Below are 112,383 nucleotides of genomic sequence, written 5' to 3'. Positions count from 1 at the left end.
TTCGAGAAGTTGCAGTTGCACTCCGTCGACAGAAGGCGGTCGGAAAGCGGGGTATATCCCTGCGTCAGATCGACACGGTGGAAATATTCGAAGTTGAAATCATCGCCATGGAGAAATTTCGTGTAGCGAATCGATGGAGATAGCTGCGTTGAAAGTTTGCCCATCGAAGTTTCGAATGACTTTGAAAGAACGATCTTGTCTTCAATGACATAGGAATTGTGGAACTGTGAGAAACCATAAGCATTTTCGTTGAGGTTTTTGAAGCCATCGTAGAACAGCTGATTTTTCACTTCGAATCCGCTATCTGGCGCGAATATAATATCGAAATAGCCCGTTTTCGCAATGTTGTTGAGAACGTCGTTCTTGCCCGTCAGCACGTCCTTGCGGCTCAGAGTCGTCGTTCCGGTGTTCTGGAGTGCGAGATACGGGTAGGTGGACTTGAAACAGGCGTCGGTGAACGAGGCGGCGGAGGTGCTGCCGCCGCCGCAGGCAAAGGTACCAAACGGGTTGAGATTTTTGCCATTGGCAAGGATCTCAGCCGGCGAGATCTGGCCGTCTCCGTTCGTATCAATCGGCTGGGCGGTGCCCGTGATATAGGTACCATTGTCGACGAGCGCCTGCGTCAGGCGGTTCCAGCCGCCATTTTGCTGGCCCTTAAAGTTTTGATACATCCCGCCGAATTCGATCCGCAGCGTATCGGTAAGGTGGTTGTCGAATGCGGCCTGCAGGATCGTCTGCTTGGTCGACATGTTGCGATAATAGCTGCCGGAATTCTCGACCTCGCCATAGAGGCTGTATCCGAACTCGGATCCCAGGACTTTCGCCGGTCCGCGTATCTCCCCCTTCAGGACACTCTTGGACCAGCTTCCCGTGGTGTAGCTGAGGCTGCCTTCGGGATGATCCAGCAGTGCGCCACCCTTCACCCGCGCCGATTTCGGCACGAAATTCATGTAACCGCCAGTCTTGGAGGGGCCGAAGATCGGCGAGGCCGGGCCGCGAACGATGTCGATCCGTTCGGACGCGCCGATCGGCGTCGGATAGTTGCCCGGGTTGTCGAGGCGGCGGACGCCCCTGAAATATACTTCGCCCGGCGTGCCGCGAATGTCGAGCGCGCCGCCGACGCCAAAGAATGAGTTGGTGAAGGTGCCCGGCGCCTGTGCAACGAGATCGTAGATGTCGCTGACGCCGAAGCGTTGCATCTGTTCATCGCTGATCGTGGATGCGGAGCGCGGCGTTTCGACAAGCGTCTTGTTGAAGCCGAAGATCGTGCCAACGTCCTTGCTCGGGAGTGCGCCGAGCGAACCGGTGACGACGATTTCATTGTTTGCGGCGGCATCGCCTGACGCATCGGCATCCGGCGCAGTTTTTGTCTGTGCGGCAAGCGGGCTCGCGATGCCGAGCGCCAGTGCTGATATGCCGCCCATGAGCGCGGCGGAACGTGTGACGATTCGAAGATTCCCCATCTTAACCCCCTGTTTATGTTCGGCGTCCCTCTCTCCCGAAAACCCGCCTTATGTCTGGCGGCGCAATGAAGCTATCAGCCTTTGTGCGACGCACAACCGGGAAGTAAGAATATTTTTACCAAAATGTTAAAATGTGACTTTTTTGACGCAATTTTGCCCGAAGGTTTGGCATAAGCGCCGGTCTCCCGGCATAATCTCGCATCGCTATCAAGGCTGTGGTGCGCTGCACTCGGAAGCGATAGGCTGGCGACGAACAAAGCGGGGGCATTCATGCGGTTGAAGATTGTGCTGGCCATGGCGATCGCGGGCCTGTTCCTTATTTGCCCAGCCGAAGCTTCGCGCCGCAAGGTCATCATCGATCAGGATGCGTTCGAGGGTCCGGGACTGCAGCCGATGCTGATGATCATCCAGAACCCCGATGTCGACGTGCTGGGCATCACGATCGAGAGCGGCGACGGGTGGCAGAAGGAAGAGGTGTCGCAGACGCTCAGGATGCTCGAACTGATCGGCCGCACCGACATTCCGGTCGCGGCCGGCGCGACCTATCCGTTGATCAACAGCCAGGCGACGCTCACGCTGCGCGAGAAACTCTATGGCGCGGTGCCCTATAAGGGCGCGTGGATGGATGAGTGGCCGAGCTACAATACGATGCAGCGCCGCGCCGCGCACGGCCCCGATATCGTCCCGCCGCGGCCGGAAGGGGCGCCGTCGATCCGGCCGATCGACGAGAGCGCCGCCGATTTCCTGCTGCGCAAGACCCGGGAACTCCCAGGCGAGGTTGCGATCGTGGCGCTGGGGCCGCTCACCAATATCGCGCTGGCGCAGCGGATCGACGACGGCTTTGCGGCCCGCGCGAAGGAAGTCGTGCTGATGGGCGGCGGCCATCTGCTCGGGGTCGATCTCGACAAGCCGCAGGATGAGTTCGCGATGCAGCTTGCCTATAATCCGCGGCAGAGCTTCAATTTCTACTGGGATCCCGAGGCCGCGCATATCGTGCTGACGTCGCCCTGGCGGCATGTCACGCTGGTGACCGACGATGCCCCGGTGCCGACCAGCGGCACCGCCGAACTCATCGCCCGTGCGACCGCATCGCACCGGCCGGTGGCGCGCTACGTGGCGCAGATCGCGCAGGCGGGCTTTCCCCTGTGGGATGAGAGTGCGGCGGCGGCGTGGCTCGATCCGCACATCGTCACCCGGCGCGGCACGCTGGCGATCGATGTCCAGACCGAGCCGGGCGCGCATTATGGCGGCGTGCTGACATGGCCGGCGGGGAAGGGGCCCGGACTGGGCGAGCGAGACGTCGACGTGGTCTATGGTGTCGACGTGCCGATGCTCAACCGGATGTTCGTCGATCTGCTCGGCCGCTGACATGCTGCGATGCGATCCGCCACGACTTGCCTAATCGGGCTTCAACGGTTAGGGGACCGCCGACTTTCCAATCCCTCATCATATGGAGCCCGCTCGGCCATGTCGACCGAACGCACCTTTTCGATCATCAAGCCCGACGCCACGCGTCGCAATCTCACCGGTGCCGTCACCGCCAAGCTCGAGGAAGCGGGTCTCCGCGTCGTCGCGTCGAAGCGCATCCACATGTCGAAGGAGCAGGCCGAAGGTTTCTACGGCGTGCACCGCGAGCGCCCGTTCTTCAACGACCTCGTCTCGTTCATGATTTCGGGCCCGGTCGTCGTACAGGTTCTTGAAGGCGAAAACGCCGTCCTCAAGAACCGCGAAGTGATGGGCGCCACCAACCCGGCCAATGCCGATGCCGGCACGATCCGCAAGGAATTCGCCGAATCGATCGAGGCCAATTCGGTCCATGGTTCGGACAGCGCCGAGAATGCGGCGATCGAGATCGCCTTCTTCTTCAAGCCTGAAGAAATCGTAGGCTGATGAGCGAGATCGTCGTCCGGCGGGCAACCCCGGACGATGCCGCCGCGCTCGCGCTCGTCGGGGCGGCGGCCTTTCTCGAAAGCTATGCGCACATGATCGGCTCGGCCGACATGATCGCGCATATCGGCCGGCACTATGGTCCTGATGCCTTCGGCCGCTTTCTGGCCGATCCCGATTGCGCCCTGTGGATCGCCCAACTGGGCGAGGCCGGCGCACCTATTGGCTTCTCCCTGCTGACCCCGCCCGATCTGCCGCTCGCCGATATCGGCCCCGGCGATGCCGAACTGCGGCGCATCTACAGCCTGTCGCGCTTTCATGGCGGCGGACTGGGGTGGCGGCTGCTCCAACCTTTGATCGATCACGCGCGCGCCGCGGGCAGGACGCGCCTGCTGGTTGGCGTCCATGACGGCAATACGAAGGCGATCGCTTTCTATCGCCGTGCCGGTTTCGTCGACGCCGGTCGCCGCACCTTCCGCGTGGGCGTTACGGATTATGACGACCTTGTGATGGCGATGCCGTTGGCCTGACGGTGCAGCGTGGTGTGAGACGGGTGTTCCATGTCGCCGTCGAAGCGCTGATCTCCCGAGTCATTTTCGCTGAGTGGCTGGGGCCGACCCTCGGGTTGCGGCATTAAGCGGGGCGATACGCCCGATTCTTATACGCAGGCCTTTATGTCGGTCGCGGCGAAGTCGTCACCCTTGAACAACAAGGGCCATTCCATCGTTTTGGCGAGCGCATAGGCCGCGCAATCTGAGAGGTTGAGTCGGGCCTTGGGGGCTATCCCTTTTCCGTACCGCCCAAAGGCAAGTAGCGCTTCACGCGCTTGTGCCTCGTCAAAGGGGACGATTTCGAAGTCATTGTCTTCGAGCAGAAAGCCCCACATCTGGCGCTCAGCCGCCTCGCCGCGCCGTGCGCGCATGACCATCCCGGTCTCGTGGACGTTTACGGCCGAAATCATCAGCCGATCAGCCTGCAAAATGGCTGTAGCGTAAATCGTAGCATCGGGCTCCCGCTCAAAGATTGCGATGAGGGCCGAACTGTCGACGACGATCATAGCGCGTTGACGTCGTCCATGATCTGGTCGGGAGGACGCCGGTCGAGGATCGGCATGGCGATAATTTCAGATCCGAAAGCCAACATCTGCTCGACCGTCATCCGCCGGCGAGAAGCCGCGATAGGCGCGATCCCGGAAGCGCGCGCTGCATTCTCCAGCGCATGCTGTATGGCCGCCTCGACTGGCACTTGCTTCGCGGCAGCCAGCCGGAGAGCGAGTGCCTCAAGTTCATGCGACAGATGGATCATGCGCCACTTCTATCACGGCCGGATGCAACAAGCAAACCTGACCGCCCGGAAGTTTGATTGGCAACCGGCTCCGTCGCCTGCACTTCACTGCAGTCCCGGTCTTGAGAATATGCGACTATGTACTATAGTTTCCAGCGTTGGGGGAATGCGCATTGCGGACTTTCAAAACCCGACGGGTGAAGCGGTTTATCCGTCGCGAGCGTTAGTGTTGGTTTGGCTTCACGCGACAGGTCAGCAGATCGAAATGGCAATTAAGAAGGTGTTTTGAAAGAGGTTTTCGATGACGACGAAGAAAGCTCCTAGCCGCTTGACGCAAGAACGTCTCGAAATGGCGGACGATTTGCGCCGGATCGGGATCATGGACGAAGCGACACATCATCAGATTACCGTCCGCCATCTTGGTCGCGACCGCCTTCCGACGGCCACGCCTATCAGCGGCGAGGAAATCCGCTCGGTGCGCGAGCAGGCGCATCTGAGCCAGGCGGCGCTTGCCCGGCATCTCAATCTGACCACCGGCTATATCTCGCAGCTCGAGCGCGGCACCAAGCAGGCCAAGGGGCCGGCGCTGGCCTTGTTGAACGTGATTAAGCGCAAGGGGATCGAGGCGCTGCTGTGAGGTCGGGCGCTTTTGTCCAGTGTCACGTGCATCCGATAGCAATGGAGACTTGCTGACATGCTTCAGCTTGGGTTCCGCAGTAAAGTGGTTGCAGCAGCACTGGCCGGAGTGTTCGGAATCGTCGTTGGATTGACGGTCGCAGTCTGGTGGACGTCCCGCCGACCCATTTCACCGCTCACTGAAAATCTCGGTCACACTTGGGCGATCGCCTCATCCCATTTCGATACCCGGATTCGGAGGCGATTCCCGATCGGTACGGCCGTTACCAAACTTGCCAGCGAACTCGCAGCGGAGGGATTTGTACCGACGTGGTTTGAAGAAAATGGCGAACATGTAGCCGTCAGAAACGAAGGTGACTTCGTTTGCAATATCGTGGCTCAAGTCTACTGGAGAGCTGATAAAGACGACAAAATCTTATCTATACGCGGCGTTTATCGGGAACTCGGCTGCCTTTAATCGAGCTGGCTTCCGCAGGCGATGGATTCCGATTTTCTTACCTCAAACCCCCATCATCGCCGCCAGCCTCTTCGGCGCCGCTAACTGCCAGCTAACCGCCAACCGGTGCGCCACCTGGTACCAATCGGGCTCCCCTTGATCGAGGCGCAGGCCGATCCAGCCCTGATGCGCGATATAAGCCGGGCGGTAATAGATGTTGGGATCGGCCTCGATCAGCATCGCCTGTTCCTCGAGCCCGCTGGTCTTCACGCAGACCGAGGTGATGCCGTCGCCATGATGATCGTGGAGGAAATAAGCGAACATCTTCTTGCCCGCGACCTGGAACGAGGCCGATCCGTGCGAGAGTTTCTCGCTCGCCTCGGGCAGAGCCAGAGCGAGTTCGGCGATGCGCGCGTGGAGGGCGGTCGCGTCGATCGTCATGCGTCGGGCTTTTTCGGGTGGCGCGCCTTCCAGATCGCGTCGACCCGGGCAGGGGCTGCCTTGGCCGACACATGCTCGATCAGCGACAGGCCGCGCAGCCGCACCGACGTGCCCATCAGGAAATGGCCTTCGGTCGCATAGCCGATGTCGTAGAGCGCGGTATCCTCGGTCATCGCGCCGTCGACATAATAGCGCGTGGTGACCGCGACCGGCAGCCTCTGGTCGCCGCGGCCCTCGGCGGTTTCACCGGCCGCCTTGCGGGCGGATTTAAGGCCGCTGGCGAACCAGCTCTGTTCGATGCGCGGGCTCGTGGTGTCGACGGGATCGAGGCCCAATGCGGTTGGGAAGCGGATCGTCTGGCCCTCGATCGCCTGATCGCCATGTGCGGTGATCGCCAGCCGGTCGCCATCCTTTTCGGGCGTGGCCTTCAGCACGAGCGTACGGGCCTTCACCTTCGCATGGGCGTCTTCCTGCGCCTTGTCGGCCCTGCTGTCGCGGCGGTCCGAATAGCTGTTCCACAAGGTCAGCGCCGAGATCAGCACGGCGACAACCGCCAATATCTCGCCCAGATTGATCCAGCGGCGCCGGACGGCTGCGGCCTCGGCTGCCTGCGCTGGTGTCTCGATATCCGCCATCAGGCGCTCCTCAGTGTGTGGAGCGGATATAGGATGCGAGCGTGGCGGGATAAAGGCGGTGCTCTTCGACGAGCACGCGATCGGCAAGGCTCTCCGGCGTGTCGCCGGGCAGGATCGGCACCTCGGCCTGCGCGAGCACCGGCCCGTCATCGAGCGTCGCCGTGACGATGTGCACCGAGCAGCCGCCGGCCGGATCGCCCGCTTCGATCGCGCGGCCATGGGTATCGAGGCCCTTATATTTGGGGAGCAGCGACGGGTGGATGTTGAGGATGCGACCGGCCCAGCCATCGATAAAGGCTTCGGACAGGATCCGCATATAGCCGGCGAGCGCGATATATTCGACGCCGGCCGCGCGGAGTTGCGCATCGATCAGCTGGTCGAACTCGGCGCGCTTCATGCCCGTGTGCGGATGCGCGAAGGTCGCGATCCCGGCTGCTCGCGCGGTGGCGAGGCCGGCGGCTTCGGGGTTGTTCGAGGCGACCAGTACGATCTCATACGGGCAGTCGTCAGCGCGCGCGGCGGCGATGATCGCCTCCATATTGCTGCCGCGACCGGAGATCAGGATGCCGATTTTGGCCTTGGTCATCATCTTGCTTCCTCAGTCCTCCCCCGCCAGGGGGAGGTGGCGCCATAGGCGACGGAGGGGGCGGACCGAGACCAATGGTTGTCGTGCGCCTCCCCTTCAAATGCGCCGCCGTCCTCCCCCTCCGTCAGCCTTTGGCTGACACCTCCCCCTGGCGGGGGAGGATTGGAGAGAAACGTGTTCGTGCCCAAACCGCTCAGCCGTTATGCGTGGCAGACCAGGGCGCGCGGGCGCTCCATGTCTCGGTGCTGCCCTTGACGGTGCAGCCCTTGGCCCGTTCCGATATGCTGCCGATCGTGAACACGGTTTCGCCGGCGTCGACCAGTGCCGCGCTGACAGCGGCGGCATCGGCTTCGGCGACGATCACGGCCATACCGACACCGCAGTTGAAGGTGCGCGCCATTTCCTCGGGCTCGATATTGCCCTGCGCCTGGAGGAACGCCATCAGCCGCGGCTGTTCCCAAAGATCGGCATCGACATCGGCGTGGAGATGATCGGGCAGCACGCGCGGGATATTTTCGAGCAGGCCGCCGCCGGTGATATGCGCCATCGCGCGCACCTTGCCCGAGCGGACGAGCGGCAGCAGCGACTTCACATAGATGCGGGTCGGCGCGAGCAGCGCCTCGATCAGCAGCATGTCCTGATCGAACAGGGCCGGGCGGTTGAGCTTCCAGCCGCGATCGGCGGCGAGCCGGCGGACCAGCGAGAAGCCGTTCGAATGGACGCCGGACGAGGCGAGGCCAAGGATCACGTCGCCGGCCTCGACCTTGTTTCCGGTCAGTGCCTGATCGCGCTCGACCGCGCCGACGCAGAAGCCGGCCAGATCATAGTCGCCATCGGCATACATGCCGGGCATCTCGGCGGTTTCGCCGCCGATCAGCGCGCAGCCGGCGATCTTGCAGCCCTCGGCGATGCCGGCGATCACGCGCTCGGCGACGCCGCCGACCAGCCGGCCGGTTGCGAAATAATCGAGGAAGAAAAGCGGCTCGGCGCCCTGGACGATCAGATCGTTGACGCACATCGCGACCAGATCGATGCCGACGCCGTCATGGCGATCGCTGTCGATCGCGAGCTTGAGCTTGGTGCCGACGCCATCATTGGCGGCGACCAGCAAAGGATCGGTATAGCCCGCCGCGCGCAGATCGAAGAAGCCGCCAAAGCCCCCCAGATCGGCATCGGCGCCGGGCCGGCGCGTGGCCTTGGCGAGCGGAGCGATGGCTTTCACCAATGCGTTGCCAGCGGCGATCGAAACGCCGGCCTTGGCATAGGTGTAGGTTTCGGGTTTTTCGTTCTGGTCGGTCATGGATGATGCGCCTAGCCACATCGCGCTTGGATTTCCACGCCCAAGTCGCCAAAAGGCGATCGTGACCATCACCGACCGCCTTTTCCGTCCCCTTCCTGCTGCGATTCTTGCCCTCGCGCTCTGCGGGGCAGGGGCCTTGTGGGCGCAACTCGAACATGCCGACCTGCGCGGAGTAGCCCCAATCGACGGTTCCGGCAGTTATGAAGTGAGCGGCGTCCATGTCGATGTCGAGTCGCGCACCGCCGATGCCGCGCGGTCGGGCGGCTGGCGGGAGGCGCAGCGCAAGGGCTGGAAGATGCTGTGGGCGCGGGTCAACGCCAAGCCGATCGAGAATGCGCCGACCCTGCCCGATTCGACGCTCGATTCGATCGCGAGTGCCATCGTCGTCGAAAAGGAACAGATCGGGCCGAACCGCTATATCGCCAGCCTGGGGGTCTTGTTCGATCGCGCGCGGGCCGGCGAACTGCTCGGCGTGAAGGGCACGATGCAGCGGTCAGCGCCGATGCTGCTGATCCCGGTCGAATGGAACGGCAATGCGCCGCAGAGCTTCGAGGTGCGGACCGACTGGCAGAAGGCGTGGGCGCGCTTCCGTTCGGGCAACAGCCCGGTCGACTATGTCCGCGTATCGGGCACCGGCGCCGATCCGGTGCTGCTCAACATGGCGCAGACAAGGCGGCCCGGGCGCGCCTGGTGGCGGATGCTGCTCGATCAATATGGCGCGGCCGATATCGTCGTGCCCGAAGTGACCTTGTACCGGCAATGGCCGGGCGGCCCGGTGATCGGCCGGTTCGTGGCGCGCCATGGGCCGGATGGTACCGTCGTCACCGGCTTCACGCTCCATTCGGATAATGCCGACGGGCTTGCCGCGATGCTCGATGAGGGCGCCGCCAAGATCGACGCGGCCTATACGCAGGCACTGCAGGATGGTGCGCTGCGCGCCGACAAGTCGCTGGTCGCCGAGGCGCCTGCGCTCCCGGCCAGCGAGGCGAACGGCATCGACGATGTCCTCCAGCAGATGGCGGCGGCGGCCGCCACCAATATCAGCATTCAGGTCGATACGCCCGATGTTGCTGCGCTTCGCAATATCGAGGGCGGGATCAAGGCGATGGCCGGCGTCACGACGGTGCAGACCGAGAGCCTCGCCATCGGCGGGGTTTCGATCCTGCGCATCGGCTTTTCGGGGCCGGCGGCGGCGCTGCGCGAGGCACTGGCGGCGCGCGGATGGCGGGTCGAGGATGCCGGCGGCGGCCTGCGTATCCGGCGGGCCGAAGCGGCGGGGCAAAAGCCCCAGTGAGCCAGATCGCGCTGCCCTTCGCATGGCCGGCGGATGAGGACGAGCGCGATTTCATCGTTTCCGATGCCAACCGGCTCGCCGTCCGTCATCTCGAACATTGGGCCTTGTGGCCGGTGATGGCATCGGTGCTGACCGGCCCGCGCAAATCGGGCCGCAGCCTGCTCGGCCGGATCTTTGCCGCCAAGACCGGGGGGCGATTGATCGACAATGCCGATCGCCACAATGAAGAGGCGCTGTTTCACGCCTGGAACGCCGCGCAGGCCGATCGCAAGCCGCTGCTGCTGGTCGCCGATGCCCCGCCGGCGCATTGGTCGATCCGCCTGCCCGATCTGCGATCGCGCCTGCTTGCCACCCCACAGGCCATCATTGGCGATCCCGATACCGTCCTGATCGGCGGGCTGATCGAAAAGCTGCTGATCGCGCGCGGATTGAACGCGCCGTCCGAAGTGATCCGCTATCTCGTGCCGCGGATCGAGCGGAGCTATGTCGCGGTGGGAAGGGTGGTCGATGCGATCGACGAGCTCGCGCTCGAACGGCGCCAGCGGATCACGGTGCCGATCGGACGAATGGCGCTGGCCGCCATCGGTGTCATCGACGATTCATAAATATTGCTCTAAACTGTCCCGATGGACCATATTGAACCTCATCTGGAAGAAGAGCTGGTCGGCAATATCGCGCCGAACGATCCGATCAGCCTGAGCGAGCGCTATTTCAATCGCGAACAAAGCTGGCTGGCGTTCAACCAGAGGGTGCTCGACGAAGCCTGCAATCCGGCGCATCCGCTGCTCGAACGGCTGCGGTTTCTTTCGATATCGGGCAACAATCTCGACGAATTCTTCATGGTGCGCGTGGCGGGCCTGAAGGGGCAGTTGCTCGAAGGCGTCGATACGCTCTCGCCCGACGGGCTGACGGTGGCGCAGCAGCTCGATGCGATCGTCGAGCGCGCCGATCGCCTGATGGCCGCGCAGCAGGACGTGTGGGACGTGATCCGGCGCGAGCTGGCCGACGCCGGAATCCATGTGCTCGACGAGACCGAGATCGGCGGCGAGGATGCCATATGGCTCGAGGCGCATTTCCGCGAGCAGATCTTCCCTGTTCTGACCCCGCAGGCGCTCGATCCCGCGCACCCGTTTCCGTTCATCCCGAACAAGGGCTTCAGCCTGTTGTTCGATCTGACCCGCAAGTCGGACGGGATGCAGATCCTCGAACTGCTGATGGTGCCGACCACCTTGCCGCGTTTCGTGCGGCTGAAGGGCGATCCGGCGCGCTATATCGCGATCGAGACGATGATCCGCTATTTCACGCCGGTGCTTTTTCCAGGCTATACGGTGGAGGGGCGGGGCGCCTTCCGGATCATCCGCGACAGCGATATCGAGGTCGAGGAAGAGGCCGAGGATCTCGTCCGCTATTATATGACCGCGATCAAGCGCCGCCGGAAGGGGCGGGTGATCCGGCTCAAGCTCGAAGCCGGCATGCCCGAAGATCTCAAGGCGCTGGTGCGCGACCAGATCGATGCCGTCGATGCGATCGTATCCGAATCCGGCGCGTTCCTGGGCGTCGCCGATCTCGAACAACTCGTCGAGGAAGATCGCGCCGACCTCAAATTCCCGGCCTTCTCGCCGCGCTTCCCCGAACGGGTGCGCGAGCATGGTGGAGACTGCTTCGCGGCGATCCGATCGAAGGACCTTATCGTCCACCATCCCTATGAGACGTTCGAAGTGGTGATCGCCTTCCTGAAGCAGGCGGCGCTCGATCCGGACGTGGTGGCGATCAAGCAGACGCTCTATCGCGCGGGCAAGCAATCGGCGATCATCCGGGCGCTGGTCGATGCGGCCGAGGCCGGCAAGTCGGTGACGGCGGTGGTCGAGCTCAAGGCGCGGTTCGACGAAGAGCAGAATCTGTTGTGGGCGTCGCAGCTCGAACGCGCGGGCGTGCAGGTGGTCTATGGCTTTATCGACTGGAAGACCCACGCCAAGGTGTCGATGGTGGTCCGGCGCGAGGGCACGACCTATCGCACCTATTGCCATTTCGGGACCGGCAATTATCACCCGATCACCGCGCGGATCTACACTGATCTGAGCTTCTTTACCGCCGATCCGCGCGCCGGCCGCGATGCCGCGCAACTGTTCAACTACATCACCGGCTATGTCGAGCCGCAGCAGCTCGAACTGCTCACGATGTCGCCGCATGGCCTGCGCGACCGGCTGTGCGACCTGATCGATGCAGAGATCGATCATGCGCGGGCAGGGCGCGAGGCGGCGATCTGGGCAAAGATGAATTCGCTCGTCGATCCGGCGATCATCGAAAAACTGTACCGCGCGAGCGCGGCGGGGGTGCAGATCGATCTGATCGTGCGCGGCATCTGCTGCCTGCGGCCCGGCGTTCCTGGGCTGTCCGACAATATCCGGGTCAAATCGGTGGTCGGCCGCTTTCTCGAGCATAGCCGGATCGTCTGCTTCGGCAACGGCGCCGCTTTGCCGAACCGCGACGCAAAGGTGCTGATCTCCTCGGCGGACTGGATGCCGCGCAATTTCGATCGGCGCGTCGAATATCTGCTGCCGATCGAAAATGCGACGGTGCATGCGCAGGTGCTCGATCAGGTGATGGTCGCCAATCTGATCGACGACGAACAGAGCTGGCGGCTGCTGCCCGATGGCAATTATGAGCGGATCACGCCCGGCAAACGGCCGTTCAACCTGCACCGCTATTTCATGACCAACCCGTCGCTGTCGGGCCGGGGCGCGGCGCTCCAGCGCAGCGGGCAGGTACCGAAATTGTCGCTGCGGCGTGGTGTTTGACAACCTCAGGCGAAGCTGTGCGAGGCTACCGATTACGCAGGCCCGCCACCGAACGAAGTGCGGCATTCACCCGCGATTGCCATCCCGGCCCGGCGGCGCGGAAATGTTCGATCACGTCATGATCGAGGCGTATCGTCACCTGTTCCTTAGTTGCGGCCTTCTGCGGGCCACGCCTGCGGCGTTCCGCAAGCGCGGCTTGCAGTTCCTCTTCGGTAACGTCGAAATCATCCGGATCGCTCGGGTCCGCCTTAAGCGCGATAATAGGCACGTTCTTCGCCATCGTTGCTTCTCCTTACCGAAATGAACCGAACCGCCGAGCCGCGCAGCACATGCACGGCGGTATAGAGCTTGCTGTCGACCATGCCGACAACCTTGATCCGGGTTTCGCCATCGATCTCGCGAAAGGTGCGGATCAACAGGTGCCGGGGATCTTCGAACAAGCGGACACCGAAGGCGAGGCTGATGCCGTGTTTGGCGATGTTCGCTTCGTCTTTGGCGCTGTCAAATTCGATGGCCATGAACTTGTAACTACAATTTGTTCGCCGCGATGTCAATTTTTTTGGCGTTACAATTTGCTATTTTTTTTGAGTGAACGAGCCCCTTTTCGACGGCGCCGGTACGCTATGTGCAGGCCCTTTCGGATGGCGCGGCGCTCCAGCGCAGCGGGCAGGTGCCGAAATTGTCACTGCGGCGTGGTGTTTGATGGCCGCGAGCCGATTTTTGGCGCACTTCCGGGGAAAGCCGTTCAGTCTCAGGACATGATCGGCATGTCATTTCACTGGCATTATAGTGTTGAGCACAAAGCGCGATGCAACGCCGCCACGCTGGTGCAGGCACCATAGGCGCTGACTTAAGCCCTCTCCCGCTTGCGGGAGAAGGTTGGGTGAGGGTCTTCTTTCCTTCTTCTGCAGGCGGAACCTCAGAAAAAGAACAAGAAGAAAGACCCTCATCCAACCTTCTCCCGCAAGCGGGAGAAGGCAAAAACCTAAAGTCAGCGTCCATGGCGCCTTCGCCGGAACGACGAAAGCAGGCGGGATCTTGCGCTTGATGCTTTAGCCCGGTGAGGCACGGTTGATGACGGCTTCTCTCGTTTACAGGTTGCGCCCCGTCGGATGGGTCATGCTGGCCCTTCTGAGCAGCGGCACCTCGTCCGCCGCCGCGCCTTCGCCTTTTGCCATGGCCAATCGCCTGACCTGGGGCGTCGCCCGGACCGGGATATCGGGGGCGGATGATGCCGGCACCGCGCGGTGGATCGAGCAGCAGTTGCATCCCGGGCCGGACATCGGCCTGCCACCGGCCGTCCGGGCGCAAATCGCCGGCTTCGAGATCAGCCAGCGCCCGGTAGCCGATATCGTCGTCGATCTGGACGCGCAGAACAAGGCGGCGCGCGCGATCGCCGATCCCGATCAGAAGCAGGCGGCACAGGCGGCCTATTTCAAGCGCCGCGATCAGCTTTCGCGCCAGGCGATGATGCGTCTCGCGCTGCGATGCCTGTACGGGCAGGATCAGCTGCGCGAGCAGATGACATGGTTCTGGATGAACCATTTCAGCGTCTTTGCCGCCAAGGCCGATGTCGGCCCGATGATCGGCGATTATGAGGATCGCGCGATCCGGCCCTATGCACTGGGCCATTTTCGCGACCTGCTGGAGGCGACACTGCGCCATCCGGCGATGCTGCGCTATCTGGACAATGCCCAGAATGCGGCGGGGCATATCAACGAGAATTACGCGCGCGAGATCATGGAGCTCCACTCGATGGGGGTCGGATCGGGCTATAGCCAGAAGGACGTGCAGGAACTGGCGCGGATTTTGACCGGCGTCGGCATCAACCTCAATCATGACGATCCGAAGCTGAAACCGGCCTGGCAGCCGCTTTATCGCCGCGCGGGCCTGTTCGAATTCAATCCCGCGCGCCACGATTTCGGCGACAAGATCTTCCTCGGCCATGCCATCAAGGGAAGCCGCTTCGACGAGGTCGAACAGGCGCTCGATCTGATCGCCGCCTCGCCCGCGACGGCGCATCATGTTTCGGACAAGCTCGCGACCTTCTTCCTCGGCACGGCGCCGTCGCCCGCGCTCACCGCGCGGATGGCCGCGACCTTCACGCGCAGCCAGGGCGATATCGCGGCCGTGCTCAAGACCCTGTTCGATTCGGCGGAGTTCCGCGCGTCGCTGGGCCACGCCTTCAAGGATCCGGTCCATTATGTGCTGTCGTCGATCCGGCTGGCTTATGGCGATCGCCCGGTCGACAATCCTTCGGCGGTGATAGACTGGATCACGGGGCTGGGCCAGGGCCTGTTCCAGCGCGACACGCCCGACGGCTGGCCGCTCGAGGCCGATGCGTGGAGCGGACCGGGGCAGATGTCGGCGCGGTTCGAATATGGCCAGAAGATCGCCCATGGCTATATCGGCTTCTTCACGCCCGCCGATCCGGCAAAGCCGCGCGCGGTGGCGCCCGATTTTCGATCGTCGGCCTATGTCGCCGCGGTCCAGCCCGGTCTTTCGGCGCAAAGCCGGACCGCTCTGGCGCAAGCCGCCAATGATGGCGACTGGAACGCGCTATTTTTGTCGTCTCCCGAATTCATGCGGCGCTGATTGGAGATTGACATGGATCGTCGCGATGTTCTGAAGATGGCGGCGGCGGTGCCCTTGCTGGCGGCGGGGCGCGCGTTCGCCGCGCCGGCGGTGGGCGATACCAGGCTGCTCATCATATTCCTGCGCGGTGCTTATGATGCCGCCAATATCGTCGCGCCGACGGGCAATGCCTTCTACCATGCCGCGCGGCCGACGATCGCGCTCGCCAAGCCCGATCCCGCCAATCCGGATGCGGCGATCGCACTGGATGGCGACTGGAGCCTGCATCCGGCGCTGAAGGATACGATCCTGCCCCTGTGGCAGAAGAAGCAGATCGCGTTCGTGCCGTTCGCCGGCACCAACGATCTGAGCCGCAGCCATTTCGAGACGCAGGATACGATCGAACTCGGGCAGCCGATCGGCGGAACCCGTGACTATCGATCGGGCTTCCTGGCGCGGCTGGCCAGCGCGCTCGGCCCCGATCGCCCGATCGCGTTCACCGATCAGGCCCCGTTGATCTTCCGGGGCGGGCAATCGATCCCGAACATCGCGCTCAAATCGGTCGGCAAGCCGCTGGTTAGCCCGCATCAGGCGCAGGTGATCGCGGCGATGTACAAGGGCCAGCGCCTCGGCGAGGTCGATCTGGGCGACTCCGTGACCGAGGGATTCCGGGTGCGCGATACCGTCTATCAATCGGTCGCGCAGGAAATGGCCGCCGCCAATCGCGGCGCGGTGAGCCCCAAGGGGTTCGAACTGTCGGCGCGGCGGATCGGCCGGCTGATGCGCGATCAGTTCAATCTGGCCTTCGTCGATGTCGGCGGCTGGGATACGCATGTCGGGCAGGGCGGGGCGCAGGGCTATCTGGCGAACCGCATCGGCGAGCTTGGGCGCGGGCTGGCGGGGTTCGTCGACGAGATCGGTGCCGATGCCTGGCGGAACACGGTGGTGGTCGCCGTGTCCGAATTCGGCCGGACCTTTCGCGAAAATGGCGACAAGGGCACCGATCATGGCCATGGCAGCACCTATTGGGTGCTCGGCGGCGGGATCGCTGGCGGCCGGATCGCCGGGCCGCAGGTCGCCTTGTCCGAAGCGACGCTCAATCAGGCGCGCGACCTGCCGGTGCTGACCGACTATCGCGCGCTGATCGGCGGCCTGCTGACGCGGCTCTATGGCTTCGATCGGCAACGGATCGAAACGATATTTCCCGCAAGCATACCCGCCGATCTCGCGTTAGTGTGACGCTCAGCGAGGAGCGGGCATGGCGGCAGCGGGCGGAATTGAGACGATCATGGTCGCGGCCGGACGATCGCGGCGGATGGGGGCGGTGAACAAGCTGCTGCTGCCCGTCGACGGCGTGCCGATGGTTCGCCACAGCGCGATGCTGCACCTGCGGATCGCATCGCCGGTCTCGGTGGTGATCGGCGCGGACGACCATGCGGCGGCGGATGCATTGGCCGGGCTCGATATTCGCCTGATCGCCAACCATGATGTCGACGCCGGGCAGCAGCAATCGGTCCGCATCGGCCTCGCCGCCGCAGACCTGAACGGCCGCGGGCTGATGATCGCGCTGGCCGATCAGCCGCTTCTCGACGCGGCCGACCTAGAGGCGCTGATCGCCTTTTTCGATGCACAGGGCGGCACCCATATCTGCGTGCCGCGGCACAAGGGCGTGCGCGGCAATCCGGTGTTGTTTCCGACAGCGTTGATCCGGCCGTTGCGGGCCGAGGCCGGGGCGCTGTCGCTGCGGCATTTCATCGATAGCCACCCCGAACAGATGGTCTGGTTCGAGGCGGGGAATGACCATTTCACCCGCGATATCGATACGCCAGAGGATGTGGTGCGGATTTTGGGTGTCGCGGTGTCGGGGGACTGAAGGGGGCTATTTGATCGGGCTCCGCTTTCCGGCTGAAGCTGGGCCGGAAGCTGACTGGCAGCTTTCGAGTGCAGACCGCCCGATGCTGCCTTAAAATCACGGATCGTGCCGTTGGATGTAGAAGGCCATGGGCACCATCGGCAGATGGTGCTCGGAGCTCGACATCAGCAGCAGCCGGTTGATCGTATTATCTTGGATGCCGGTGGGCGCGAACACGCAAGACATCCTGCCCTCGTTCCCCGGCTCGCCGCGCTTTCGGAGCGCCGCCTGAGCCGGCGCATGCTCACGCGTAAAGCGGCCGGCTAGGCCCTCCTCGAAATTTGGCTTAGGGCCTCGATCGCCGACGGACGCCAGATAGCCGAACATGTTCCCCAACAGCTGCGGGTAGGCATCGAGCGTTCCATCTCGCGCCAGTCGGATGATGCGGTCCGGATCGTCTGGGAACAGGAAGGTCGCGTCTGCGATCCTACCGGCCAGCCCGTGGAACCGTGCCGGCGGGGCACCGACGCGCGGCCGAGCCGCGCGCAAGATTTCCTGCCAGCGGAAGGCGCTGTCCGTGACGATGGCGGCCCCGGTTGCTTGCGCGAGATACATGGCCATCTCGAAGTTTGGACCCATCTGCATCATCCGCATCTGGCCCCGATTCTGCCCGCCGTCGAAGATCCCTTCCTGCAGAGCGGTCAGCGAGTCCTTCTCCTTCATCTCTTCCAGCCCCCGCCACAGCTCGGTGAACCCTGTCTGGTCTAGATGCGGGAAGTTTTTGCGGAGCCGGGCCTCTTGAGCCTCCCGGGGCCACATTAGTACGTCGCGCAGGAAGTCGAGCCGAGCCAGTTCCTTTAGCCGCGGCTCGTCGTCGAGACTGATGTTGAGCGCTCGGGCGCGCGCCTCGGCCATCGCGATGGTCTCCTGGCGAAGGTGGTAGTCGAAGATCCACGGGTCGGGGATGAGGTTGATCCGGCCGGCGTCGACCAGCGGTATGACGTTGAGCAAGAACGCCACCGACTTCAGAAACTCGAGGTGGTAGCTGCCGGGGTGCTCGGTCGGTCTGAACTTCTCTGCGATCGTGCCGGAGTGCAGGAATGGGCTCTGGACGATCAGCTCACCGAAGTAGAGCGACGCGCCCATCACGAACTCGACGATCGAAACCGGATGGAGCGAGCCAGCGTAGACTGCTCGCGGCCTGCCGTCCGGCTTGGGTAGGAGCGACAGCAAATCGGTCTCCAGCGGCCAGAGCGCCTCATAGAGGAAGTAAACCTCCTTGATCTGCTCCTCGGTCAGCTCCCGCCTGACCGCGACCCAGTCCTTGCCTCGGTCAATGCCCAGAATCGACCTGATGCCCCGGTCGAGCACCAGATTGCGCTCGCGGATGCTCTTTTCGGTCCAGCTGGGCCTCAGAGCCGACGGTCTTGACCGGCAGCATAAGCGGTAGGGATGTCCTGAACCGCAGCCGCAGGGTGCTGCCGGCGCCAACTCTTTCGGAGGCACCTTCTTCAGGACCTCCCGCTCCCTCTCGGTCCGACCGAAGGCGTCCTGGTAGTGGACGCTGCCGTCCTCGTATCCCACGAACGTCTCGCCGCCGAAGTTCCAGAGCTCGTCTTGTGGCGGGAGCAACGTCGTGGCGAGGTCGAACCACGAACCGGTCGCCACCTTTTCCGGGTGGAGCCATTCTCGCCTGCCAGCGGCAATGTGGCGCTGCGCGCGCGCCTTCAGCACCCTGTTGATCGTCGAGACTTCGATATCGTCGAGCTTGCGGGTCCGGATGATCCTGTCAGTGCGTACTATCGACTGGCGGAAATTGCGGGCGAACGTCCGCTTCTCCAGCGGTGGTTCTGACGGGTTCTGCGCATATTCGAGGTTCGTCAGGATTAGGCAGTAGTCCCGGCTCAGCGGAAAAAGCGTCTGCGACGCCCTCAGCGCGATCCCCGGATCGTGGGGATAGGCGCACTGCCGCGCCTCTGGCGGCAGGGCGTGGTTGTAGATTGTAACCGGATGGTCGGTAACGATGAATTTCACGCCAGCATTCTCAGCCGACACGATCTCGCGGACGGACTCGGTCCAGATCGTCGTGTGGAGCATGCGGATGCCCTGCATCTCCATCATAAGTTCGTTCTGGTGGAGTGTCGGATACTGTGCGCTTAGCCACGCCAAGCCCTTCGGGGTGCGCAGCTTCTGGATGTCGATGTATTCGAAGAACGCCCCGAAATGCTCGTGTCTGGCGGCCACGTCGGTCCCGGCAAAGGCTTTCACCGCCTCAGAGCCGCGCGCGTCGATGTCACCGAACAGCTTGCGCTCGATCTCGTCGTTCACCGCCGTGCCGAAGAAGGTCGAATACAGGTCGGTCCGGAAGAAGCAGCGTTTCGTGGGCGCGTCGAACAGCGAGCGCTCTTGGATCACCCGGCCGTCGGCGAGCCTCTTGGTCGTAGGGTCCAGATCAAGATACGCCAACGTCGAGCGACCGGGTTCGAGGAAGCCCCTCTGATGCCATTGCGGAACGAAGTGGTTGTCTTTTGTAATCGCCATCTTGATTCAGCAGGCTATAGGCAAGCCGCAAAGGTGACAACTTGGAGCCCCGACCCCGCCGCAATGCCGATCTTCACCCGCCGCCGCATCCAGACGATGCTCGACGATCTGATCGGCATCGCCGCTCCTTCGCAGTTCATCGGACGCCTCAACGACAAGCGCTTCGAGAACGCGCTTCCCGCCGAGGCCGAGCTTGCGCTAGTATGGGCGACTAGCCGCCTCGGCGGATTTGAATCCGAGCCGGTTTGGTATTCGCCGGAAGGCCGCCTGCCGGAAGGGATCTCGACAGCTTTGTTCCCCGGGCACGACACAGTGTTCGACGTGAAGGCCGTGTCCGACAGGGTAATCCCCGGCGTAGTAGGCATGCGGACGATCAGCGCGAAGCTCGTCGAAGCTGCGAACAAGGCGCGCAAAGGAGCGGGCAAGAATTTGCGCTTCTTCTTCTACGAGCGCAGGGACTATCAGAATCCGAAGCTCCACCGTTCGATATACGCTCCGCCGGACCACGTGCTGGGCGAAGCCGCGCTGAGAACGCTCGCTCAGTTCGTCTGTTCATCGCCCGAGGAAGGCGCGAACGTCGACATCGTGGACGGCGAGATGGCCGTCAGGGTGACATGGAAGCCGGGAACGCACAGCATTTTCAATCACCGATCTTCGACGGTGAACGAGATCTTCGATGCCGACGACAACTACATCGCGGCCGCGTTGCGGGAGAAGGCGAAGCAGTTGCGATCACCGAACTTCGCCGGCCTCAAGGGGGTTCTTCTCGCGGACATCGGAAGCGCGACGCTCAAGGCTATAACGAGCATCGACCGGCTCAGCCGAAGCGCATCCGGGCAGCAGATAATCCAACGGCATCTGGACAAGCCAGACGGCGGACTCGACTTCGTCTGCGTCTTCTCCCCGCGACGGGAAATGAACTCGTGGGGTGATGATCAGCGCTACTGGAAGGTGACCGCGTTCTCGCGGAACGGTCTGATCCTGCCCCTAGATGGACTGAACGCACTTGCCGAGCAACTTCCGAAGCCACGCTTCGACGGCTGGCAGCTAGAACACCTGCACGAGCAGCGCCTGTTCGGCGAGAAATCCCATGGGTGGCATCTGGGTAGCAGACTGACTTCCAACATGGCGGACCATAAGATGACGTTCACCTTCTCGTCACGGGCACTTCACGAATTCCTGGCAGGCCGCATCGACGGCGATCGCCTGCGCAACAACATGATCGGCCTCACCAGCGCGTTCGAACATCAGCTTGCACGCGGGCATACAATCCAGGGCGCCAGGATCGTTCCCGGCGGCATCGACCAGGACGACGATCTGATTGAGCTGACGTTTGCTCCTGACCCCGCCGCTAGCCCGTTCGAAGACCGAAGTCCCCCGAAGACTTCAATCTCCGAATAGCGCAGCATCGCCCGGTCCGGCATTGCGAACTGTTCCGGTGAATGCCTGAATAGACGACAGATTACAGGATTGGCTGTGCTGGACCGGAACGGCCGAAACGGGGCGCGAAGCCGTCGATCGTCCCTGCTCCCGAAAACACGCGTTTCGGCAGAGCTTCCCTCCTGAGGCGTACCAATTGAACGCCATCCCTCTGCCCGGAACTCCCGTGATACCAAGCCGTTGTGGACCAACGTGTTAAAGCGAGATCAGGCGATTCCTGACCGAAATGCCAGGGTGATGCCATGCATATGTCGAGCGAAAGCCTGTTGGTCATAGTGTTCGTCGGCCTCGTCGCCGGCTGGTTGGCGGGGCAGATCGTGCGAGGGGCGGGGTTCGGGATGGTTGGCGACATCCTGTGCGGGATATTGGGCGCCTTTATCGGAAGCTGGCTGTTGCCGCGGCTGGGCATTCATCTGGGAACGGGATTGGTCGGTGCGATCGTCAACGCCACGATCGGTGCGATCGTGCTGCTGCTCGTCGCGAGGCTGCTGGGCGGCGGCGGCGGTTGGGGACGCCGGTGGCGCGGCGGGCGGCGCTGGTAGCGCGGAGGAGAAGCCCCACCCCCGGCCCCTCCCCTGAAGGGGAGGGGAGAAGAGTTGTCCTTAGCGGCTTTGGCCTCAATCCCCCTCCGTCAGAAAGCGATCGAGCGCGTCATGCGCCGCCGTCACCTCGGCCCAGAGCGCCGGATCGGCGAGGTGGCGCGCGTCGATGGCCTCGGGCCAGTGCGCCTCGACAAGCCGCCACAGCGCCGACCAGCGCCGCTCGTCGAGCAGGAAGCGCGGATCGATCGCGGCGCGCGCGGCGGCGTCGACGGGCACGCGCAACCTGAGGCAGGCCGGGCCGCCGCCGTTGCGCATGCTTTCGCGGACGTCGACGACGATCGCCTCGTTCACCGGATTATTGCCGGCGACAATCGCCTGCACCGCCGCCCAGACGCGCGGTTCGGCCTGGACCTCGGCGGGCAGGATCAGCGCCATGCCGCCTTCGGGCAGGGTGATCAGCTGCGAATTGAACAGATAGGATCGGATCGCCTCGTCGAGGCCGATCGTGTCGATTTCGATGGGAATGAAGCCGGGAACCGCCCGGTCGAGCGCGGCCATCAGCGCGTCGCGGTCCGCGAAGGCATCGGCGTGGGCGAGCAGCACCTGCTCGTTGGCGACAGCGACCACATCATTGTGGAAGGCGCCGGCCTCGATCGCGGCCTGCGACTGGAGGACGTGCAGCCCGTTCGTGCCCGCCAGCCGGGCGACCGCCTCTCCGGCGCGGCGGGCCTGCCGTTCGGGAAAGCGGCTGCCGCGCGATGCGCCATGGACGAAGACGTTGGTGCCGCGTGTCCCATGCGCCGTCGTCAGCCGCATATGGTTGGCGGCGCCCTCGTCGCTGAAATGCGGGGTGGCGGGCAGCGCCGGATGCACCGCGAAATGGCGATCGTCGCGGAAAATGCGGCGCAGCATCGCGAAGGTTTCGGGTGCTTCGAAGCTGCGATGGAGCATCGAGGCGAGATTGGCGGCGATCAGGTGGACGCGGCCGTCGCCGCTGTCGGCGCCGGCTATCACGGTGGCGGCGTTGGCCGCCCACATCGACGATGCAGAACAGATATTGTTGAACAGCACGGCATCTTCCGCGGCCGCGCGCGCCAGCACCGCATGATCGTCGCCGGTGAAGCCGAGCATCCGGAGCGCCGCGACCCCGGGCCGGCGCAGCGGCGGGAAAAAACCCTGCACCAGCCCGCGATCCATCAGTCGCTTCATCTTGGCGAGGCCCTGCAGCGCGGCCTCACGCGGGCGGGAAATCGCGCCGGCATTGCTGGCGCTGGCGATGTTGCCGGGCGAGAGGCCGGCATAATTGTGCATCGGGCCGATCAGCCCGTCGAAATTGATCTCGATCGTCGCCATCGCGGATTCCGTTCAGAAGGCTGTGTGGGTAACGACGTCGCCGACATCGACGCCGATCATGTCGGCGGTCGCGCGGCTCAAGGTCACACCATTCTCGTCGACGCCGATGGCGCCGCGCGTCGCCCGGAAATCGGCATCAAGGCCGGTGGCGATCAGCGCCTCGCCGGTGCCGTGCAATGCTCCGTCGGCAATCGCGGAGACGATCGCGGTGCCGGCCTGCGCCACCGCCTTCAGCCCGTCGATCGGCGCGATCATCGTCGGGCCGGCATCGAAAATGTCGACATAGCCTTCGTCGCGAAACCCTTCCTCGATCAGCAGCGCCTGCGCGCCGCGCCCGTCATCATGGACGCGGCCGATCGCGGCCTGTGCCTCGGGCGAGAGCATGTTGACGTAGATCGGATTGCGTGGGCCCAGATCGGCGATGAACTGGTTGCCGGTGGTGCCGTTGATCCGGTCCGCCTCATCGAAATCCATCGCATAGAAGCGCCCGCCGACCGCATCCCAGAAGGCCGAGCGGCCATCCTGCAGATAGCCGCGCAGATCGGCGATCAGGCGGACACCGAAGCGCGGACGATGCTGGGCGATGAACAGATAGCGGCTGCGCGCGATCGCCCGGCCATGGCCGCCCTGGCGCAGCGCCGGATCGATGACGAGCCCGCCCACCTCGGCGCAATCCTCCAGATCGTTGGTGAGCGTGAGAACGGGAAAGCGCAACATGCGCCGATCGATGCTCGATCGCTGGGTGGTATGGCTGATCCGGTAGCTGTAAAACGGCCATTCGACGCCGATCCGCGGAAAGATCATCCCGCATCCGCGCACCTCGCCCGCCATTTCGAGCACGAGCATGATCGCGCCGCCTTCGGCCTGCTGGTGCAGCAGGGCGTCGCTGCGCGCGATGCGGGCGGAGAGGGCATCGCGATCGGGAGGCAGGTTGGTGAGGCCGGGGCCGGCCTGTTCGGCGAGTTTGAGAAGCGCGCCGGCATCGGCCGGGTTGGCCGGGCGGATGCGGATCGGGGATGGCGATGGCGCTGCTGACATTCCTTACTGTCTCCCAGCGGGGGGTGAATGTCGAGGTAGCTGCAATCCATGGCCTCCCCCCTCCATCGTCATTCTCGCGAAAGCGGGAGCCCACGATCAAGGCACGCTGGAATCGGTCGGTCCCACTATCCATGGGTCCCCGCTTTCGCGGGGATGACGATGGAAGAAAGGCGGCTTGGACCGCGTAACGACGAGGGGAAGACGCGCAAAAAAACGCGCCGGTCCATCTAACCCGCCGGTGGCGCCTTCGTGCTGGCCGAGCGGATGCTGGCGGCGTCGAAGCCCGCCGCCCAGCGCGCGGATGATCGACACAGTCGCCTGCAGCCGGCGGGTATGAAGATCGAGCGCGGTGCGTTCCGCGGTCAGCGCCGCGGTTTGCGCGATCACGACTTCGAGATAATCGGATGCCCCGTCGCGATAGCGCGTCAGCGCGAGATCGCCGGTGCGTGCGGCGGCGGCATCGTCCCGGGCGCTGTCTCGCCTCAGAAATCTGGTCGCCTAAAGAAAGGCAGCCGACGCGCGATGGGTATTCCGAGCAGAGCCAGCATGCCCCATTGCGCAACGAAGGCGCTCAGGATTACCGCCGCGGCGCTGACTATGGGCATGACCCAGGCGAGACGGCGTTCAACGACAACAGCTTGCTGCGGCACGCCGGAGCTGATCAGTTCGGGGCGCAGGGCGACGAGCGTCAGCCGGGTCTTGAGCAAGGCTGCGATGAGCAGGGATGCCGAATAGAAGACGTAAGGCACTATCGACAGCGATCCGCGGCTGAGCAAGGCCGTGGAAAAGGGCAGGAAGGCGATCGCCATCAGCATCAGCATGTTCGGCCAGATCAGGCTGCGATCAAATTGCGATAACATCGACAGCGTAGCATGATGCGACGTCCAGATCGCGCCGATCACGATGAAGCTTAAAGCAAAAGCGGAGAAGCTGGGGAACAGATGGAAAAGCGCCGCGATCCACTGCGCATCTGTCGCCGAACCCTCCAACTCCGGTACATGGACTTCGATGATCAATAAGGTGATTGCGATCGCAAAGACCGCATCGGAGAAAAAGATCAGGCGCTCGAGCCCATGATCCGGTCCGTGGCTGCCATGCCGATCCGTCATCCCGCGACCCCGTAAACAATCCCGCGCCAGAATGGCGGGCGCTCGAGCGAACCGCAACCGAAGAGCGTCAACCGCCGGGTTTTTGCACGGCCGGCGCCTGGCCAGCGGTTCGCAGGCTGGCGGCATCGAAGCCGCCGCCCAGCGCGCGGATGATCGAGACCGTCGCCTGAAGGCGGCGGGTATGAAGATCGAGCGCGGTGCGTTCCGCGGTCAGTGCCGCGGTTTGCGCGACCACGACTTCGAGATAGTCGGATGCCCCGTCGCGATAGCGGGTCAGCGCGAGATCGCCGGTGCGGGCGGCGGCGGCGGCGGCATCGTTCTGGTCGCGTTCGGCATCGGTAAGGTGGCGGGCGGCGGCGACGCCATCCTCGACATCGCGAACTGCCGTGAGCACGGTCTGGCGATAATCGGCGGCGGCTTCGTCGAACGCGGCACGCACACGGCGAACGTCGGCGCTGCGGCGGCCGCCATCGAACAGGGTGGTGGCGACGGCCAGCGGCCCCAGCGCCCAAAAACTCGCCGGCGCCGTCAGCAGCGCCCCCGCGGTCGTATCATAACCGCCCGATGCCCCCAGGGTCAGCGCCGGGAACCATGCCGCCCGGGCAACGCCGATCCGCGCATTTTCCGCCGCCATTCGCCGTTCGGCGGCGGCAATGTCCGGCCGGCGCTGGAGCAGTTCGGCGGGTGCGCCGACCGGCACCATCGGGATCGCGAAGGCCGGCGTGGCAGGGGCGATCGTGAAGCTTGACGGCGTTTCCCCAACCAGAACCGCTATCGCATGTTCGGTGGCGGCACGTTCGAGCAGCACTTCGGACAGGCGCGCCTTCGCGTCGGAGAGTTGCGCATGGGCGCGGTTGATGTCGAGGCCGGATGCGATGCCGCCTTCATGCCGGACATTGGTCAGATCGGCGGCGCGCGCATAGGCATCGATCGTCTGGCGCAGCAGATCGGCCTCGGCATCGAGCCCGCGCAAGGCGAAATAATTGTCGGCGATGGTCGCGTGCAGACTCAGCCGGGCTGAAGCCAGATCGGCCTGGCTCGCGCGGGCATCGGCGCGGTCGGCCCGCGCGGCGTTACGCAGCCGGCCCCACAGATCGATCTCCCAGCCGATCGCGCCTTCGACCGTCCGATCGGTGAAGGTGCCGCCATTGCCGCGCGCGAGCGGGCGTTCTTTCGAGAAACGCTCGCGGTTGATGTCGGCCCCCGCCGTCACCGTCGGATATAAGGCTGCGCCGGTGCGGCGGGCGAGCGCCGCGGCCTGATCATAACGGGCGACGGCGGCACCGATCGTCGGGCTCGCCGCCTCGGCGCGCGCCTCGAGCCCGTCGAGGGTCGTATCGCCGAAATCCTGCCACCACGCGCCGCGCGGTGCCGCGTCGAGCGGGGCGGCCATCGTCCAGCCGGCCATTTCCTTGTACGACATGGCGGTCGGCGTTGCCGGCGGGCGGTATGACGGCGCCATCGAGCAGCTGGCAAGCACGGCCAGGCACGCCGACAGGGCAAAGGCATGGCGCATCGTCATCCCTTTGCGGGGGCCGCAGCCGGGGCCGTTTCGACGCGCACTTCGTCACCCTCGGCGATCGCGTCGGGCGGGGAATCGACGATGCGCTCCTGGCCAGTCAGCCCTGTCGCGATCTCGACAGTGGCGCCGTTATCGCGGGCGATCGTGATCGGCTGCAGGTGGATGTGGTTGCCGGCGCCGACGATGGCGACGGCCATCCCCTTGTCCTGCGTCACCAGCGCGCTCGATGGCAGTTCGACGATGCCGGCCGCCTTCAGCGGAAAGCTGACCTGCGCATAGCCGCCCGGCTTGAGCAGGCGATCTTTATTATCGGCCTGGAGTTCGATCAGCATCGTGCCCGATGCGACGTCGACTGCGCCGGCGGCGCGGGTCAACACCGCATCGAAATCGCGGCCCGGATATTCGGGAACCTGCAGTTTCGCGTGCATGCCGGCATGGACCTGCGCCGAATAGTTCTGCGGCACGCGCACATAGATGCGGATCCGGTGAACGTCCGACACGGTGAACAACGGCTGCGACGCGGCATTGCCGGCGACGATCAGCGCGCCGATCTGTGCGGAGCGGCTGGTGACGGTGCCGGCGAACGGCGCTTCGATCCGGGTAAAGCCCTGCAAGGTGCCCAGCCGTCGGACGTTGGCGGCCTGCCCCTGTGCGAGCGCGGACTTGGCGGCCAGATCGCCCCGCTTTTCGTCGGCTTCCTGCTTCGACACCGCATCCTTGGCCAGCAGGGCATCCCAGCGGACCGCGGTTGTCCGCGCGAGCGCCTGATTGGCGGCCGCGGTCTGATAATCGGCGCGCGCCTGGGCAAGCTGCAGGTCGATTTCGGGCGCGTCGATGATCGCCAGCGTCTGGCCCGCGCTGACATGATCGCCGATATCGGCCAGCCAGCGGCGGACATAGCCGTTGGTGCGCGCATAGAGCGCCGCGCTGTTGAAGGCCTGCAAGGTGCCTGGCAGCACAAGATTCTGGCTTCCGTCGGACTGCTGGAGTTTCGCCAGGGTGACGGCGGGCACCGCATTTTCCGCTGCGGCCGCTTTCAGGCTGTGATCGGCGCTGACGCGGGTGGCGATACCGGTGACGACGACGATCAGCGCCAATATGCCGGCACCGATCCCGTAGCGGGCGAGGTGGCGGGGGGAGGGGGCGTCAGACAAGGGCTGGTTCCAGTTCCGGGGCAGACAGGGTTTTGGTCCGCTTCGCATGGACGAAGCTGAAGACGACGGGGACGAACATCAAGGTGGCGATCGTCGCGAAGATAAGGCCGCCGATCACCGCGCGGCCTAGCGGCGCATTCTGCTCGCCGCCTTCGCCCATGCTGAGCGCCATCGGCAACATGCCGATGATCATCGCGAGCGCGGTCATCAGCACCGGGCGGAAGCGGACGATACCGGCTTCGAGCGCTGCAGCGACCGGATCGCCGAGCACATCCAGCCGCTCCCGTGCAAAGCTGACGACGAGGATCGAATTGGCGGTCGCCACGCCCATGCACATGATCGCGCCGGTCAACGCCGGCACCGACAGCGTCGTGCCGGTGGCGAACAGGGTCCAGACGATTCCCGCCAGCGCGGCCGGCAAAGCGGTGATGATCACGAACGGATCGAGCCAGCTCTGGAAATTCACGACGATCAGCAGATATATCAGCACGATCGCACCGACGAGGCCGAAGCCCAGCCCCGAAAATGCGGTGTTCATCGTCGAATATTGGCCGCGCATATCGACCGACACGCCTTTGGGGCGATCCTTCTCCAGTTCCTTGAGCGCGGACGCGATCGCGGCGGACACGGCGCCCAGATCGCGGCCCTGCGGGGCTGCATAGATATCGATCAGCGGCGCCAGGTTATAATGGCTGACCACCGTCGGCGAAGTCGAACGGCTGATCGTGCTGATGCCGCCCAGCACCTGATTCTGCCCGGTGGCGCCCGCCACGGGGATGTTGGCAAGATCGCTGAGCGATCCGATCTGATATTCGGGCGTCTGACCGACCACGGGATAGGATACGCCGTTTTCGGGGCTCAGGAAGAAGACGGGGGCGGTCTGCGCGGTGCCGGCCAAAGTCGTCGCGATGCTGTTGGTGACGTCGCGTTCGGAAAGGTTGTACTGGCCGATGCGCGAGCGATCGACATCGACGTTGATCTGCGGATAGCGGGCCGACTGCTGCATGCGCGCGTCGGCGACGCCCGGGATAGCGCGGATCCGGCGCAGCACCTTCGCTGCGAAGGCGGCGTTGTCGGCCATCTTCCGGCCGGTGATCTGGATGTCGATCGGCGCCGGCGATCCGAAATTCAGGATCTGGCTGGTAATGTCGGCCGGCAGGAAGGAAAAGGTCGCCACGGGGAAGGCGCGCGGCAATTCGCGGCGCAGCATCGCGATATGATCGGCCGTCGGCCTGTGATGCTTGTCGAGCTGGATCAATATGTCGCCATCCTGAGGGCCGACCGTGCCGGAATTGGAATAGACCGTGTTGATGCCGCTGGTCGGCAGGCCCATATTATCGACCATCGTGGTGATTTCGCCCGGCGGCAGCAGCGCGCGAATTCTGTCCTGGACATTCTGCATCAGGATCGATGTCGATTCGATCCGCGAGCCGATCGGTCCCCGCACATGCAGCGCGATCTGCCCGGAATCGACCGACGGGAAGAAATTGCGCCCGAGGAAGGGCGTCAGCAGGAAGGACAGCAGAATGACGGCCAGAAAGCAGATCATGAACGGTTTGCGCCTGCCCAACGCGCGCCGGAGAAGATCGGCATAAACGAGCCGGACCCGCTCGAAGCGCGTTTCGAATCCACGCTGGAAACGAACGAAGCGATTTGGAGGCGACGCGTCATGATGGTCGTGGCCGGTGTGCGGACGCAGCAGGTACATAGCCATCGTCGGCACCAGAGTGCGCGACAGAATGAACGACGCGATCATCGCGAACACCACCGACAAGGCCATCGGCACGAACAGGAAGCCGGCGACGCCGGGCAGGAAGAACATCGGCACGAACACGATGCAGATGCACAGCAGCGAAACGAAGGCCGGCGTCACGATTTGCGCGGCGCCGTCGAGGATCGCCTGTATCACGCTCTTGCCCTGCTCGAGGTGCCAGTTGATATTCTCGATCGTCACGGTCGCGTCGTCGACGAGAATGCCGACCGCGAGCGCGAGCCCGCCCAAGGTCATGACGTTCAACGTCTGTCCGAATGCGGCGAGCGCGGCGATCGCGGCGAACACCGCCAGCGGGATCGATATCGCGATGATCGTCGTCGATCGCCAGGATCCGAGAAACAACAGGATCATCAGTGAGGTGAGCAATGCCGCGATCGCGCCTTCGCGGATGACGCCCGACACGGCGGCCTTAACGAAGATCGACTGATCGCCGACGGGAATGATCGTCAGGCTGGACGGCAGGCCCTCCTTGATCCTGGGCAACTTGTCCTTGACGCTCTGCACGATCGCGAGGGTGGAGGTGGCGCCGTTCTTCAGCACGGTCATCAGCACCGATCGGCGACCATCGACATGAACGATATTGGTCTGAGGCGCGCTGCCGTCGCGGACATGGGCGACGTCGCGCATATAGATGGTGGCGCCGTTCACTACCTTCACGGGAAGGTCGTTCAGCGCATCCACCGATGACGGCGCGTTGTTCAGCTTGACGCTATATTGGCGCGATCCGATTTTGGCGAAGCCGGCCGGGTTGATCTGGTTCTGCGCCGCCAGCGCGTTGCCGATATCCTGCGGCGCCAGGCCTTCGGCCTGAAGCGACTGCGGATTGATATCGACCTGGATCTGCCGTTGCTTGCCGCCCGAAGGAAAGGGCAAAGCGGCGCCGGGCACCGTGATCAGCTGCGGACGGATCTGGTTCTGCGCAAGATCGAACGTCTGCTGCTCGTTCAGCCCCTTGCCCGAAACGGCGAGCTGGATGATCGGCACGGTCGACGCGCTGTAGTTCAGGATCAGCGGCGGCGTCGCGCCCGGCGGCAGCTGCTTGAGCACGGTCTGCGATATCGATGTGACCTGCGCGGATGCGATGCGGATGTCGGCGCCCGGCTGGAAGAAGATTTTGACGATGCCGATGCCGGGCAGCGACTGGCTTTCGATATGCTCGATATTGTTGACCGTGGTCGTCAGCACGCGCTCATAGGGCGAGATGATGCGCCCGGACATCTCATCCGGCGGCAGGCCGGTATATTGCCAGGCGACCGCGACCACCGGAATCCGGATCTCGGGAAAGATGTCGACGGGGGTGCGCAGGGCCGCGAGCAGGCCGCCGATGAAGATGAGGATCGCCATGACAATGAACGTCAGTGGCCGCTGCAGAGCGATTCTGACGAGGTTGTTCATGCATTCGATCTCCGATCACCGCCCGACGAAAATGGATCGGGCACGGCGCATGGCCGCTTATCCGCCAGCGGGCACGAATGATGCACTGCACCAATCGACCGACGCCCGTCTAATATCGATTGCCCATGAATTGATATGTTGTACGACCTGATTGATGGAGTTGCGTCATCTGCGATATTTCGTCCGCGTGGCGGAAGAACTGCATTTCGGCCGGGCTGCCGAACGGCTTGGCATGTCGCAACCGCCGCTCAGCCAGCAGATCAGGGCGCTCGAGGCGGAACTGGGGGTCGACCTGCTCGAACGCACAAGCCGGCGGGTGAGCCTGACCGAGGCGGGTGCCCTGTTCCTGATCGAGGCGCGCAAGACATTGGCGCAGGCGACGCATGCGATCGATGTCGCCCGCCGCGCGCGCCATGGCGAACTTGGTGAACTTTCGATCGGCTTCGTGCCGTCGGTGCCGTTCACGACATTCGTGGCCGACGCGCTGGCGGCGTTTCGCGAAACCTATCCGGCGGTGCGGCTCAATCTCGCGGAAATGTCCCGCACCCAGCAGATCCGGGATATCCTCGCTGAGGAACTCGACATTGGCTTCATTCGCAATTTCGATCGTCCGCCCTGTCCGGCTGAAATCGAGGTCAGCCTGTTATTTCGCGAGCCGTTGCTTGTGGCTATGCGGCGCGACAACCCGCTGGCGGCCCTGACGCGTCCGCTGGTGATCGAGGATCTGCGCGAACAGCCGTTCGTATTGTACCACCCCGATGTCGGCGTGGGTTTCAACGAGCATCTGGTGTGGCTGTGCACGCAAGCGGGCTTTACTCCATATTGCGTGCAGGAGGCCACCGGCGTGACGACCTTGCTGGGGCTGGTCGCCGCCGGCATGGGTATCACGGTGATCACCCGATCGCTGGCGGCCTTGCAGCCCACCAACATCGTATTTCGCCCGCTCGAAAATTCCGAGGTGATGAGCGGGCTGTGGCTGATTCACCGCGCCACATTGTCATCTGCGGCGCGGCGTTTCGTCGATCTGCTCCACGAGCCCGCCGAAGCGGGCATGGCCGATGAAGGCTTTATCCGAATTTAGAGCCCCTCCCGCTCGACCGACATCTATCTCTGAAGATATTGGTCGACCATGCGGTGGAGGTTCCGGCAGCGCATCTCGAGATATTTGCTGAAGTGCAGGACTTCATCGCCGAGCGCCTCAAGCCCCTGCTGGAGCGGTTCCATATTGGAATAGTCCTGATCATAGACCGGTGCGAGCGCACCCAGTTCGGGGGCGTCGGTCCATTTTTGATCTTCGCCCAGCATGTTCAGCTTTGCCGGCTTCGGTTTCGGTCCGTCCTTGGGTGCCAGCGAGAACAGGAAGACTTCCATCAGCGTCCGATCGTGGCTGATCGGGCGAAAACGATAGGATATCTTGTCCTTGAAGCCGCCCCAGAGATGAAAGTTGGGGAAGATGTCATAGGCGATGCCGTCGAGCACGTCGGCATCGCTATTCTCGCTGAGATCATATCCCGTGCGCGCGCCGACCAGCTGGCGGACCGATTCCGCTGCGAAGGCGCGGGCGCTTATCCCGGCCGGAAGCGCGATCTGCTGCGAGTGATCGAACGCCCGGTTGCCCGCTGCCAGCATGAGCTGGACGCGCCGATTGTCATCGATGCCACGATCGAGAAACGGTCCCGGCGTGATGCCCGTCGGCGCGAGAAAGCGCGTTACATGATCTGACAGGACATCGGTCTGGCAGGAATCATAACCGGAAAACAGATTATATTCCGGATGCGTGCAGATCACATGATGGGCCTCGAGAAAGGCCTCGGCACACACCTTCCAATTGGCATGCGCGACCTTGGCGACATGGACCGACTTGTAGCAATTTTCGATCTTCCAATGCGCGAAATGCTCGGGCATCGGTGCGATCACCTCCAGCAGCGGCGCCGCATCCTGATCGAAGTTGAGGAAGATGAACCCGGCCCAGGTTTCGCAGCGTACCGTCAGCAGCGGAATCTCATCTGCGGCGATCTGAGGAAAGTCCCAGGCGAAGGGATTTTCGGTCAACTGGCCATCGAGGCCCCAGGTCAGCCCGTGATAGGCGCAGCGGAAGGCAGATTTGCAGCCGGAAGCATTGACCAGTGTGCGCCCGCGATGGCGGCAGACATTCTTGAAAGCCTTTATCGTCCCGTCTCGCTGCCGCACGATAAGGACGGTCTGGTCGAGAAGTTCATAGACATGGGTGTCGCCGACGTCGGGGATATCGTCGCTCAGGCAGGCGAACTGCCAGGTCTTCATCCAGACCTTTTCGACCTCGCGTGCGAAGAAATCGGGGCTGGTATAATTGGTCGCGGGAATCGGGGCCGTGCCCAGATCGCAATCCACCGGCGCGAAGAACGCCGGCGACGGACGTGCATCCGTCTTCAGCAGTTCCTGATAGGAGACGGTGGGGGCTGTGCCCTCCTTTAGCAGCTTCCGTTCGATATTCATGTTAGCCCCTCCTCGGCAAAGCTGCACCCGGCGTCCGCCCGTTTCTGCAAGGCAGGCTGCGCGTCGACGGATGCTGCGTCGATATCGGCCTAGGCGCTTGCCGGGCGCACATCTTTGATCCCGGTCAAGATCAAGGTGCTGGGCCTGTCGGGGCGGCGGCGCTACGAGGTCCGGCGCAGCCTGGGCACGGGGCAATGGTCGCCATTTGGCGGAAGCGTTTTTCGGGAGATCCCCAAAAATAAGGGCGTGGAGGCCTGAGCCCGCACGCCCCGATAGATGCAAGAAGTACCCTTGTCGGGTCTTCAGGCCAGGTCGGTGCCGTGGCCCGTCTGGACGATGAAGCGGTTATCCTTGGCAGGAATGAAGAAGTCGACGGTGTTGATCGCAACGGGCGTGTTGTTCTTGCGATCGAGCATCGACACCCGCACTTCGGCGAACAGATACCAATCTTCCATCACGCGGTGGAGGAAGTTGGCGGCGCGCACCTCGAATTTTTCGAAGAATGCCGTCAGGTAATCGCGATAGTCGCTCTTGCTCTGAATCGGGATAAGCGTGCCCGTGTCGTTTACATAGTCACGGATGTTCGCCTGAACGCCATCGTTCATCGTTTCCAGAACGGCTTCGACATCGTTCGCGCGCAGCGCAGCCAGATACTGGTTGTGGAGCTTGAGAAGCTGGCGGCGACCGGCAACCCCTTCGAGCGGCGGCTCGACGGGATCCGGCCCGGTGCCCAGTTTCGAACGGGGTGTCTTGACCCATACCAGTTCCCCGGTGATCCCCTTGCCGGTCGAGACCGGGAAGAGGCCGATAACGGCATTGTCATTGATGACGTCGCCGCCTTTCGGGCGCCCGCGGCTGATATTTTCCTGAAAATTGTACCAGCCGCCATTGAGTTCGACCAAGGGCTCGGCGCTGACCATGTCGCTGCGCCCTCGCACGAACTTGTAGCATTCGCGGATCTCGTCGAAGGTCGAGATGATCGGGGATTTGACGCTGCCGTCGGGATGGACCTGCGGAACGATGGTGTAGGCATAGGGGCCTTCGGGGACGAGCGTCTCCATCAGGCCGTCGATGTTGCCGGCATATTCCGCTTCCATGTGTGTCCAAGCTTCGGTGCTCGAATGGATCGACGCCGTCGCATAGGCATCAAGAAGCTTTGGATCGATATCGATTACACGCATGGTCAGTTCCGACTCCTAGTTTACGCTTCCCGTTGACAATAGACCAATGGGTCGGCGAGCATAGTGCTTTCCCCGGTCGTATTGTCGACACCGGTAGCACCGTCGGTGTGATTTGCGAATGCTATCGGAGTTCTGCATCGCTCGGATTTGCACCTCTAATGTTGATTTTGCGCGATCTTCCGGTTTTTCCAATGGCGGAAATGGCTGGCCGGGGCCGAGGGGGCCGGGCGCTATTTCTCGTCGCCATCGGGCTAGGTCATATCCGCCTGCTTGCTGTTGGGGCGCCCGGCGTCGGGGGGGCCGCGCAAGCGACTTCCCCGTTTTCGTGCAATCGGAAAAATCTGTCTGCCCTGCGGATATCCCGTTACTCCAGGTTCGCTGGAAGGGGGGAGCGCTATAAGCGTCCAGGGGCTGGCATCATGCTCGGCATGGATCGATGATGGACCACTTTCTCAGGCAGCGTGGACGGGCGCTCATCGATTTCGAAGTTGGCGTCAGGCGCGCCGCGAACCGCATGCACATGGCGGTGGAAGGAATATTGGCGGCGAAAGGCGCTCTCGCCGAAACATTGCCCCAAGACATGGATGCCCGTCATGCCTTCGTCGATGATGTGCTTGCGGGCGCCCTAGTCTATCAGGCGCGTGCGCTGTTCGGCGAATGGAGTGCCTGCCAACATGGGCAGGTATGCGAAGCCGCTTTCGAGGAAATTTGCGACGATATTGCGCCGATGCTCGATGCCCTTGCCGACGGCACGACCACGATCGAAGAATTTCCGCAGTTTGTGCCCCCGAGATATTGGTCCGAAGTGTGGTTTCACCGGACTACGGGAGGGTGGGATGCGGGCCCGTACAGCGGTTTCGTGCATGGCGAACTGGTGCATAAACGTTATGTCTCGCGAATCTTTCCGGGGGATATCTATGCCCAGCGACGGACCGTGCTCGACGAATTGCCACGACACGATCATGCGCGGATCCTGGAATTCGGGACGTCGAGCGGCCATTATACCGTCGCGCTCTCGGAGCGGTTTCCCCGGGCCATGATAGTCGGCATCGATCCGTCGATCCGCATGCTCGAACAAGCGCGGCGTGTCGGCAATGCCCTGGGTCAGGCCTGGCAATTGCGCGTTGGCGTCGGCGAGGATAGCGGACTGCCTGATGAGAGTTTCGATCTCGTGACCTCATATGCGATCCACCACGAACTGCCGCCGCAGATCATCGCGCGCTGGTTTGCGGAAGCGTTTCGCTTGCTTGAACCGGGCGGCGATCTGCTGATGGTTGATGTGCCGCGTTATGCGGATCTCGACAGGCTGGTGGCATGGCGGTTCGACTGGGCGGCGAAATGGGGCGGGGAGCCGTTCTGGCGCGCATCGGCCCAGCTCGATCTGGCCGAAGGCGCGCGGGCGGCCGGGTTCGTGGATGTGCATGCGGGCGGAATCGCCCCGGCTGGCAATCCATATGTCGTCTATGGACGCAAACCGGAGCAAGCCCATGGCTGATATTACCCCGCCCCGCCGGATCTTGACCCCGGATCGGATCGACGACGTCGCCAAGGCTGTGCTGGCGTTGGCCCGTGAGCTCTGGGTGTTGCGCGATCGTCAGATCGTGACCGAGGCGGTGTTAGCCACGCGGGGAATCGACATCCGGGCGGAAGTCGACCGCTTCCAGCCCGATCCGGCCCTGCAGGCGGGGCTCGATCGCGAACGCGACCGGATCATCGCCGCGGTCGCGGCGGCATTGGGCGGGTGACACTGTTGCCAGGAGCTATCAGCGGGTGCTTCGCATCAAATTGACAGCCTCGCCTTCGCTGACGACCTCCGCCATCTTTGCCGCCATATCGAACAAATTCTGCTCGTGCGGCCGTACGTCGCGGTCTCCGCAAGCTTCGCGCACGACGAATGGTGCAAAGCCATGGCACAGCGCGTCCAGCGCCGAGGCACGAACGCAACCCGATGTCGAAAAGCCGGTGATCAGCAGCGTGTCGATGCCCGCGGCGTGGAGGGTCGACGCCAGCGACGTGCCGAAGAAAGCGGATGGATATTGTTTCGATACCACAAGCTCGCCAGACAGCGGCTGGAGCGTGACCGGGAACGCGCCCTGCGGCGACCCGCGTTCGAACGCCTTCAGCGCGGGCACCTTACGGAAAAACTGGCCGCCATCGATTCCACCTGGTTCATAGACGACATTGGTGAAGATTACCGGCACGCCGGCAGCGCGGGCGGCATCGACCAGCCTTTCGTTGGATGCCAGCGCATGCTCTACGCCGGCATAAAGCGGGGAGGCCCGATCGAGGTAAGCCATTACGACATCGACGATCAGCAAGGCGGGGCGCGTACCGAAAGCCAGGCGGCCACCAAACCCAGCAGCGGCATAATCGGCGTTGAGATCAGTCATAGCCCTTGCCCTGTTCGATGAGATCGGCCGCGCCGGTGATGCGATTCATGTCGGCGAGGCTGGCGATAGCCGGGTGAAGGGCGATGGTTGAGCGTTCGGCCCGCAAATGGGCCAGCAAAGCGGGTGCGGTCGCCGAAAAACCATGAAGAAGAAGGAGCGGGTGGAGCGCGAGCGCGAAGCCCATCGCCTCCAGTTCTTCTCCGCTTTCGGTCGCGCTCACGCCACCTTCGACAAGATTATGGACAAGCGGCACCCGGCTGCCTAAGCGCGCGCCGATCGTGCGCGTGTCCTCGATCGTCTTCGGTCCTTCGATGAAGATCATGTCGGCGCCGGCTTCGAGATACGCTTCTGCCCGGTCGATCGCCGCATCGTAACCTTCGACCGATACCGCGTCCGTGCGGGCGATCACTAGCATATCGTGACGGCTATCGAGTGCGGCTTTCAGTTTGCCGACGGCTTCGGCGACCGGGATCACCGTCTTGCCCGCCATATGGCCGCAGCGTTTTGGAAAGCCCTGATCCTCGATCTGGATCGCACTGGCTCCGGCACGCTCGATCGATCGGACTGTGCGGACCATGTTGAGCGCATTGCCGAAGCCGGTGTCGCCATCAACGATCAGCGACAAGCCAACGCGATCGCGAATCATCGCGACCGTGTCGACAAGCTCGCTCATCGTCACCAGACCCATGTCGGGCCGCCCGAGCCGCGCCATCGAGAGACCTCCGCCGGTGAGGAAAGCCACCTCGAAGCCCGCCTGCTCGATCAGCAGCGCGCCCAGCCCGTCCCAGCATCCAGGCACAGAGCGGAGCGTGCGTCGCCCGTCCGGGCCCGGCGCGACAGCATCGCGCATTCGCCGGACGTGATCCGTCATCCGAGCTGGCCTGGAATATGGCTCTCATGGTTCTCGAGATACCAGTCGGCAATCTCCTCGCGCGTCGCCCACCAGACGCCGGGCAGCGACTTGGCATGCGCGATGAATTCGCGCAGCGCTCGGATGCGGTGCGCGCGGCCCGAGACGTGCGGGTGAAGGCCGACATTCATGATCCGGCCGGTCTTGCCACCTTCCTCATAGAGGACGTCGAGCTCCTCGATCAGCGCGTCGCGGAACTGATCAGTGGTGAAATTCTTGCGTGTTATAAAGGTGAAATCATTGATTTCGTTTGAATAAGGGGTCGATACGATCGGCCCGTGCGGTGTGCGCAGCAGATAGGGTTGATCGTCGTTCATTATGTCACAGTAGAAGGTGCAACCCTGCTCGGCGAGAATGTCGGCGGTTTGTAGGGTGCCGCGCAGCGACGAGGACAGCCAGCCTTTCGACTTGCGGCCGGTATATTTTTCAAATTGATCGAGCGTGCGCAGCACGATCTCGCGCTCCTTAGCCGGATCCCTGGCGAAATCGGTCAGCAGCTCGCCCTGTTCCCAATTATGGGTCAGCAATTCCCAGCCGCGGACCAGTACCGCGTCGGTCATCGCCTTGCGCCGCTCGAACGTCACCGCGTTGGTCGTGCAGCTCGCCTTGACGCCCATCTCGTCGAACAGATCGAAGAGTCGCCAGATGCCGACGCGCTGGCCATATTCGCGCCAGGTATAGTTAGGAAAATCGGGGGTATGGCCGGGGAGAATATCGGGCAGGATCGCGGGGCCGCCAGCATAATAGGGTTTGTCGGTGTCCTTCGTCAGATCCCATGTTTCCAGATTGAAGGTGAGGATCAGCGCAACGCGCGCACCGTTCGGCCAGATCAGCGGCTTGCGGGCGGGAAGCGGGACATAATCATATTCCATCATCGTCTCCGGTTAAGTCGGATCAAAATTCGGACAGAAGGCGGCCGAAGCCATCCATCTGATCGGCGATGCCCATCGTTCGCAGGGCATGCCAGTAGGTTGCGGTGTTGATTGCGATCACGGGCTTCTCCAGCCAGAATTCGGCGATCGCCGCAACCTCGGCAAACGCCAGATTGGTGCCGCATTGGATGATCGCCTCGACATCTTCGGCCACTTCGATCGCGGCACGCTTCAGCACCTGCTTGCTTTCGTGCGCAATCATCATCGGGGAGGGAGATTTGAGGCCGATGAGGTTGACAACTTCATAGCCTTGATCCTCGAAGAATTTGCGGACGTTGTTGTCACCCACCGGCATGTAAGGCGTGATGATGCCGATCTTGCGGATGGGGCCCTGGCTGCGGGCATAGGCGCGGATCGCGGCGTCCACTGCGGTTGATCCCATGATAACCGGTACGCCGCCGGTCCGCTCCAGCATTTTCTTGTGCAGCCGTTCAGCCCCCTCGGCGCCGTCCCAGAAGGTTTCGGCCGACATTCCCATGATTACGCAGCCCGGATCCATCGACATCGAGATGTCGACGGCACCGAACGTCGCGTCGCGGATCGATTGCAGCATCACCATGAAGCTATCGTCGTCAGTGACTTTCGTATCCGGGATGGCGATGCGCGAGAAATGGTTGGTCACGCCGCGCGGGCGCATATCGTCATATTCAGGCTGGACGCTTGTATTGGTGGATGGCGCGACCACGGCGAACTTCATCCTGTGCCCGAGTGAATCCACCATTTTATAAAGTCCTTTGATTGAACTGAAGTGGGGCGTTTCTAGCCTCCTCACCGGGCGCCGACAGCGGCCAAGGCCGGTTTTATCGACAGGTGGACATTTTCACCAACAGGCGACGCATGGCGGCTGGCGGGCGGTAGGTTGGTTTCGAACAGGGACCAGGGGACGCCTTTATGCCAGCCTATATCGTCGCGACGGTAAGGATTACCGATCCGGATCGCTTCGCTCTTTATTCCATGGGAATTGCCGGTCTCAGCGAGCGGTTCGGCGGCGAAGCGGTTGTCCGCGGCGCCGTGACCGAAGTCTTCGAAGGCGCCGGTGTGATCGGCGAGCGCGTGGTCGTAAGTCGATATCCTGATGCGGAGGCCGCGCGCGCCTATCTGTCATCGCCCGAATATCTGGCCGCTGTCGAGCACCGCATCGGCGCCGCGGAGGTCATCATGCGGCTGATCGATCTGCCGGCCTGACTACCGCCAGTGCCGATTCACATTCATTTTTTTCGAGAGCCGAAATGACAATCAGAACACGCGTGCTCGTTGCAGGGGCCGGCCCGGTGGGTGCGGTCGCGGCCTATCGGCTGGCCGAAATGGGCATCGACACGATCCTGTTGGAAGCAGCCCCGGACTGCCCCGAGGACATGCGTGCCTCGACCTTCCATCCACCGTCTCTGGAGATGATGGAGCAGCTCGGCATTGCCGAAGCGCTGATCGCCGACGGACTGAAGGCGCCCCTTTATCAATATCGCAATCGCCGCAGCGGCAGTATCATCGAACTGGATCTTGGCGAGATCGCCGACGTCACCAACCATCCATATCGGCTGCAGTGCGAACAATATAAGCTGGCCCGCATGCTAGCGACAAAGCTGGACTCGCATCCGCACGGCCAGTTGGTCTTCAACCGCCGGGTGTTGAGTTACGAGCAGGATGGCGACGGCGTCACCGTCAATGTCGAAGGACCGATTGCGATCGAGACATATCGCGCCGATTATCTGATTGCGGCCGACGGCGCCAATTCGACGGTCCGCAAATGGACCGGGGTGGAGTTCGAAGGTTTCACCTGGCCTGAGCGGTTTCTGACCCTGTCGACGGCTTATCCGGTCGAGGAGCATTTCACGCGGCTCGCGCAGGTGAACTATATCGCCGATGCCGAGGAATGGTGCGTTCTGCTTCGCGTACCAACCCTGTGGCGTGTGCTGGTGCCGACTCCCGAAAATGAGCCGGACGAGCGGCTGCTATCGGACGCGTATAAGGACCGCGTCTTTTCGGGGCTTCTGGGGGTGCAGGAGGAATTGCGGACCTATCACCGCACGCTGTACCGCGTACACCAGCGCGTCGCGAAGAGCTTCCACCACGGCCGCGTGCTGCTGGCGGGCGATTCGGCCCATCTCAACAATCCGCTGGGCGGATTCGGGATGAATTCGGGCATCCACGATGCCTGGAACCTCACGGAAAAGTTGCGCGAGATCCTGCTGGACGGTGGCGACGCCGAAGCCCTGCTCGCGCGCTATGATCGTCAGCGGCGAACCGTTGCGAGCGAGTTTGTCCAAGCGCAGACGATTCAGAACAAGCAGGCTATGGAGGGCGGATCGAGCGACGGCAAATCGGATCAGGAGCGCCGCATGGATGCGTTGGTGGCCGATCCTGTGTTGCGTCGCAACTATATGCTGCGGCAGGCGATGTTCACGAGCCTGGAGCGCGAGGCGGAGATCGACTGAGGCAGGCGACGTCCTCGACCGGGGGGGGTACGGCTCTAGCGGCAATGCTGCGTGGACAGTCGTAGATCGCCGTTGAACGTGGTGTGGTGTCCGCGCGATCCGCGGCCGGCCAGCTTGGTCAAGCATTTTGCGGCGATGAAGTAGATCGAGGCCGACCTTGCCCGTCGGAAACCCCAGCCGAAGCCTGCCGCGAAAAGGCTGTGTTGCGCTGGATCGAAGCGGAGATCATTCGCCGGGAGCGTCGGACCAAGGTCGAGCTTCTCCTCCTCGCGGGCATTCGAAGGCCGGAGCCTACTTAAATATCCTCCTGGATCGCCAGTGCAGTATCGCGCAGCGGCCCTGAAAATTGCGCAACCGCATCGGCCATCTTCGTCGACGATGAGAAGAAGGCCAAGGTCAGCGTGCCTGCTACACCCTTGTCCTTGGCGAAGATGGGCACCGCGATCGACGATGTCTTGCCGGGATTGTGCGTGAATCGGTTGTAGCCGCGCGTCGCATAGCCGTCGGCCAGGATCTCGTCGACCAGTGCGCCATTTTCCAGCAGGTCGATTACATGCATGTTAGCACGTTTCGGCAGCAGCTTGAGTGCGTTCAGTAGGGCAGCCCGTTCGTCGGCCGGTATGTTGGACAGATAGACGAGCCCGGCGGCACATTCGAGCACTGGCAAGGTATAGCCCGGATAATAGTTGTTGAAGGTCAATGCGGTCAGCGCGTGGGTGGAATCGCGGATGATCATCGAATGGCCGACATGCGTTGCCAGCGAGATGGGCCAGCCGACCCGTCGGGTGAGATCGACGATATGGGGCCGCGCCGCCACCACCAGATGGGAGTCGCCGTGAAAACCATGAGCCAACGTCTGCACCAGGGCGGTCGGGCGATAGCGCTTCCGCGCCGGCTCGCGTTCGATGATGCCCTCGTGCAGCAATGTCTGCACGATGCGGCAGGCGGTAGGATAAGGCACTTCGGATGAGCGCGCGATCTCCATCATCGACAGCGATGAGCCGCGGTTGATCGCCTGCAGGACAGCTAGGCCCCGGGTGAGCGAACGGATCGGTACTCCCTTTTCCATGACGGATGCTCGCTCCAGAATCATCGCCGTACCTCCTCTATATCCCGAATTGACCACCAAGCGATCAGAATGGGATGGAGGACAGCGTCAATTCATACGTAAGACCATCTCAGGACTTTGATTTATCCACTGTGCGGATAATATCGCGGGCCGGTGCGAGCCAGGCACCGGGCTGGGCCGTCAACCAACCGAGCAATTCTTCGAAAGCGCCGATCCGATAGGGCAGCCCCAGGATATAGGGCGTGATATGGAGCGGCAGCATGCGGCCGCCATGTGTTTCCGTTTCGGTTGTCAGCCAGTTATAGGCGTCGCGGATCTGCGTCGCGTAGCTTTCGGCGGACTGCTGCTGCACCGTGATGATCTGCCGGTCCGACAATTCGTGATTGAGAGGCAGGTTGAGGATGGGGCCGGCGGCCGTGCGCATCGCGTAAGGCAGGTCGTCATTCACCCAGTCGAGCATATAGGCGACCCCCGCCTCGGCAAGCAGACGCGGCGTGTTCCAGCTTTGCGAGCGGGCGATCGAGAGCCAACCCGTCGGGCGTGTGCCGGAGACGCGCTCCAGCGCGTCGAGCGAGGCAGCGATAAGCGCGGCTTCCTCGGCCGGATCGAGCCCGGTTGCGATCGTGCCGTTCATATCGGTGGAATGGGCGACGATTTCATGCCCCGCGTCGACGATATCGGCGATAATCGAGGGATAGCGATCCGCGATCGCCGCATTAGCGGCAACCGCCACCCGCGCGCCGACCTTCGCGAAGGCGTCGAGCAACCGATAGAAGCCAACGCGTGTGCCATATTCGCGCGACGTATAGTGGCGATAGTCCGGATAGGCGGTCTGCATATGGCCGGGCGCGCGGAACGGTTTGTCCGTAGGGACGATCGGGAACCATTCGAGGCTGACGACGATGGGCACCGCGACGGTCTTGCCATCCGGCCAGATCATGGACTCGCGATCGAACAGGTTCGACCAGTCGTACAGATCGTGGTCCATGCCGCGTGCGCGGCGCGGATATGCAAGATAGGCAGGATCGAGCGCCATCATGCAGTCTCCCGATCATAATGATTGGCCAGATAATGATCGGCGATATCGCCGCTGCGCGTGATCCAGGCACGGCCATCGGCGGCGATGTGGCGCAGCACTTCCTCGAACGGGCCGATCCGGTGCGGCTGGCCGATCAAATAGCTGTGAAGCGGGATGCACATCACTGTGCCCGATGCCTCACCTTCGGCAGCGAGCCTTTCATATTGGCGGATCAACGTCTCGGCATATTCGCGTGGTGACATGTTATACACGAAGAAGCCGTAATGATCGTTGACCTCGAGGCTGTACGGCATCGAGATCAGCCGGCCGTTTGCGACGTTCACGGGCCCTGGTTGATCGTCATGATAGAGATCGCAGGTGTAGTTCAACCCATATTCGGCGATCAGATCGAGTGTGCGCGGGGTGTGGGTAAGCGCAGGAGCGAGCCAGCCCTTGATTGTCTGGCCGGTCGCCGCCCGCACGGTGCGGATCGAATCCTCGATGATCGCGCGCTCCTGTGCCTCGTCCATGCCGTAGCTGTAGCGGGTGTTGTAGATGCCATGGCTGAAGAATTCCCAGCCGCGCAGATTGGCATCCTCGACGACCTCGGGAATGTGATCGCACAGGGCCACCGACAGGCTTACCGATCCGGGGAAGCCATGCTTGCTCATCACGTCGGCCATTCGCCAATGGCCGACGCGATTGGCGTAGTCGCGATGGGCGTAGCCGACGACATCGGGATGCGGCCTGTTCCAACTCTTGCGGTGTGGATTGGCCGCCGGATCGATCTCATAATATTCGAGGTTCGGCGACACCCATACCGCGACCGTCTTGTTGCCGGGCCAGGCGATTTTCGCCCGGTCGCGATAGGGGGTGAACTTATAAAGGCCAGGATCGGCGGAGCCTTCAAGCATTATAGGTCTCCAGCCAGTCGACTACCGCCTGCACCGGTTCGACATCGGCATATTTCAGCTGGAGATCGGTCAGGTTCGCGAAATGGAAGCTTTCATGCTTGTCTGCGCAGGTTTCGATCGGGACGATCGTGCGATAGCCGCGGCTGAGCGCCTCGACTGCGGTCGCCCGCACGCAGCCAGATGTGGAACCGCCGGTAATCACCAAAGTGTCGATCCTGTGCCAGACAAGCAGGCTCTGGAGTGGCGTCTCGAAGAAGGCTGACGGCATGCGCTTGTCGTAGATCACGTCGATAGACGGATCGATTTCGCAGCGCTCGTCGAAATCGTGGCGGCGCGAACCATATTTGATATTTTGCAGGCTGTCCGGCGTGTTGGTGCGCGTACCCCAGACGCCGGCATCGGCGGCATTGCCCAAATAAGCGACATGGGTCCAGATCACCGGCATGCCTTTACGCCGCGCGAGATGCGAGATGCGGTTCACATGCTCGATCTGGCGTGGATCCGTCTCATAAGCGGTCTTGAACTCGTCGATCCTAGTATAGGCATTTTGGAAATCGACGTTGACGATGGCGAGCTTGGTACCGAAGCCGAACTTGCTGCGGGCGGGGTTCGCCATCACCTCTTCGAAAATCTGCCTGGCGGTTTTGCCGTCCGAAACCATCTTCGTGCCGACGATCGTCATCGTGTGCGAACTCCTTATACATCAGGCGGCCGCGGCAACCGATCGGAAGCCCCGCGGCAACCCCGCATCGGGCAGAAAGCCGTATAACGGTTCGCCGGGCAGTGATTCAGCCAATATTGTCCGCACAGCGATCAGTTTCTGCAGGTCGATGCCGGTATCGATCCCCATCGCGTCGAGCATGAACGCCAGATCTTCGGTGACGATATTGCCCGTTGCGCCCGGCGCGAACGGGCAGCCGCCGAGCCCGCCGAGCGAGGAATCGAAGGTCGTGAGCCCTGCGTCGAGCCCGGCGAGCACATTGGCGAGCCCGAGACCGCGCGTATTGTGGAGGTGGATGCCGGTCAGCCGGTCGTCGCCGACGACGCCTCGAACGAGCTTTACCAGCCGATGGACGGCGGCTGGATCGGCATAGCCGGTCGTATCCGACAGGCCAATCTCATCGCATCCCGCCGCAGCCAGTTCGCCGGCGAGCCGGGCGATCAGCGCGTCGGGGATCGCGCCCTCGAGCGTGCAACCGAATACCGTCGAGAGGCTACCCTCGAAATGCGGGCGCTGTTGCCGGGGCAAAGCCGCAATCGTTGTCGCGATGGCGCGCGCCTCGGCGATCATCTGCGCATGCGTCCGGCGCAGATTGGCGAGGCTGTGGGTTTCCGATACCGACAGCGGCAGTGTGATCTTGTCCGCGCCTGCCGCGATCGCCGCCTCAGCGCCGCGCGCATTGGGCACCAGCACGGCGACGGTGAGTCCAGGGATAGTCCTGGCGAAAGCGACGACCTCGGCGGTGTCCGCCAGTTGGGGGAGATGCTTGGCGGGAACGAAGCTGCCTACCTCGATCTCGCGGACGCCCGCAGCGGCTTCGGCGGCGATCCAGGCTTTCTTGGCCGCCAGCGGCATGATCGCGGTGATACTCTGCAGGCCATCGCGGGGCCCCACTTCGCTGATTAGGACGTCCATCTCGATCTCCGACTTGGCTTTATTGTTATAAATGTATATCAATTAAATTACGCCTGTCGAGACGGGGCATGAAGGGGATCGATAGATGAGTGACGACATGCAGCCGTTGGCCGGCATAAAGGTGATCGAGTTCACCCATATGGTGATGGGGCCATCGATCGGTGTTATCCTGGCCGATCTGGGTGCCGATGTGATCAAGGTGGAGCCCGTCGGTGGCGATCAGACGCGCAAGCTGCTGGGGTCCGGCGCGGGTTATTTTCCGATGTTCAACCGCAACAAGCGCAGCATCTGCCTCGACCTGAAGAGCGTTTCGGGACTCGAAGTCGCGCAGCGCCTGTGTGCCCGCGCCGATATCGTGATTGAGAATTTCCGCCCCGGAACGCTAGATCGGCTCGGTCTCGGTTATGCAGCGCTTAGCAAAATCAATCCGGGCCTGATCCATTGCGCGGCCAAGGGCTTCCTCAAGGGGCCTTATGAGAATCGCACAGCTTTGGATGAGGTCACCCAGATGATGGGGGGGCTGGCCTATATGACTGGTCCGCCCGGTCGGCCGCTGCGCGCGGGATCGTCGGTAATCGACATCACCGGTGGCATGTTCGGGGTAATCGGCATCCTTGCCGCGCTCGAACGCCGTCATCGCACAGGCACGGGCGGTGAAGTGAAATGCGCGCTGTACGAGACGACGGCCTTCCTGGTCGGCCAGCATATGGCGCAGATGGCGGTGACTGGTAAGGCCGCGCAGCCGATGCCGGTTCGGATCTCGGCCTGGGCGATCTACGACGTGTTCGAGACAAAGGCCGCGAATGAACAACTGTTCGTCGGCGTCGTCAGCGATGGCCAGTGGGTGACTTTTTGCCGTGCCTTCGGGCTCGACGATCTCGGCAACGATCGGGCTTTCGCGCTCAACAATCAGAGGGTGCTGGCGCGCGATGTGATCCTGCCGCGGGTGCAGGCTCTGTTCGCGGGGATGGACCGTAGCGATCTGGTTGCGAAGCTGGAGACGATCGGCCTGCCGTTCGCGCCGATCGTGCGCCCCGACGAGCTGTTCGACGATGTCCACCTGAACCAGGGGGGCGGTCTGATGGACGTCACCATTCCTGGCGGTGCCGCAACCCGCTTGCCAGGCCTGCCGATCGAATTTGACGGAGCGCGCGCACCGCTGCGCCACGATATCCCGGAGGCGGGTGCCGATGGTGACGCGATCCTGAGCGAGCTCGGCTATAGCGCCGATGAGATCGCGGCGATGGCGGCCTGATCAGACGCCGGTGGCGGAATGTGGCCCACCCTGCAGATCGAGCACCAGCCGGTAGCGGTCGCCGCGATAGCGCGCGATCGTGAACAGGAGGGGCGTGCCGCCGCGATTGTGGACGACACGCTCGATTTGGATAATCGGCGCGCGCGGGTCGGTTTCGAGCAGGGCTGCGAGCGAGGGATCGGCGGCGATCGCCGATATCGTCTGGGTGCCGCCGCCGATCGTATGGCCGGCGGCGCGAACGATTTCGAGCAGGGGCGCTGCCGTCAACCGTTCGCGGGTCAGCGCTCCCGCGAAATGCGCAGGGACATAGCTTTCGACCGCGCCGAGCGGCGTCTGGTTAAGATAGCGGATGCGCAGCGCGCGCACCGTGGTCGCGCCTTCTGCCAGACCGAGCTGGGCCGCGACCGCTGCATCGGCCGGCTGCTCGTCCAGCGAAATCACTCTCACCTGCGTATCGCGGCCAAAGGCGATAAGCGATTCGATTGCCTGGTCGATATTCGCCTCGATCGGTGTGGCAGGCGCCTTGAAGATCACGCGGGTGCCGACGCGCCGACGCCGCTCGACCAGCGCATGTGCTGCGAGTTCGTCGAGTGCGCGTCGGGCGGTGATACGCGAGACGCCATAGTGTGCGATCAACTCGTGCTCAGTGGGCACGGCCGCGCCGAACGGCCGGCGGCCGGACAATATTTCGTCGCGCAGCCCGAGGAAGATTTGATGATAGAGCGGGATCGCGTCGTCCCGGCCAATGCCCGCTTGTGTCGCCATGGGCCATTCGTGCCCGATTCCCGCCTCTCCGCCAAGCGGATGATTTGATACATATGCATAGCAAATAAGACGGCCGGCAGTGAGATGCGGCAAATGGACAAGGGTGACGACCGTGGGACGCACGATTTTTGAGAAGATATGGGATCGGCATCTCGTCGCCGATCTCGGCGGCGGCACTGGCCTCGTCCTGATTGATCGGGTGCTGCTGCACGAACGCACCGGGGGCGTCGCGCTCGAAAGCCTTGCCGCAGCGGGCCGGGCGGTGAACGCGCCCACACAGGCGTTCGCGACGATGGATCATATCGTCGATACGTTACCTGGCCGTACCGATCGCACGATCATGCCGACCGGAACCGCATTCATCACCGCGACACGCCAGGCGGCGAAGGCGGCCGGCATCACTCTGTTCGACCTGGGAGACGCCCGGCAGGGGATCGTCCATGTGATCTCGCCCGAACAGGGTATCGTGCTGCCGGGCCTCACCCTCGTCTGTCCTGACAGCCACACCTGTTCGCAAGGGGCGCTAGGGGCGCTCGCCTGGGGTATCGGATCGACCGAGGCCGAACATGCGCTGGCCACATCCACCCTGCGCGTGATGCGGCCGAAGATGATGCGTGTGACGGTGAACGGGCAGCTCGCGCATGGTGCCACTCCGAAGGATCTTGCACTGCACCTGCTCGCCCGCTTCGGATCGGCGGGAGCCAAGGGCCATATTGTCGAATATGCGGGTGAAGCGGTGCGTGCGCTGGATGTCGAGGGGCGGCTGACTCTCTGCAACATGGCGACCGAATTTTCGGCCTTCTCGGCGATCGTCGCGCCCGACGAGACGGTGTTCGACTATCTAAGGGGCCGCCCTTTTGCCCCTGCGGGCGATGCTTGGGATTGTGCGGTGGTCGAATGGCGGCTGTTGGCGAGCGACGAGGATGCGGCATTCGACGCCGAGCTGGCGATTGATGCGGGAGATGTCCGGCCCATGGTCACATGGGGCACCAGTCCGCAGCAAGCGGTGCCGCTGATGGGCCAGGTGCCGCCCGGAACATCCGAGGCCGATGCGCGTGCGCTCGAGTATATGGGGCTGCATGCCGGTGCCCGCACGCTGGGGCAACCGATCGATGCCGCCTTCATCGGATCGTGCACCAACGGCCGGCTGTCCGATCTGCGCCGCGCTGCGGCGATCCTGCGCGGGCGCCATGTCGCCCCGCATGTCCGGGCGATCTGCGTCCCCGGATCGACGAGTGTCCGCGCTGCCGCCGAAGCCGAGGGCCTGCACAGGGTGTTTCTTGATGCCGGCTTCGAGTGGCGCGAGGCGGGCTGTTCGATGTGTTTCTTTGCCGGGGGCGAAAGTTTCGGCTCGCAGGAACGGGTGATCACCTCGACCAACCGCAATTTCGAGAGCCGGCAGGGGCCGGGCACGCGCTCGCATCTCGCTTCGCCCGAGACGGTCGCGGCATCGGCCGTCGCCGGGTGTATCGCCGATCCGACCGTGCTGGAGAGTTTGTGATGGAACAATTCACGACTCTGACGTCGGTTGCCGTCCCGCTGATCCGCGACAATATCGATACCGATGCGATCATCCCATCGCGTGAGATGACGTCGGTTTCCAAGACCGGGCTGGCCGACGGCCTATTCGCTGGATGGCGCTACACCATGATCGGCGGGCGCGATCCCGACCCCGATTTCGTGTTGAACCAGCCGGCTTATGCAAACGCGCGGATCTTGCTGGGGGGAGCCAATTTCGGGTGCGGATCGAGCCGCGAACATGCTGCGTGGGCGCTGGCCGAATACGGGATCAGGGCGATCGTAGCGCCCTCGTTCAACCCGATTTTTCGTGGCAATTGCGTGCGCAACGGCATCTTGCCGATCGCGATCGATCCGGTGCCGCTAGCGGCCGCCGCGCAACCGTTGACCATCATGCTGAAGGATCAGGTTGTCGTCGACGTGGCGGGTGCGGTCTGGTCGTTCGAGATCGACGAGGAGGCGAAGGCGATGCTGGGCGGCGGGCTCGATGGGATCGATCTGACCCTGCTGCGCCGGGATGCGATCGAGGCATTTCGCGACGCCGATCGCGTGGCGCGGCCGTGGGCATATTTGTGAAACCGTTTTTGTTGTTCCCCGACACGGGAAGATCTGAAACTTTCAAAAGGACAGGCCGATGACCGACACTCCCCACATTGCCGTCGTGATCGTCGGCGCCGGCGGCACCGGCCTGTGCGCCGCTTTGGCAGCGGCCGACGCTGGTGCGGAAGTGCTCGTGATCGAACGGGATCCAACGCCCCTGGGCAGCACTGCCATGTCGACCGGGCTCATCCCCGCCGCCGGCACACCCGAGCAAGCTGCGGCCGGGATCGAGGATAGCCCCGCGCGATTCGCGGCCGATATCCTTGGAAAAACCAAGGGTGCTACCGATGCCGCGATCGCGTTGCGCCTGGCCGAGGAATCGGCAGAGACGATCGCGTGGCTGCGCGACACGCATCATGTCCCACTCGCGCTCGTCGATGGCTTTCTCTATCCTGGGCACAGCGTGCGGAGGATGTACGGCACGCCGAACCGCACCGGCGGCGAACTGATGGCCGCGCTGGAAGAGGCGGCGGCCAAGGCCGGTGTGATGATCCTAACCGACGCCGCGGTCGTGGACGTCATCGCCGAGGGCGATCGCGTGAAGGGTGTCATGCTGCGGCGGCCGGATGGGGCGATTGAGACGATCGGCTGCGATGCCCTGATCCTTGCCTGCTCGGGATTCGGCGGGAATGCCGATCTTGTCGCGCGCTGGATCCCCGACATGATCGGGGCGGTCTATCACGGCCATCCTGGGAACAAGGGCGACGCGGTGCGCTGGGGCGAGGCTTTGGGTGGGGCGGTCGCGGATATGTCTGGCTATCAGGGCCATGGTGGGCTCGCGGCGGGGCACGGCATCCCGATCCTCTGGCCGGTCATCATGGAAGGAGGCTTCCAGGTGAACAGCGACGGCCGTCGTTTCTCGAACGAGGCGACCGGCTATTCGGAGCAGGCCACCAGGGTGAATGCGCAGGCGGGCCATGTCGCCTGGTCGATTTTCGACGAGAGGCTCCACCGCCTGATGCTCGATTTCGACGATTATCGCGATGCTCTGCGCGCCGGTGCGGTGATCGAGGCGGAATCGGTCGCTGACCTGGCCGAGGCTGCAAGGCTCCCGGCGGATGCGCTGGTCGAAACCGTGGCGCAGGTGGCTGACTATGTGGCTGGGGCCGCCGATCCGTTTGGTCGCGACTTCACGGGAAAAGCGCCTCTGGCCGGTCCCTTTTTTGCGGTGAAGGTGACGGGTGCTCTGTTTCACACGCAGGGCGGTCTCGTGGTCGATAGCGATGGCCGTGTGTTGACCGTCGATGGCGCGCGCTTGCCGAATCTGTTTGCCGGCGGCGGCGCGGCGCGCGGCATTTCGGGCCCGGGGGCCGACGGCTACATGGCGGGCAACGGGTTGCTGACCGCGACCACCTTCGGAAAGCTCGCGGGCCGTGCGGCAGCGGCGCAGACGCTGCCCAGCTGATTCTCCGCGGATAACGATGTCCCCCCCCGGTTTGCTCCAGGGTCATCTATGATCTATTCCAGTACGTTAACAGATGTGGCGTCATGCTGTCGGCATGGCGCCGCTGCGTTTTCGGGTGATTTCACGATGATCTGTGTCAGCCGAAAATACTCGACTGGTGGACAAATTCGATGTGCGACTCGATCCGCTCAGCCTTCCATAAGATTGTTTCAGGGCAAGGTCGCTGGCCCGAAAGCGATAAAGATCGCCGGCGGATGGCCAGACCAATCAAGGGGGTATTCGACGATGCGCACCTGCCAGTCCAATTTTTACACCGTTCCGTCCATGCTCGCCCTCGGCACCGCATTGCTCATGATGGCCACACCCGCTGCCGCACAGGTCGATGCGACGGCCGCTACGCCGGCTGACGCTGCCGACGCCAGTGATGCTGGCGCGGGTGATATCGTGGTGACCGCCCGCAAGCGGGGCGAGAATATCATCGCCGTTCCGCTGTCGATCACCGCCATCGGTGGTGACACGCTGAAATCGCGCAACATTACCGACCTCAACAGCCTCAACGGCAATGTCCCCGGCCTGCGCTATCAGAATTCGGGAGCCAATCGGAACGATCGAGGCTTTGTCAATTTCACGATCCGCGGGATGTCCGTCCCGGTTACCGTCTTCATCGACGGCGTAGCGATCCCGACCGGATCGATCCCAGGCCTGAACAATATTGAACGCGTCGAAGTCGTTAACGGCCCGCAGAGCGCCTATTTCGGACGCGCGACCTTTGCCGGTGCGATCAACTTCATTACCAAGACGCCGTCGCTCACCGATTATTCGGTGGAGGGCCAGGCCTCATATACGAGCCGCGACAAGGCTGAGATCAGCGCCTCGGTCGAGGGGCCGCTGATCCAGGACAAGCTCGCAATCCGCGTTTCGGGCCGCTATTATGACAAGAAGGGCGAATATAAGAACTTCAACGGCACCGGACGGCTTGGAGACGAGCAAACCAAGTCGATTTCGGCTTCGTTTCTCGCCACGCCCACCGAGACGCTAAAGATCCGCGGTTATTTTGCTGCCTGGAAGGACAGCGACGGACCTTCGGCACAGGCCGCGCTCACCGAGGCGGACTATAACTGCAATCTTGGCGGCTCGGGCCGTGCGGTGAACGGCCTCAACTATCGTTGCGGCGAGATCTCCAGCGTTCCCGCCAATCGTCTGTCGCAGAATAACACGCCGCCGCTGGCTGCTCTGCTGCTCGCGCAGGGTCAAAGCGCCGTCTCACAGGATTTGATCGACCATCTGGGCCTTGAGCGGCGCGCCTATCAGGCCAATCTGCTCGCCGATCTTCAGCTGGGCGACTTCACGCTGTCGAGCGCGTTGGGCAAGAGCCACAATCAGTGGGGCGCGATCACGGACACCTATAATCGTGGTAATGACGGCACCGGCTATTCGTCGACCGTATTCATTCCGAACAACGACAAGAGCACGTCCGCCGAGTTGCGGCTCGCTTCGTCCAAGATGAGCGGCTTCAGCTTCCTTGTCGGGGCCAACTATCTCAAGCTGAGCAACACGTTCGTCGGCCGCGCCTATCGTCCAACGTCGAGCACCACGATCTCCGAACTCAGCCGCCTGACGGTGGGTGCGTCGCGCACGATCGGTATCTTCGGTTCGCTGAACTATGATATCGTATCGGGGCTCTCGATAAGTGCCGAAGGCCGTTATCAATGGGATCAGGTGAAGCAGGACATCGACTTCTCGAACACCCATCTGGAAAACACGTTCAAGTCGTTTACGCCGCGCGTGATCCTGAACTATGAAGTCCGCAAGAATTTGAACGTTTATGTATCCTATTCTGAGGGCCGGCGTCCGGGTACCTTTAACGGTGGCCTGACGACACTGACCGACTTCCAGCGCCAGCAGGTGCTTGCCCAGTTCGCGGTGCCGGTGAACGTGCCGGAAGAGAAGCTCACCAACTGGGAAGCGGGCGTCAAAGGCCAGTTCCTCGATCGGCACCTGACCGTTCTCGCGTCGACCTATTACGGCAAATGGCGCGGCCGGCAGATCAGCCAGAATATCGCCTATAGGCCGACGGCAGCAAGCACGACGACCCAGACCAACACCTTCCTGCTGCCGAGCGGCAAAACCGACCTGTGGGGCATCGAACTGCAGGCGACCGGCAAGATCACCGACGAGCTGACGGTCGATGGCACCTTCGATTGGGCGGCGACGAAGATCAAGTTCACGAGCTGTACCGAATGTCTCGCTATCAACGGCGTATTGAATCCGGTCGGCAATCGCATGGAACGTTATCCAGCCTATACGGCCAGCCTGAACGTCAGCTATGAAAAGCCGATTAACGACAAGTGGACCGGCTATGTCCACGGTCAATATGTCTATACGGGCAAGATGTACGAGACCGCGGCCAATGTCGCCTGGACGGCGCCGGCCAATGTCGTCCATGGCGCGATCGGCGCGCATAATGATGTCTATTCGATCGAACTTTTCGCCCGCAACCTGTTCGACGACAAGACTCCGACAAACATCCTGCGCAATGCCAACCCGAACAGCAGCGCGGCGCAGGGCCTGAGCCTGATAGTCCTCGCGCCGCCGGAGCGGCGGGCCGTGGGTGTCCGCGTCGGCTTCAAATACTGATCGAGTTACCAACCCCCGTACCGCAAGGTGCGGGGGTTCTTCTTTCAGGAGCGCGATGATCAAGTCGCGTCCAACCGTTCCCCGCTTTCTCCACATCGATCGTCGGAGCCGCAAATTCGGTCCGGACCATCCCTTCGGGGCCAATCCCGTCTTTCGCACTGGAATGCCGCGATGATCCTGCCGTTGATCGCCGTGCTATCGGCTGCTGTCGCCCCGGCAACGGCTGCGCCCGACTATGATAATTCCGCATCCTGGGTGCCCGGCCGGATGATGCGGGCGGCTGCACCCGGCACGTTGCCCGTCGCGCGGTATCCGAAGGTGGATGTCTTCTATGTCCACCCGACCACCTTCCGCGACGCGCGCTGGAACGCCGATCTGACTGAAGAGTCACGTGCTGATGGTCCGAATGTCCCGCTGATGGCGCGACAGGCGGGCGTCTTCAACGCTTGCTGCCGCGTGTTAGCGCCCTGGTTCCGCCAGGCATCGTTCCGTGCTTTTGCCGATCGCAACACCGGCGGCGAGGATGCGTATGATCTGGCTTATGGCGACGTATTGCGCGCGTTTGATCATTATATAGCGCATGACAATCATGGACGGCCGTTCATGCTCGTGGGTCACAGTCAGGGGGCGCTGCATGTCCTGCGCTTGTTGCGCGAACGCATCGATGGCATGCCGGCTGCCGCGCATATGGTCGCCGCTTATGCGATCGGACTTGGCATATCCGAAGGCGACTTCGGTACGACCTATAAGCATCTTCAGCCGTGCCGCGGTTCGATCGAGACCGGATGCGTTATCAGCTGGGCGAGTTTCCTCGAGGGATCGGAAACCGCCAGCTATATTGCGCGCAACGAGGCCAAATATCGCAAGGTGCACGACGGTGGCGATCCGAAGCTGCTGTGCGTCAATCCGCTGACCTTCGATGCCACACAGCCGTCGGCGGGGAAGGACTTGAATCCCGGCACCTTGCCTATTGGAGCCGGCCTGACGCCCCCGGTCGTAGCCGGCGCCGTTGGCGCGCGATGCGAGAATGGGGTGTTGTTGGTGACGCCACCGCCTGCTGCGCTTGGGCTCGATCCGATTCCGGGCGGCGGCAATATGCACTATCACGATATTGCCCTCTTCTACGCAGCGATTCGCACCAATGCTGTCGCTCGGGCAGACGCCTTCCTGAAAGGACATCGATGACGACCGCCACCCGTCGAGAGACGATCGGACTGTTTGCCAGTATGACGGCGCTGGCGACGGTGCCGGCCCGCGCCGCCACGGCGGATGCGCCATGGACCGGGGGAGGGCAGGTTGCGGTCGGTGGCGGTTCGATCAACTATGCGACCCTGGGGGCGGGCGCGCCGCTGGTACTGCTGCCCAAGCTTGGTGGCTGGATCGCCGACTGGCGCGCGATCGCGCCTCTGCTTGCGCCGGGCCGACGGCTGATCGCGATTGATCCGCCCGGCCATGGCGAGTCCCGCATGAACGGCCCCGCGCCGCATGTGATGACTGTGCCAGAGGCCGCGGCGATGATCCTCGCTGCGCTCGACGCGATCGGCGTCGGCCGCTGCGACTTTCTCGGCAACAGCTATGGCGGCGTGATCTCGCTTTTGATCGCGGCGACCTATCCCGGGCGGATCCGCAAGCTCGCGTTGATCAGCACGGCGATGGGCAAAGCCATGCACCGCGCCGATCTTGACCGTCAGGATGCCGAGCGCGCGGCTGCCGGCGTCGGGCTGATCCGTTCGTCGGCCGAGCAGCAGGCGCGCTTTGGGACTGTCGATCCGCGTATCTCGACCGAACAGGCGGCCAGCAACGCGCGTGCCGGTGACTGGAAGCTGGCGAGTGAGCGGGGCGTTGGGTTGTTGGGCGCGGCAGATTATCTGCCCAGGATCGAGGCGCCCACTTTGGTGGTAAGTGCTGATCGCGGCGCTTATCTGCGCTTCAACGCGGTGGCGCAAGCAAAGATCAGGGATGTGCGGGTGGTGACGGTGCCGGGATCGGGATCGTTCGTCCATCAGGAAAAGCCGGTGGAGGCGGCAGCGCTGATCGGGCCGTTTCTGGGGGCCTGATGCCCCTATCCATCCAGGAATTTCACGATCAATCCTGCGATCTTCGTGGGTTCCAACTCGAACAGCCCATGTTTCAGATCGGGCAGCTCGATATAATCAGCATGCGCCACGCGCGGTGCATTTTCGCGCGTCGGAATCCACAGATCGTCCTCGGGATTGAGGATCAGCGCCGGATGGGCGAGCCGGCCCAGTGCCGCCTGCAAATCATACCGATAGACCGCGTCATAGCCCCAATGCGCTCGAGCACCCGATCGCAGATTTTCCGTGAGCGATTCATGCTTCCAGACGGTATCGATGCGCCGGTCAAACAGGCCCTGCATCAGGGTCCACAGCGCGCCGAGATGGGATCCGTCCTCCTTCGGCACGGGCCAATGGCGCAGTCCCTCGCGCTTGGCCGCGCGGACCTGGGCCGGATAGGCGGCGAGCGAGACCAGAACCAGCTTGCGCACCGCGGTCGGCGCCAGTTCGGACATCGCCACAGACGTTACTGATCCGGTATGATAGCCGAGCACGTCAAAAGGCCCCGCTGGCACATCGCCCCGTTCCGCGAGCTGCGCCATAAGCGCCGCCATCTCCCTCGCGAACTCCTCGATGGACGCTGGCACCGGCGGGGGGTCGCTCGCGCCATAACCGGGCGTATCAGGGGCGACGACGGTGCGGTTCGACATCAATGCAGCCATCAGGGGCTCGTAGATCCAGCCCGATTTCGGCGTGGGATGGAGCATCAGCAAAGGCGGGCGGTCGTGCGGGCCGGCGCCGATGCGGGTGTGGATCTGGCCCCAGCGGCCGTCGATATAGGAACGGCGGATATGCGGCATGGTCCCTCCTGATCGCCTATCGATGCGCGCCCGGCACCGATTGCTGCCAGCGCGACGCCTGGTTTATCCGATCGGTGGATAATGGCCCCCTGTGGATAGGCCGAAGCGCCAACCATGTTAGGCTCGCGGCTTCATCGGGAGCGCATATGACCGTTTCGACGACCGCCGTGCCAATTGCCGTTCCTGCCGAACGGGAGGTGCATCTACCGCTGCGATTGTGCCTCGGCTTCGGCATCGGATCGTTCGGTATCGCCATCCTGCTCAACGTCGTGACCGTCTTGTTTCCGGCGATGATGACGACAGTGCTCGGCCAATCCGCCGCGGTGGCGGGGTTGTTGCTCACCTTCTCCAAACTCTACGATGTCGGTGCGGATGTCGCGATCGGCACGATCAGCGATCGCACGAAGAGCCGGATTGGTCGCCGCCGACCCTTTCTGCTCGCCGGGGCAGCGGTCGGCGGCCTGTCCTTCCTGATGATTTTCATGCCGCCCAAACTTGGTGAGACCGGGCTGCTGATCTGGATGGGGATGGCGCTGGTGATCTATTCGACCGGTTATTCTTTATTTTCGGTGCCCTATGTTGCGATGGCCGGTGAGATGACCGATGGCTATCATGAGCGGACCCGTCTGCTATCTTTCCGCACCTTCTTCATCAGCCTTGGTCAGATCGCTGCATCGGCGGGCGCCGCGGCGCTTATCGGCTGGTTCGGTGGCGGATCGATGGGCTATGCGATGATGGGGGCAGTCGCTGGCGGACTGCTGAGCCTAAGCATGCTGATCAGCTTCTTCGGAACCCGAAACGCCCGGATGATGGTTGCCGCGCCGCGATCGCATTTCACGCGGCGCGAGATGATCTCGACCCTGGCGTCTAACCGGCCGTTCGTGCTGCTGATGACGATCAAGCTGTCGCAATATGCCGCCATCGCGATGATCAGCACAACCAAGGTGCTGTTCCTGCTCAATGTGGTCAAGATCGGATATGGCGGGCTAACCCAGTTGACCCTGGTGCAAAACCTGGTCGCGGTGGCCGTAATTCCGGTTTGGGTGTGGCTCGGCCGCAAGATCGGCAAGCGCCCCGCTTATCTGCTGGCCACTGGCTTGCTGGCGATTACCTATATCAGCTGGTTCTTCACAGATGCCGGCATCACCATGCCTGCCATCTGGGTGCGGGGCGCTATCAACGGCATCGCGGCGGCGGGAACGACGCTGATGAGCGTGGCAATGCTGCCGGACGTGATGGAATTTGATCGGCTGCGTACTGGTCTGCGCCGCGAGGGAATCTTCTCCAGTATCTACACGATCGTCGAGAAGCTGGGCTATGCGTTGGGCGCTGGCATTATCGGCGTCGTGCTGTCGGCCGCTGGCTTCATCTCGACGACGCAAGGCGCGCTGGTGGCGCAGCCGACCTCGGCGACGTTCGCGCTATATGCCGGTGCATCGCTGATTCCGGCGGCTCTTGTGACGCTCAGCTGGTTGCTGATGCTGTCATATCCACTCGACGAGAAAATGCTGCGGCAGACGAAGCTGCTCGCGGCTTGACGATGTTCAGAAGGAACGAGACGATGCGCTTTGCCAGGACGATGCTTGCCGCCGGTTGCGCGTTGATGATGGCGGTGCCCGCCGCCGCGGCGCCGGCGCAGGCTTATCGCGCTTATGTCGACGGACGCTGGGGCCAGATTCATGTCCGCGTGGATGGGCCGACCGCCGGGCCGACGGTGGTGCTGGTCCATAAGATGGTCTGGTCGTCGGTGGAATTCTCCAAGGCACAGCCATGGCTGGCCGCACGTGGCATCAGGTCGATCGCGATCGACCTGCCCGGCTACGGTTTGTCGGATAGCCCGACTGAGCAGCCGCACGCGGACGATTATGCCGACGATCTGATCCCGGTGCTCGATCGCTTCGGCGTGGAGAAGGCGGTAATGGTAGGCGCCAATACCGGAGCGACCCTGGTGGCGGCCTTCGCGCTGCGCCATCCCGATCGCACCCGCGCGCTTGTGCTGGATGGGCCGCCGATCTTCGGGGGCGAGCAGCTCAAGACGTTCCTCGCCGAGCCCGAATTCGATCGGACGGCGAAACCAGGCGGCGCAACCTTGCTCGCACGCTGGAAGGAAGTCGCTGCACTGGGCGCGAATGGCAGGCTGACGGACGAGGCGATCCAGACGGGCATCCTGCAGTTCTTCCAGGCCGGGCCGCATTATCTCTACGGCCATCAAGCGATTTTCAGTTATCCACTCGGGCCTGCGCTTGATGGGGTGAAGCAGCCGGTGATGTTGATAACCTATCCCGGCGACCAGCTGCGCGCGGTGTCGCTCGCGACGAAGAAAGTGCATCCGGGCTTCACGTTAAAGGAAATCGGCTGGACCGGGATGACGGCCGATTATCAAGCGCCGAAGGCTTGGGCGGATGCGGTGGCGGATTATGTTCTGGGGCTGGGGCGGTGAATTCCGTCCTCCTCATGAAATGAGGACCATTGCCGCAACGCTCGGGCTCTAGCGAAAGCGATGCGGCAATGGATGCAGAATCAAGTGTGACATGACAAATTGGAGGACTTTCAGGCGCCCGGCAGCACCCTGAGCGATACGTCGCAGCTCGTCAGCGGCTCGACTCCATCCCTGGTGACGAGGATCTGGTCTTCGACATGCAGATTGCCCCAGCCAATTTCATAATAAGGCATGTCGAGCGAGAAAATCATATTCTCCTCGAACACGAACTCGCCATAGCCGCCGGGCAGGATCGGGCCGACCGGAATTTTGTGATCCGAATGTTCGAGCCCGATCGAGTGCGGCGTTGCGAAGAAGAAGCCCTCGAAGCCGGCCGAGCGCACCGCGTCGATCACCGCATCGGAAACTTCGCGACCGGTGATGCCGGGCTTTACGACTTCAAGCACGCGGGCGCAGCCGACCTCGAGTGCTTTGGCGCGGCGGGCGAGTTCGGGCTTGGGATTGCCGCATACCGCGATGCGACCAAGATCGCCGAGATAGTTCTGATAATCGCACAACCCGTCGAACGTGATTGATTCGCCCTCCAGCACGCGGCCCAGATTCTGGTTGGTGCCGTTTTGCCCGGTCGCCAGATAGATGCCGCGGGCGCCGCGCTTGGCCAGTTCGGTATTGTAGATGATCTCCAGATCGGTACGCGGCATACCCACCTGCAACGACGCGATCGTCTCGTTGAGCGCGGCCTCGTTGATCGTGGCGACCTGCCGCATGATCGCGATCTCGGCCGGCGTCTTGATCATGCGGATGTCGCGGAACGTCGTATAGGCGTCGCGGACCTGAAGGTTCGGCAGGCCGATCTCGTTGAGCCACGGCCCGACGCGGGGATCATCGGCGCCGACGACTGCATCCGACAGGCCGGCCTCGACCAGAGCTTTTTTCAGCGCATAGGTGGCGTTCACCGAGGCGTTGCCGCGATTTCCCTCCATGAACTTCAGATATTCGGTGTCTGTCGGGCTCAGTGTGTCGTGGCGGATCGGCCATTTCATGCCATATTCGACATGCTCCGCATCTTCGACATCGGGATCGAAATCACGCCTGTCCTGATAGACCGGATGTACGTAGCTCTGGATGCTGGGCATCCATGTCGAATCCGGCCGGTGGAAGAAGCGCAGGTGCTCGACGCCGGAGACGATCAGCGTCGCAGGCGCGCTAGGATCGCGCGGCAGCACGGCATAGTTGTAGAACAGTCGGTTCATGCGCATCAGCGCACCGTAATAGTCCGAAAGATAGCGCACGTTGATCGGCGCAACTGCGATCAAGCCGTCGAGGCCCTCGCGATCCATCACCGCATAAGCGCGTTCCTTGTTGAGAAGCATGTCCGAACGACTCCACATCATGATTGGCCCGGCGACGGCGCGGGCGGTGCGACTGGCTCACCATCTGTTCGCGTGGCGGGATTGCCAAACAGGCAGGCTCGAATGATCGACAGGCGGCGAATATGGAACGGCGATGATCACGCCTTCCGTCCCAACGCCGCTCGTCCCGAACAGGCATTGAGCCAAGTCGAAATAACGGAAGGAAGGGGGGCCTCTCGCCGGGCCCTTCAATACGAGGCCGCGACGGGCTCAGCCTAACAAGGGCAGGCCCGCACGCGGCCAAGGGATGGCGATTAGCCGACCGGTCGAGGCGAGCGTGACATAGGCCGTGCGCAGATCGCGGCCGCCGAAGCCCAGGCTTGTCACCAATATGTCGTCAAGCGGATAGCGTTCGACGATCCGGCCATCTTCGGGCGCGAACACTGTGAGCCCGCCAGGCACGCAACAGGCCGCGATGATGTTGCCACCGGCTTCCACCGAGATATTGTCGATGGGCTGGCGATCGAGCCCGGCGACCAGACGCCGGCGAGGCCGGGCGCCATCCATTGCGAGCCTGCCGGGCCCGGCAATCTCATAGGCGATGATCATGCGCTGTTCGTTGAGTACGACGTACAGCGTTTTGCGATCGGGTGAGAGCGCGATGCCGTTCGGCTTCTGAAGTGGGAAGACGACTTCGCGGATCTCCGATCCGTCGATCTTGGCCCAATAGACCCCACCATTGTCGCGTTCGCGGGCCCGGTCCTTGCCGGTATCGGTGAACCAGAACCCGCCCGAGCCGTCGAACACGAGATCGTTGGGAGCGTTGAGCCGATAGGATGCGGCATGGGTGTAGAGTGTCGTGACTGCGCCGGTCGCCAGATCGACTCGCTGGATCGATCCGCCCCGATAATCTTCGGGTACGCCGAGCACGCGCAGCGCGCCATCGACGCGCTGGAAGGTGAGCCCGCCATTATTGGCGACATAGGCCGCGCCGTCGGAGCCGATCGCGAGTCCGTTGGGGCCGCCGCCGAGTTCGGCGATGATGCGCGTGCTCCCGTCCCGAGCGATGCGGGTGAGTGTCTTACGCGCGATTTCGACAATCAGGATGCTGCCATCCGGCATCTCAACCGGGCATTCTGGATAGAGCAGCCCGTTCGCCACCACGCGGTACGGCGCGGCGGCGGCGGCTTTTGCCGCGAGCGGCAGGGCAGCGGCGGCGGCGATAAGGGTGCGGCGGTTCATGCCGTTATGCTCTGCCATCGAAAATCTCCTTCGAATTCATCCATGCCATCATCGTCTGGCGGAAGCGGCACCGCTTCGTTGGATGATCGCGGGGCGGACAAAATGCAGGCATGACTTTGGTGTCGGGCGAAGTCGATCCAGCCTCCCTCGCGGAAGGAAATCTATGGCTCGTCATGTTCAATGCGCCTTTGTCGATTCGCTGCTGCGGATCGTGGGGGCTATGCTGATCCGGTTCGGGTTGGCGGCGCTGCTGGCGATGGCCGCCGCGGGGTCCGCGCAGGCAAAACGGCTCTATGTCGACGGGCCTTATGGCCAGATCCACGTTCGGACCGAGGGGCCGCAGGACGGACCAAAGCTGGTGCTACTCCACAAAATGTTCTGGTCCTCGGTTCAGTTCGAGCGCGCGCAGGGTCTGCTGGCGAAGCGCGGCATCTTTTCGATCGCGATCGATCTGCCCGGTTATGGCTTTTCGGATGCTCCGTCGGCCGAGCCTGGCGCCGCTGACTATGCGGCTATCCTGGTTCCTGTGCTCGACGCGCTGAAGGTGAAGCGCGCCGTCGTGCTGGGCGTCGATACTGGTTCGAGCATCGCCTTGGCCTTTGCCGATGCCCATCCGGATCGGGTAAGCCGGTTGATCTTCGATGGATCGCCGATTTTCGATACTGCGACCGCGCGCAAACTGATCGAGGCACCGCATTTCGATCGTACACCCTTGCCCGGCGGCGCACATCTGCAAAGGCGCTGGGATGCGGTGCGCGCGATTGTCGGTGCCGATCAGGCGAGCGATGCCAACGTGCAGACCTCGGTGCTGCAATTCTTCACTGCCGCGCCGAACTGGTGGTGGGCTCACGACGCGATCTTCAAATATGATTTCGCGAGCGTGCTGGCGCGCGTGAAGCCTACCGGCATGCTGCTGTCTTTCCCGGGCGGCGCTCTGCATCCACAGGAGGACATCTTCATGAAGATCCGTCCCGATTACCGGCTGCATCCGATCTCTGTCGGCGCCTTTACGACGCCGAGCTATGATGCGCCCGAGGCCTGGGCCAGCGCTGTGGCCGATGATGTGCTGGAGAACGAAAAATGATCGATCGCCGTCGGGCTTTGGGCCTTGGTATGGCCGGACTTGCCACAGCGTTGTTGCCGCGGGCTGCCTTTGCCGATCCGCCGCGAATTCTGGCATCGGGACTGGGCTTCCCGGAGGGCCCGGTGGCGTTGGCTGACGGCAGCGTGCTGTTCGTCGAGATCGCACGGGGCCGACTCAGTCGGGCGTGGCCGGATGGCAGGGTAACGGTGGTGGCGGATCTGGGCGGAGGCCCGAATGGCTGCGCGATCGGCCCGGACAAGGCCGCTTATATCGCCAATGACGGGGGAATTGCTTTCCGGTCCACCGATGGGCGAACGATGGTCGCGGGGGTGCCGCCGACCTATATTGGGGGCTCGATCCAACGGGTAGATCTCGAGACCGGCGCGTTCCGAACGCTTTATGACGGGCTGGGCGGTAACCGGCTGAAAGGGCCGAATGACATCGTCTTCGATGAATGGGGCGGCTTCTGGTTTACCGATACCGGTAAGGGCTATGCCCGGTCGCGCGATCATGGCGGCCTCTATTGGGGCAAGGCCGATGGCTCCGAACTGCGCGAGATCGCTTACCCCTTGCTTACCCCGAACGGCATTTCGCTGGGCGTCGATCGGCGGACCTTGTTTGTGGCCTTGTCCGAGAAGCGGCAGATCGTCGCGTATACATTGATCGGGCCGGGGCAGGTGGAAATGGTCAACGGCGCCCCGAAGACCCGGCTGGTGGCAAGCCTTGGCGGTGACATGTCCATCGACAATATCGCGGTCGAACAGAGCGGCAACCTCGTCATCGCCGCAGTCCGCCAGGGTGCGGTGCTCACGGTCAATCCGGCGGGTGAGGTGATCGAGACGGTGAAGCTACCCGATCCGGTCGTGACGGCGATGGCTTTCGGCGGGCCGGATATGCGGACCTTGTTCGTCACCTTGTCGAGCACCGGGCAAATCGCGATGTTGCGTTGGCCAAGGCCGGGGCAGAAGTCGGTATTTGGGGGATAATGCCGCGTCGCTCCCCGGCCCTTCCCATGAGCTTTGACGACGACTTCGCGTCAGATCCCCTTCACCCGCAGACGGGTATCCATTGAGGTAATTGCTTCGCAGCCATCCTTGCGTACGATCATCATGTCTTCGACATGCGTCGTACCCCAACCGAACTCATGGTAGGGCATGTCGAGGGTGAAAACCATATTCTCCTCGAAGCACAATGGATGATGCCCCGGCATTTGATCGCCCACCGACACGGGGTGGTCGGTATGCTCGAGGCCCACCGAGTGCGGACCGGCGATCACGAAGCCGGGGAAGCCCTTATCATGAACCGCCTTCAAGGTGAGGTCGACGATCTCCTTGAAAGTCTTCCCCGGGCGGATATTCTCATAGGCTATCGCGAGCGCGCTGCCGACCGCGGCGAACCGGCGAAGCATCTCGGCGGTGGGTTCGCCGAAGAAGACCGAGCGGCCAACATCGCCGCGATATTGCTTGTAGCTTCCCACCGAGTCGAGTTTGATAAGCTCGTTCGGTTCGACAGAACCGGTCGCCAATCCTCGGATATTGGCGATGATCCATTCGGAGGTGCCGCCCTGGTCGGCCATCGCCAGCGCATGGATTCGGCCGATCTCGTCGAGCGCCATCCCCGGTTCGATCGCGTCGATCACCCGGTTGATTGCCGTCTCGCTCATCCGGCCCGCAACCTTCAGCAGTTCGATCTCGTCGGGGCTCTTTACCATCCGGATTTCCTTGAAGATGTTGAGCGCGTCGACCCCGCTCAGCTCTTCCAATCCGATCGCCCCAAGCCAACCAAGCACGCGTGGATCGTCGAAGCCCAGTCGCGCCTTCTCCAGCCCCGCCGTCCGGATCGCCGCCGCCAGCGCGCGCGCCGCGGTCGTCTCTGCTCCGCCACGGTGCATGGCGTAACGATCGAACAATTGTTGGTCGCGCGGCGCCATCGCGGCGCCCTGGCGGGTGGGGTAAGGGGTGAGCGGAGCGTCCTTGATCGACTCCGCGGTTACAGCCTGGTCCCCCACTTCGTCGATCGCCTCGGTCGAAAACTCAAAGTCGCGCGGCGGGATCGCCTTGGGCGCGATGCGCGTGATGAACGTCGCGACATTGGGCATCCAGGTCGGCTTATGCTCGAGATGATAGACGCCGGTGCCGGGCATGATCAAAGCCGCCGGCGCGCTCTCATCGCGCGGCAGCAGTGCATAAAGCGTGTAATTGCGGGACATCAGGAACATCGGGCCCCAATAGTCAGAGAGATAATAGATATTTTCGGGAAAGGCGGCGACGAGACCCTGCAGTCCGTGGCGGTCCATCACGGCATTGGCGCGTTCGCGGTTCAGAAGCATGGCGGGTCTCGCATGTCGGTGTCGTGGATTATCGAAGGTCGCGGCCTAGCTGCCAAGCCGTGATCGCCGCTCGGCATTGGCCAAAAGTGCTCGACAGGTGGATAGAATGCCGGCGCGACCTGACAATGCAGGCGGGACGCTGATGTGATAGGGCATCTTCCAGGAGTGCCACGCCGATGTCGATTGCGAAAAGCTGGTTTCCTGCGTCGCCCACGGCAAAAGCCGATCGGCTGCCGCTGAGCCTGCAATTCGGCTGGGGGCTGGGGACACTCGGGCTCACCGCGTTCATGGTCGGAAGCTATCTGCTGCTGCGCTTCATGACCGATTATATGGCGATGCCACCGGCGTTGGCGGGCACAATCTTCGCGCTTGCCAAAATCTATGACGGTGTCGCCGATCCGATTTTCGGTGCGCTCAGTGATCGGGCGCGCAGCCGGATCGGGCGGCGGCGGCCGTTCTTGCTGGCTGGCGCCATTGCCTGCGGGCTTACCTTCATGCTGGCCTTCAACGCACCGATCGTCGAAAGCCGGGGCGCCGCGATCGCGATGCTGGCAGGACTGCTGATGCTTCATGCCACGTCATACGCAATTTTCGCCGTGCCCTATATGGCGATGCCGGCCGAGATGACCGACGATCCCCACCAGCGATCGAAGCTGATGTCGTTCCGCACCGTCAACGGTTCGATCGGTAATCTGGTCGGTGGATCGGCCACAGCCTCGCTGATCGCCTATTTCGGCGGTGGGCTGGCCGGCCATCGCGCGATGGGGATCGTGATCGGCTTGTTGCTTTTCGCAATCCTGTTCGCTTGCTTCCTGATGACGTCGAAGGCGCGGATGCGTGAGGTCGATGCCAAATCGCACGTTCCTTATCTGCAGCAGATGCGCAAGGCATCGCAAAATCGCCCGTTCATGGTCCTGCAGGGAGCTAAGCTAATGCTGCTCAGCGCAGCCGCGCTTCACACCGCGTCGGCCGCATTCTTCGTACAGCGCCGGCTGGAAATGTCCGACGCGTGGCTGGGCACGATCTATGGGACGCTGACGATCGGCACCGTTGTGGCGCAGCCTTTCTGGCTGTGGGCGGCCCGCCGGTTTGGCAAGCGCCGCGCCTTCCTGATCGGCGGAGCCTTCACGGCACTGGTGTGGCTGTCCTGGCTGCCATGGGGGCCAGGAACGCCGGGCGCCGTGGTCATAACGATCGGGTTGCTAGCCGGGCTGGGTAATGGCGGAGTAGTTATGATCAGCCAGTCGATGCTGCCCGATACGATCGAATATCAATATCGTCAGAGCGGTCTCAGGATCGAGGGTAGCTTCGCGGGTGTCTATATCATGGTCGAGAAGCTGGGACAGGCAATCGGCGCTTCCATGACCGGGTTGCTGCTCGGCTGGTTCGGCTATGTGCAGGCGCATGCTGGCGCGGTCGTCGTTCAGACAGCACGTTCCATCATGGGAATAACACTGTGTTATTCTGTATTTTCTACAATTTTCCTGCTCGCCAGCATGGCGGTTATGTTCTTCTATCCGCTCGAAGAACGGACGATGACGCTGCGCGGCGCTCCGAGAGGCCGACAATGACCAAGATCGTGAAACGCAGGCTGGAGATCGCCGGTCAGTCGGCGAATGAGGATCGGATGCTGGCGATGATCGCGGCACTCGCGTCCGAACTGACCGTGACGCGCGAGCGGCTGGATACCGTCGAGCGGCTCGCAGAGGCTGCGGGCTTGTTCGACCGCGCGGCGATCGAGGGATTTTCTCCGCAGGCCGGACAGGTGGCGGAACGTGATGGCATTCGCCGACGGATCATCGATCGTGTGTTCCGTCCGATCAAGGACGCAGCCGCGACCCTCGCCGAAGGAGCCTGATCATGGCCACCGCCCATCCCATGCTGCCTGACGCCACCCATGACGAGTTCGCGGAGCAATGTTTCGTCCGCGATCTTAAGGTCTATCTGACCGAGCAAATCGAGCCATTTCACCGCAAGGTCGCCGAGGTGCGCGACCCGGGTTCGCAGAGCAATGCGCGGGTCGAGGCCGTTTATGAGGCGCTCCATGCCGAGCCGGCATTCCGCGCTTGGGCGAGCCTGCGCCGCACTTCACAGGACATGCTGTGGCATGCCGTCGGCGCCAGTGTTGCGCGTCAGTCGGAGGTACTGGCCGGAAAGGCTGCGGTCGCCGAGCCAAAGGGCAGCGTCAAGCTCGATCCCCATTTCGTGGCGCCGGCCTACCTTGCCGATCGCGACGTCCATCTGATGCCTGGCGGTTATGCGCTGGATGATGCCGGGATCGATCAGGGCGCGATCATGGATCGCGGCGGTGCCGTCTATATGCTCGGACGCAACGGCGGACAGATGAACGACGTGCGCGGTCATACGGTGCTTTCACACCTGTTCGCGCGCTTCCCGAACTTCGAACCAACGCGTATTCTCGAACTCGGATGCGGCATCGGCGCGAGCGCCGTGCCGGTCGCCTTGGCCTTTCCCGACGCCGAAGTTCATGCGATCGATGTCGGTGCTTCCGTACTCCGCTATGCGCATGCCCGCGCCGAGCATCTGGGTGCCGTGATCCATTTCTCGCAGGACGATGCCGAGCATACGCGCTTCGCCGACGCGTCGTTCGATCTCGTTTTTTCCTGCGTGCTGATGCACGAAACGTCGGAAGCGGCGATGAGTCAGATCATTGCCGAGAGTCTGCGGCTGTTGCGGCCCGGTGGCGTTGCGATACATCTCGAAGTGCCGCAGCGTTACGCCGAACTCGATCTGTGGGGCCGCATCCGTGGCCAGATCGAGATGGACTATAATAATGAGCCGGCGTGGAAGGCGGCTATCAGCGTCGATTTCGACGCGCTGATGCGCGCTGCCGGCTTCGCCGATGTCGAGATCGGTTTCCAGGATGCGACCTCGACGCCGATGCGCGGGGAGGGTGGCTTTTCGGATCGGTCGAGGGGCGTGTTCCGCTCCTGGTTCGTGGCTTCCGGCCGCCGATTCTGATCGCATGAGCAAGATAGACGGCAAGGAGCGCCGCCGATCGATGATCGCGGCGACGGTGGTGGGTTGCGCGGCCTTCATGCAGGCGTTCGATACGAGCGCAGTCTCGATCGCGCTGCCGAAGATGGCGGCTTCGTTCGGCGTGCCGGTGCTGTCGCTCAACATCGTGGTCACCGCTTATCTGATCGGCGCGACCGCGATCCTGCCCTTGTGCGGATGGGCGGCTGACCGGTTCGGCGCGCGTGCAATGTTCCTGCTCGCGGTCGCGACCTTTGGGCTGAGCGCGTTCGCTTGCGGGCTGGCGACCAGCCTGCCGGTGCTGCTGGCTGCACGGGTGCTCGAAGGTTGCGCAGGGGCTTTGCTGCTGCCGGTAGGGCGTATCATCGTGCTGCGATCGATCGATAAGAGCGAGTTCGTCCGGGCGATGTCGATGCTCACCCTTCCGGTGATGCTGGGCCCGGTGATCGGGCCGCCGATCGGCGGGCTGATCGTCACGATTGCATCGTGGCGCTGGCTGTTCTTCGCCAATGTGCCCATTGCCGTGATCGGCCTGCTGCTGGTTTGGCGCTTCGTGGGTGAAATACGCAGCGATGAAAAGCATCCGATCGATCTGGTTGGTGCGATCCTGATCATCACCGCGCTCGCCGGCCTTACCTTCGGCATCGCGGCCGCCACCCGCGCCGATCTGCCACCGTGGCTGATCGGGGGCGTGATCGTCGCGGGCGCAGTATGTTCCCTGCTCTACATCGTCCACGCGCGCCGAAGGCCCAATCCGATCCTCGATCTCGGCTCGCTCGACGTGCTCACCTCGCGCGTCAGCAGCGTTGGCGGCATGTTCGTGCGGATGCTGACCAGCTCGGTACCCTATCTTCTGGCAATGTTGTTTCAGGTCGGTTTCGGGATGAGTGCAGTCGAGACGGGCGGGCTCATTTTTGCGGGCGCGATCGGTTCGTTGTTAAGTCGGGGGGTGATCAACCCCGTGCTAACCTTGTTCGGCTTTCGCCGCTTCCTGATCCTGAACACGGTTTTGATCGCGCTTCTGGTCGCCGCCTGCGCCTTGCTGACGCGCGGGACGCCACATGTCGTGATCCTGGCGCTGCTGTTCGCGCAGGGGCTGCTGCGCTCGCTGCAACTGATGGGCCTCAACGCGGTCGGCTATGCCGATCTGCCCCAGCGCGAGTTCGCGGCGGCCAGCACGATCGCGAGCGTCAGCCAGCAATTGTCGCAGAGTCTGGGTATCGCCGCCTCGGTGATCGTCGTGCAATTGCTCCAGCGGATGATCGGCGTGGCGACGCTCGATGCGACGGTGATCGCGCCCGCTTTTGTCGCCATTGCGGCCCTGTCTATGACCTCGCTTCACTGGATGCGCCAAGTGCCGGCTGATGCCGGCGCCGCGATGATCAAGCCGCGTCGCACGAGACCCCTGCGATGACGACATTGATCGACCGCGCCTTCGTCCGCATTGCCGAAGGCCTGATCCACATGCGTCGCATCGACGGAGGGCGTATCGACGCGCCACCGCTGGTGATGATCCATCTCTCGCCAGGTTCATCGCGGGGCCTGGAAGGCTTGATGACCGCGATCGCGGCGCGGGGCGGCCGGACGCTGATCGCGCCAGATACGGTCGGCAATGGCGATTCCGCGCCACCGGCGCCCAGTTTGCCCGATATCGCTTATTATGCCGATACGCTCGCCCGCCTGCTTGAGGCAATGGGGCTCGACCGCGTCGATCTGTACGGCACCCACACTGGCGCGCGGATCGCGTGTGAGATGGCGGTGTTACATCCCGATCGGCTGCGTCGTGTGATCATCGACGGCATCATCGAATATGCCCCCGACGCGATCGCTGAGATGATCGAACATTATGCGCCACAGATCGCGCCCGACGATTATGGGTGCCAGTTCGCCTGGGCATTCAACTTCGTCCGCGATCAGGCGTTGCACTTCCCCTGGTACAAGCGCGATCCCGCGCACCGGCTGATGAGCTATGCGGTGCCGTCGGCCGACGAACTCCATGCCAAGACGCTAGAAGTGCTCAAGAGCCTGCGCACTTATCACAAATCCTATCGCGCGGCCTTTGCCTATCGGGCGAGCGAACGGCTTCCGCTCGTCGCGTTGCCTACCTTGTTCCTGATCGGTGCGACCGAATTGCCGGCGATCCGCGATCGGGCGTCTGACTATGCGGCTATGGTGGCGGAGAGCCGGATCGACATCGTCGGGCCGACGGTGGAGGACAAGGCGGTCGCGATCCAGCGCTTTCTGGAGGCGTAGAATCTCCGTCAAGCGAGTATTCCGGCGCGAATGATGGCGCCAGTACCGATGATCCCATTTTCTGGAGCGGATACCCACTGATCTACCCACCCCGCTTGTCCAGAGTGAGGACAGGTTGGCGTTGTTATAGAGCATCAAGGAGCCGCCCAATGCGTCACGGATATCTGGCGGCAGCCATAGCGATCACGGGAGTGGCCCAGGCTGCGCCCGTCGTAACCATCGATACCGGCACGCTCCGGGGTACCGAAACCGCGACGGCCAATGTCTTCAAGGGCATCCCCTTTGCCGTTCCGCCGGTCGGCCCTTTGCGCTGGACATCGCCGATGCGCCCGGTCGCGTGGAGCGGCGAGCGCGACGCAAGCGCCTTCGGACCGCGCTGCATCCAAGCGGTCGGCATGACGCGCGGCACGACGCCGCAGAGCGAGGACTGCCTGACGGTCAATGTCTGGGTGCCGAAACTGGAGAGTGGCGGGCGGCCGGTGATGGTGTGGATCTACGGTGGATCCTATCTGACCGGCGAGGGCTCCGATCCGGTATTCGATGGTAGCGCGTTCGCGCGGGACGGCATCGTGCTGGTGACGTTCAACTATCGGCTCGGGGGCCTCGGTTTCTTTGCGCATCCGGCGCTCACTGCCGAATCGAACGGGGCGCCGCTCGGCAATTATGGGCTGGAGGATCAGATCGCGGCGCTCGAATGGGTGCAGCGGAATATCGGCCGGTTCGGCGGCGATCCGGCGAACGTGACAATCTTCGGCGAGTCCGCTGGCGGCAGCGCCGTGCTGCTGCTGACCGCGCTCGAACGCGCCAAAGGCTTGTTTGCCAGGGCAATCATCCAGTCGGGTGGCGCGGGCATGATGATGGAGAATCTTGCCCAGCGCGAGGCGCGGGGCGTGGCGATCGCCGGCCACGGCGTGCTCGATAGTGCCACGGCTACGCCGGACCAACTCCGCGCCTTGCCGGTGTCGGTGGTCGCGCAGGCAGGCGCGGGGCTTGGGCCGATCATCGACGGCAGGCTCGTGCCCGATCCCGCCGCCAAGGTCTATGACCGCCGCGCGCAACTCCCGGTGCCGATCATGATAGGGGCGACCAGCGGCGAGGATTCGCTGCTGAACTTCGTGCCGTATCGTTCGGTGCTCGACTGGTACGATCCGAATCAGCTTGCCGAATTGCGCGCACTTTACGGCAACGAGCCCGACGAAGAGAAGTTCGCCCATCGCATCTTCGCCGACGCGCGGATGCTCGGGCCGGCGCGGTTCCTGGCGGAACGGGCGGTGCCCGGCGTGCCGGTCTATCTCTATCAGTTCGATCATGGCCCGTCGCCGCACGGCGGAGAGATCGCTTATGTGTTCAAGACGCTCGATAAGCGGCCAAATGCTCGGGCCGCGACCGCGGAAGATTGGTCCGTGGCGCATTATGTGCACCGGTGCTGGACGTCGTTTGCGGTCAATGGCGTGCCGGTATGTCCGGGAGCGCCGGCATGGCGGCCTTTCACCACGGCGGACGATGCGATCATGCTGCTGGCATCGGTGCCCAGGATCGCAAACGGTTATCGCAAGCCATTGCTCGACTGGCATGGGGCTTATCTGACGGACCGGCTGGCGCATTTCGTCCCGGGGCCGACGGTGCCGACGAAGTAGGCCGATGCGGCAAACAATCGTCACGCCAGCCCTTGCTGGCAAGGCGATCATGGTTGGAGGGGGGGAGGTCCGATGTGGACCTCCCCGATCCTCAGAAGTTGATGCTCGAATGTACCCCGATGATCCTTTTCTGCGCGGGCGCGAGCAGAATGGTGTTGCTTGAATTGAACGTATCGGCGCTGCGCCCGATGTTCAGCGGCGTATCGTCGTTGAAGAGATTCTTCACATAGAATTCCAGCGACACCGTATCGGTCCGCGCGCCAATGCGGAGGTTCACAATCTGGGACGACGGGACGTAGGCAATGTTCGCCTCGGTATCATATTGCTTGCCCGTATAAACCCAGTCGAGCCGGGCGATCCCGGTCAGGCGGCTATTGAGTTCAGGATGGAAATCGATCGATGCGGAGCCGGTGAAAGCCGGATAGCGGGGCAGGCGCGTGCCTACGGGCGTGGGATTTCCGGTGATGCTGCGGCAGTCGGCGCAATAGGTACTGCGGATGTCGGTTTCCGCATAAGCGAACGTGCCGTCGAACGACAGCGCGGCTATGGGCGTATAATGGCCCTCCAGCTCGATGCCATAGATATTCACCCGCCCGTTCGGCAGAAAGACCAGCAGCGACGTCAGGGTCGTAGGGGTCGGATGATATTGCAGGGTTTGCTGGATCTGCTTGTTGCGCCATTGGCCATAATAAAGCGCGGAGAGGAGGCGGACCTTGCGATCGAAAAACTCGCCCTTGAAACCGAATTCGCCCATCTTCAGCTTCTCTTCGGGCACCACCAGCGGGATATCGGCCTGCGTCGCCAATTCGGCCTTGGCCGCCGCGCTCAACGAGAAGACGTTCGAGTTGAACTGCGCCGGGCGCGTCCCTTCCGAATAGGATGCGTAAATGTTGGCGTTGCGGGCGAGCTTATATTGCGCGATCAGGCGGGGCGTGAAGCTGTTGGTAGTGCCGCTGATATCAATGCCCCCGGTTGAGAGGACTTGGGAGCGGATCTTGTCCTTCTGGTAACGGCCCTCTGCGCTGAGGCTCAGCGCATCGGTTATGTCGTAGGAGATGGATCCGAACAGGCCATAGGTGTTCGCACTGCCCTTCTGGAAAGGAAGGCCGGTGACAATCGCGCCGCCGGTGCGCGCGGTGTTCGATCCGGTGTGGGAGATCTGCTGGAAATAGTTGCTGCCGACGACGACCTTCAACGGCTTGCTGACATCGGTCGCCAGCCGAAGCTCGGCGCTCTTATTCTCAATATGCCACGGCGTCAGCGTCACCGAATACGTGTTGTTGGTCAGATAGCGATTGGCATTGTCGGCGAGGACGGCATAGCGATTGTCGCCGGTCGATCCGTTTAGACTGACCGTCCATTTATTGCCCATCTCATATTGGGCTGAGATATAGCCGAAATGGGCGCGGCGGCGGAAACCGAAATCGTCAATGAAATCGCTGCCAAGCGTCTGGTTACGCGAGGCGAGTTGATCGGTGATCGCCGATCCGACGGCGGTATTCTGCGAGATGCGGTTCGCGGGCGCCCTGCCGATCGATCCGCACACATAGTTGAGCGCGCCCGCGACGCCGGCGCCCGCGTTGCAATTATAGTCTGCGCTGGTCAGCAGGGAGGTTGCGAATGGCGCATCCTTGTCGCGCCAATAGGTGAAATAGCCGCGCATCGAGAAGTTGGGAGCGGGGGTGAAGCTTACCGTGCCCGATACCGAATTGGTCTGGCGTTCGCCCAGTTCGCCGCCATAGCCGAAATTATCGTACTGGCTACCCGCATGATAATGTCGACCGGAGACGCGTATCGCCAGCAGATCGGGGACGATCGGCCCTTCCAGCGAGATGCCGATTTCGCGATTGGCATAGGTGGCCAGATCAACGCTGCCGCTGACCTTGTAGTCGTTTCCTGGGGCGGTGGTGATGAAGTTGACCGCGCCACCGAAGGTTGACCGGCCAAAATAGGCACTCTGCGGACCTTTCACGACCTCTACCTGGCGGACGTCGGTGAGGCCGGGCAGCGACCCGGCGCCTCCGATCGGGATCCCGTCGATGAATAGGCTCACATTCTGGCGATCGGGATGGTCGCTGCCCGAATAGGTGCCGCGGATCACGAATGTGTTAAAGGTACGTGCGGTGTTGCTGGATCCGCTCGGGTTCCAACGAAAGCCGGGAACGAATTGGTTGAGCCCGGCGAAGTCGACGATGCCGCGCGTCGACAGATCGGCGCTGGTGAGCGCGGTAACGGCAGTGGGCACGTCGACGATCGACTCTGCGCGCTTGCGCGCGGAAACCACGATCTCGCCGCCGTCGGCATCGGTCGATGTCGTGGCGGGTGCAACGGGCACGTTCTGCGCCTGGGCGGCCGAGGTCAGCACCAGAGCGGTGCCGATGAAGAGAAGTCCCCTTGCGGTCATTGTCGTTCTCCGAGAGATATGGGCGTTAGGTTCCCTGCAAACCTGCGATCTTCTTTTCGTGTTCGCGCACCGCCCGCTCATTCTCATGCGATGGCGCCGTTTCGTGTCGCGATGGCTAATGATTGCCGAATGCAGGTTCGCGGCCATTCGGTTTTGGCGATCTATCCGCTACGCAACCAAATGCGCGGGCCTCGTACGCTTGAGCAGCAGCAGCCAAAGGCAGCTTCCGCCGACGAATGTGGCAGGCAGCAGACCGAAGGCGGCCATTACGGCGCGCAGGCCGTCGCCATTGAGAATTCCGCCAGTTTTCGGCGCGACATAGCCGTACCAGGCGAGCAACGCGCCCACGAGCGCGAGGCCCGCGGCGTGGGCGAATTTCTCGGCAAAGGCGAACAGCGATGCGAGCGTACCTTCGCGATGGATACCGGACAGACGGTAATCCTCCTCTATCGCCTCGGGCAGCATGGATTCGCTGACCAGCAATATGCCGCCGGCTCCCATTCCGTTGACAGTCGAGAGTACGAAGAACAGCCCGGCGGGCAGGTGTGCCCCCATCATCGCCCAGGCGATGCTGGCGATCGTATAGGCGCCGGCCGCAACGATGAAGCAGCGCACCCGGCCGATGCGTTTGATCAGCCACAGCCATAGCATTTGCGACAGGACCATACCGGCCGAATAGACTGTCAGGAAAAGGCTCAATGTCGCATCACTCGCACGCATCACATGGTGGACATAATAAGCCGCAGTAGCGGTATGCGCGGTCGATCCGATCAGAAACGTCGCCTTTAGCAGCAGCAAAGTAACGTAAAGCCGGCTGCGAAACAAAGTGGGCAAAGCTGCCCAGAAACGCGAACGCATCTGCGCGGTCAATTGGGTGAAAGGCGCCTTTCGGGTTGATATGAAGGCAATCATCGCTGTACTCATGATCAGCGCCGCAAGTGCGACCGCCATCGCGCCATAGGCGCTGCGGCCGCCGCCGAACGCCATCAGCACCAGCGGCGCCAGCCCGCCTGCGATGAACTGCGCGATCGCAAGCGCGTAAATGCGAAAGGAAATTAGCCCGGCGCGCTCGACCGACGAGGTCGTCATTTCGGCCGGCATCGATAGATAGGAGACGTTGAACGCGGTATATCCCACCGAGGATAGCATCAGCATCACCAGCGCTACGGTGGTCGCGGTCCCAGCCTGGAGACCGACGGGCAAGTTGAACATGCCGAGCATCGCGATCGCGCCGATGCCCGCTCCGATCAGCAGGTAGCGCCGCCGCCGGCCGCCTTCACCCCTCGATCGATCGCTGAACAGGCCCATCAGCGGGTTTATCAGAGCGTCGAAGATTTTGGTCGACGCCAGCAGACCCCCGGCGACCGCCGCGCCGATGCCGACGAAGTCGGTCATGAAGCGCAAGAAGAAGGTGGTCGTCACGAATACAAGGGTGCTGGTGACTATGCTGCCCGATGCCCAGCCGATGCGGACGCTGAGGGGAAGAGGTGGCGATGGTTCGGTGGTCGTCACTTTTAAAGCCCCTTATATGGTTGTCGGAGGCTGACATCGCGGCGGCCCACCGGACATGGCCGCGGGCCGCGTGACCGACAGGCGGATGAATCGTGCGGAAGCGGACGATTCCGTGCGAAATAGTCTTAGTCTCGTCCCATAATTTCCCGTCACCCCAGCGACGGCTGCGGAATCTCCGGAGCCTTTGCGTGCGGAGAGACGGGGGAGGCTCTCAGCCTTCGCTGAGATGATGGGATCAGCGCGATCCGCCACTTCAGGGAGAAACCGATGCTGCTCAACAGGGATCGCGCCGACGCGCTGATGGATCGGGAGGGGGTGTCGGCGATCGTCGCCTCAATCAATACCAATGTCTATTATCTCAGCGGCTGGGCGACCTATGCCGCCTGGCATTTCGGCGACATGGCGCTCGTCGTGTTGCCGCGTGATCATGATCGCGCGCCGGCGATCATCACCACCGAGACCGATTCGGGACAGCCGCAGCAGTTCGACGGGCCGTGGATGCAGATTCTGCGCACGTACCGTCGCAAGGTCGGCATGGGCGTTGCTGGCCGTCCCGTCTCCTTGTCTGTCGAGCAGGAGCAGAAGCCGCTGCCGGCCAACCATGCCGAGGTGGTCGCAGCGTATCTGCTGGAGATCGGCCTGACCGATGCGACGATCGGCTTCGACGATCGCGGTTTAGGATATGACGTTGCCGAAAAGCTCGGGTCGGGCCTTAAGGTCCGCGATGCGCGCGACCTGATGCGCGATATCCGCATGGTCAAGACGCCGGACGAGATACGCTTGATACGCGCCGCCACGCGCAAAACCGAGTTCGGCATGGAAGCGGTGGTTGAGGCGTTGGCGAGCGGGGCCACATGCAACGAGGCCGAGCGCGCCTTCTGGTCGGTTGTGCCGCTTGTCGGGGGTCGACCGGTCTTCCTGCTGATCACACCCTATCGTCCCGGTGTCGGCAAGATCCCCAAGGACTGGAAGCTGGAGCCTGGCGATACGGTCACGCTCGATACGACGGCGGCGGTACGGCATTATACCAGCGATGTCGGGCGTACGGTCGTGATCGGCGAGCCGACGGCGGCGCAGATCGCATCCTATGATGCCGTGCGGCGCGGCTGGAGCGCGGCTCTGTCCGAATTCCGGGCGGGGGCGATGTCCGACGCGGTCGAAAGGGCGGTGGTGGCCTCGATCCAGGCGCACGGCAATATTGCCTTTACCGGAGCCTCGATCCACTCAGTCGGGCTGGAACATACCGATCATCCCCACCCCGGCAATTCGCTGGGGACGTTCGAGATGGTCGACGGATCGGTGCTGAGTTGCGATCTGCCCTGGGTAGATCCGGTTCTGGGCCGCTTCCACCTCGAAAACCTGATCTATCTGAACGGTGGCACGGTCGAATTGCTCGATGCCTCCGGTACCAGTCTCTACTCGTGCGTCGACGGGCGCGCGATCCGTGTCGAATAGGAGCCCGGCAAATGCCATCCCCCCAGCAGATGCACCTGATGCTGTTCCCGATGTTCACCGGCGCGCATGTCGCGGGCTGGCGCCATGAAGGCGCCGATCCGGGGCGCATGCATGACATCGATTTCCACCGTGAGATCGTGCAGATGGCCGAGCAGGCGAAGTTCGATGCAGTCTTCTATTCGGATGCGCAGGGCTTCCGCACGATCGTTGGCCGAGATGTCCATAGTCGCAACGACGTGGCGCGAATGGACCCCCTGATCCTGCTCTCGGCGCTCGCTATGGTGTCGCGCCGCATCGGTCTGATTGCCACGCTTTCCACGAGCTATAACGAGCCGTATTCAGCGGCGCGACGGCTGGCGAGCCTCGATCATGTCAGCCATGGGCGCGCCGGCTGGAACGTCGTTACCTCGACCACGAAGAATGAGGCGCGCAATTTCGGGCGCGAGGCTCATTTCGGCCACGCGGAACGCTATGCACGTGCTGAGGAATTCGTGGATGTGGCGAAGGGGTTGTGGGACAGCTGGGACGACGATGCCTTCGTCGTCGACAAGGCCGAAGGGCGCTTCTTCGATCCAGGCAAGCTCCACGGTCTCGATCATAAGGGTAAATTTTTCAGCGTCGTCGGGCCGCTGACCACCGCACGATCGCCGCAGGGCCATCCCGTGATCGTGCAGGCGGGCGCGTCCGAGGCCGGGCAGGCGCTTGCGGCGCGTACGGCCGATGTGGTTTTTACGTCGAACCCCAATCTCGAAAGCGCTCAGGCCTTCTACAAGGCGTTCAAGGCGAAGGTCGTTGCCGCGGGGCGCGCCCCGGCCGATTGCAAGATCCTCCCCTCGATCCAGCCGATCATCGCCGCTACCGACGACGAGGCGCGCGCGATCGCCGACAATCTCGTGTCGCTGATTCACCCCGATGTCGCGATCAGCATGCTCGAACTGGCACTGGGTGGAGAGATCGATCTGCGTGCGTTCGATCCCAATGGCCCATTGCCGCCGATTCCGTCGACCGAAGGATCGAAGTCAACCCAGGCCAAGGTGATCGCGATGGGCGATGGGCTGTCGATCATGCAGCTTGCCCGCCGCATTGCCGCTGCGCGGACGAGTTCCGCGCTCGTCGGTTCGCCCGAGCGCGTGGCGGACGAGCTTGAGGCTTGGTTCCGCGCGGGCGCAGCGGACGGCTTCGTCATCGCGGCGCCCTATCTGCCGGGTAGCCTCAAGGCATTTTGCGACGGCGTCGTCCCGATCCTTCAGCAGCGCGGCTTGTTCCGCACCGATTATGCCGGTGTCACTCTGCGCGATCATCTGGGCCTCGATCGGCCGGAAAATGCGCGTACGGGCAGACCCGATCGTCATGCGGAGCCCGAGATCTGGCAGCCCGATTGATCATCAGTCGGACAGAGGGCAGTCGCGCCTTGTCGCTGCGGCGGCCGCGCCTTTTCTGTGGTGGTCTTGATGAGGGGAGTTGTTCATGCGCGGCACGATCGGAATTCGGCGGATCATAGCCTTGGTGACGCTGTCGCTTGCGATTGCGCCACTCGCCGCGCAGCCGGCGTTGAAGCTCGATCCTGATGGCACGATCCATGCCGACGGGCTTGCGATACCTCCGTCGAGCATGCTGAGCCCGGACGCCCGCGCGCAATTTGTCGCACGGCTGCACCAGGGGCCGCCGCCCGCGGCCGCCGATGATGGCATTGTCAGCGCGCGGGCGACATCGGACCGCCAGCAGAAGGCGATCCTCGCCGAATGGCTGGCACTCCATCCGTCGCGGATCGAACCGGTGACGATGAACGGGGTGCACACCGACGTCGTGACCCCCGACAGCGGCATCGCGCCGGAAAATGCGAAGCGCGTGCTGATCAACCTGCACGGTGGTGGCTTTTACGCCGGTGCGCGCTTCGGCGGTCAGGCGGAATCGGTGCCGCTGGCGGCGCGTGGCCGGATCAAGGTGGTAGCGGTAGATTATCGGCTAGCGCCCGAGGCCTTGTTTCCCGCCGCCAGCGAGGATGTCGCGCAAGTCTATCGCAAGCTGCTGGAAACCTACAGGCCCGAGAATATCGGCATTTTTGGTTGTTCGGCGGGCGGCACCCTCGTCGCGCAGGCGGTGGCCTGGTTCCAGAAGCACAATCTGCCGCGCCCTGGTGCGATCGGCATTTTCTGTTCAGGTGCCATGCCGACCTTCTGGTATGGCGGCGATTCCGCGGCGATCGGCCCGACCGTTAACGCTATCCCGCCGCAGACCGATCCCTCCAAGGCCAAGTCGAGCGCCCCGCGCTTCTATCTGGCGGGTATGGATCAGAAGGACCCGCTGATCACACCAGCACTGTTCCCCGAGGTGCTAGCCCACTTCCCCCCGACGCTGATCGTCACCGGCACGCGCGATATCGCCATGAGCAATGCGCTGGTCACCAACGTTCGCCTGCTCCAAGCCGGGGCCGAGACCCAATTGCTCGTGATTGAGGGGCTAGGCCATGGTCAGTTCAATGCCTTTGCCGGCAGCCCGGAGGCGAACGACACCTATGATATCATCTGGCGCTTCTTCGATCGCCACTTAGGACGCTGATCGCTGTTCCCGTTTGGCGACAGCCTGAGCTATACGGCATTCGACTATTCCAGTCTGTCTCTCAAGGTGGGAAGGCTCTGGCAGCCAGCTTCCGCGTCACGAACAGCGGCAAGCGCGCCGGCGCGGCCGAACCCCAACTCTATCTGGTTTCCGCAGCAGGCCAGCCGTTGGAGAGACTAATCAGTGCGGATCCATTCTCATCCTGGCATCCGGGGCCGCCGATGGTGCGGCGATCCCCCCGCTCAACGACCTTCTGCGCTGACAGTGAGTTGCTTCAACGACGTGCGGACACGTCGCAGCAGGTAAACCACTAGCAATCCGATCCGAATTTTGAGCACCTTGATGTCGGGAGCCAGGCAGGCGTGATCCTTTATGACTCGCCCCACGGGTCGGAGGCTGCGAGCGCGCAGAGATCCTCTGCCGTCAGCGTGGTCGGCGGCGACAGCGGAAATTCGCCCGCCGCTGTCAGCTTCAACAATTCGGCGATGCGCAAGCTGACGATCTCGGCGGAATAGGCCGAGGGGAAGGCGTCGGTTGTTGCCTGCGCGGTGGGTGGAAAATAGCGGGCCGGAAAGCCGGGCCGGAACACTGCGTCCCAGATGTTGAGCGATTGCCCCCCTGTCTCCGATTTACCGCTGAAGATCGCGTAGCTTGGCAGGGCCTCCGGGCGATCGACGAGCGCCCGATGAACGAATTCGTCGACCTTCTCAAGCACGATGCTTTCGGCGCCGCTGTCGCGGACCCGCCGCGCGGTGGCGAACAGAGCATAAGCACCATCGAGCGAACCGCCGATCCGACCGCTCTCGGCGCCCTGCGGCGTATAGCCGAGATGGGCCATCACCCGAAACCCTTCATGTGCCAGCCGATCGATGATGCCGATGACTGCCGGTGAATGGACCTCGAGCTTGATCACGTCCGCCCCGGCCGCGCGCATCCTGTCGGCGCTGCGCAACGCGGTCTCGGCGGTCGCGGCCGATCCGTCGGGCATGTCGCCGACGATATAGGGCCGATCGCTCGGGAAAAGCCGTTTTGCGCGATGGGCGACATCCCGCACCAGCGCCGTCATGATCTCCAGGAACAATCCCTGTTCGCCCTCGCCGAGCTTCGTGCTCGATCGGCCCAGATGGGTCATCAGGTAGGAGTCCGAAACCATCAGGCAATCGATCCGCACACCGATCGGAAGGAGCGGATTGTCGCCGATCGCTTGTGCGACGGCATCGACCTCATAATCGCGGTAGAGGTTGAGCTTGATCGGCCGACGGGAGTCGGCGACTGGGCCGAAAGGGTTCATGTCAAAATATGGCATCGACATCGGCAGTCTCCTTCTCGATCGGCAACGATGCTTCGACGAAGCACATGGCGGGCGGCGGGTGCCGCAGGAAATCATGATGAGAAATCGTCCAGGCATAGGCGCCGGCGAGCAGGAAGAGGACGGTGTCGCCAACCCTGAGCTCCTCGACCGGCACGTCCTGCGCCAGCCTGTCGGTGGGCGTGCAGAGCTGCCCCACGACATTCACCCGCGTGCCGAAGATCGCGGGGCGATCGTCCGGGGCCGGCGGGCGATCGCGTGGCAGGATGATCAGCGGATGGCTGTGGCGCTGCGCCGACGGCGTGCGAAAATGGTGGCTGCCGCCGCGACAAATCGCGAACCATTGGCCGTGGCTCGATTTCAGATCGACGACTTCGGCCGCATAATAGCCGCTCGCACAGGTCAGATAGCGTCCGAACTCGAACCGCAAGGCAAGATGCTGCGCCCGCTTGCGCTCGATCAGCGCTGACAGTCCGGCGGTGAAGGCTGGCCAGTCGATCTGATCGTCGGGATCGCGATAGTTGATTCCTATCCCGCCCCCCATGTTGAGATGACGGATCCGGCGCCCGTACATCGCGTTCCACGCCGCGATACGGTCGAGATAGATTTCGATGAGCGCGAGGTGCGCTTTCATGTCGAGCTGATGCGAGAGCGAATGGATATGGAAGCCTTGCAGGTCCAACGCCGGTTGGCCGTCGATGAAGGCGATGCACGCAGCCAACTCGGCTTCTTCGATGCCGAATGGCGATGCACCGGCCATCATCAGCCGCGTTGCCGCAGCGCTGCCGAGGCCGAGGTTTACGCGCAGCGCAATCGGAGCGGTTCGCCCCATGTCGCCGGCGATCCGGGCCAGTCTGGCCAATTCGCCGAGGCTTTCGACATGGATCAGCTCGATCCCGAGCGCGAGCGCCTGGCGAATCTCGTCGTCGAGCTTGCCCGGACCACTGAAAATCATGGGCTTGCCCGGTGCATGCTCGTTCAGCCAGGCGAGTTCACCGCCCGAAGATGCCTCGAACCCGTCGACAATGGGGGCCAGCGCGCCGAGGATTGGCACCTCGGCATTGGCCTTGATCGCGTAGAACATCTCGCAATTGGCGGGCAGCGCGGCCCTGGTGGCGCGGACATGCTCGGTCAGCGCGCCCAGATCGTAGAGATAGGCACAGATTGGTCCGGTGGAACGGGCCCGTTCGTTCCGAATTGCCGCGAGCAAGCCCGGGGAGGGAAGGATGCGCACCGGTCAGGCCCCCATCGGATTAACCAGGTCGACATAGCCGGATTCGCGATCGGCACGCCGCTGGAAGCGCGTGGTGAGCATCGTCTTGGCCGGAAATGGCGCGCCGCGCAGCAGCGGAATCAATCGATCCTGCGACTCTTGCGTGCCGTAATCGCGCTGGAACGCCGCGATCGCGCTTGCGACCTCGTCCCATAGCAAGGCGACCAGCGTCCGATCGCCCTGCGACAGCTGATGGATCGCTTCGCAGAAATTATTGACGAACAGGCAATAGGCAATGCGGCACCAGCCCTGGTCGGCCGTATAGCTAAGCGCCTCGCGGGCCCTTGCGCCAAGGTCGTTGAACGCCGGAACCGCCGCAAGGCCAGTGATCTTCACGCCCTCGAAATCACGCAGATAAACGTGGCTGGGTCGGCGCAGGCGCAGCCCGACCACGACATTCTGGAGATGAGGTTCGAAGATAACGCCCTGGTGGAAATAGCCGTATAGCACCGGGGGCAGCAGAAGCCGCACATAGCTTCCGAACCAGTCCGCAATGTCGGTCGCCGGGGTCGCGCCCCTTATGATCCGGATTCCGCTATTCTCGTTGCCGATGCCCGGCGAAAACAGCGCGCCGGCCACTATCGGCGTCACATCGGCCGGCGTGAACGGCACCAGCGACTGGCGCAGGATCAGCCCGAGACCTTCGATCAATGTGCGGCGATCCTGCGCGGACCATGAAGCAGGCGCCTCGGCCGAAAGGCTCGCCGGCTCCTCGAGGATGATGCAGTCGGGAAAGGCCAGTGCGAATTCCGCCTTTCGCTCGCGGATCAGGCACGTCGCGGCGACAGCGCCTTCCAGCTCATATTCGGCATTCTTGCGGACGCAGTTCGTCATCCGAATATCGAGCGACAATTTGAGGAAGAAGGGATCGCCGGGGTCGAACAGCGTCCGGACCGATGATGTCGCGTGATAGGCTTTGGGGATGACGCCGAGATCGCGCAGCCAGCCCGATCGGATCGCCCGCGCCATGGCCGACGTGCGGCGCAGCTTTTGCGCCTGAATCGGATGGACGGGGAGCGAGACCCATTCGTCGTCGATCAGTCCGGGCGGCAGGCAGCGCGCGATCCGCTCGACTGCGGTCGTGGTGTCGGCGGCCCGCGTCCAGAGCCGGTCGCGGCGGACGGCGACATAATTCAGGTCGAAGGGGCAACCGGTTTCGGGCGAATAGCGTGCCATCAGTCCGATCTCGATGCCCTGGCGGCTCTTGGGTGTTGGATGCAAGGCATGGCCGAAGATCAGGCCACCTTCGGAGCGAAGATAGTCGGCCATGCCACGGGTGCCATCGATCGCCACCGGATGAGCGAGGCGATGGGCGACGAGACGCGTCGTGATCGCGACGCTGTTGGCCGTCTGGTCCAGGATCTCCTCATTTGCGGGAGCGTCGAGCAGCCGCGCCGTCGTCGCGTAGATCATCCGGGCAAGCTGCCGCCAATCGATCGCCTCGAAGCGGCGGCCATGCCGACGATAGGGGCTCGTGCAAAAAAGATAATCCTGCGTCGCGGAAGCCGCCTGCACCCCGATCAGGATCGTGTCCCGGGCCTCGGTCATGACGATCTGGAGGATTTCCGGCGCCCGTCGCAAGGGCGCGGGAAAGGGGCCGTGCGGTTGCGGGGGCAGCATGGCGACCAATGATTGCCGGACCCCGATCTCGCGGCAGAAGGATCGCAACAATGCCGATATCGCCGCGCGCTCGGCAATGAGGTGCGCATGGGAATCAAGCGAGGGAAAGGGCGGCTTCTCGTACAACATGCTTATCTCGTCATGATCGAGGGGGCGGAAAGGACGGGCCGCCGCGCGGTCAGCGCGAGCGCGGCGGTAAGGGCTGCGCATCCGGCCGACGCCGCCAACAGGCTGGTCATGCCCGCCTGCAAGATGATCTGCCCTGCCGCGACGCTCGCGGCGATGGTCGCGAGCTTGGCGCCGCTGTCGAACCATCCGAACGTGCTGCCGGCGCTGTGATCGTCGATCACGTTCGCGATCAATGCGTTGAGCGCGACGTAGCTCAGGGTCATGCCGATGCCCATGGCAAGCCGGGCGACGGCGAAGACGACGAGCGATGGGGCGAACGCTTGCGCCAGCAGGGTGACCGCGAGCGTCAGGCAGCCCAAAGCCAGCCATGGCGCCGGATCGCGAGCGCGGATGCGCTTGCCCAAGGGCAGGCAGAGCAGCAGATAGATGATGTGCGGAAGACCGAAAATCCAGCCGGCGGTACTCGCGCCGATCCCGAATGTCGTCATGCTGTAGGGCAGCAGGAACGGGAAACTCGCGATCAGCGCCAGGGTGAAGCCGGTCTGTCCGGCCATGATGATCCCGCGCGGGAGATGGTGACCGGGGCTTGGCATCGGCCGGCTCGCCATCGGTGCGCCACGTTGCGGGCCGGTTCGGGCCGGCAACGGTAACAGCAACAGCGTTGCCGCCAGCGGAAGCAGTGCGAGCACCAGATAGACGCGCTGTGGTGCGAAATGCCGATCGACCAGGAAGCCCACCGCGACCGGAGCGACGATCAGCGACAACCGCGCCGTCCCCTGGGTGAGGTTCAGGCTCCGGGCCAGCGCCTCGCGCGGCAGGGCCTCGGCAAGATAGGCGTTGCTTGCGGAGAATGTTCCGCCGAGGAGTCCCTGGAGGCACAAGGCGGCCACGAACAGGGGGAGTGACTCGGCCCAGCCAGCCACCAGGAAGCTGGCCGCCAGGCCGATCTGCGCCCGCATCAGCAGCCATTTCCGGCCCCAGCGGTCGGCGAGCCTGCCCCAGAAAGGCGCCGAAATGGCGAGGCAGGCCGTTGGCGCGATGTACAGCCAGCCGGTGAGGCGCGCATCGGCGCTCGGTGCGATATCCATGAGGATCAGCGCCAGGAAAGGTGGCATCCCGACGGCTCCGAACGCTCCGGCGAAATGGCACGCGAGCACCGTGGCTGTGATTCGACGCTGGTTCATGGCCGCGCCGGGGCGGTAAGAAAATTGGGGGCGCTACGCCCGTAGAATTTGTTGACGTCCACGGCGCCCGTCGCCGTACGCGTCTCGAGGCTTGCCGCGCGCAACAGATATTTGATCGGAAAATGGGGGGACTCCAGCAGAGCGGTACGCAACGCAGCGATCGCAATTCCCTCACCGGCGAGAATGTCGAGATGCCGCTCGACCGCCGCGCGCAGCATGTGGCGATAGTGCGGGAGTTTGCCGGCATTCCTGCCGAGCCCCTCGACCACGAAGCCGATGTTGAGCTGGATCGTGATCGTGATCAGCATCTGCGCGACCGCATCGGCATCGGCTGCTGCGATACGCTCGTCCTGAAGCCGGCCGATCCAGTGCGCCACCCGGGGGCAGGCGTCACGCAACGCCGGGCCATCGATGCGCGGGCCGTCATTGTCCTTGAGCAGCAGTCGCAGCCCGGCGCGCCGATCGAACAGCAGGATCGAATTCTGCTGGTTCGCTTCGAGCGCGATCCCGTAGCGTGCGGCGAGCCGCAGATGGATCCCGAGCAGCAAATCGAAAAACGCGGCGAGAAATACCTCGGTGTCGCCCTCATAATAACGATCGACCAGATGGACGGCATAAGGGCGCCTGTCGCCCATCGGAGCCATCAGCGCGGCAACTGGCACCGGTTCCGCACCGTCCAGATCCGCCGGATAGCGCCGGACGATATAGGACAGGAAGCGATGGTTCGAATGGCATGCGCCACCGCTTTCGTCGGTCAGCAGCAGGCGGCCATCGATTGCGGGGTCCGCTGCGACGAGATCGCTCAGCAGCGACTGGACGATGTGGCCATCGTTGATCGTGCTTGGCTTGATCGCGCGCAGGTTGAGACGGCCGAGCGTGCTGATCGCCAGCGGCAGCTTGAGGTGCAGCCCGGGCTCATCGACCACGGCCACCGCCCGCACAGACAGTGTCGGAACGACATCGAGATAATCGGCAGGAGCGACATGCGCCGTGGCCGTCAGGCCTGCCTCGCCGAGGACATGTTCGATCCGTTCACCGCGCATGAAGGGGTGGAATGGCAGCAATGCGTGCGTGCTGGCCAGGGTCGGGTCGAGCCCGACATCCTTAAAGGACGGCCAGACTGCAGGCCTGCGCCCCTGAGCCGCCAATCCTTCGACGGGAAGAGCGAACCATGCCAGGCGGAAGCCCTTTCGATATTCGGGGCCATAAGCGATCAGGTCGTGCGCATCGAAACCGAGCTTGGCACGCGCCGTGGGATAGAAGGGATGGTCGGCGAACGATGCCAGCCGGTCGTTGTCGAGCATTGCGCGGTGCCACTGCGGATGATCGGCAATGCGCGCATCGGCGGGCGACGCACGGCCATGGGCGTCCGCGCATAAGGCGCCATGCTCGATCGCCGCCTGGCATTCGGCGAGATAGGCGGTGATATTGGCGCAATCCTCAGCCCCCAGGCCCGCCCCGAGAATCTCGAGCAATTCGGTGACGCTGTCGACCGGTCGCATCGTTTGCCTGGCGATCCGCACGAGCGGGAGCGCCGCTATGCGCCAGCCATGCATGAAGCCGTCCCGCTCGACAGGCAGATAGAGCTTGCTCTCGTCCGGCGCGTTCCATCGTATATAATGCGTCGCATTTGCAATAATGCTTCCAAAAAAAGGCACGTCGGCGACCTCCAGCAACTCACCGTCGCGCGCCAGTCCACGATAGTCTTCGCGCAGCAGGCCATCGGCAACCCGCTTCAGGATATAGCGCGCCTGATCGCGGACCGAAGTTCGGCGTTCGACGCGCGTAACGATATTCATCGAAAATCCTCCTTTTGATTCTGTCGCGCGAAAGTGGCGATCGCTGCTTCGATCGCGGACCTCTCGGGCGCCAGGAATGACAAGCGCCCGCGATAATCACGGTTGGACAGGACGGGGCTCTCCCGGCCGTTTTGCGCCAGGCGTTCGAGCCGGACGCGGCAGCCCGGCATCTCCCGCGTCGGCGGCAGATGCGCGGCGGGTTCATCGAACAGGTAGCGGATTGCAGCATGTTGCCCTTGCACGGGCATGGCGGGCAGCGGCTGGCCAAGATGGAGATGAAGTACCGCGGAAAAATAATCGAAGCCAAGCGCATCGGCCATCAGGAAGTCGGCTCCGTCACCGATCGAGCGATAATTGACCTCGATCAGGCGAGCCCGGCCGTCAGCGCCCAGCACATATTCGGTGTGGCAGGCCCCGAAGCCGACGCCGAGGCTTCGAAGCTGGCCGACGAGCGATGCCCGGACGGGTTCTGGAGGTTCGGGAGTCCAGCGCATATCGTCGATGACGAAGCTCGGCGGTGGGGTCAGGCCGCAGCGATAGCCGCCCAGAACCAGGAGGTCGCGCCCGTCGCCCAGCGTCTCGAGACTGAAAAGCGTCCCTTCGAGAAACTCCTCCACCAGCATTGGCGCGCCCGGCCGATCGCGCCAGACATATTCGCAGAATGTACGCAGCGCCCTGCTCTCCTCGACCAGCGCGACATGTTCGCTGGCAACGCCTTGGCGCGGCTTGACGACGCAGGGATATGGCGGCGCGAGACGATCGAGATCTCCGACGCAATGGACGGTCTCGGCCCAGACATGGTCGAGCCCCGCTGCGGCGATGGCGGTACGCATCACCGCCTTGTTCTTCACGCGATGCGCTCCGCGCCAGTCCTTGGCCGGCAGATCGAACCAGCTGGCGGCGAGTGCGGTCGCCACCTGGAGGTGATCGCTGTTGCTGAAGATGGCCGCGGGCCGTTCGCCGAGCTGCAGGATCGTGTCGATGATCGCGGTCGGAGCGAACACATCGCATTCGAACATGCGGATCGTGGAATCGATCGGTGCGATCGCCGCCAATGACGCCGCCTGTAGCGCCAGCCGGTCGGTGAGGATCACGGTGCGCAGGCCAAGCCGCAGCGCCGCCGGCAGGAAGCCTCGATCGACCGAGGCCGTCGGCGTGTGCGCGACGATGACGAGGAGCGGCTCAGTTGATCGCATAGCGTGCGGTCAGCACCGCCGAGCGCGGTGCGCCTGGCATGTTGAGATTGGGGCTCGTGCCATGACCGGAGACGATATAGTCGCGATCGAAGATGTTGCTCACGTTGAGCTGCAATTGCAGCTTTCCGAACCGCACCCAGGCGGTGGCATCGGCCGTCACATAGTGCGGCAATATGACCGTATTGCCCGGGTTCGCCCAGCGATTGCCGACATAATTGGCGCCGCCGCCGATCCCGATCCGGTCGTGGAAGCTGCGGACCACCCACAGGCTGGCGCTGTTCCGAGGTGTCAGGGTGGCGCGCTTGCCCTGAATCGGCCGGCCGCTGTCGAAGGCCGGGGAGCTGATCACCTTCGCGTCCAGATAGGCATAGCTGACGATCGCGCGCCAGCCGTCGGCAAGGCTCGCCTGCCCGCTGAACTCGATCCCCCGCGTGCGCTGGACGCCGATTGGTACGATCGTCAGGGTCAAGGGATCGGTGGCCTTGATGCCGGAGCGCTTGAGGTTGAAGGCCGAGACGGTCGCCGAGATGCGGCCGTCAAACAATTCATATTTGGCGCCGATCTCGCGGTTGATCGTCTTTTCGGGGCTGATATCGGCATTGGCCGCCGACAGTGCGAAGGCTTCGCCCGACGGCTGAAACGAGCGATTCCAGGAAATATAATAGGATTGGCTGCGAGTTGGTTGCCAGACCATGCCGATGCGCGGGCTGAAGACCTTATCTGTGCGGCCGAGCGCCCTCTGTCCGGCGATACGGGGATGGCTTTCCTGACGGAACCGATCGTAGCGCAGGCCCGCGAGCGCTTTCCAATGGCTGCCGAGCGAGATGAGATCCTGCGCATAAAGGCCGATCGTCGTGAAGCTCGCCCGCGTATCGGTGGCGGGTGCCGCGCTTATCGCCAGCGGCAATATGGGCAGTTCTGGATTGAACAGGTCCACCGTCGCGACATTGGCCCGGTTGACGCGCCGCTCATTCTTGATCTGGCGGCCGCTTTCGAAGCCGATCAGCAGCTGATGTCGAAGAGGGCCGGTCGGCAGGATGTTGGTAAGTTCGAGCTGATTGAACCAGCCATGCTCGGCCCGGTCCGTGCTCTGTCGATTGAGCGTGACCGTTCGCGCGGTTTCGTTGACGATGTTGGGGATCGTATTCTGCCGGTCGAGCGTGAAGTCGTAATAGCGCAGCGCGTCATGAAGACGGAAGCCGCTCCCGAAATCATGATCGATCGTAGCGGTCGTCGACCAGACCTCGGACTGGCTGAAATCGACATCGCGCGCGTTGGCGGCCCCATAATAAGTCGAAGGCGCGACATCGACCGGCCGGCCCTGGAACGCCGGGATGCCATGATCGGTCACCCGTCGGTCGCGCAGATAGTCCGCCTGCAACAGGATCGTCGTGCGCTCGTCCGGCGTGAAGGCGAGCGAGGGCGCTATTGCCTCGCGTCGCAGGAATTGCTTGTCGCGATAGCTGTCGGATCGCTCTATCGCGCCGGTCAGGCGGGCGGCGATGTTGGCGTCCGTAAACATATGGCCGAGATCGACCTCGCCACGACGATCGTTCCAGCTGCCGTAACTCGCGACGATCTCGCCGCCTTCGGTGCCTGGCTTCTTGGTGACGCGGTTGATCAGGCCGCCGGAAGATCCGCGGCCATAAAGGACCGAAGCAGGCCCCTTGATCACCTCAATCCGATCGACATTGGAGAGATCGCGAAAATAAAGAGCGTCGTCGCGCAGGCCGTCGACGAACAGGTCGGACTGGGCGGTGAAGCCGCGGATCGTTGCCTGATCCCGCTGGCCGTCCCCCGTGGCGAGACCGATACCGGCGATATTCTTGAGGACGTCCTGAACCGAAAGCGCGCGCTGATCGCGGATCACCTGATCGGAAATAACATTGACCGTCTGGGGAATGTCGCGCAGTGGCGCGTCGATCTTGAGTGCGCTGGTCGTCGGCGTGCGATAGTCGATTTCGGCGGCGGTCACGGTTATATCGCCAGGCGTGGCCGGGGCTGCCCCGCCGGCGTCGCCCGAGCTATCCGTGTTGGCGGCGGCCACCCGGACGGGCGACAAGCGCATCTTGTGCGCCTGGCGCGCATGCGTCAGCATGATCATGTCGGGTCCGATATGGCTGTAGCTCAGCCCCGAACCCTCAAGCAGCATGCCAAGCGCCGTGTCGCGGTCGATCCTGCCCGAGATCGCCGGACCGATACGGCCTTCCAGCAACGCGGCCTCGGCGGTGATCTGCAGGCCCGATTGCTCTCCGAATGCAAGGATCGATCTTGACAGGGGCTGCGTCGGTATGGCGAAGGTCCGGCTTTCTTCCCCGGGATTCGCGGCCTGAGCGGCATTGGCCCCAACGCCTCCTGCGGCAGCCAGCGCCATCAATATTGCGCACGACGATGTCAATGATGTCTTACGAACGACCCTTTTAACCAAACCCACGTCAACACCCCCGGAAATCCGCCCACGGCGCCCATTATTGCTAATAATTCGCATTAGCTTTCAATAAGACGAAGTCGGGCGCACGATTTTCACAATGGGTGCGGATTTTCTGACGAAATACCTTTCAACTATCTGTTATATATACGAAATAATCGGTCCAAATCGTCACCCCGCCGTGATGCGCGATAACGATATCGGCGATCGTTTGAAGCGGTCGGTCGAGATGATAGACACCTGTTACCCGCCGGGAGGCGAGCTTTGGGGCATTCAACAGGATGATGCCCTTATGATAGCCGCGAAGTTCGCCGATCAGATCGCCAATAGGGCGGTCGACCGCGTAGATCTTCCCGTCGCGCCACGCCGCAATCCGCGACGGATCGACTGCCGCGCGTCTGGCCGATCCGGCCGCGTCGATGATGAGCCGCTCGCCGATCGAAAGCTCGACGGGCTGCATGCCGTTGCCGCGGTCGACCAGAACCTTGCCGCGCGCCACGTCAACCGAGAGGCCATCGGCCTTATGTTCGACGGCGAATGCGGTGCCGAGGACACGCACCGCGATGTCGCCGGCCGTAACGACGAACGGCCGGTGCATATCATGCGCCACGTCAAAAAAAGCGCGCCCCTCGATCAGCAGGACCGACCTCCGCCCGGCGTCGACCGCGACATTCAGCGACGATTGACTGTCCAGATCCACCCGAGTTCCATCGCCGAGCGACAGGCGCTGGCGCTCGCCCGCGCCCGTGCGATAGGCTTCGGGACGCATGAGCAACGTCGTCGCGAGACCGATGGTTGCGCCTGACATCGCCAGCGTCAGCAGGCTTCGGCGGCTGGGCAGGCGAGAGGTTGGCCTGAGGGGCGGGTTGGAGTGAACCGCACCCGCCAGACCTTCCATCGCCTGCCAGCTATCGTGCGTGCGCGACCAGGCTTGCGCATGGGCATCGCTGGCAGAGATCCACTCCGCGAAACCGACGTGTAGTTCGGTATCGTCGGGATGCTCGTGCAACCGCAGCAGCCAGTCGCGTGCGGCGGTGCGTAACGCTGCTGTTTCGGCATCGTCGATGGTCATCGGTCTGCGGTCATGCGCTTTCGGGTCATCGGGCCCTTGTGGAAGAAAGACCTCATGACACAAGGCATTTTCATCAGAGGGACCGGTCTGGAGACGGCGCCTCGAGCGCGTCCTCGCACCGCGCCATGACGTCATGAATGAGACGGTGCACCAGGCCGACCGAAATTCGTAATCTTCTGCCGATCTCCTGCATTTTGAGGCCTTCGAAGCGATAGAGCATGAACACGGTGCGATGACGTTCGGGCAGGCCATCGAGCACTTGCTGAACGATTGCGAGCGCTTGACGCGACATCGCGTTTTGCTCGGGATTGGGCTGTTCGCTGGATATGTCGTCCATATCGTGGATATCCCCCGATATGACGTGCCGCACTCTGGCACTCCGTTTCTCGTCGATCGCCAGATTGCGCACAACCCGGTAAAGATAGCGGATCGGGTGGGTAACCGCATCGGCCGTGCTGCGGGTGTCGGTGTCCTGGACGCGCAGCCAGGCCTCTTGCACGATGTCCTCGGCGCTGCTGGCATCGCCCATGAGCGATGTCGCATATGACAATAGCGCGCGTCGTTGGGCCAGAAAGGCGGCGAGCCCGCCAACCTGCGTCACGATGTTGCGCTTTCTGGCAATTCGAAGGTGACCGGCAGGATGATCTCAAGCGGAGCAATGTCCGGAGGTGGTGGCGGAAACGGGGCGGTGCGGCTGACGAGGTTGACGGCCTCGCGATCGAGTCGTGCATGGCCGGACGACACCGCCAGCGAAACGACGTCGACCGAACCGTCCGCAGCAATCATGAATCTGACTTCGGCCGTTCCCGCCTGCCGCTTTCGCCGCGCTTCTTGCGGATAGCGCCGATTCGCGGAGAGTGCAGCTTCAAGGCGAAGCCGATATTGATCGAAGAGCGGGGTTTTGCGGTCACCCGCTTCGCGCGCGCCATCGGCAACCGGAACACGAGCATCCGGCAGGTCAACATAGGCCGGTATCGTCGGCCGGGTAGCGACAATCAACGGGGCTTGTCGCTCAACGACTGGGGCGTCGCGGGGCCTGACAGCGGTCGCGCGCGATCTCTCGGCAAACGGGGGCGATAGGATAACAATCACCGTTTCCCGCGCCTTTGACGTGACCACCGACATGCTCGGCCATAGCAGCGCAAAAAAGCCGAGATGAACGAACATGGTAAGCGTTCCCAGGACAATCGGCCGGACAAGGGATCTCCTAAGGTTATGGGGGGCGCGATTCCCCGAAGAGGGCGACGGCCTCGCAACGCGTTCCATTTCGCAACTTGCCGGCCACACGAACACGGTTGCACCGATCCTGTCTCATTCCGCCATCAGGCAAAGTTGCTTATGATAATCATTTGCAAATATCAATTGGAAGCCCGACTGGTTTGCGAATGCCCGGGGGACCGGATTATTGGTGGCTTGCGAGAACGCTAGAGATGAATCGGTGCGCGCAGCTACAGAGCCACCACGCCAAGTGCCTACGCCGCGTGCATCGGTGTGATGTTGAAACAGTTGACAGGCTGCCCCCCCCCCCCGGGCGGCAGCTCACCGTCGGCATGATCAATCGCGGCCTTCGATGCAGGCACGGGATTCGGTTTAGCTTTTCCTCCGAGAGAGTGACGTGAGTGAGATTGCCAGAAGGTCGTGCCCCGGTTGGTGGTGTAGCTCGACGGTAGCGAAGCTGACCGGGCGCGCGCCCGCCAACAGCGCTGTAGCGTCCGGTCAGCTTCGCGGGTGGCGATCGTCGTATTGTGGTTTGTTCGCGAAGCCCTCGATAGGCATTCAGTCGGGGACAAATAGCTTACCCCAACCCTTGGATGCGCCATTTTCCGTTAAACGACATGGCGGTTCGTGAAAGCGGTGCGATGTCGATATTGAAAACACATTCGACAGGGCATCGAAGAACGATGGCGATCGCCGCGCGGATAATCGCCGGATGTGTCACGGCCAGAACGCGGCGTGCTGATCGCCGTTGCTCTTCTATCCAACTGCCGACGCGAGCGATCACGTCGCTTAACGGCTCGCCGCCCGGTGTCGTCCGGGTAGCGTCCGCCAGCCATGCGCCAAGCCGTTCGGGTTCGGCAGCGTGTATCGCATCCAGAGAAAGCCCCGCCCAGAGGCCATAATCGATGTCGCGAAGCGCTGGCTCGATCGCTGCATCGAGCGTCATGGCTGCAGCAGTCTGTTGCGCGGCAGCAGCCGGGCTGGTCAGTGCCGTAGCGCCGCGAATGCCGGGATGCGCCGCGGCACGGGCTTTCTCCAGGCCGGGGCCGTCGAGATCATCCTGCGAGGTGGGAAATGCCCCCACACGCATGGCGTGGGTGGGCGCGTGGCAGATCCAGATGATGCGCGCGGTCAAAGATGCATTCCTCATACGATGATTGACAGCAGCCCCGGCCGATCCCAAGAGGACAGCACGATCTGACGGAGAAGCCGGTGAGAACCCGGCACGGTCGCGCCACTGTATATCGGCACATGCTCATATGTGTCGAGAGTCAGACCTCCCGAAGACGCATTGATCCAACCGGGACGCGCAATCCCCAGGGAGACTGAGACGATGGCAAACTCTGCCGCATATTATCCCGATAGCCGCTACATCAATGTCGCCATACCCGTTGGCGATATCCTGCCATGGGCGATTTTCGGATCGATCATCGCGCTGATCCTGCTGTACTTCGTCAGCACCGAACAAGGCGCCACGTCGGTTTTCTCGGGCACCGCCGTGCATGAATTCGTCCATGACGGGCGGCATCTGCTCGGCTTTCCCTGCCACTAGAAGGGCACGCACATCATGGTGAAGCACCTGCTGCTGCGCGGGATGATCGCTGGCGTCCTGTCGGCAATCCTGGCGATGCTGTTTGCCCGTCTGTTCGGCGAGCCGGGGATCAACCTCGCGATCGCTTATGAACATGCGCATGAGGCCCATGAGGCGATGGGCGGCGAGCCGGAGATCGTCAGCCGCGCGACCCAGGCCGGGCTTGGCCTGCTGACCGCGCTGGCGATGTATGGCGCCGCCATCGGCGGATTCTTTGCGTTGATATTCGCCTTTGCTTATGGCCGCATCGGCAGGCTCGATCCGCGGAATCTTGCCATATTGCTGGCGATAGGCGGCTTCGTCGCCGTCGCCCTGATCCCCGCGCTCAAATATCCGCCGACGCCACCGGCGGTAGGCCAGCATGAAACCGTCGCCTTCCGTACGGCGGCCTATTTCGGCCTGATCTTATTGTCGCTGACCTGCCTGACATTCGCGGCGAATATGGCGATGCGGATCAGGCGAAGCCATGGAACCCTGAACGCCATGCTGGCGCTGATCGGCATCTACGGAACGACGGCCTTTATCGCGCAGTGGTTCATGCCGGCCATCAACGAGGTGCCTGCCGATTTTCCTGCGGTCGTACTGTGGGATTTCAGGGTGTCGGCGATCGGCATGCAGGCAGTGCTTTGGGCTGCGCTCGGTGTTGGGTTCGGCTTGCTGGCGGCGCCGGTCCTGCGATCTGTCCGCCGTTGACGGCTTTCATCCTGTCTGACGGGCGATGGCGTGGAAGAAGGTGCCTGTCACCAATTTTCGCTGTCCGCCCGCCGCGCCGAGTGGCTGGCCCAGGCCGTCCGCCAGCATCGCCAGCGGGGCATCCTCGCCGGGGGTGATCGTCGCATAATGAAATTCATGTCCGCGCAGGACGGTGCCTTGCGGTCCCAGCGGGCAATCGATCAGCAACGTTGCCTCGCGATAGCCCAGGTTGAGCTTGCGCCGCGCGAAGCTGGTCCTGTGGTCCATCAGCCCGGCCATCTCATGGGCCGTTCCCGCGGCATCTTCGATCGACTGTCCCAGCACCATGAAGCCGCCGCACTCCCCGTGAACCGGACGATGTTGCGCAAAGCTGCGCAAGCCGGACAGGAAGTGCGATGCGGACGCGAGCCTGCCGGCGTGCAGTTCGGGATAGCCGCCTGGCAGCCAGCAGATATCGCAATCGTGCGCGGGGGCCTCGTCGGCGAGCGGCGAAAACCGCGCGATCTCCGTGCCCGCGTCTCGCCATTCGCGCAGCATATGCGGATAAACGAAACTGAACGCCTCATCCCATGCCAATGCGATACGCTGGCCGGGCGGCGGGAGCGCGGCAACCGGGGCGAGGGGCGGGGTCACGGCAAGCGGCGTCGCGGCGTCGAGGATCGCATCAAGATCGAGATCGCGCTCGATGGCGTCGGCCAGGCTCTCCAGCAAGACCTCGAGATTGGCATGCTCGCGCGCCTGTACGAGGCCCAAATGGCGCTCGGGAAGATTGGGCGCGCCGTCGCGCATCAATGCGCCGAGCAGCGGCAGGCCGATGCCGCTCACCGATTGCTCGGCGAGGTTGCGGTGACGGGTGCTGGCGACGCGATTGGCGATCACCCCCGCAATGCCGACGGCCGGATCATAGTGGACGAAGCCGCAGGCCACCGCGCCGACGGTTTGCCCCTGGCCGGTGACATCGAGCACGAGCGCCACCTTGATGCCGAACCGTGCGGCAATATCCGCCGCCGCGCCCCGGCGTCCGGCGACATCGCCAACGCCGTCGAACAGCCCCATCGCGGCTTCGATCACCAGGAGGTCGGCGCCTTCGGCCGCCTGTCGCAGCAGCGCGCCCAGATATTCGGGGGGCATTGCCCAACTGTCGAGATTGACGCTGGCGGTTCCGGTCGCCGCCGCATGAAAGGCCGGATCGATATAGTCCGGCCCGGCCTTGGCCGCGCGCACGACAAGGCCGCGCCGGCGAAACGCGCGCAACAGGCCCAGCGTGATCGTCGTCTTGCCGGAGCCCGACCGCGGCGCTCCGACGATAATGACACGGGCGGTCATCGGATCATGTCTCCAATCGATGGGAAAATCGGCCCGACCGGCCTAAAGGCTCGGTGATGCAGTCCGGTGATGCTCCCTTGCGCTATGGCTGGACCACGGGCGCCTGTGCGACGGCCGCCGTCAAGGCGGCCTGCACGGCGCTGGCGACCGGCCTGTTTCCCGATCCCGTGACCATCCGCTTGCCCCGCGGGCAGGAGCCGGCGTTCGCGCTGGCGTTCGACCGGATGGAAGATGGTGTCGCAACCGTCGGCATCGTCAAGGATGCGGGCGACGATCCCGATGTCACCCACGGCGCGCTGATATCGGCAACGGTTCGCCCTTTGTCGCCGGGCGCGGGCATCCGCTTTCGTGCCGGCAAGGGGGTCGGCACCGTCACATTGCCCGGCCTCCCGCTGGCGATCGGCGAACCCGCGATCAATCCGGTGCCGCGCCGGATGATGTGCGACGCGGTGGCGGATGTCGCGGCGGCGCTGGGCGGACCGGCCGATGTGGAGATCGAGATCGCGGTTGCCGATGGCGAACGGCTCGCCGAACGCACGCTCAACGCGCGCCTCGGCATTCTCGGCGGTCTTTCGATCCTCGGGACGACCGGGATCGTCATTCCCTATAGCTGCGCGGCCTGGATCCACGGCATCCATCGCGGCATCGACGTGGCGCGTGCGGCGGAGCTGCCGCATGTCGCGGGGGCGACCGGAAAGACATCCGAACAGGCGGTGCTCGCACATCACGAGCTGCCCGAACGGGCGCTGATCGACATGGGCGATTTCGTCGGCGGAATGCTCAAATATCTTCGCACCCATCCGGTACCGCGCGTCACCGTCGCCGGCGGCGTCGCCAAGATGGCGAAACTTGCGCAAGGGATGCTGGACGTGCATTCGAAGCGCGGCGCGGTCGATTTCGATGCACTGGCGCAGCAGGCGATCATCGCCGACGGATCGCCGGTCCTCGCCGACGCGATCCGCACCGCCAATACCGCGGCCCAGGCTTTCGCGCTCGCGCAGGCCGAAGGCATTGCGCTTGGCGACACGGTGGCGCGGGCGGCCTGGGTGACGGCGGCGGCCGTGCTCGATGATCCCGCGATCACGCTCGATATCCTGCTGTTCGATCGCGACGGCCAGTTGGTAGGCCATAGTCCGCCCGCTGCGGCTCATAACCCGTCCCGGCCCCGGAACCTGCGCTGATAGCCGACGTCGTAGAGCGCGCTTTCGCGGAAATCCTCGCTGCCGAGGGCCGGGCCGACCAGAATGATCGCCATGCGCTCGACGCCGTGCGCCGCGACCTGGCCTGCGATCGTCGCCAACGTTCCGCGCAATACCGCCTCGTCCGGCCAGCTCGCGCGGATCGCGACCACTGCCGGGCAATCGGCGCCGTAGAATGGGGTCAGGCGCTCGGCGACCTCGTCGATGCGGTGGATGGCAAGGTGGATCGCCAGCGTCGCGCGGCTCGCCGCGAACTGCTCGAGTGTTTCGGTCGGCGGCATCGCCGACGCCCGGCCCGACAGGCGCGTCAGCACCAGACTTTGCGCCACCCCCGGAACCGTCAGTTCGCGGCCGACCAATGCGGCGGCGGCGGCGAACGCCGGGACGCCGGGTGTCATCGTATAGGAGATGCCGAGCCGTTCGAGCCGTCTGATCTGTTCGGCGCAGGCCGAGTAGATCGACAGGTCTCCCGAATGGAGGCGTGCGACGTCCAGCCCGGCGGCCTGCGCCGCGACATATTCGGCCTCGATCTCGTCGAGCGACAGCGGCGCGGTGTTCACCAGCTGTGCGCCCGGCGGGCAATGCGCCAGTAGTTCGGGCGGAACGACCGATCCCGCATAGAGGCAGACCGGGCAACGCGCGAGCAGGTCGCGGCCACGCACCGTGATGAGATCGGCGGCGCCGGGGCCGGCGCCGATGAAATGTACGGTCATGCGGGGCGTTCTCCAATGGCGATGGCGCAGGTCACCGACCCGGCGCCGATCCGGCGGACGAGCAGGCGGCTGCCCGGTCCGGCGGCGGCAAGTGCCGCGCTTTCGGCGACCGATGTCAGCCCGGTATGGGCGAACGTTCGCGCGCTGTGGGTTTCGGCACGCAGGCAGGCTTGCTCGAGCGCGGGCTGGCCGATGATCGCGACGGGCAGATCCGAAAGCGTCGTTGCGGCTTCGGCGGCCCGAAAATGAGGGAAGGCCACGCAGGCGAGAGTGGAAGCATCGCATTGTGCGATGTTCAGCGCCTCGGCGAGCGCGGACAGGAAATCGTCGGTCGCGGCACCGGGCCGACAGCCGAAGCCCGCGACAATCATGGCTTGCTCCACGACCAGATCGTGACGGGTATCGCGCTGCGCCAGCCGGTCATGGTCCCGACCGGATCGGCCCGCGACACGGCGATGCGGGTCAGGCTGCCGCCGAGACGGGCATGATGGTCGAGCAGAACGGCCTCGGTCTCCAGCGTTACCGCATTGATGACCAGCCGGCCGTCGGGGCGCAGCGCTTCGATCGCTGCGGCGACGGCCCTCGGTACGGTCGCGCCGCCGCCGATGAAGATTGCGTCCGGGCGGGGCAGATCCCGCAATGCGTCCGGTGCGCTGCCGGTGACGATCGGCAGGTCGGGCACGCCCATCTGTGCGGCATTGCGGGCGATCCGCGCCACACGTTCGGGGCGTGGTTCGATGGCGATGGCCCGCATCGACGGATGGGCCAGCATCCATTCGATGCCGATCGCACCCGATCCCGCCCCCACGTCCCACAGCAGTTCGCCGCGCCGGGGCGCGAGCATCGACAAGGAGACGGCGCGGATCTCGCGCTTGGTGATCTGGCCGTCATGATCGAACAGGTCATCGGCGCGGCCGGCGCCCAGCGGGATGACGTGCGCCTGTTCGTCGGCCACGACCTCTATCGCCAGCAGGTTGAGCGGATCTATCGTGTGGAGATCGAACCCGTCCGCACGCGTATGACGGATGCGTTCGCGCGGGCCGTCGAGCGCTTCGAGCACGGTCAGATCCGATCGGCCAAACCCTGCGCCGGTGAGCAGTGCGGCTATCTGTGCCGGATCGTCCGCGCCGGAGGTCAAAGCGAGAATGCGGGTGCCCGGATGAAGCAACGGGCGCAGCCGAGCGCGCGCGCGGCCGTGCAGCGATATCGTCTCGATCTCGCCGAGCGGCCAGCCGAGCCGGGCGGCGGCGAGGCTGAAGGCCGAGGGCGACGGCAACACGTCCATCTCGTCGGCGGGGATATGCCGGGCCAATGTCGCGCCGACGCCGAACAGGAAGGGGTCGCCGGAGGCCAGGACACAAACCCGGTGACCGCGCACCGCGCGCACCGCCGGCATCAGCGGATCGAAAGGCGAGGGCCAGGCGAGGGCGCTTCCGGTAATGACCGATGCCGCCAGCGCAAGTTGGCGTTGGCCGCCGAACACCCGCTCCGCGCCGGCGATCGCCGCGACCGCACGGGGCGACAGGCCATCGATGCCGGCTTCGCCGATGCCGACGATGGTCAGCCAGCGGCCGGGCGTTGCCGAAACGGGGGAGCGGTTGCTAGGGGCTTCAGCCATGCGATCGATCCTGATTCTCGGCGGCACGACCGAGGCCCGCCTGCTCGCCGGCCGGCTCGGCGCGCAGGCCGATGTCGCGGTGACGCTGTCGCTGGCCGGTCGCACGCGCATGCCGGTCACCATGCCCGTTCCGGTTGTGAGCGGAGGCTTTGGCGGTGCGGACGGGCTTGCGCGCTGGCTGGTCGAGCGGCGGATCGACCTGCTGATCGATGCCACCCATCCGTTTGCAGCGATCATGTCGCGCAACGCCGCCGAAGCATCGCGCCAGTCGGGTGTTCGCATGATTGCGCTGCGGCGCCCTGCCTGGGAGCGTCGACCCGGCGATCGATGGACCGACGCCGCCGACCCGGCCGGTGCGATCGCCGCGCTTGGGCCGAACCCGCGCCGGGTGTTCCTCGCGCTCGGCCGGCAGGAGGCCCATGCCGCCAATGCCGCACCGTGGCACGATTATCTCGTGCGCTCGGTCGAGCCGATCGAGCCGCGGCTGACGGTGCCTTCGGCGCGCTATATCCTCGATCGCGGTCCCTTTGCGCAGGCCGACGATCTCGCGCTGCTGCGCGATAACGGGATCGACGCCATCATCGCCAAGAATAGCGGCGGGGCGGCGAGTTATGGCAAGATCGCCGCCGCCCATGACCTCGGCATAGAGGTCATATTGGTCGCGCGGCCTCCCGCCCCCGACGTGCCGACGCTCGGCACCGTGGATGAGGCCGTTGCAGCGGCGCTTCATGCACTCGGCCTCACCGAACGGGGCGAATAGACCAACGCTGGCCCGTCCGGACGCGCGATAATACGGGTGTGCGCCGATCCGATGATGACGCAGGTCGCCATGTCGGCCATTGCAGCGTCGGCTTCGCAAAGCGGCACGATCGCGATCCGTTCATCCGGCCGGCCCGCCGCCCGGCCGAAGATCACGGGCGTCTCGGGCGGCAGCAGATCGGCAAGCAGCGCGAACGCCTCGCCCAATTGCCAGGGGCGGGCCCTGCTGATCGGGTTGTAGAGCGCGATCACGAACCCGGCCTGCGCCACCGCCGCCAGTCTTTGCCGCACCAGATCCCAGGGCTTGAGATTGTCCGACAGCGATATCGCGCAGAAATCGGCCCCGAGCGGTGCGCCCACCCGCGCCGCGACCGCCAGCATCGCCGTGATGCCGGGCAGGATCACGACGTCGATCGCGCGCCATTGCGGGGGGCCATGCTCGATCGCCTCGCACACCGCCGCCGCCATCGCGAACACGCCGGGATCGCCGCCCGAAACCATCGCCACCCGATCGCCGGCGGCCGCGGCCATCAGGGCAGCCGAAGCGCGCGCGATCTCCTCGCGATTGTCGGTCGGTTCGCGGCGTTGGCCGGGCCGTTCGGGCACCCGTGCCAGATAGGGCGCATAGCCCAGCAACAACTCGGCATCCGCCAGCGCGGCCGATGCTTCGGGCGTGATCTGCGCGGCATGTCCGGGGCCGAGCCCGATCACCGTCAGGCGGCCCGTCATGGCTGTCCCACCCAGCCGGGAACCAGGATGATCGAGAAATAGGGCGCGCGGTCATCCGGCCGATCGGAGAGCCGCATCGTCAGCCCGTCCGCCATCGTGCCGCGTTCGACATAGATGGCGCGGTCGAGCCGCCCGGCCGCCGCCAGCGCCCGGCGGATCTTCGGCAGGTTGCGCCCGACCTTCATGATCACGACGGCATCGGCCCCGGCGATGCGGCGGGCGAGCTGATCCTCCGGCAGCGTGCCGGGCAGGACGCTGAGCACATCGTCGCCCTGCGCGATCGGCGTCGCGGCGCTCGACCAGCAGCCCGCCATGCCGGTGACGCCGGGCACGATCTGCGTCCGATAATGCGGTGCGAGGCGGATATGGAGGTGCATATAGGAGCCGTAGAACAAGGGATCGCCCTCGCTCAGCACGACCACGTCGCGCCCCGCGTCGAGATGGGCGGCCAGCCGGTCGGCCGATTCCGCGTAAAAGGCGGCGATCCGCTCGCGATAGTCTGCACCGTCCTTCGGGCTTTCGGTCGTGACCGGGTAAAGGAGCGGCAGTTCGACGGTGCCGGGGCGGACATGCGCGGCGGCGATCCGGCGGGCATGGCTGTCATTCCCGGCCTTGGCGAAATGGGCTACGATATCGGCGGCACCGATCAGGCGAGCCGCCTTCAAGGTCATCAGTTCGGGATCGCCGGGGCCTACACCCACGCCGATCAGGCATCCGGGCGCGCTCATATGCCGGCCCGCGCGATGGCGTTGACGGCGGCGGCGGTCATCGCGCTGCCGCCCATGCGTCCCTCGACGATCGCCCATGGGACACCGGAGCGATGTGCCGCGAGCGCCGCCTTCGACTCCGCCGCGCCGACGAAGCCGACCGGCATGCCGAGGATCGCGGCCGGGCGCGGGCATCCGGCGTCGAGCATCTCGAGCAAGCGAAAGAGCGCTGTCGGAGCGTTGCCGATCGCCACCACCGCGCCTGCCAGCCGGTCGCTCCACAGTTCCAGCGCCGCTGCCGAGCGCGTATTGCCGATCGCCGCCGCCAGCGCGGGCACGCCCGGATCGCGGAGCGTGCAGACGATGTCGTTATGGGCGGGCAGGCGGGCCTGGGTGATGCCGCGCGCGACCATTTCGGCATCGCACAGGATCGGGGCGCCGGCGTTCAGCGCCGCGCGGGCGGCGGCCACACAGCCTGCGCCGAACCGGATATGGCGCGTGGCTTCGACCAGCCCGCAGGCATGGATCATGCGGACCGCGACATCGGCTTCCTCCTCCGAAAAACCGGTCAGATCGGCTTCCGCGCGGATGATGGCGAAGGAGCGCGCATAAATGGCCCCGCCATCGCGGACATAGTCATAGGCCAGGGCCGTCATATCTTGCTTTCCAGAAGGGTGATCCGCGCGACGAGCGCGGCCGGGTCGAGATGCGGCAGGACCGCGAACGGGATGGCGTCGGCGCGACCGTTGATGACGACGCCGATGCCATCCGCGTGCCCGACGATGGTGATCTCCGCCGTGCTGGCACGAGCGCACCCCTTGGCGCAGCCGGAGATATGGACCCGCCGCCCGTTGGCCACGAGTATCGGCGCATGGGTGGCGATGTGCCGGGCGACGGCCCGCGTATCGAAATGGGCCGATGCACAGGCCGGCTTGCCCGTGCAGGCAGCGATCCCGAGCCGCGGGTCGGTAAGGTCGACGATGATCCCGAGCGCGGTGGCGCTTTCGGTCATCGTGTCGATATGATCGGCGGACAGGCCGGTGACGAGCAGTGCGCGACCGGGGGCAGGGCAGATGCTCTTGGCCTCCAGCCTGTCCGCCGCCTCCGCAAGCCGGACCAGCCTTGTAGCATCGATCTGGCCGAAGGGGAGCGCTATCCCCAAAGCTTGCTGCGCATCGTCAAGGGCGTGGCGTCCAACATCCGGGACCGGCGGACGAATGACCATGGCGGGCGGCGGCGCAAGCGGAATTGCCGCCAGCGCGGCCTGAAACGGTCCCGGTCCGGCTTGGTCCAACAGATCGCGAGCGCGCATGTGCGACCCGCGCCACGCCAGCAGCGCGAGCAACAGCAAAACCGCCTGTGCGGCATTGCCCTTATCCACCATCCCGAACGGCACGGAAGTCGAAGCGTCGCCGGCCAAAGCGAGCGACCATCGATTCCCGGCCGCGACCAGCCGGATATCGGCGGCCAGCGCGTCGAGCGGCAGCGCGCCGCCGCCATCGATGACGATCGTCATCTTGGGCGCGAGCGTCAGGGCCGGTCGGCATGCGGCGATCAGGGCGCGCAAGGTTCTGGCGATGGTGAGCGGATCGCCCTCGATGGCCGGGTCGACGCCGGCCAGCGGATTGACCGCGATGGCCGGATGATCGGGGGCGAGGATATCGAGAGCCTCGAGCCGGGCGGTGAGGGCGGGCAGGGATGCAGCGGAGATGCCGCGGATCTGGATATTGCCGCGTGCGCTGACGTCGATCAGGCCGTTGCCATGATCGGCGGCGGCCCGCGCAATCTCGGTGAGGGTTGCCGGAGATACGCCCGGCCGTTCGAGCGCGAGCCGCACGAGCAGGCCATCGCCCGTCGCCATCGGCGCGGCTAGCGTCGGACAGGCGCCGCGCCGGTTCATCGCGCAGGCTCGATCATGTCCATCAGGCCCTGTTCGATGTCGTTGCGGCGCGGATGCCAGAGACCGCGACGCAGCGCCGACCGGAACCTTTCCGCCATCGCGCGCGCGGCCGCCGGATTCTGGTCGATCAGGAAGGCGCGAACCGCCGGATCGGCGACATAAGCGGTGTGGACGAGGTCGATCAGATGGTCCGGCACGGCGGCCGCGGTCTCGGCGAAGCCCAGCAGCCGATCGACCGTCTCCAGCAATTCCGATGCGCCGCGCGGCCCGTGGCGCATCTGCCCGGCGATGAAGCGCGGATCCACCGCGCGGCCATGGATGATCCGGGCGAGGGCCTGATCGAGCGGGCGGGCGCGGGGCCGGGCGGGATCGGTCGTGTCGAGGACGATGAGTTGCGGCGCATCCCGCCGATCGGCAGTCGCAGCCGCGAACCCGCCGATGAAGGCGACGTCGGCGTCTCCTTCCAGCAGGTCGCGATCGGGATTGTCATGCGCGTGCACCAGCGCGTCTGCGGTCCGCAGCCGTTCGGCAAATGCTCCGTCCGCCCGATGCCCGATGCCCTCGCCGTCCGTGTCCCGATCGTCGCCATAGCTGTGCGATCCTGCCGCGACATAGCGGGCCGCCAGTTCCGTCCGGTCCTCCCAATCGCCAGCGGCCAGCGTCTCCTCGATCCCCGCACCATATGCGCCGGGGGCGGTGCCAAAGATGCGTGTGATCGATGCGCCGTCACGGCGTGCTGCAGCGAGTGGATTTTCTTCGTCCGGCTCGTCGCGCGCCGCCACCGCGCGTACCGCCAGCGCGAGCAGGGCGATCTGGGCCGGAAACAGATCCCGAAACAGGCCGGAGATGCGGAACGTCACATCGACCCTGGGGCGGCCCATCGTCACCGGGGGCAGCACTTCGATCCCGGTCACCCGGCCGGTGCCATGATCCCAGATCGGCCGGCATCCGAGCAGCGCCAGCCCCTGTGCCATCTCCTCGCCGCCGGTGCGCAAGGTCGCGCTGCCCCACAGATCGAGGACCACCGATCGCGGCGCCTCGCCCTGCTCCTGCATATGGAGCCGCACGACTTCTTCCGCAGCGAGCCGTCCGAGGTCCATCGCCGTCCGGGTCGGCAGCATCCGCGGGTCGGCGGTGCTCAGATTGCGTCCGGTGGGCAGGACATCGCGCCGTCCGCGCGCGGGCGATCCCGCCGGCCCGGCGATGATCCGCCGCCCGTCGAGCGCAGCGAGCAGGGCGGCGCGTTCGGATGCAGCGCTTGCCAGCCGATCGGCATCACCGTCCGGTGCGCGGCCATAGATGTGCAGCCCGTCCTTGACGGTCAGATCCTTGAGATCGCACAGCCACGCATCGATCCGGCGCAGCGTGTCGCCGGTCTCCGCATCGGGCGAGAGGCCCAGCGTCGTAGCGAGGCCGCAAGTCTCGGCTTCGTCGAGGATCAGGCGCGCCAGCCGCTCGCGGCGGCGCGGGTCCAGGCCATCGGCGGCGGCATATTCATCCACCAGCCGTTCAAGATCGCGCATCGCGCCCGCCAGCCCGTCGTCCGCGATCGGCGGCGGGAGATGGCCGAGGGTCACCGCCGCAATCCGCCGCTTCGCCTGCGCGGCTTCGCCCGGATTGTTGACGATGAAGGGATAGATGACCGGCACAGCGCCCAGCACCCGTTCCGGCCAGCAGGCGGCGGAGAGCGCAACGGCCTTGCCGGGCAGCCATTCGAGCGCGCCGTGCGCGCCCATGTGCACGATCGCGTCGGCGCCATAGCCCTTGCGGAGCCATAGCCCGAACGCCAGCAGCGCATGGCGCGGCGGCAAAGCGGGGTCATGATAATCGGCGCGCCGATGCTGTGCGCGGCCGCGATCGGGCGCGAGCGCGACCATGATATTGCCGAAGCGGCAGGCCCGGAAGTGGAAGGCGCCTGCCTGCACATCGGGGTCGTCGGCCGGATCGCCCCAGGCGGTCATGATCGCGGCATGGGCATCGCCTGGCAGCCGGGCGAGATGGTCTCGATAGACGGCGAGAGACATGCCTTCGATTCCGACGTCCAGCGCGTCGAGCAGCGCACGCGCGTTGGCAGGGAGAGCGCCGATCCCATAACCCGCATCGGCCATGTCGATCATCGCCAGCCTGACGCTTTCCGGCACGTCGAGGCCAACCGCCCATCCGGTACGCCCCGGGGCTCCGGGATAGTCGGGCAGGATCATCGCGATACGCCGTTCGGATGCCGGTGTCCTGCGCAGGCGGATCAGCCGCTCTATCCGTTCGGCGGCCTGCTCGACCCGATCGGGTTCGGCGCGGGCGAACAAGCCGCCGAAACCGTCATCGCCGGCGACATCCTTGAACGCGATCACGCCGGCCAGCACACGGCCATCGAGTTCTGGCAGCACCACGTTCATCGCCAGATCGGCGCCATTGAGCCCGCGGGAGCTGGCTTCCCAGCCGGCACGCCGCGTTACGGCGGACGCCACTTGCAACACCGGCGCATCCCCCGCGTCGAACAGCGCACCGCCGGCGGCGAAGGCCGTCATCGTCACGATGGCGGCCGGCGCGGATCGGGCCAGTGCATCGCCGACGAAGGCCACCGCACGGGGATCTTTCAGGCTCGTGACGAACAACGGCAGCGGGGCGATGCCGCGCGATGCCAGTGCCGCACACAGAACCGAAACGGGCTGGAGATCGTCAGCCAGCAGCGCCGACCGATAGAAGAGGATCGGCAAGACCGGCACGCCATCCGCACATGTCGCCAGCGCCCGGTCCAGCGGGACGATGCCATGATCGGGCAACCATGCTCCGGCCGCGCCGACCTCGGCCGGCGGGGGTACTTGCAACATGGCGCCCGCGTTCTCGCCAGGCAAAGCATGGATCGCATTGTGACGCCGAATTCCTCCCTGGAACGGGGAGGGGGGCCGCTCGACGAGCGGTGGAGGGGCCTGCGGGACGGTCGCGCATGCCCCTCCGCCATGCTGCGCATGGTCCCCCTCCCCGAGCAAGCTCGGGGAGGAATTTAACGACAACGCATATCCCGCCGCGATCCGCAGCAGCGCGCGCATATTGTCCGGTCCGCCCTGCCGGAAATATGCGAGCATGCGATCGAGTTCGGGGGCGGGCAGGGTTGATGCTTCGCCAAGCCGCGGATCGTCGCGGTCCTCGCCCGGCAATATGGCCAGCGATATGCCGCGCGTCCGGGCGAGCATCCGCAACTGCTCGATCCCGTAGCGCCACCAGTCGAGGCCGCCGAGCAGCCGCACCACGATCAGCCGCGCGTGGTGGGCCGTCTGTTCGATCCACAGGTCGACCGACATCGGATGGCGCAGATTCTTGAGATGTGTCAGCCGCACCGCAGGCAGGGCGCTGCCTTCCGCTGCGATGGCGCGCGCGAGCGCGATCAGGTCGCTGTCGCTGAACGATAGCACCAGCACGTCAGCGGGCGCCTGGCGCAGGTCGATGGGTTCGACCGCGTCATCCAGGCTTGCCGTGCTGGTGTTGAGCAGATGCATCGGACGGGGAGGGTGCCTAGCCGCGCAGCGCCTGCGCGACCGCCGCCTGATCGAGCCCCTTGAGGCCGATGACGACGAGCCGGCCTGCGCGAGCCTCCTCGCTGGTCCACGCGCGATCGAACTGGTGCGACACGCGCTGCCCGACCGCCTGCACAAGAAGGCGCATCGCCTTGCCTGCGACCGCGACATGGCCCTTGACCCGCAGCACCCCGAGATCGCGCGAAAGCGCGGCGATGCGATCGGTCAGGTCGACGGGCGCCGAGATTTCGGGAAGATCGAGGATGAAGCTCGCGAAATCGTCATGCTCATGATCGTCCTCGGCATCGTGCAGCGTTTTGCGCTGGCCGATGCTGTCCTCCGCGGCCAGCCCGAGGCCCAACAGCACCGATGGATCGAGCACGCCCTGCCGCGCCGCGATGACGCGGACGCCCGCCGGGAGCGAAACGGCAAGATTCGCGCGCGCCCGATCGAGGGCCGCATCGTCGATCATGTCGGCCTTGGTCATCACGACCAGGTCGGCACAGGCGATCTGGTCCTGGAACACTTCCTCGACCGGATCCTCATGCTCCAGCGCGGGATCGGCGGCGCGCTGGGCCGCCAGCGCGGCCGGATCGGCCGTCACCCGACCCTCGGCCAGCGTGGCGCCATCCACGACCGCGATCACGCCGTCCACCGTCACCCGGCTGTTGACGCTCGGCCAGTTGAAGGCCTGCACCAGCGGCTTGGGCAAAGCGAGGCCGGATGTTTCGATCAGGATATGATCGACCCTCGGTTCGCGCGACAGGATCGCATCGAGCGCCGGCACGAAATCGTCCGCCACGGTGCAGCACAGGCAGCCATTGGCCAGTTCGACGATATTCTCTTCCGGGCAGGCGTCGATGCCGCACCCTTTCAGGACTTCGCGATCGATGCCGACATCGCCGAACTCGTTGACGATCACCGCCAGACGGCGCCCGCCGGCATTTTCCAGCACATGACGAACCAGGGTGGTCTTGCCCGCGCCGAGGAAGCCGGTGACGATCGTGCAGGGCACGCGGGCGAGCGAAACATTTGTCATGCGGGATCTCCGGTGAAATCGAGGGGCGGAATGCGGGCGATCAGGCCGCGTTTCAGACAGTCGGGGCGCCCTCGCCAGGGCATCAGCCCATCAGGAGCGCCGGCGAGGAGGCGGGCGCCTTCGATCAGCGAACCGGCGTCGCCATCCGGATCGATGCCGCCGAATATATAGCTCCACGCACCCGCATGGCGCATCGCCACGCTCGGCCCCCGGCTGCAATTGGCGAGGCAGCGGACGCGGATGATCGCGACATCGTCGCAACCGTCCAGCGCCTGCGTTACGTCCGCCAGCCGGGTTCCGGCGAGCGGGGCGCCGGCCTCGCCCGCGGTGGAGCTCCCTTTGCAATTGGTGCAGATAATCAGGGTCGGGCGATCGGGCTCGCCATCGCATTTTTCCAACATTCGACATCCCACGCTGGCCGGCAAGGCCGAAAGCGGGTGCCGGAATCACGACAGAATGAAGGCGCCGGCCTCGCCGGTCCTGCATCATACCGCATGCTCAGGGGCACCCCGCCCTTCGCACGGATCGAACGGAAACCTGGCGGGTGTCCTGGCTCGCGGTTCAGGCATCTCGGCCGCCTTCCCAGGGCATTTTGCCCCAGTGGCTATTGGCTTCGACTCGCCGCTTACAGTTGCGGGGGCAGCCGCAGATTGGAGCCGACAAGGCCCGTCACTGCATTCCCCTTTAACCTTCCCACAGAATGGGAAGGACCAAATATCCGGTCGCGCTTAAACGTCGAAAGCGGGCCGGGTGTCAAGTTTGCGAGCGGATATTCGAATTACCTCGCGGAAAGGCCTGGCGGAGGCGGATCGCTGGTCATGTTCCATTTGCTGGCGCAGGTTTGCCGGCACGTGGCCAGTCTGTTCTATCGTTCCCGGGCCCGCTTCGGCGGCTGGTTCCGGGGGCGCTTGAACCAGAAGGTCCAGACGGTGAGAGATCCGAGAAGGCCGAACGCAAGCCCGGAGATCGTCATCAGCAGGCGTAGCGGAAGGCCGCCCACTTCGGCGGCATGCAAAGGATAGAGCAGGTTATAGGCGCGCACCGTGCGCGGCAGATCCGCGGCGTCGCGGGCGGCGATCGGACGCCCGTCTGCGGCTGCGAACCAGATCGTCGTGCGGCCATTGGGCAGCCATTCCGACGGCCGTTTCATGCGCAAGGTGATCAGGCCATTTCCCTTGCGCGGCAGCGACAGGCTGCGGATCTCCGTATCGGGAAAGCGGGCGCGGGCGATGCGGATCATGCCCGGCCAGTCGAGCGTATCGGAAAGCCGGTCAAAGCGGGGCGGGGGCCCCTTCAGGCTGGCGGCGATCGTGCGGGGCGCGGCGGGGCCGAACAGCAAGGCGGACAAGGGGCGAAACACCAGCACGGCCCCCGTGACCAGCGACAGCAGGAGCAGCGGCGCCACGACGATGCCCAGATCGCGGTGGTGGCGGACGATCGCCGGCCGGCTCATCCGCTGCGGCCACAATCGCAACGCGAACGTCCGTCGCATTCGCCACCACAGGATCGCGCCGGTGACGACGAACCCGATTCCGACGAGCGCGGCAAGGCCGATGGCCGTTTCTCCGGTCTCGCCGGCGAACAGATGCTGATGAAGGTCGAGCAGCCACAGTTCGGGGCGCTGCCACTGGCTCGACCAATGCGCGACGATATTGCCCGCCTGATCGGCATAGGCCCCGGCTGCGCCCTTATAGGCCAGGCGATCGAGCCCGAAATCGCGGTCGCCGAAGACTATCATCTCCGGCCGGTTCGCCGCATCCCCCATGAGCCGTCCCACCCGCGCCGCGACGGCTTCGGTCGTCTGGCGCGGGGCATCGGCCGCATGCGGCACCATGATCCACAGCCGGCGGTGAACGAGGATGGCGCCCGTCAGGCCGAGCATGGCCAGCAGCAGGCCGATCAGCCCGCCGAGCCAGCGATGCAGCGTATCGATCACCCCCATCATGTCAGAACCTGTAGTCCCATCCCAGGGTAATATTGCGGCCGCGCCCCGCGAAAAAATGGGCATTGTCGGTGAGGCGGACCGTGTCGCTGTAATAGTCGATATAGAATCTGTCGAAGAGGTTCTGGGCGCTGAGCGTGATGCCGCCGAAGTGCGACTGATACCGGAGCCCTTGCCCGGGGCTGGCGTGATGATTATCGCCGCCAGCAGCAGATGAACGGCAAAGGCACTTTCGTGCCGCTGTCGTTCGCGCCGGGTGAGGCGTTCCAGTTTGACTGGAGCGAGGACTGGGCCATCATCGACGGCGTGCGCACCAAGCTGCAGGTAGCGCACTTGAAGTTCAGCTATAGCCGGGCCTTCTTCGTACGGGCCTATCTCCTGCAGACACACGAGATGCTGTTCGATGCCCATAATCACGCGTTCCGCGTGCTGGTCGGCGGCCCCGGCACTGGCAAGACCCACATCGCCACGGCGCTGGGCGTCCAGGCCTTCGAGCATCATCGCAAACGGGTCCAGTTCTTCTCGACGGTCGAACTGGTCAACGCCCTCGAACAGGAGAAAGCACAAGGGAAAACCGGCCAGATCCGCCGGGAGGTTGGCCCACTCCGACCTCGTGATCCTCGATGGCTTGGCTACCTGCCGTTCAGTGCCTCAGGCGGCGCGCTGCTGTTCCATCTGCTGAGCAAACTCTAGACGCCAAGATGACCACCGCGCTCCTTGATCGCCTCACCCATCACTGCCACATCCTGGAGACCGGCAACGACAGCTTCCGGTTCAAGAACAGCTCGGCTCAGCAACCCAAAACCAGGAAGGAGAAACCCCATCCTGACCCACGCATGACATCCGAAACATTATCGCACCCTGGGTCACTTCTCGATGAAAACCCCGGGTCACTTCTCAGCGGCAATCAACAGCGTGGCCATGCCCATCGCTCACTGCCATCCGCGAACCGGCGAGACCATCCTCTATGTCTGCCAACAGATGACCAGCGACACCGTCGGACTGCCCAAGGATGAGAGCGACGAACTGCTGGAGGCGCTGTTCGAGCACCTCTACGCGCCGGAGAATGTCGTCGTCCACGATTGGCGCCGCGGCGA

General features: G+C 63.8%; 102 protein-coding genes, 3 pseudogenes and 2 riboswitches (1 of these 107 only partly in view). Of the genes and pseudogenes, 47 read left to right on the top strand and 58 right to left on the bottom strand.

From position 1 onward, the window contains the following. Nucleotides 1-1,463 carry the 5' portion of a TonB-dependent siderophore receptor gene (locus tag BLS13_RS09060; protein WP_093451512.1) on the bottom strand. It extends 991 nt beyond the left edge of the window, so the window shows 1,463 of its 2,454 coding nt (coding positions 1-1,463); its start codon is at nucleotides 1,461-1,463; its stop codon lies beyond the left edge, outside the window. Nucleotides 1,464-1,733: 270 nt separating this feature from the next. Between BLS13_RS09060 and BLS13_RS09055 the strand changes: the two genes are divergently transcribed. From BLS13_RS09055 to BLS13_RS09045, 3 genes are all read left to right on the top strand, one after another. Then, nucleotides 1,734-2,831: a nucleoside hydrolase gene (locus BLS13_RS09055; RefSeq protein ID WP_093451510.1), complete on the top strand. Its 1,098-nt coding sequence runs from the start codon at nucleotides 1,734-1,736 to the stop codon at nucleotides 2,829-2,831. Between the two features lie 99 nt (nucleotides 2,832-2,930). Next, nucleotides 2,931-3,353 carry a nucleoside-diphosphate kinase gene (ndk, locus tag BLS13_RS09050; RefSeq protein WP_037524052.1) on the top strand — a complete coding sequence of 141 codons (423 nt, stop codon included), beginning with the start codon at nucleotides 2,931-2,933 and terminating at the stop codon, nucleotides 3,351-3,353. Next, entirely contained in the window at nucleotides 3,353-3,880 is a 528-nt protein-coding gene (locus BLS13_RS09045) for a GNAT family N-acetyltransferase (protein ID WP_093451508.1), read from the top strand. The genes ndk and BLS13_RS09045 overlap by 1 nt, the downstream gene beginning before the upstream one ends. 128 nt (nucleotides 3,881-4,008) lie before the next feature. Here BLS13_RS09045 and BLS13_RS09040 read toward each other — a convergent pair whose 3' ends face one another. Both BLS13_RS09040 and BLS13_RS09035 read right to left on the bottom strand, forming a co-directional pair. Continuing rightward, complete coding sequence (locus BLS13_RS09040) at nucleotides 4,009-4,407, bottom strand: type II toxin-antitoxin system VapC family toxin (RefSeq protein WP_093451507.1); 399 nt, start codon at nucleotides 4,405-4,407, stop codon at nucleotides 4,009-4,011. Then, complete coding sequence (locus BLS13_RS09035; RefSeq protein ID WP_093451505.1) at nucleotides 4,404-4,655, bottom strand: hypothetical protein; 252 nt, start codon at nucleotides 4,653-4,655, stop codon at nucleotides 4,404-4,406. The genes BLS13_RS09040 and BLS13_RS09035 overlap by 4 nt, the downstream gene beginning before the upstream one ends. 280 nt (nucleotides 4,656-4,935) lie before the next feature. On the opposite strand from BLS13_RS09035, the gene BLS13_RS09030 reads away from it, so the two are divergent. Both BLS13_RS09030 and BLS13_RS20325 read left to right on the top strand, forming a co-directional pair. Beyond that, nucleotides 4,936-5,271: a helix-turn-helix domain-containing protein gene (locus BLS13_RS09030; protein WP_093451504.1), complete on the top strand. Its 336-nt coding sequence runs from the start codon at nucleotides 4,936-4,938 to the stop codon at nucleotides 5,269-5,271. Between the two features lie 57 nt (nucleotides 5,272-5,328). Continuing rightward, entirely contained in the window at nucleotides 5,329-5,727 is a 399-nt protein-coding gene (locus BLS13_RS20325) for a hypothetical protein (protein ID WP_143011919.1), read from the top strand. Nucleotides 5,728-5,769: 42 nt separating this feature from the next. On the opposite strand, the gene BLS13_RS09025 is transcribed toward BLS13_RS20325, so the two are convergent. The 4 genes and pseudogenes from BLS13_RS09025 to purM form a co-directional block, all read right to left on the bottom strand. After that, a complete protein-coding gene (locus BLS13_RS09025) occupies nucleotides 5,770-6,147 on the bottom strand; it encodes an MmcQ/YjbR family DNA-binding protein (RefSeq protein WP_093451502.1) in 378 nt (125 codons plus the stop codon). Beyond that, nucleotides 6,144-6,782, bottom strand: coding sequence for a hypothetical protein (locus tag BLS13_RS09020; RefSeq protein ID WP_256325779.1), 639 nt, complete (start codon nucleotides 6,780-6,782; stop codon nucleotides 6,144-6,146). The genes BLS13_RS09025 and BLS13_RS09020 overlap by 4 nt, the downstream gene beginning before the upstream one ends. 25 nt (nucleotides 6,783-6,807) lie before the next feature. After that, a pseudogene (gene purN / locus BLS13_RS09015) lies at nucleotides 6,808-7,368 on the bottom strand (phosphoribosylglycinamide formyltransferase); the annotation flags it as partial. Nucleotides 7,369-7,561: 193 nt separating this feature from the next. Next, nucleotides 7,562-8,668, bottom strand: a complete 1,107-nt coding sequence (gene purM, locus BLS13_RS09010) for a phosphoribosylformylglycinamidine cyclo-ligase (protein WP_093451501.1) — start codon at nucleotides 8,666-8,668, stop codon at nucleotides 7,562-7,564. Between the two features lie 61 nt (nucleotides 8,669-8,729). Here purM and BLS13_RS09005 point away from each other — a divergent pair, with 61 nt between their 5' ends. From BLS13_RS09005 to BLS13_RS08995, 3 genes are read left to right on the top strand one after another with little or no spacing between them, the layout of a single operon-like run. Continuing rightward, nucleotides 8,730-9,962 (top strand): heavy-metal-associated domain-containing protein, encoded by a 1,233-nt coding sequence (locus BLS13_RS09005; RefSeq protein WP_176943512.1) that lies wholly within the window; start codon nucleotides 8,730-8,732, stop codon nucleotides 9,960-9,962. Further along, complete coding sequence (locus tag BLS13_RS09000) at nucleotides 9,959-10,567, top strand: HdaA/DnaA family protein (RefSeq protein WP_093451499.1); 609 nt, start codon at nucleotides 9,959-9,961, stop codon at nucleotides 10,565-10,567. The genes BLS13_RS09005 and BLS13_RS09000 overlap by 4 nt, the downstream gene beginning before the upstream one ends. Before the next feature lie 21 nt (nucleotides 10,568-10,588). Beyond that, nucleotides 10,589-12,760 carry an RNA degradosome polyphosphate kinase gene (locus BLS13_RS08995; RefSeq protein ID WP_093451498.1) on the top strand — a complete coding sequence of 724 codons (2,172 nt, stop codon included), beginning with the start codon at nucleotides 10,589-10,591 and terminating at the stop codon, nucleotides 12,758-12,760. 25 nt (nucleotides 12,761-12,785) lie between these two features. Here BLS13_RS08995 and BLS13_RS08990 read toward each other — a convergent pair whose 3' ends face one another. Then, complete coding sequence (locus tag BLS13_RS08990; RefSeq protein ID WP_093451496.1) at nucleotides 12,786-13,040, bottom strand: BrnA antitoxin family protein; 255 nt, start codon at nucleotides 13,038-13,040, stop codon at nucleotides 12,786-12,788. Then, nucleotides 13,009-13,278, bottom strand: a complete 270-nt coding sequence (locus BLS13_RS08985; protein WP_093451495.1) for a BrnT family toxin — start codon at nucleotides 13,276-13,278, stop codon at nucleotides 13,009-13,011. The genes BLS13_RS08990 and BLS13_RS08985 overlap by 32 nt, the downstream gene beginning before the upstream one ends. 556 nt (nucleotides 13,279-13,834) lie before the next feature. Here BLS13_RS08985 and BLS13_RS08980 point away from each other — a divergent pair. Genes BLS13_RS08980 through BLS13_RS08970 form a run of 3 tightly spaced genes read left to right on the top strand, consistent with a single transcriptional unit; the run spans nucleotide 13,835 to nucleotide 17,207 of the window. Then, nucleotides 13,835-15,355, top strand: coding sequence for a DUF1800 domain-containing protein (locus BLS13_RS08980; protein WP_093451699.1), 1,521 nt, complete (start codon nucleotides 13,835-13,837; stop codon nucleotides 15,353-15,355). 12 nt (nucleotides 15,356-15,367) lie between these two features. Then, nucleotides 15,368-16,573: a DUF1501 domain-containing protein gene (locus tag BLS13_RS08975; RefSeq protein ID WP_093451493.1), complete on the top strand. Its 1,206-nt coding sequence runs from the start codon at nucleotides 15,368-15,370 to the stop codon at nucleotides 16,571-16,573. A 19-nt stretch (nucleotides 16,574-16,592) separates the two neighbouring features. Beyond that, complete coding sequence (locus BLS13_RS08970; RefSeq protein WP_093451492.1) at nucleotides 16,593-17,207, top strand: nucleotidyltransferase family protein; 615 nt, start codon at nucleotides 16,593-16,595, stop codon at nucleotides 17,205-17,207. Between the two features lie 96 nt (nucleotides 17,208-17,303). On the opposite strand, the gene BLS13_RS08965 is transcribed toward BLS13_RS08970, so the two are convergent. After that, nucleotides 17,304-19,727 (bottom strand): DUF4238 domain-containing protein, encoded by a 2,424-nt coding sequence (locus BLS13_RS08965; RefSeq protein ID WP_093451490.1) that lies wholly within the window; start codon nucleotides 19,725-19,727, stop codon nucleotides 17,304-17,306. Here BLS13_RS08965 and BLS13_RS08960 point away from each other — a divergent pair. Both BLS13_RS08960 and BLS13_RS08955 read left to right on the top strand, forming a co-directional pair. Continuing rightward, the gene (locus BLS13_RS08960; protein WP_143011918.1) at nucleotides 19,686-21,128 is read left to right on the top strand and encodes a hypothetical protein; all 1,443 of its coding nucleotides are present in this window, start codon (nucleotides 19,686-19,688) and stop codon (nucleotides 21,126-21,128) included. The genes BLS13_RS08965 and BLS13_RS08960 overlap by 42 nt on opposite strands. Before the next feature lie 281 nt (nucleotides 21,129-21,409). Further along, on the top strand, nucleotides 21,410-21,709 hold the full coding sequence (locus BLS13_RS08955; protein ID WP_093451487.1) for a GlsB/YeaQ/YmgE family stress response membrane protein: 300 nt from the start codon (nucleotides 21,410-21,412) through the stop codon (nucleotides 21,707-21,709). A 75-nt stretch (nucleotides 21,710-21,784) separates the two neighbouring features. Here BLS13_RS08955 and BLS13_RS08950 read toward each other — a convergent pair whose 3' ends face one another. The 7 genes from BLS13_RS08950 to BLS13_RS08920 all read right to left on the bottom strand — a co-directional run bounded on the left by BLS13_RS08950 (nucleotide 21,785) and on the right by BLS13_RS08920 (nucleotide 31,054). Next, entirely contained in the window at nucleotides 21,785-23,062 is a 1,278-nt protein-coding gene (locus tag BLS13_RS08950; RefSeq protein WP_093451486.1) for an N-succinylarginine dihydrolase, read from the bottom strand. A 12-nt stretch (nucleotides 23,063-23,074) separates the two neighbouring features. After that, a complete protein-coding gene (locus BLS13_RS08945) occupies nucleotides 23,075-24,100 on the bottom strand; it encodes an arginine N-succinyltransferase (RefSeq protein WP_093451484.1) in 1,026 nt (341 codons plus the stop codon). Nucleotides 24,101-24,196: 96 nt separating this feature from the next. Next, nucleotides 24,197-24,487 carry a hypothetical protein gene (locus BLS13_RS21205; protein WP_093451482.1) on the bottom strand — a complete coding sequence of 97 codons (291 nt, stop codon included), beginning with the start codon at nucleotides 24,485-24,487 and terminating at the stop codon, nucleotides 24,197-24,199. Between the two features lie 95 nt (nucleotides 24,488-24,582). Further along, complete coding sequence (locus tag BLS13_RS08935; RefSeq protein WP_176943511.1) at nucleotides 24,583-25,209, bottom strand: TMEM175 family protein; 627 nt, start codon at nucleotides 25,207-25,209, stop codon at nucleotides 24,583-24,585. A gap of 67 nt (nucleotides 25,210-25,276) precedes the next feature. Continuing rightward, nucleotides 25,277-26,725: an efflux transporter outer membrane subunit gene (locus BLS13_RS08930; protein WP_256325778.1), complete on the bottom strand. Its 1,449-nt coding sequence runs from the start codon at nucleotides 26,723-26,725 to the stop codon at nucleotides 25,277-25,279. 2 nt (nucleotides 26,726-26,727) lie between these two features. Next, nucleotides 26,728-27,933: an efflux RND transporter periplasmic adaptor subunit gene (locus tag BLS13_RS08925; RefSeq protein ID WP_093451478.1), complete on the bottom strand. Its 1,206-nt coding sequence runs from the start codon at nucleotides 27,931-27,933 to the stop codon at nucleotides 26,728-26,730. Then, entirely contained in the window at nucleotides 27,878-31,054 is a 3,177-nt protein-coding gene (locus BLS13_RS08920) for an efflux RND transporter permease subunit (protein WP_093451476.1), read from the bottom strand. Before BLS13_RS08920 ends, BLS13_RS08925 begins: the two co-directional genes overlap by 56 nt. Nucleotides 31,055-31,208: 154 nt before the next feature. Here BLS13_RS08920 and BLS13_RS08915 point away from each other — a divergent pair, with 154 nt between their 5' ends. Beyond that, nucleotides 31,209-32,135 carry a LysR family transcriptional regulator gene (locus BLS13_RS08915; RefSeq protein ID WP_093451475.1) on the top strand — a complete coding sequence of 309 codons (927 nt, stop codon included), beginning with the start codon at nucleotides 31,209-31,211 and terminating at the stop codon, nucleotides 32,133-32,135. A gap of 23 nt (nucleotides 32,136-32,158) precedes the next feature. Here the strand turns inward: BLS13_RS08915 and BLS13_RS08910 are convergent, their stop codons facing one another. Continuing rightward, the gene (locus BLS13_RS08910) at nucleotides 32,159-33,529 is read right to left on the bottom strand and encodes an aromatic ring-hydroxylating oxygenase subunit alpha (protein WP_093451473.1); all 1,371 of its coding nucleotides are present in this window, start codon (nucleotides 33,527-33,529) and stop codon (nucleotides 32,159-32,161) included. A 114-nt stretch (nucleotides 33,530-33,643) separates the two neighbouring features. Here BLS13_RS08910 and BLS13_RS20660 point away from each other — a divergent pair, with 114 nt between their 5' ends. Next, nucleotides 33,644-33,787 carry a hypothetical protein gene (locus BLS13_RS20660; RefSeq protein ID WP_176943510.1) on the top strand — a complete coding sequence of 48 codons (144 nt, stop codon included), beginning with the start codon at nucleotides 33,644-33,646 and terminating at the stop codon, nucleotides 33,785-33,787. Between the two features lie 44 nt (nucleotides 33,788-33,831). Here BLS13_RS20660 and BLS13_RS08905 read toward each other — a convergent pair whose 3' ends face one another. After that, nucleotides 33,832-34,710 (bottom strand): nuclear transport factor 2 family protein, encoded by an 879-nt coding sequence (locus BLS13_RS08905; protein ID WP_093451472.1) that lies wholly within the window; start codon nucleotides 34,708-34,710, stop codon nucleotides 33,832-33,834. 439 nt (nucleotides 34,711-35,149) lie between these two features. Here BLS13_RS08905 and BLS13_RS08900 point away from each other — a divergent pair, with 439 nt between their 5' ends. Continuing rightward, nucleotides 35,150-36,205: a class I SAM-dependent methyltransferase gene (locus BLS13_RS08900; protein WP_176943509.1), complete on the top strand. Its 1,056-nt coding sequence runs from the start codon at nucleotides 35,150-35,152 to the stop codon at nucleotides 36,203-36,205. Further along, nucleotides 36,198-36,455: a hypothetical protein gene (locus BLS13_RS08895; protein ID WP_093451469.1), complete on the top strand. Its 258-nt coding sequence runs from the start codon at nucleotides 36,198-36,200 to the stop codon at nucleotides 36,453-36,455. The genes BLS13_RS08900 and BLS13_RS08895 overlap by 8 nt, the downstream gene beginning before the upstream one ends. Before the next feature lie 18 nt (nucleotides 36,456-36,473). On the opposite strand, the gene BLS13_RS08890 is transcribed toward BLS13_RS08895, so the two are convergent. Genes BLS13_RS08890 through BLS13_RS08875 form a run of 4 tightly spaced genes read right to left on the bottom strand, consistent with a single transcriptional unit; the run spans nucleotide 36,474 to nucleotide 39,663 of the window. Then, nucleotides 36,474-37,100 carry an isochorismatase family protein gene (locus BLS13_RS08890; protein WP_093451467.1) on the bottom strand — a complete coding sequence of 209 codons (627 nt, stop codon included), beginning with the start codon at nucleotides 37,098-37,100 and terminating at the stop codon, nucleotides 36,474-36,476. Next, entirely contained in the window at nucleotides 37,093-37,971 is an 879-nt protein-coding gene (locus BLS13_RS08885) for an isocitrate lyase/PEP mutase family protein (RefSeq protein WP_218123256.1), read from the bottom strand. Before BLS13_RS08885 ends, BLS13_RS08890 begins: the two co-directional genes overlap by 8 nt. After that, complete coding sequence (locus BLS13_RS08880) at nucleotides 37,968-38,882, bottom strand: polysaccharide deacetylase family protein (RefSeq protein WP_093451466.1); 915 nt, start codon at nucleotides 38,880-38,882, stop codon at nucleotides 37,968-37,970. The genes BLS13_RS08885 and BLS13_RS08880 overlap by 4 nt, the downstream gene beginning before the upstream one ends. Nucleotides 38,883-38,904: 22 nt before the next feature. After that, nucleotides 38,905-39,663, bottom strand: coding sequence for a maleate cis-trans isomerase family protein (locus tag BLS13_RS08875; RefSeq protein WP_093451464.1), 759 nt, complete (start codon nucleotides 39,661-39,663; stop codon nucleotides 38,905-38,907). A gap of 170 nt (nucleotides 39,664-39,833) precedes the next feature. On the opposite strand from BLS13_RS08875, the gene BLS13_RS08870 reads away from it, so the two are divergent. Together BLS13_RS08870 and BLS13_RS08865 are read left to right on the top strand one after the other, a co-directional pair. After that, the gene (locus BLS13_RS08870) at nucleotides 39,834-40,127 is read left to right on the top strand and encodes a DUF1330 domain-containing protein (RefSeq protein ID WP_093451463.1); all 294 of its coding nucleotides are present in this window, start codon (nucleotides 39,834-39,836) and stop codon (nucleotides 40,125-40,127) included. 44 nt (nucleotides 40,128-40,171) lie between these two features. Beyond that, nucleotides 40,172-41,374: an FAD-dependent oxidoreductase gene (locus tag BLS13_RS08865; protein ID WP_093451461.1), complete on the top strand. Its 1,203-nt coding sequence runs from the start codon at nucleotides 40,172-40,174 to the stop codon at nucleotides 41,372-41,374. 295 nt (nucleotides 41,375-41,669) lie between these two features. Here BLS13_RS08865 and BLS13_RS08860 read toward each other — a convergent pair whose 3' ends face one another. The 5 genes from BLS13_RS08860 to BLS13_RS08840 all read right to left on the bottom strand — a co-directional run bounded on the left by BLS13_RS08860 (nucleotide 41,670) and on the right by BLS13_RS08840 (nucleotide 46,011). Then, nucleotides 41,670-42,443, bottom strand: coding sequence for a helix-turn-helix domain-containing protein (locus BLS13_RS08860; protein ID WP_093451460.1), 774 nt, complete (start codon nucleotides 42,441-42,443; stop codon nucleotides 41,670-41,672). 109 nt (nucleotides 42,444-42,552) lie between these two features. Continuing rightward, nucleotides 42,553-43,482 carry a polysaccharide deacetylase family protein gene (locus tag BLS13_RS08855; protein WP_371128196.1) on the bottom strand — a complete coding sequence of 310 codons (930 nt, stop codon included), beginning with the start codon at nucleotides 43,480-43,482 and terminating at the stop codon, nucleotides 42,553-42,555. Continuing rightward, nucleotides 43,479-44,375, bottom strand: a complete 897-nt coding sequence (locus BLS13_RS08850; RefSeq protein WP_093451458.1) for a polysaccharide deacetylase family protein — start codon at nucleotides 44,373-44,375, stop codon at nucleotides 43,479-43,481. The genes BLS13_RS08855 and BLS13_RS08850 overlap by 4 nt, the downstream gene beginning before the upstream one ends. Further along, on the bottom strand, nucleotides 44,368-45,057 hold the full coding sequence (locus tag BLS13_RS08845; protein ID WP_176943508.1) for an isochorismatase family protein: 690 nt from the start codon (nucleotides 45,055-45,057) through the stop codon (nucleotides 44,368-44,370). Before BLS13_RS08845 ends, BLS13_RS08850 begins: the two co-directional genes overlap by 8 nt. 21 nt (nucleotides 45,058-45,078) lie before the next feature. Then, nucleotides 45,079-46,011, bottom strand: coding sequence for a hydroxymethylglutaryl-CoA lyase (locus tag BLS13_RS08840; RefSeq protein WP_093451457.1), 933 nt, complete (start codon nucleotides 46,009-46,011; stop codon nucleotides 45,079-45,081). Nucleotides 46,012-46,096: 85 nt separating this feature from the next. On the opposite strand from BLS13_RS08840, the gene BLS13_RS08835 reads away from it, so the two are divergent. Further along, nucleotides 46,097-47,266, top strand: a complete 1,170-nt coding sequence (locus BLS13_RS08835; protein WP_093451455.1) for a CaiB/BaiF CoA transferase family protein — start codon at nucleotides 46,097-46,099, stop codon at nucleotides 47,264-47,266. Here the strand turns inward: BLS13_RS08835 and BLS13_RS08830 are convergent, their stop codons facing one another. Further along, nucleotides 47,267-48,031 (bottom strand): GntR family transcriptional regulator, encoded by a 765-nt coding sequence (locus BLS13_RS08830; RefSeq protein ID WP_143011917.1) that lies wholly within the window; start codon nucleotides 48,029-48,031, stop codon nucleotides 47,267-47,269. It abuts the gene before it with no gap. A 112-nt stretch (nucleotides 48,032-48,143) separates the two neighbouring features. On the opposite strand from BLS13_RS08830, the gene BLS13_RS08825 reads away from it, so the two are divergent. The 6 genes from BLS13_RS08825 (at nucleotide 48,144) to BLS13_RS08800 (ending at nucleotide 56,248) form a co-directional block, all read left to right on the top strand. Then, the gene (locus BLS13_RS08825) at nucleotides 48,144-49,532 is read left to right on the top strand and encodes a 3-isopropylmalate dehydratase large subunit (RefSeq protein WP_093451453.1); all 1,389 of its coding nucleotides are present in this window, start codon (nucleotides 48,144-48,146) and stop codon (nucleotides 49,530-49,532) included. After that, on the top strand, nucleotides 49,532-50,125 hold the full coding sequence (gene leuD / locus BLS13_RS08820; protein ID WP_093451451.1) for a 3-isopropylmalate dehydratase small subunit: 594 nt from the start codon (nucleotides 49,532-49,534) through the stop codon (nucleotides 50,123-50,125). Before BLS13_RS08825 ends, leuD begins: the two co-directional genes overlap by 1 nt. A 58-nt stretch (nucleotides 50,126-50,183) precedes the next feature. Continuing rightward, nucleotides 50,184-51,554 (top strand): FAD-dependent oxidoreductase, encoded by a 1,371-nt coding sequence (locus tag BLS13_RS08815; RefSeq protein ID WP_093451450.1) that lies wholly within the window; start codon nucleotides 50,184-50,186, stop codon nucleotides 51,552-51,554. Between the two features lie 285 nt (nucleotides 51,555-51,839). After that, a complete protein-coding gene (locus tag BLS13_RS08810) occupies nucleotides 51,840-54,191 on the top strand; it encodes a TonB-dependent receptor (protein ID WP_176943507.1) in 2,352 nt (783 codons plus the stop codon). A 171-nt stretch (nucleotides 54,192-54,362) separates the two neighbouring features. After that, the gene (locus BLS13_RS08805; RefSeq protein WP_093451447.1) at nucleotides 54,363-55,376 is read left to right on the top strand and encodes a DUF3089 domain-containing protein; all 1,014 of its coding nucleotides are present in this window, start codon (nucleotides 54,363-54,365) and stop codon (nucleotides 55,374-55,376) included. Further along, the gene (locus tag BLS13_RS08800; protein ID WP_176943506.1) at nucleotides 55,373-56,248 is read left to right on the top strand and encodes an alpha/beta fold hydrolase; all 876 of its coding nucleotides are present in this window, start codon (nucleotides 55,373-55,375) and stop codon (nucleotides 56,246-56,248) included. The genes BLS13_RS08805 and BLS13_RS08800 overlap by 4 nt, the downstream gene beginning before the upstream one ends. A 5-nt stretch (nucleotides 56,249-56,253) precedes the next feature. On the opposite strand, the gene BLS13_RS08795 is transcribed toward BLS13_RS08800, so the two are convergent. Further along, nucleotides 56,254-57,066 carry an alpha/beta fold hydrolase gene (locus BLS13_RS08795; protein ID WP_093451693.1) on the bottom strand — a complete coding sequence of 271 codons (813 nt, stop codon included), beginning with the start codon at nucleotides 57,064-57,066 and terminating at the stop codon, nucleotides 56,254-56,256. Between the two features lie 146 nt (nucleotides 57,067-57,212). Here BLS13_RS08795 and BLS13_RS08790 point away from each other — a divergent pair, with 146 nt between their 5' ends. Together BLS13_RS08790 and BLS13_RS08785 are read left to right on the top strand one after the other, a co-directional pair. Beyond that, a complete protein-coding gene (locus BLS13_RS08790) occupies nucleotides 57,213-58,604 on the top strand; it encodes an MFS transporter (RefSeq protein ID WP_176943505.1) in 1,392 nt (463 codons plus the stop codon). Nucleotides 58,605-58,627: 23 nt separating this feature from the next. Further along, a complete protein-coding gene (locus BLS13_RS08785; protein WP_176943504.1) occupies nucleotides 58,628-59,506 on the top strand; it encodes an alpha/beta fold hydrolase in 879 nt (292 codons plus the stop codon). A gap of 110 nt (nucleotides 59,507-59,616) precedes the next feature. On the opposite strand, the gene BLS13_RS08780 is transcribed toward BLS13_RS08785, so the two are convergent. Both BLS13_RS08780 and BLS13_RS08775 read right to left on the bottom strand, forming a co-directional pair. Beyond that, the gene (locus BLS13_RS08780; RefSeq protein ID WP_176943503.1) at nucleotides 59,617-60,879 is read right to left on the bottom strand and encodes a M24 family metallopeptidase; all 1,263 of its coding nucleotides are present in this window, start codon (nucleotides 60,877-60,879) and stop codon (nucleotides 59,617-59,619) included. Between the two features lie 249 nt (nucleotides 60,880-61,128). Beyond that, complete coding sequence (locus BLS13_RS08775; RefSeq protein ID WP_256325776.1) at nucleotides 61,129-62,118, bottom strand: SMP-30/gluconolactonase/LRE family protein; 990 nt, start codon at nucleotides 62,116-62,118, stop codon at nucleotides 61,129-61,131. Between the two features lie 145 nt (nucleotides 62,119-62,263). Between BLS13_RS08775 and BLS13_RS08770 the strand changes: the two genes are divergently transcribed. Then, nucleotides 62,264-63,184, top strand: a complete 921-nt coding sequence (locus BLS13_RS08770; RefSeq protein ID WP_176943502.1) for an alpha/beta fold hydrolase — start codon at nucleotides 62,264-62,266, stop codon at nucleotides 63,182-63,184. Beyond that, nucleotides 63,181-64,170, top strand: a complete 990-nt coding sequence (locus tag BLS13_RS08765) for an SMP-30/gluconolactonase/LRE family protein (RefSeq protein WP_218123255.1) — start codon at nucleotides 63,181-63,183, stop codon at nucleotides 64,168-64,170. The genes BLS13_RS08770 and BLS13_RS08765 overlap by 4 nt, the downstream gene beginning before the upstream one ends. A 50-nt stretch (nucleotides 64,171-64,220) precedes the next feature. Here the strand turns inward: BLS13_RS08765 and BLS13_RS08760 are convergent, their stop codons facing one another. After that, the gene (locus BLS13_RS08760; protein WP_093451435.1) at nucleotides 64,221-65,513 is read right to left on the bottom strand and encodes a M24 family metallopeptidase; all 1,293 of its coding nucleotides are present in this window, start codon (nucleotides 65,511-65,513) and stop codon (nucleotides 64,221-64,223) included. A 176-nt stretch (nucleotides 65,514-65,689) separates the two neighbouring features. On the opposite strand from BLS13_RS08760, the gene BLS13_RS08755 reads away from it, so the two are divergent. The 6 genes from BLS13_RS08755 (at nucleotide 65,690) to BLS13_RS08730 (ending at nucleotide 72,400) form a co-directional block, all read left to right on the top strand. Next, nucleotides 65,690-67,084 carry an MFS transporter gene (locus tag BLS13_RS08755; RefSeq protein ID WP_093451434.1) on the top strand — a complete coding sequence of 465 codons (1,395 nt, stop codon included), beginning with the start codon at nucleotides 65,690-65,692 and terminating at the stop codon, nucleotides 67,082-67,084. Continuing rightward, on the top strand, nucleotides 67,081-67,371 hold the full coding sequence (locus tag BLS13_RS08750; RefSeq protein WP_093451432.1) for a hypothetical protein: 291 nt from the start codon (nucleotides 67,081-67,083) through the stop codon (nucleotides 67,369-67,371). The genes BLS13_RS08755 and BLS13_RS08750 overlap by 4 nt, the downstream gene beginning before the upstream one ends. 2 nt (nucleotides 67,372-67,373) lie before the next feature. Next, entirely contained in the window at nucleotides 67,374-68,495 is a 1,122-nt protein-coding gene (locus BLS13_RS08745; RefSeq protein ID WP_093451431.1) for a class I SAM-dependent methyltransferase, read from the top strand. A 4-nt stretch (nucleotides 68,496-68,499) separates the two neighbouring features. Continuing rightward, nucleotides 68,500-69,924 carry an MFS transporter gene (locus BLS13_RS08740; RefSeq protein WP_176943501.1) on the top strand — a complete coding sequence of 475 codons (1,425 nt, stop codon included), beginning with the start codon at nucleotides 68,500-68,502 and terminating at the stop codon, nucleotides 69,922-69,924. Beyond that, nucleotides 69,921-70,763 carry an alpha/beta fold hydrolase gene (locus BLS13_RS08735; RefSeq protein WP_093451428.1) on the top strand — a complete coding sequence of 281 codons (843 nt, stop codon included), beginning with the start codon at nucleotides 69,921-69,923 and terminating at the stop codon, nucleotides 70,761-70,763. Before BLS13_RS08740 ends, BLS13_RS08735 begins: the two co-directional genes overlap by 4 nt. Before the next feature lie 149 nt (nucleotides 70,764-70,912). Continuing rightward, nucleotides 70,913-72,400 (top strand): carboxylesterase/lipase family protein, encoded by a 1,488-nt coding sequence (locus BLS13_RS08730; protein ID WP_093451426.1) that lies wholly within the window; start codon nucleotides 70,913-70,915, stop codon nucleotides 72,398-72,400. Nucleotides 72,401-72,491: 91 nt separating this feature from the next. Here the strand turns inward: BLS13_RS08730 and BLS13_RS08725 are convergent, their stop codons facing one another. Further along, nucleotides 72,492-74,804, bottom strand: a complete 2,313-nt coding sequence (locus BLS13_RS08725) for a TonB-dependent receptor (protein ID WP_176943500.1) — start codon at nucleotides 74,802-74,804, stop codon at nucleotides 72,492-72,494. 168 nt (nucleotides 74,805-74,972) lie between these two features. Next, complete coding sequence (locus BLS13_RS08720) at nucleotides 74,973-76,316, bottom strand: MFS transporter (protein ID WP_093451423.1); 1,344 nt, start codon at nucleotides 76,314-76,316, stop codon at nucleotides 74,973-74,975. A 267-nt stretch (nucleotides 76,317-76,583) separates the two neighbouring features. Here BLS13_RS08720 and BLS13_RS08715 point away from each other — a divergent pair, with 267 nt between their 5' ends. From BLS13_RS08715 to BLS13_RS08705, 3 genes are all read left to right on the top strand, one after another. After that, nucleotides 76,584-77,771, top strand: coding sequence for a M24 family metallopeptidase (locus tag BLS13_RS08715; RefSeq protein WP_093451422.1), 1,188 nt, complete (start codon nucleotides 76,584-76,586; stop codon nucleotides 77,769-77,771). A gap of 11 nt (nucleotides 77,772-77,782) precedes the next feature. Further along, complete coding sequence (locus tag BLS13_RS08710) at nucleotides 77,783-79,153, top strand: LLM class flavin-dependent oxidoreductase (protein ID WP_256325775.1); 1,371 nt, start codon at nucleotides 77,783-77,785, stop codon at nucleotides 79,151-79,153. A gap of 85 nt (nucleotides 79,154-79,238) precedes the next feature. Then, nucleotides 79,239-80,330: an alpha/beta hydrolase fold domain-containing protein gene (locus BLS13_RS08705; protein WP_093451419.1), complete on the top strand. Its 1,092-nt coding sequence runs from the start codon at nucleotides 79,239-79,241 to the stop codon at nucleotides 80,328-80,330. A gap of 370 nt (nucleotides 80,331-80,700) precedes the next feature. On the opposite strand, the gene BLS13_RS08700 is transcribed toward BLS13_RS08705, so the two are convergent. The 11 genes from BLS13_RS08700 to BLS13_RS08650 all read right to left on the bottom strand — a co-directional run bounded on the left by BLS13_RS08700 (nucleotide 80,701) and on the right by BLS13_RS08650 (nucleotide 94,693). Beyond that, the gene (locus BLS13_RS08700; RefSeq protein WP_176943499.1) at nucleotides 80,701-81,642 is read right to left on the bottom strand and encodes a 3-methyl-2-oxobutanoate hydroxymethyltransferase; all 942 of its coding nucleotides are present in this window, start codon (nucleotides 81,640-81,642) and stop codon (nucleotides 80,701-80,703) included. Further along, entirely contained in the window at nucleotides 81,623-82,873 is a 1,251-nt protein-coding gene (locus tag BLS13_RS08695; RefSeq protein ID WP_093451418.1) for a type III PLP-dependent enzyme, read from the bottom strand. Before BLS13_RS08695 ends, BLS13_RS08700 begins: the two co-directional genes overlap by 20 nt. Before the next feature lie 3 nt (nucleotides 82,874-82,876). After that, the gene (locus tag BLS13_RS08690) at nucleotides 82,877-84,661 is read right to left on the bottom strand and encodes an IucA/IucC family protein (protein WP_176943498.1); all 1,785 of its coding nucleotides are present in this window, start codon (nucleotides 84,659-84,661) and stop codon (nucleotides 82,877-82,879) included. A 2-nt stretch (nucleotides 84,662-84,663) separates the two neighbouring features. Beyond that, nucleotides 84,664-85,845, bottom strand: coding sequence for an MFS transporter (locus BLS13_RS08685; RefSeq protein ID WP_093451415.1), 1,182 nt, complete (start codon nucleotides 85,843-85,845; stop codon nucleotides 84,664-84,666). Next, on the bottom strand, nucleotides 85,842-87,644 hold the full coding sequence (locus BLS13_RS08680) for an IucA/IucC family protein (RefSeq protein WP_093451413.1): 1,803 nt from the start codon (nucleotides 87,642-87,644) through the stop codon (nucleotides 85,842-85,844). The genes BLS13_RS08685 and BLS13_RS08680 overlap by 4 nt, the downstream gene beginning before the upstream one ends. Beyond that, nucleotides 87,641-88,840 (bottom strand): ATP-grasp domain-containing protein, encoded by a 1,200-nt coding sequence (locus tag BLS13_RS08675; RefSeq protein ID WP_093451411.1) that lies wholly within the window; start codon nucleotides 88,838-88,840, stop codon nucleotides 87,641-87,643. Before BLS13_RS08675 ends, BLS13_RS08680 begins: the two co-directional genes overlap by 4 nt. Further along, complete coding sequence (locus tag BLS13_RS08670) at nucleotides 88,827-91,214, bottom strand: TonB-dependent siderophore receptor (protein WP_256325774.1); 2,388 nt, start codon at nucleotides 91,212-91,214, stop codon at nucleotides 88,827-88,829. The genes BLS13_RS08675 and BLS13_RS08670 overlap by 14 nt, the downstream gene beginning before the upstream one ends. Nucleotides 91,215-91,398: 184 nt before the next feature. Further along, a complete protein-coding gene (locus BLS13_RS08665) occupies nucleotides 91,399-92,340 on the bottom strand; it encodes a FecR family protein (protein WP_176943497.1) in 942 nt (313 codons plus the stop codon). Nucleotides 92,341-92,413: 73 nt separating this feature from the next. After that, nucleotides 92,414-92,941 carry an RNA polymerase sigma factor gene (locus BLS13_RS08660; protein WP_093451408.1) on the bottom strand — a complete coding sequence of 176 codons (528 nt, stop codon included), beginning with the start codon at nucleotides 92,939-92,941 and terminating at the stop codon, nucleotides 92,414-92,416. Next, nucleotides 92,938-93,339: an energy transducer TonB gene (locus BLS13_RS20655; protein WP_176943496.1), complete on the bottom strand. Its 402-nt coding sequence runs from the start codon at nucleotides 93,337-93,339 to the stop codon at nucleotides 92,938-92,940. Before BLS13_RS20655 ends, BLS13_RS08660 begins: the two co-directional genes overlap by 4 nt. A 796-nt stretch (nucleotides 93,340-94,135) precedes the next feature. Beyond that, nucleotides 94,136-94,693, bottom strand: a complete 558-nt coding sequence (locus BLS13_RS08650; RefSeq protein ID WP_176943495.1) for a histidine phosphatase family protein — start codon at nucleotides 94,691-94,693, stop codon at nucleotides 94,136-94,138. Between the two features lie 18 nt (nucleotides 94,694-94,711). Continuing rightward, nucleotides 94,712-94,858, top strand: a riboswitch (cobalamin riboswitch). Nucleotides 94,859-94,891: 33 nt separating this feature from the next. Between BLS13_RS08650 and BLS13_RS08645 the strand changes: the two genes are divergently transcribed. Together BLS13_RS08645 and BLS13_RS08640 are read left to right on the top strand one after the other, a co-directional pair. Further along, nucleotides 94,892-95,110 carry a CbtB domain-containing protein gene (locus tag BLS13_RS08645; RefSeq protein ID WP_093451405.1) on the top strand — a complete coding sequence of 73 codons (219 nt, stop codon included), beginning with the start codon at nucleotides 94,892-94,894 and terminating at the stop codon, nucleotides 95,108-95,110. Between the two features lie 15 nt (nucleotides 95,111-95,125). Next, nucleotides 95,126-95,842 carry a CbtA family protein gene (locus BLS13_RS08640; RefSeq protein WP_093451403.1) on the top strand — a complete coding sequence of 239 codons (717 nt, stop codon included), beginning with the start codon at nucleotides 95,126-95,128 and terminating at the stop codon, nucleotides 95,840-95,842. A 6-nt stretch (nucleotides 95,843-95,848) separates the two neighbouring features. On the opposite strand, the gene BLS13_RS08635 is transcribed toward BLS13_RS08640, so the two are convergent. Next, nucleotides 95,849-97,168, bottom strand: coding sequence for a cobyrinic acid a,c-diamide synthase CobB (locus tag BLS13_RS08635; RefSeq protein ID WP_093451402.1), 1,320 nt, complete (start codon nucleotides 97,166-97,168; stop codon nucleotides 95,849-95,851). Nucleotides 97,169-97,224: 56 nt separating this feature from the next. Here BLS13_RS08635 and BLS13_RS08630 point away from each other — a divergent pair, with 56 nt between their 5' ends. Continuing rightward, nucleotides 97,225-98,349, top strand: a complete 1,125-nt coding sequence (locus tag BLS13_RS08630; RefSeq protein ID WP_093451400.1) for a cobalt-precorrin-5B (C(1))-methyltransferase — start codon at nucleotides 97,225-97,227, stop codon at nucleotides 98,347-98,349. Here the strand turns inward: BLS13_RS08630 and cobM are convergent. From cobM to cbiE, 3 genes are read right to left on the bottom strand one after another with little or no spacing between them, the layout of a single operon-like run. Next, nucleotides 98,316-99,080, bottom strand: a complete 765-nt coding sequence (gene cobM / locus BLS13_RS08625) for a precorrin-4 C(11)-methyltransferase (protein WP_093451399.1) — start codon at nucleotides 99,078-99,080, stop codon at nucleotides 98,316-98,318. The two genes, BLS13_RS08630 and cobM, sit on opposite strands and share 34 nt — an antisense overlap. Next, on the bottom strand, nucleotides 99,077-99,451 hold the full coding sequence (locus BLS13_RS08620) for a cobalamin biosynthesis protein (protein ID WP_093451397.1): 375 nt from the start codon (nucleotides 99,449-99,451) through the stop codon (nucleotides 99,077-99,079). The genes cobM and BLS13_RS08620 overlap by 4 nt, the downstream gene beginning before the upstream one ends. Continuing rightward, nucleotides 99,448-100,698 carry a precorrin-6y C5,15-methyltransferase (decarboxylating) subunit CbiE gene (gene cbiE, locus BLS13_RS08615; RefSeq protein ID WP_093451396.1) on the bottom strand — a complete coding sequence of 417 codons (1,251 nt, stop codon included), beginning with the start codon at nucleotides 100,696-100,698 and terminating at the stop codon, nucleotides 99,448-99,450. The genes BLS13_RS08620 and cbiE overlap by 4 nt, the downstream gene beginning before the upstream one ends. Between cbiE and BLS13_RS08610 the strand changes: the two genes are divergently transcribed. Further along, complete coding sequence (locus BLS13_RS08610; RefSeq protein WP_093451394.1) at nucleotides 100,697-101,458, top strand: cobalt-precorrin-6A reductase; 762 nt, start codon at nucleotides 100,697-100,699, stop codon at nucleotides 101,456-101,458. The two genes, cbiE and BLS13_RS08610, sit on opposite strands and share 2 nt — an antisense overlap. Here BLS13_RS08610 and BLS13_RS08605 read toward each other — a convergent pair. From BLS13_RS08605 to BLS13_RS08570, 8 genes are all read right to left on the bottom strand, one after another. Continuing rightward, complete coding sequence (locus BLS13_RS08605; protein ID WP_093451392.1) at nucleotides 101,425-102,186, bottom strand: precorrin-3B C(17)-methyltransferase; 762 nt, start codon at nucleotides 102,184-102,186, stop codon at nucleotides 101,425-101,427. The genes BLS13_RS08610 and BLS13_RS08605 overlap by 34 nt on opposite strands. Next, nucleotides 102,183-102,914: a precorrin-2 C(20)-methyltransferase gene (locus tag BLS13_RS08600; RefSeq protein WP_093451391.1), complete on the bottom strand. Its 732-nt coding sequence runs from the start codon at nucleotides 102,912-102,914 to the stop codon at nucleotides 102,183-102,185. The genes BLS13_RS08605 and BLS13_RS08600 overlap by 4 nt, the downstream gene beginning before the upstream one ends. Beyond that, complete coding sequence (locus tag BLS13_RS08595) at nucleotides 102,911-103,549, bottom strand: precorrin-8X methylmutase (RefSeq protein ID WP_093451389.1); 639 nt, start codon at nucleotides 103,547-103,549, stop codon at nucleotides 102,911-102,913. Before BLS13_RS08595 ends, BLS13_RS08600 begins: the two co-directional genes overlap by 4 nt. Beyond that, nucleotides 103,546-104,793: a precorrin-3B synthase gene (gene cobG, locus BLS13_RS08590; RefSeq protein ID WP_093451388.1), complete on the bottom strand. Its 1,248-nt coding sequence runs from the start codon at nucleotides 104,791-104,793 to the stop codon at nucleotides 103,546-103,548. Before cobG ends, BLS13_RS08595 begins: the two co-directional genes overlap by 4 nt. Beyond that, complete coding sequence (gene cobN, locus BLS13_RS08585) at nucleotides 104,790-108,287, bottom strand: cobaltochelatase subunit CobN (RefSeq protein WP_093451386.1); 3,498 nt, start codon at nucleotides 108,285-108,287, stop codon at nucleotides 104,790-104,792. The genes cobG and cobN overlap by 4 nt, the downstream gene beginning before the upstream one ends. Nucleotides 108,288-108,303: 16 nt before the next feature. Further along, entirely contained in the window at nucleotides 108,304-109,344 is a 1,041-nt protein-coding gene (gene cobW, locus BLS13_RS08580) for a cobalamin biosynthesis protein CobW (RefSeq protein WP_093451385.1), read from the bottom strand. Next, entirely contained in the window at nucleotides 109,341-109,745 is a 405-nt protein-coding gene (locus tag BLS13_RS08575) for a DUF1636 family protein (protein WP_093451384.1), read from the bottom strand. Before BLS13_RS08575 ends, cobW begins: the two co-directional genes overlap by 4 nt. Nucleotides 109,746-109,865: 120 nt before the next feature. After that, nucleotides 109,866-110,074: riboswitch (cobalamin riboswitch) on the bottom strand. Between the two features lie 135 nt (nucleotides 110,075-110,209). After that, nucleotides 110,210-111,286: a PepSY-associated TM helix domain-containing protein gene (locus tag BLS13_RS08570; RefSeq protein ID WP_093451686.1), complete on the bottom strand. Its 1,077-nt coding sequence runs from the start codon at nucleotides 111,284-111,286 to the stop codon at nucleotides 110,210-110,212. A 168-nt stretch (nucleotides 111,287-111,454) separates the two neighbouring features. Between BLS13_RS08570 and BLS13_RS20995 the strand changes: the two are divergent. The 4 genes and pseudogenes from BLS13_RS20995 to BLS13_RS21195 all read left to right on the top strand — a co-directional run. Then, a pseudogene (locus BLS13_RS20995) lies at nucleotides 111,455-111,739 on the top strand (IS21 family transposase); the annotation flags it as partial. Continuing rightward, nucleotides 111,713-111,979, top strand: coding sequence for an ATP-binding protein (locus BLS13_RS20990; RefSeq protein ID WP_305367250.1), 267 nt, complete (start codon nucleotides 111,713-111,715; stop codon nucleotides 111,977-111,979). The pseudogene BLS13_RS20995 and the gene BLS13_RS20990, both read left to right, overlap by 27 nt. A gap of 8 nt (nucleotides 111,980-111,987) precedes the next feature. Further along, nucleotides 111,988-112,032, top strand: a pseudogene (locus tag BLS13_RS21200) (hypothetical protein); the annotation flags it as partial. A 130-nt stretch (nucleotides 112,033-112,162) separates the two neighbouring features. Further along, nucleotides 112,163-112,383, top strand: a 221-nt coding sequence (locus BLS13_RS21195) for a TauD/TfdA dioxygenase family protein (RefSeq protein WP_143011915.1), incomplete at its 3' end; no start/stop codon positions are given.

The sequence above is a fragment of the Sphingomonas sp. YR710 genome (genome assembly GCF_900101455.1).
Taxonomy (GTDB): Bacteria; Pseudomonadota; Alphaproteobacteria; order Sphingomonadales; family Sphingomonadaceae; genus Rhizorhabdus.
Note: the sequence above shows the minus strand (reverse complement) of the source record. Positions and strands in the feature narration are given on the sequence as shown.

What these genes read in the sequence shown, in the direction of transcription:
- BLS13_RS08875 (WP_093451464.1), bottom strand. Translation starts at nt 39,663, where the DNA reads ATGGTGGATTCACTCGGGCACAGGATGAAGTTCGCCGTGGTCGCGCCA.
- BLS13_RS08765 (WP_218123255.1), top strand. Translation starts at nt 63,181, where the DNA reads ATGATCGATCGCCGTCGGGCTTTGGGCCTTGGTATGGCCGGACTTGCC.
- BLS13_RS08935 (WP_176943511.1), bottom strand. Translation starts at nt 25,209, where the DNA reads ATGACGGATCGGCATGGCAGCCACGGACCGGATCATGGGCTCGAGCGC.
- BLS13_RS08715 (WP_093451422.1), top strand. Translation starts at nt 76,584, where the DNA reads ATGCTGCTCAACAGGGATCGCGCCGACGCGCTGATGGATCGGGAGGGG.
- BLS13_RS08865 (WP_093451461.1), top strand. Translation starts at nt 40,172, where the DNA reads ATGACAATCAGAACACGCGTGCTCGTTGCAGGGGCCGGCCCGGTGGGT.
- BLS13_RS08895 (WP_093451469.1), top strand. Translation starts at nt 36,198, where the DNA reads ATGGCTGATATTACCCCGCCCCGCCGGATCTTGACCCCGGATCGGATC.
- cobW (WP_093451385.1), bottom strand. Translation starts at nt 109,344, where the DNA reads ATGACAAATGTTTCGCTCGCCCGCGTGCCCTGCACGATCGTCACCGGC.
- BLS13_RS08675 (WP_093451411.1), bottom strand. Translation starts at nt 88,840, where the DNA reads ATGCGATCAACTGAGCCGCTCCTCGTCATCGTCGCGCACACGCCGACG.
- BLS13_RS08925 (WP_093451478.1), bottom strand. Translation starts at nt 27,933, where the DNA reads ATGCGAAGCGGACCAAAACCCTGTCTGCCCCGGAACTGGAACCAGCCC.
- BLS13_RS08745 (WP_093451431.1), top strand. Translation starts at nt 67,374, where the DNA reads ATGGCCACCGCCCATCCCATGCTGCCTGACGCCACCCATGACGAGTTC.
- BLS13_RS08725 (WP_176943500.1), bottom strand. Translation starts at nt 74,804, where the DNA reads ATGACCGCAAGGGGACTTCTCTTCATCGGCACCGCTCTGGTGCTGACC.
- BLS13_RS08690 (WP_176943498.1), bottom strand. Translation starts at nt 84,661, where the DNA reads ATGTTGTACGAGAAGCCGCCCTTTCCCTCGCTTGATTCCCATGCGCAC.
- BLS13_RS08980 (WP_093451699.1), top strand. Translation starts at nt 13,835, where the DNA reads ATGACGGCTTCTCTCGTTTACAGGTTGCGCCCCGTCGGATGGGTCATG.
- BLS13_RS08780 (WP_176943503.1), bottom strand. Translation starts at nt 60,879, where the DNA reads ATGCTTCTCAACAAGGAACGCGCTTATGCGGTGATGGATCGCGAGGGC.
- BLS13_RS08795 (WP_093451693.1), bottom strand. Translation starts at nt 57,066, where the DNA reads ATGCCGCATATCCGCCGTTCCTATATCGACGGCCGCTGGGGCCAGATC.
- BLS13_RS08575 (WP_093451384.1), bottom strand. Translation starts at nt 109,745, where the DNA reads ATGTTGGAAAAATGCGATGGCGAGCCCGATCGCCCGACCCTGATTATC.
- BLS13_RS08885 (WP_218123256.1), bottom strand. Translation starts at nt 37,971, where the DNA reads ATGACGGATCACGTCCGGCGAATGCGCGATGCTGTCGCGCCGGGCCCG.
- BLS13_RS08970 (WP_093451492.1), top strand. Translation starts at nt 16,593, where the DNA reads ATGGCGGCAGCGGGCGGAATTGAGACGATCATGGTCGCGGCCGGACGA.
- BLS13_RS08640 (WP_093451403.1), top strand. Translation starts at nt 95,126, where the DNA reads ATGGTGAAGCACCTGCTGCTGCGCGGGATGATCGCTGGCGTCCTGTCG.
- BLS13_RS08770 (WP_176943502.1), top strand. Translation starts at nt 62,264, where the DNA reads ATGGCTCGTCATGTTCAATGCGCCTTTGTCGATTCGCTGCTGCGGATC.
- ndk (WP_037524052.1), top strand. Translation starts at nt 2,931, where the DNA reads ATGTCGACCGAACGCACCTTTTCGATCATCAAGCCCGACGCCACGCGT.
- BLS13_RS08680 (WP_093451413.1), bottom strand. Translation starts at nt 87,644, where the DNA reads ATGAATATCGTTACGCGCGTCGAACGCCGAACTTCGGTCCGCGATCAG.
- BLS13_RS08920 (WP_093451476.1), bottom strand. Translation starts at nt 31,054, where the DNA reads ATGAACAACCTCGTCAGAATCGCTCTGCAGCGGCCACTGACGTTCATT.
- BLS13_RS08815 (WP_093451450.1), top strand. Translation starts at nt 50,184, where the DNA reads ATGACCGACACTCCCCACATTGCCGTCGTGATCGTCGGCGCCGGCGGC.
- BLS13_RS08880 (WP_093451466.1), bottom strand. Translation starts at nt 38,882, where the DNA reads ATGGAATATGATTATGTCCCGCTTCCCGCCCGCAAGCCGCTGATCTGG.
- BLS13_RS20325 (WP_143011919.1), top strand. Translation starts at nt 5,329, where the DNA reads ATGCTTCAGCTTGGGTTCCGCAGTAAAGTGGTTGCAGCAGCACTGGCC.
- BLS13_RS08730 (WP_093451426.1), top strand. Translation starts at nt 70,913, where the DNA reads ATGCGTCACGGATATCTGGCGGCAGCCATAGCGATCACGGGAGTGGCC.
- cobG (WP_093451388.1), bottom strand. Translation starts at nt 104,793, where the DNA reads ATGAACCGGCGCGGCGCCTGTCCGACGCTAGCCGCGCCGATGGCGACG.
- BLS13_RS08985 (WP_093451495.1), bottom strand. Translation starts at nt 13,278, where the DNA reads ATGGCCATCGAATTTGACAGCGCCAAAGACGAAGCGAACATCGCCAAA.
- BLS13_RS08790 (WP_176943505.1), top strand. Translation starts at nt 57,213, where the DNA reads ATGACCGTTTCGACGACCGCCGTGCCAATTGCCGTTCCTGCCGAACGG.
- BLS13_RS08610 (WP_093451394.1), top strand. Translation starts at nt 100,697, where the DNA reads ATGCGATCGATCCTGATTCTCGGCGGCACGACCGAGGCCCGCCTGCTC.
- BLS13_RS08855 (WP_371128196.1), bottom strand. Translation starts at nt 43,482, where the DNA reads ATGATGGCGCTCGATCCTGCCTATCTTGCATATCCGCGCCGCGCACGC.
- leuD (WP_093451451.1), top strand. Translation starts at nt 49,532, where the DNA reads ATGGAACAATTCACGACTCTGACGTCGGTTGCCGTCCCGCTGATCCGC.
- BLS13_RS08775 (WP_256325776.1), bottom strand. Translation starts at nt 62,118, where the DNA reads ATGGCAGAGCATAACGGCATGAACCGCCGCACCCTTATCGCCGCCGCC.
- BLS13_RS08830 (WP_143011917.1), bottom strand. Translation starts at nt 48,031, where the DNA reads ATGGCGACACAAGCGGGCATTGGCCGGGACGACGCGATCCCGCTCTAT.
- BLS13_RS08700 (WP_176943499.1), bottom strand. Translation starts at nt 81,642, where the DNA reads ATGTCGATGCCATATTTTGACATGAACCCTTTCGGCCCAGTCGCCGAC.
- BLS13_RS08605 (WP_093451392.1), bottom strand. Translation starts at nt 102,186, where the DNA reads ATGACGGGCCGCCTGACGGTGATCGGGCTCGGCCCCGGACATGCCGCG.
- BLS13_RS08750 (WP_093451432.1), top strand. Translation starts at nt 67,081, where the DNA reads ATGACCAAGATCGTGAAACGCAGGCTGGAGATCGCCGGTCAGTCGGCG.
- BLS13_RS08740 (WP_176943501.1), top strand. Translation starts at nt 68,500, where the DNA reads ATGAGCAAGATAGACGGCAAGGAGCGCCGCCGATCGATGATCGCGGCG.
- BLS13_RS08850 (WP_093451458.1), bottom strand. Translation starts at nt 44,375, where the DNA reads ATGCTTGAAGGCTCCGCCGATCCTGGCCTTTATAAGTTCACCCCCTAT.
- BLS13_RS08835 (WP_093451455.1), top strand. Translation starts at nt 46,097, where the DNA reads ATGAGTGACGACATGCAGCCGTTGGCCGGCATAAAGGTGATCGAGTTC.
- BLS13_RS09020 (WP_256325779.1), bottom strand. Translation starts at nt 6,782, where the DNA reads ATGGCGGATATCGAGACACCAGCGCAGGCAGCCGAGGCCGCAGCCGTC.
- BLS13_RS08635 (WP_093451402.1), bottom strand. Translation starts at nt 97,168, where the DNA reads ATGACCGCCCGTGTCATTATCGTCGGAGCGCCGCGGTCGGGCTCCGGC.
- purM (WP_093451501.1), bottom strand. Translation starts at nt 8,668, where the DNA reads ATGACCGACCAGAACGAAAAACCCGAAACCTACACCTATGCCAAGGCC.
- BLS13_RS08755 (WP_093451434.1), top strand. Translation starts at nt 65,690, where the DNA reads ATGTCGATTGCGAAAAGCTGGTTTCCTGCGTCGCCCACGGCAAAAGCC.
- BLS13_RS08840 (WP_093451457.1), bottom strand. Translation starts at nt 46,011, where the DNA reads ATGGACGTCCTAATCAGCGAAGTGGGGCCCCGCGATGGCCTGCAGAGT.
- BLS13_RS08810 (WP_176943507.1), top strand. Translation starts at nt 51,840, where the DNA reads ATGCGCACCTGCCAGTCCAATTTTTACACCGTTCCGTCCATGCTCGCC.
- BLS13_RS08845 (WP_176943508.1), bottom strand. Translation starts at nt 45,057, where the DNA reads ATGACGATCGTCGGCACGAAGATGGTTTCGGACGGCAAAACCGCCAGG.
- BLS13_RS08620 (WP_093451397.1), bottom strand. Translation starts at nt 99,451, where the DNA reads ATGATTGTCGCGGGCTTCGGCTGTCGGCCCGGTGCCGCGACCGACGAT.
- BLS13_RS08890 (WP_093451467.1), bottom strand. Translation starts at nt 37,100, where the DNA reads ATGACTGATCTCAACGCCGATTATGCCGCTGCTGGGTTTGGTGGCCGC.
- BLS13_RS08870 (WP_093451463.1), top strand. Translation starts at nt 39,834, where the DNA reads ATGCCAGCCTATATCGTCGCGACGGTAAGGATTACCGATCCGGATCGC.
- BLS13_RS09035 (WP_093451505.1), bottom strand. Translation starts at nt 4,655, where the DNA reads ATGATCCATCTGTCGCATGAACTTGAGGCACTCGCTCTCCGGCTGGCT.
- BLS13_RS08910 (WP_093451473.1), bottom strand. Translation starts at nt 33,529, where the DNA reads ATGAATATCGAACGGAAGCTGCTAAAGGAGGGCACAGCCCCCACCGTC.
- cobM (WP_093451399.1), bottom strand. Translation starts at nt 99,080, where the DNA reads ATGACCGTACATTTCATCGGCGCCGGCCCCGGCGCCGCCGATCTCATC.
- cbiE (WP_093451396.1), bottom strand. Translation starts at nt 100,698, where the DNA reads ATGGCTGAAGCCCCTAGCAACCGCTCCCCCGTTTCGGCAACGCCCGGC.
- BLS13_RS08950 (WP_093451486.1), bottom strand. Translation starts at nt 23,062, where the DNA reads ATGGCGACGATCGAGATCAATTTCGACGGGCTGATCGGCCCGATGCAC.
- BLS13_RS08990 (WP_093451496.1), bottom strand. Translation starts at nt 13,040, where the DNA reads ATGGCGAAGAACGTGCCTATTATCGCGCTTAAGGCGGACCCGAGCGAT.
- BLS13_RS08975 (WP_093451493.1), top strand. Translation starts at nt 15,368, where the DNA reads ATGGATCGTCGCGATGTTCTGAAGATGGCGGCGGCGGTGCCCTTGCTG.
- BLS13_RS08705 (WP_093451419.1), top strand. Translation starts at nt 79,239, where the DNA reads ATGCGCGGCACGATCGGAATTCGGCGGATCATAGCCTTGGTGACGCTG.
- BLS13_RS09055 (WP_093451510.1), top strand. Translation starts at nt 1,734, where the DNA reads ATGCGGTTGAAGATTGTGCTGGCCATGGCGATCGCGGGCCTGTTCCTT.
- BLS13_RS08710 (WP_256325775.1), top strand. Translation starts at nt 77,783, where the DNA reads ATGCCATCCCCCCAGCAGATGCACCTGATGCTGTTCCCGATGTTCACC.
- BLS13_RS08945 (WP_093451484.1), bottom strand. Translation starts at nt 24,100, where the DNA reads ATGTCAGCAGCGCCATCGCCATCCCCGATCCGCATCCGCCCGGCCAAC.
- BLS13_RS08735 (WP_093451428.1), top strand. Translation starts at nt 69,921, where the DNA reads ATGACGACATTGATCGACCGCGCCTTCGTCCGCATTGCCGAAGGCCTG.
- BLS13_RS08670 (WP_256325774.1), bottom strand. Translation starts at nt 91,214, where the DNA reads ATGGCGCTGGCTGCCGCAGGAGGCGTTGGGGCCAATGCCGCTCAGGCC.
- BLS13_RS08645 (WP_093451405.1), top strand. Translation starts at nt 94,892, where the DNA reads ATGGCAAACTCTGCCGCATATTATCCCGATAGCCGCTACATCAATGTC.
- BLS13_RS08595 (WP_093451389.1), bottom strand. Translation starts at nt 103,549, where the DNA reads ATGACGGCCCTGGCCTATGACTATGTCCGCGATGGCGGGGCCATTTAT.
- BLS13_RS08630 (WP_093451400.1), top strand. Translation starts at nt 97,225, where the DNA reads ATGCAGTCCGGTGATGCTCCCTTGCGCTATGGCTGGACCACGGGCGCC.
- BLS13_RS08960 (WP_143011918.1), top strand. Translation starts at nt 19,686, where the DNA reads ATGCCATTGCGGAACGAAGTGGTTGTCTTTTGTAATCGCCATCTTGAT.
- BLS13_RS08995 (WP_093451498.1), top strand. Translation starts at nt 10,589, where the DNA reads ATGGACCATATTGAACCTCATCTGGAAGAAGAGCTGGTCGGCAATATC.
- BLS13_RS08685 (WP_093451415.1), bottom strand. Translation starts at nt 85,845, where the DNA reads ATGAACCAGCGTCGAATCACAGCCACGGTGCTCGCGTGCCATTTCGCC.
- BLS13_RS08785 (WP_176943504.1), top strand. Translation starts at nt 58,628, where the DNA reads ATGCGCTTTGCCAGGACGATGCTTGCCGCCGGTTGCGCGTTGATGATG.
- BLS13_RS09030 (WP_093451504.1), top strand. Translation starts at nt 4,936, where the DNA reads ATGACGACGAAGAAAGCTCCTAGCCGCTTGACGCAAGAACGTCTCGAA.
- cobN (WP_093451386.1), bottom strand. Translation starts at nt 108,287, where the DNA reads ATGCATCTGCTCAACACCAGCACGGCAAGCCTGGATGACGCGGTCGAA.
- BLS13_RS09045 (WP_093451508.1), top strand. Translation starts at nt 3,353, where the DNA reads ATGAGCGAGATCGTCGTCCGGCGGGCAACCCCGGACGATGCCGCCGCG.
- BLS13_RS09025 (WP_093451502.1), bottom strand. Translation starts at nt 6,147, where the DNA reads ATGACGATCGACGCGACCGCCCTCCACGCGCGCATCGCCGAACTCGCT.
- BLS13_RS08915 (WP_093451475.1), top strand. Translation starts at nt 31,209, where the DNA reads ATGGAGTTGCGTCATCTGCGATATTTCGTCCGCGTGGCGGAAGAACTG.
- BLS13_RS08665 (WP_176943497.1), bottom strand. Translation starts at nt 92,340, where the DNA reads ATGACCATCGACGATGCCGAAACAGCAGCGTTACGCACCGCCGCACGC.
- BLS13_RS08900 (WP_176943509.1), top strand. Translation starts at nt 35,150, where the DNA reads ATGGACCACTTTCTCAGGCAGCGTGGACGGGCGCTCATCGATTTCGAA.
- BLS13_RS09040 (WP_093451507.1), bottom strand. Translation starts at nt 4,407, where the DNA reads ATGATCGTCGTCGACAGTTCGGCCCTCATCGCAATCTTTGAGCGGGAG.
- BLS13_RS08965 (WP_093451490.1), bottom strand. Translation starts at nt 19,727, where the DNA reads ATGGCGATTACAAAAGACAACCACTTCGTTCCGCAATGGCATCAGAGG.
- BLS13_RS08905 (WP_093451472.1), bottom strand. Translation starts at nt 34,710, where the DNA reads ATGCGTGTAATCGATATCGATCCAAAGCTTCTTGATGCCTATGCGACG.
- BLS13_RS08800 (WP_176943506.1), top strand. Translation starts at nt 55,373, where the DNA reads ATGACGACCGCCACCCGTCGAGAGACGATCGGACTGTTTGCCAGTATG.
- BLS13_RS08760 (WP_093451435.1), bottom strand. Translation starts at nt 65,513, where the DNA reads ATGCTTCTGAACCGCGAACGCGCCAATGCCGTGATGGACCGCCACGGA.
- BLS13_RS08860 (WP_093451460.1), bottom strand. Translation starts at nt 42,443, where the DNA reads ATGGAAAAGGGAGTACCGATCCGTTCGCTCACCCGGGGCCTAGCTGTC.
- BLS13_RS08930 (WP_256325778.1), bottom strand. Translation starts at nt 26,725, where the DNA reads ATGCGCCATGCCTTTGCCCTGTCGGCGTGCCTGGCCGTGCTTGCCAGC.
- BLS13_RS08955 (WP_093451487.1), top strand. Translation starts at nt 21,410, where the DNA reads ATGCATATGTCGAGCGAAAGCCTGTTGGTCATAGTGTTCGTCGGCCTC.
- BLS13_RS08570 (WP_093451686.1), bottom strand. Translation starts at nt 111,286, where the DNA reads ATGGGGGTGATCGATACGCTGCATCGCTGGCTCGGCGGGCTGATCGGC.
- BLS13_RS08600 (WP_093451391.1), bottom strand. Translation starts at nt 102,914, where the DNA reads ATGAGCGCGCCCGGATGCCTGATCGGCGTGGGTGTAGGCCCCGGCGAT.
- BLS13_RS08805 (WP_093451447.1), top strand. Translation starts at nt 54,363, where the DNA reads ATGATCCTGCCGTTGATCGCCGTGCTATCGGCTGCTGTCGCCCCGGCA.